General features: G+C 67.4%; 83 protein-coding genes and 2 pseudogenes. 29 read left to right on the top strand and 56 right to left on the bottom strand.

The features are described 5' to 3' along the window. On the bottom strand, window positions 1-287 hold a 287-nt coding region (locus tag A5712_RS18765), incomplete at its 3' end, for an MFS transporter (RefSeq protein WP_231982161.1). Between A5712_RS18765 and A5712_RS18770 the strand changes: the two are divergent. The 6 genes and pseudogenes from A5712_RS18770 to A5712_RS18795 form a co-directional block, all read left to right on the top strand. Beyond that, window positions 244-1,278, top strand: a pseudogene (locus tag A5712_RS18770) (MFS transporter); the annotation flags it as partial. The gene A5712_RS18765 and the pseudogene A5712_RS18770 overlap by 44 nt on opposite strands. Before the next feature lie 31 nt (window positions 1,279-1,309). Beyond that, window positions 1,310-2,134 (top strand): class I SAM-dependent methyltransferase, encoded by an 825-nt coding sequence (locus A5712_RS18775; RefSeq protein WP_068107990.1) that lies wholly within the window; start codon window positions 1,310-1,312, stop codon window positions 2,132-2,134. Then, window positions 2,131-2,934, top strand: coding sequence for a class I SAM-dependent methyltransferase (locus A5712_RS18780; RefSeq protein WP_068107992.1), 804 nt, complete (start codon window positions 2,131-2,133; stop codon window positions 2,932-2,934). Before A5712_RS18775 ends, A5712_RS18780 begins: the two co-directional genes overlap by 4 nt. Continuing rightward, entirely contained in the window at window positions 2,931-3,821 is an 891-nt protein-coding gene (locus A5712_RS18785; protein WP_068107994.1) for an alpha/beta fold hydrolase, read from the top strand. Before A5712_RS18780 ends, A5712_RS18785 begins: the two co-directional genes overlap by 4 nt. 281 nt (window positions 3,822-4,102) lie before the next feature. Further along, window positions 4,103-4,528: a hypothetical protein gene (locus tag A5712_RS18790; protein WP_068107996.1), complete on the top strand. Its 426-nt coding sequence runs from the start codon at window positions 4,103-4,105 to the stop codon at window positions 4,526-4,528. 79 nt (window positions 4,529-4,607) lie between these two features. Then, window positions 4,608-5,111 carry a DinB family protein gene (locus A5712_RS18795; RefSeq protein WP_082973516.1) on the top strand — a complete coding sequence of 168 codons (504 nt, stop codon included), beginning with the start codon at window positions 4,608-4,610 and terminating at the stop codon, window positions 5,109-5,111. Here A5712_RS18795 and A5712_RS18800 read toward each other — a convergent pair. After that, window positions 5,082-6,203, bottom strand: a complete 1,122-nt coding sequence (locus A5712_RS18800; protein WP_068107999.1) for an NmrA family NAD(P)-binding protein — start codon at window positions 6,201-6,203, stop codon at window positions 5,082-5,084. The genes A5712_RS18795 and A5712_RS18800 overlap by 30 nt on opposite strands. 109 nt (window positions 6,204-6,312) lie before the next feature. Here A5712_RS18800 and A5712_RS18805 point away from each other — a divergent pair, with 109 nt between their 5' ends. The 3 genes from A5712_RS18805 to A5712_RS18815 are packed head-to-tail and all read left to right on the top strand — an operon-like array spanning window position 6,313 to window position 10,141. Then, the gene (locus A5712_RS18805; RefSeq protein WP_068108001.1) at window positions 6,313-6,924 is read left to right on the top strand and encodes a TetR/AcrR family transcriptional regulator; all 612 of its coding nucleotides are present in this window, start codon (window positions 6,313-6,315) and stop codon (window positions 6,922-6,924) included. A 45-nt stretch (window positions 6,925-6,969) separates the two neighbouring features. Then, the gene (locus A5712_RS18810; RefSeq protein ID WP_068108003.1) at window positions 6,970-7,761 is read left to right on the top strand and encodes a beta-phosphoglucomutase family hydrolase; all 792 of its coding nucleotides are present in this window, start codon (window positions 6,970-6,972) and stop codon (window positions 7,759-7,761) included. Window positions 7,762-7,774: 13 nt separating this feature from the next. Then, on the top strand, window positions 7,775-10,141 hold the full coding sequence (locus tag A5712_RS18815) for a glycoside hydrolase family 65 protein (protein ID WP_068108005.1): 2,367 nt from the start codon (window positions 7,775-7,777) through the stop codon (window positions 10,139-10,141). Here the strand turns inward: A5712_RS18815 and A5712_RS18820 are convergent. Next, window positions 10,135-10,704 (bottom strand): TetR/AcrR family transcriptional regulator, encoded by a 570-nt coding sequence (locus A5712_RS18820; protein WP_082973518.1) that lies wholly within the window; start codon window positions 10,702-10,704, stop codon window positions 10,135-10,137. The genes A5712_RS18815 and A5712_RS18820 overlap by 7 nt on opposite strands. Window positions 10,705-10,766: 62 nt before the next feature. Between A5712_RS18820 and A5712_RS18825 the strand changes: the two genes are divergently transcribed. Further along, the gene (locus A5712_RS18825; protein WP_068108009.1) at window positions 10,767-11,684 is read left to right on the top strand and encodes a TauD/TfdA family dioxygenase; all 918 of its coding nucleotides are present in this window, start codon (window positions 10,767-10,769) and stop codon (window positions 11,682-11,684) included. Between the two features lie 9 nt (window positions 11,685-11,693). On the opposite strand, the gene A5712_RS18830 is transcribed toward A5712_RS18825, so the two are convergent. Continuing rightward, window positions 11,694-13,430 (bottom strand): GMC oxidoreductase, encoded by a 1,737-nt coding sequence (locus A5712_RS18830; protein WP_068108011.1) that lies wholly within the window; start codon window positions 13,428-13,430, stop codon window positions 11,694-11,696. 80 nt (window positions 13,431-13,510) lie between these two features. Between A5712_RS18830 and A5712_RS18835 the strand changes: the two genes are divergently transcribed. Next, entirely contained in the window at window positions 13,511-13,732 is a 222-nt protein-coding gene (locus A5712_RS18835) for an antitoxin (RefSeq protein WP_068108124.1), read from the top strand. Between the two features lie 4 nt (window positions 13,733-13,736). Continuing rightward, complete coding sequence (locus A5712_RS18840) at window positions 13,737-14,153, top strand: TA system VapC family ribonuclease toxin (RefSeq protein ID WP_068108013.1); 417 nt, start codon at window positions 13,737-13,739, stop codon at window positions 14,151-14,153. 29 nt (window positions 14,154-14,182) lie between these two features. Here the strand turns inward: A5712_RS18840 and A5712_RS18845 are convergent, their stop codons facing one another. Both A5712_RS18845 and guaB read right to left on the bottom strand, forming a co-directional pair. After that, window positions 14,183-15,322, bottom strand: a complete 1,140-nt coding sequence (locus A5712_RS18845; protein ID WP_068108129.1) for a GuaB3 family IMP dehydrogenase-related protein — start codon at window positions 15,320-15,322, stop codon at window positions 14,183-14,185. 14 nt (window positions 15,323-15,336) lie between these two features. Beyond that, window positions 15,337-16,950, bottom strand: a complete 1,614-nt coding sequence (gene guaB, locus A5712_RS18850) for an IMP dehydrogenase (protein ID WP_068108016.1) — start codon at window positions 16,948-16,950, stop codon at window positions 15,337-15,339. A 140-nt stretch (window positions 16,951-17,090) separates the two neighbouring features. Between guaB and A5712_RS18855 the strand changes: the two genes are divergently transcribed. Further along, window positions 17,091-17,501, top strand: coding sequence for a DUF5319 domain-containing protein (locus A5712_RS18855; protein WP_068108018.1), 411 nt, complete (start codon window positions 17,091-17,093; stop codon window positions 17,499-17,501). 1 nt (window position 17,502) lies between these two features. Here the strand turns inward: A5712_RS18855 and A5712_RS18860 are convergent, their stop codons facing one another. The 3 genes from A5712_RS18860 to A5712_RS18870 form a co-directional block, all read right to left on the bottom strand. Then, window positions 17,503-18,261 (bottom strand): anti-sigma-D factor RsdA, encoded by a 759-nt coding sequence (locus A5712_RS18860; RefSeq protein WP_082973519.1) that lies wholly within the window; start codon window positions 18,259-18,261, stop codon window positions 17,503-17,505. Then, complete coding sequence (locus A5712_RS18865) at window positions 18,254-18,829, bottom strand: sigma-70 family RNA polymerase sigma factor (protein ID WP_081665178.1); 576 nt, start codon at window positions 18,827-18,829, stop codon at window positions 18,254-18,256. Before A5712_RS18865 ends, A5712_RS18860 begins: the two co-directional genes overlap by 8 nt. Window positions 18,830-18,910: 81 nt before the next feature. After that, entirely contained in the window at window positions 18,911-19,711 is an 801-nt protein-coding gene (locus tag A5712_RS18870; protein ID WP_068108022.1) for a hypothetical protein, read from the bottom strand. A gap of 365 nt (window positions 19,712-20,076) precedes the next feature. Here A5712_RS18870 and A5712_RS18875 point away from each other — a divergent pair, with 365 nt between their 5' ends. After that, window positions 20,077-20,385, top strand: coding sequence for a WhiB family transcriptional regulator (locus A5712_RS18875; RefSeq protein WP_067009583.1), 309 nt, complete (start codon window positions 20,077-20,079; stop codon window positions 20,383-20,385). On the opposite strand, the gene A5712_RS18880 is transcribed toward A5712_RS18875, so the two are convergent. Continuing rightward, window positions 20,382-20,663, bottom strand: coding sequence for a DUF4190 domain-containing protein (locus A5712_RS18880; RefSeq protein ID WP_068108024.1), 282 nt, complete (start codon window positions 20,661-20,663; stop codon window positions 20,382-20,384). The two genes, A5712_RS18875 and A5712_RS18880, sit on opposite strands and share 4 nt — an antisense overlap. 325 nt (window positions 20,664-20,988) lie before the next feature. Between A5712_RS18880 and A5712_RS18885 the strand changes: the two genes are divergently transcribed. Together A5712_RS18885 and A5712_RS18890 are read left to right on the top strand one after the other, a co-directional pair. Further along, complete coding sequence (locus tag A5712_RS18885) at window positions 20,989-21,774, top strand: Rieske 2Fe-2S domain-containing protein (protein WP_082973525.1); 786 nt, start codon at window positions 20,989-20,991, stop codon at window positions 21,772-21,774. Next, entirely contained in the window at window positions 21,771-22,256 is a 486-nt protein-coding gene (locus A5712_RS18890) for a hemerythrin domain-containing protein (RefSeq protein ID WP_068108028.1), read from the top strand. Before A5712_RS18885 ends, A5712_RS18890 begins: the two co-directional genes overlap by 4 nt. 4 nt (window positions 22,257-22,260) lie before the next feature. On the opposite strand, the gene A5712_RS18895 is transcribed toward A5712_RS18890, so the two are convergent. Beyond that, window positions 22,261-22,530, bottom strand: coding sequence for a hypothetical protein (locus tag A5712_RS18895; RefSeq protein WP_156766635.1), 270 nt, complete (start codon window positions 22,528-22,530; stop codon window positions 22,261-22,263). A 115-nt stretch (window positions 22,531-22,645) separates the two neighbouring features. On the opposite strand from A5712_RS18895, the gene A5712_RS18900 reads away from it, so the two are divergent. Next, window positions 22,646-23,374, top strand: coding sequence for a superoxide dismutase family protein (locus A5712_RS18900; RefSeq protein WP_068108032.1), 729 nt, complete (start codon window positions 22,646-22,648; stop codon window positions 23,372-23,374). 7 nt (window positions 23,375-23,381) lie between these two features. On the opposite strand, the gene A5712_RS18905 is transcribed toward A5712_RS18900, so the two are convergent. From A5712_RS18905 to A5712_RS18915, 3 genes are all read right to left on the bottom strand, one after another. Then, window positions 23,382-24,047 (bottom strand): nitroreductase, encoded by a 666-nt coding sequence (locus A5712_RS18905; protein ID WP_068108034.1) that lies wholly within the window; start codon window positions 24,045-24,047, stop codon window positions 23,382-23,384. A 47-nt stretch (window positions 24,048-24,094) separates the two neighbouring features. Next, window positions 24,095-25,195 carry a ferritin-like domain-containing protein gene (locus tag A5712_RS18910; protein WP_068108036.1) on the bottom strand — a complete coding sequence of 367 codons (1,101 nt, stop codon included), beginning with the start codon at window positions 25,193-25,195 and terminating at the stop codon, window positions 24,095-24,097. A 76-nt stretch (window positions 25,196-25,271) separates the two neighbouring features. Next, on the bottom strand, window positions 25,272-26,786 hold the full coding sequence (locus A5712_RS18915) for an adenylate/guanylate cyclase domain-containing protein (RefSeq protein WP_068108038.1): 1,515 nt from the start codon (window positions 26,784-26,786) through the stop codon (window positions 25,272-25,274). A 133-nt stretch (window positions 26,787-26,919) separates the two neighbouring features. On the opposite strand from A5712_RS18915, the gene A5712_RS18920 reads away from it, so the two are divergent. Then, window positions 26,920-27,321, top strand: coding sequence for a hydrogenase (locus A5712_RS18920; RefSeq protein WP_068108039.1), 402 nt, complete (start codon window positions 26,920-26,922; stop codon window positions 27,319-27,321). Window positions 27,322-27,467: 146 nt separating this feature from the next. Here the strand turns inward: A5712_RS18920 and A5712_RS18925 are convergent, their stop codons facing one another. The 13 genes from A5712_RS18925 to A5712_RS18985 form a co-directional block, all read right to left on the bottom strand. Further along, window positions 27,468-28,070 (bottom strand): TetR/AcrR family transcriptional regulator, encoded by a 603-nt coding sequence (locus A5712_RS18925; RefSeq protein WP_156766636.1) that lies wholly within the window; start codon window positions 28,068-28,070, stop codon window positions 27,468-27,470. Next, complete coding sequence (locus tag A5712_RS18930) at window positions 28,067-28,501, bottom strand: ester cyclase (protein ID WP_068108041.1); 435 nt, start codon at window positions 28,499-28,501, stop codon at window positions 28,067-28,069. Before A5712_RS18930 ends, A5712_RS18925 begins: the two co-directional genes overlap by 4 nt. Before the next feature lie 115 nt (window positions 28,502-28,616). Further along, window positions 28,617-30,239 carry a chaperonin GroEL gene (gene groL, locus A5712_RS18935; RefSeq protein WP_068108043.1) on the bottom strand — a complete coding sequence of 541 codons (1,623 nt, stop codon included), beginning with the start codon at window positions 30,237-30,239 and terminating at the stop codon, window positions 28,617-28,619. Between the two features lie 77 nt (window positions 30,240-30,316). Then, window positions 30,317-30,619 (bottom strand): co-chaperone GroES, encoded by a 303-nt coding sequence (gene groES / locus A5712_RS18940; RefSeq protein WP_007167930.1) that lies wholly within the window; start codon window positions 30,617-30,619, stop codon window positions 30,317-30,319. Between the two features lie 251 nt (window positions 30,620-30,870). Continuing rightward, window positions 30,871-31,893: a tRNA (adenosine(37)-N6)-threonylcarbamoyltransferase complex transferase subunit TsaD gene (gene tsaD / locus A5712_RS18945; protein ID WP_068108046.1), complete on the bottom strand. Its 1,023-nt coding sequence runs from the start codon at window positions 31,891-31,893 to the stop codon at window positions 30,871-30,873. Continuing rightward, a complete protein-coding gene (gene rimI, locus A5712_RS18950; protein WP_068108047.1) occupies window positions 31,890-32,360 on the bottom strand; it encodes a ribosomal protein S18-alanine N-acetyltransferase in 471 nt (156 codons plus the stop codon). Before rimI ends, tsaD begins: the two co-directional genes overlap by 4 nt. Further along, window positions 32,357-32,995 carry a tRNA (adenosine(37)-N6)-threonylcarbamoyltransferase complex dimerization subunit type 1 TsaB gene (gene tsaB / locus A5712_RS18955; RefSeq protein ID WP_156766637.1) on the bottom strand — a complete coding sequence of 213 codons (639 nt, stop codon included), beginning with the start codon at window positions 32,993-32,995 and terminating at the stop codon, window positions 32,357-32,359. Before tsaB ends, rimI begins: the two co-directional genes overlap by 4 nt. Continuing rightward, the gene (tsaE, locus tag A5712_RS18960) at window positions 32,974-33,444 is read right to left on the bottom strand and encodes a tRNA (adenosine(37)-N6)-threonylcarbamoyltransferase complex ATPase subunit type 1 TsaE (RefSeq protein ID WP_068108051.1); all 471 of its coding nucleotides are present in this window, start codon (window positions 33,442-33,444) and stop codon (window positions 32,974-32,976) included. The genes tsaB and tsaE overlap by 22 nt, the downstream gene beginning before the upstream one ends. Continuing rightward, window positions 33,437-34,489 (bottom strand): alpha/beta fold hydrolase, encoded by a 1,053-nt coding sequence (locus A5712_RS32050; RefSeq protein ID WP_197519438.1) that lies wholly within the window; start codon window positions 34,487-34,489, stop codon window positions 33,437-33,439. The genes tsaE and A5712_RS32050 overlap by 8 nt, the downstream gene beginning before the upstream one ends. A 52-nt stretch (window positions 34,490-34,541) precedes the next feature. Continuing rightward, a complete protein-coding gene (alr, locus tag A5712_RS18970; RefSeq protein ID WP_068108055.1) occupies window positions 34,542-35,720 on the bottom strand; it encodes an alanine racemase in 1,179 nt (392 codons plus the stop codon). A gap of 205 nt (window positions 35,721-35,925) precedes the next feature. Next, entirely contained in the window at window positions 35,926-37,311 is a 1,386-nt protein-coding gene (locus A5712_RS18975) for a glutamate decarboxylase (protein ID WP_068108062.1), read from the bottom strand. 22 nt (window positions 37,312-37,333) lie between these two features. Continuing rightward, a complete protein-coding gene (locus tag A5712_RS18980) occupies window positions 37,334-38,749 on the bottom strand; it encodes an NAD(P)H-hydrate dehydratase (protein ID WP_068108133.1) in 1,416 nt (471 codons plus the stop codon). 123 nt (window positions 38,750-38,872) lie between these two features. Then, the gene (locus tag A5712_RS18985) at window positions 38,873-39,652 is read right to left on the bottom strand and encodes an SDR family NAD(P)-dependent oxidoreductase (protein WP_068108135.1); all 780 of its coding nucleotides are present in this window, start codon (window positions 39,650-39,652) and stop codon (window positions 38,873-38,875) included. 287 nt (window positions 39,653-39,939) lie between these two features. Here A5712_RS18985 and A5712_RS18990 point away from each other — a divergent pair, with 287 nt between their 5' ends. Then, window positions 39,940-40,620: a hypothetical protein gene (locus A5712_RS18990; protein ID WP_197519439.1), complete on the top strand. Its 681-nt coding sequence runs from the start codon at window positions 39,940-39,942 to the stop codon at window positions 40,618-40,620. A gap of 631 nt (window positions 40,621-41,251) precedes the next feature. Further along, window positions 41,252-41,830 (top strand): phosphotransferase, encoded by a 579-nt coding sequence (locus A5712_RS31425; protein ID WP_197519440.1) that lies wholly within the window; start codon window positions 41,252-41,254, stop codon window positions 41,828-41,830. Between the two features lie 41 nt (window positions 41,831-41,871). Here A5712_RS31425 and A5712_RS19000 read toward each other — a convergent pair whose 3' ends face one another. The 16 genes from A5712_RS19000 to A5712_RS19075 form a co-directional block, all read right to left on the bottom strand. Continuing rightward, entirely contained in the window at window positions 41,872-42,603 is a 732-nt protein-coding gene (locus tag A5712_RS19000; protein WP_156766639.1) for a hypothetical protein, read from the bottom strand. A 27-nt stretch (window positions 42,604-42,630) separates the two neighbouring features. Continuing rightward, window positions 42,631-43,878, bottom strand: a complete 1,248-nt coding sequence (locus A5712_RS19005) for an acyl-CoA dehydrogenase family protein (RefSeq protein WP_068108067.1) — start codon at window positions 43,876-43,878, stop codon at window positions 42,631-42,633. Window positions 43,879-43,950: 72 nt separating this feature from the next. Further along, complete coding sequence (locus A5712_RS19010) at window positions 43,951-45,105, bottom strand: acyl-CoA dehydrogenase family protein (RefSeq protein WP_068108070.1); 1,155 nt, start codon at window positions 45,103-45,105, stop codon at window positions 43,951-43,953. Between the two features lie 105 nt (window positions 45,106-45,210). Continuing rightward, window positions 45,211-45,822, bottom strand: a complete 612-nt coding sequence (locus tag A5712_RS19015; protein WP_156766640.1) for a MarR family winged helix-turn-helix transcriptional regulator — start codon at window positions 45,820-45,822, stop codon at window positions 45,211-45,213. Between the two features lie 64 nt (window positions 45,823-45,886). Further along, entirely contained in the window at window positions 45,887-46,795 is a 909-nt protein-coding gene (locus tag A5712_RS19020; protein ID WP_068108074.1) for an enoyl-CoA hydratase, read from the bottom strand. Window positions 46,796-46,845: 50 nt separating this feature from the next. Further along, window positions 46,846-48,378: an AMP-binding protein gene (locus tag A5712_RS19025; RefSeq protein ID WP_068108137.1), complete on the bottom strand. Its 1,533-nt coding sequence runs from the start codon at window positions 48,376-48,378 to the stop codon at window positions 46,846-46,848. 13 nt (window positions 48,379-48,391) lie between these two features. After that, complete coding sequence (locus tag A5712_RS19030; RefSeq protein WP_068108077.1) at window positions 48,392-49,159, bottom strand: enoyl-CoA hydratase/isomerase family protein; 768 nt, start codon at window positions 49,157-49,159, stop codon at window positions 48,392-48,394. Further along, window positions 49,156-49,932 carry an enoyl-CoA hydratase/isomerase family protein gene (locus tag A5712_RS19035; RefSeq protein WP_231982163.1) on the bottom strand — a complete coding sequence of 259 codons (777 nt, stop codon included), beginning with the start codon at window positions 49,930-49,932 and terminating at the stop codon, window positions 49,156-49,158. The genes A5712_RS19030 and A5712_RS19035 overlap by 4 nt, the downstream gene beginning before the upstream one ends. 45 nt (window positions 49,933-49,977) lie before the next feature. Then, window positions 49,978-50,841, bottom strand: a complete 864-nt coding sequence (locus tag A5712_RS19040; RefSeq protein ID WP_156766641.1) for a VOC family protein — start codon at window positions 50,839-50,841, stop codon at window positions 49,978-49,980. A 99-nt stretch (window positions 50,842-50,940) separates the two neighbouring features. Next, entirely contained in the window at window positions 50,941-52,545 is a 1,605-nt protein-coding gene (locus tag A5712_RS19045; protein ID WP_068108081.1) for an AMP-binding protein, read from the bottom strand. A gap of 10 nt (window positions 52,546-52,555) precedes the next feature. Beyond that, window positions 52,556-53,320 carry an SDR family NAD(P)-dependent oxidoreductase gene (locus tag A5712_RS19050; RefSeq protein WP_068108140.1) on the bottom strand — a complete coding sequence of 255 codons (765 nt, stop codon included), beginning with the start codon at window positions 53,318-53,320 and terminating at the stop codon, window positions 52,556-52,558. 120 nt (window positions 53,321-53,440) lie between these two features. Next, on the bottom strand, window positions 53,441-54,265 hold the full coding sequence (locus A5712_RS19055; protein WP_068108083.1) for an acyl-CoA thioesterase II: 825 nt from the start codon (window positions 54,263-54,265) through the stop codon (window positions 53,441-53,443). 16 nt (window positions 54,266-54,281) lie between these two features. Beyond that, complete coding sequence (locus A5712_RS19060) at window positions 54,282-55,436, bottom strand: CaiB/BaiF CoA-transferase family protein (RefSeq protein ID WP_068108084.1); 1,155 nt, start codon at window positions 55,434-55,436, stop codon at window positions 54,282-54,284. Next, the gene (locus tag A5712_RS19065; protein ID WP_068108085.1) at window positions 55,433-56,290 is read right to left on the bottom strand and encodes a MaoC/PaaZ C-terminal domain-containing protein; all 858 of its coding nucleotides are present in this window, start codon (window positions 56,288-56,290) and stop codon (window positions 55,433-55,435) included. Before A5712_RS19065 ends, A5712_RS19060 begins: the two co-directional genes overlap by 4 nt. 4 nt (window positions 56,291-56,294) lie before the next feature. Beyond that, the gene (locus A5712_RS19070) at window positions 56,295-57,119 is read right to left on the bottom strand and encodes an SDR family NAD(P)-dependent oxidoreductase (protein ID WP_068108086.1); all 825 of its coding nucleotides are present in this window, start codon (window positions 57,117-57,119) and stop codon (window positions 56,295-56,297) included. A gap of 85 nt (window positions 57,120-57,204) precedes the next feature. After that, window positions 57,205-58,560: an amidohydrolase family protein gene (locus A5712_RS19075; RefSeq protein WP_231982165.1), complete on the bottom strand. Its 1,356-nt coding sequence runs from the start codon at window positions 58,558-58,560 to the stop codon at window positions 57,205-57,207. On the opposite strand from A5712_RS19075, the gene A5712_RS19080 reads away from it, so the two are divergent. From A5712_RS19080 to A5712_RS19090, 3 genes are read left to right on the top strand one after another with little or no spacing between them, the layout of a single operon-like run. Then, complete coding sequence (locus A5712_RS19080) at window positions 58,550-59,686, top strand: acyl-CoA dehydrogenase family protein (protein WP_068108089.1); 1,137 nt, start codon at window positions 58,550-58,552, stop codon at window positions 59,684-59,686. The two genes, A5712_RS19075 and A5712_RS19080, sit on opposite strands and share 11 nt — an antisense overlap. After that, the gene (locus A5712_RS19085) at window positions 59,683-60,657 is read left to right on the top strand and encodes an acyl-CoA dehydrogenase family protein (RefSeq protein WP_068108090.1); all 975 of its coding nucleotides are present in this window, start codon (window positions 59,683-59,685) and stop codon (window positions 60,655-60,657) included. The genes A5712_RS19080 and A5712_RS19085 overlap by 4 nt, the downstream gene beginning before the upstream one ends. Before the next feature lie 12 nt (window positions 60,658-60,669). After that, on the top strand, window positions 60,670-61,482 hold the full coding sequence (locus A5712_RS19090) for a mycofactocin-coupled SDR family oxidoreductase (RefSeq protein ID WP_068108142.1): 813 nt from the start codon (window positions 60,670-60,672) through the stop codon (window positions 61,480-61,482). Between the two features lie 33 nt (window positions 61,483-61,515). Here the strand turns inward: A5712_RS19090 and A5712_RS19095 are convergent, their stop codons facing one another. The 3 genes from A5712_RS19095 to A5712_RS19105 form a co-directional block, all read right to left on the bottom strand. Then, window positions 61,516-62,718 carry a thiolase family protein gene (locus A5712_RS19095; RefSeq protein ID WP_068108091.1) on the bottom strand — a complete coding sequence of 401 codons (1,203 nt, stop codon included), beginning with the start codon at window positions 62,716-62,718 and terminating at the stop codon, window positions 61,516-61,518. 44 nt (window positions 62,719-62,762) lie between these two features. Further along, a complete protein-coding gene (locus A5712_RS19100) occupies window positions 62,763-63,152 on the bottom strand; it encodes a Zn-ribbon domain-containing OB-fold protein (RefSeq protein ID WP_068108100.1) in 390 nt (129 codons plus the stop codon). 79 nt (window positions 63,153-63,231) lie between these two features. Then, window positions 63,232-63,783: a hypothetical protein gene (locus A5712_RS19105; protein ID WP_231982166.1), complete on the bottom strand. Its 552-nt coding sequence runs from the start codon at window positions 63,781-63,783 to the stop codon at window positions 63,232-63,234. On the opposite strand from A5712_RS19105, the gene A5712_RS32055 reads away from it, so the two are divergent. Further along, window positions 63,767-63,955, top strand: coding sequence for a hypothetical protein (locus A5712_RS32055; RefSeq protein ID WP_231982167.1), 189 nt, complete (start codon window positions 63,767-63,769; stop codon window positions 63,953-63,955). The two genes, A5712_RS19105 and A5712_RS32055, sit on opposite strands and share 17 nt — an antisense overlap. 322 nt (window positions 63,956-64,277) lie before the next feature. On the opposite strand, the gene A5712_RS32060 is transcribed toward A5712_RS32055, so the two are convergent. The 4 genes and pseudogenes from A5712_RS32060 to glmS form a co-directional block, all read right to left on the bottom strand. After that, on the bottom strand, window positions 64,278-64,622 hold the full coding sequence (locus A5712_RS32060) for a S9 family peptidase (protein ID WP_231982168.1): 345 nt from the start codon (window positions 64,620-64,622) through the stop codon (window positions 64,278-64,280). After that, window positions 64,618-66,123: pseudogene (locus A5712_RS32720) on the bottom strand (alpha/beta fold hydrolase); the annotation flags it as partial. The pseudogene A5712_RS32720 and the gene A5712_RS32060, both read right to left, overlap by 5 nt. A 3-nt stretch (window positions 66,124-66,126) precedes the next feature. Then, window positions 66,127-66,834, bottom strand: a complete 708-nt coding sequence (locus A5712_RS19115) for a rhomboid-like protein (RefSeq protein WP_369830409.1) — start codon at window positions 66,832-66,834, stop codon at window positions 66,127-66,129. 16 nt (window positions 66,835-66,850) lie between these two features. Next, window positions 66,851-68,728: a glutamine--fructose-6-phosphate transaminase (isomerizing) gene (gene glmS / locus A5712_RS19120; RefSeq protein WP_068108103.1), complete on the bottom strand. Its 1,878-nt coding sequence runs from the start codon at window positions 68,726-68,728 to the stop codon at window positions 66,851-66,853. A 496-nt stretch (window positions 68,729-69,224) separates the two neighbouring features. On the opposite strand from glmS, the gene A5712_RS19125 reads away from it, so the two are divergent. Genes A5712_RS19125 through A5712_RS19135 form a run of 3 tightly spaced genes read left to right on the top strand, consistent with a single transcriptional unit; the run spans window position 69,225 to window position 71,376 of the window. After that, a complete protein-coding gene (locus A5712_RS19125; RefSeq protein ID WP_068108105.1) occupies window positions 69,225-69,431 on the top strand; it encodes an Rv1535 family protein in 207 nt (68 codons plus the stop codon). Between the two features lie 24 nt (window positions 69,432-69,455). Then, window positions 69,456-70,295: a dienelactone hydrolase family protein gene (locus A5712_RS19130; protein WP_068108107.1), complete on the top strand. Its 840-nt coding sequence runs from the start codon at window positions 69,456-69,458 to the stop codon at window positions 70,293-70,295. Between the two features lie 37 nt (window positions 70,296-70,332). Further along, complete coding sequence (locus A5712_RS19135) at window positions 70,333-71,376, top strand: LLM class F420-dependent oxidoreductase (protein ID WP_068108109.1); 1,044 nt, start codon at window positions 70,333-70,335, stop codon at window positions 71,374-71,376. A gap of 4 nt (window positions 71,377-71,380) precedes the next feature. On the opposite strand, the gene A5712_RS19140 is transcribed toward A5712_RS19135, so the two are convergent. The 5 genes from A5712_RS19140 to rplM all read right to left on the bottom strand — a co-directional run bounded on the left by A5712_RS19140 (window position 71,381) and on the right by rplM (window position 75,397). Then, the gene (locus A5712_RS19140) at window positions 71,381-72,676 is read right to left on the bottom strand and encodes a hypothetical protein (RefSeq protein ID WP_068108111.1); all 1,296 of its coding nucleotides are present in this window, start codon (window positions 72,674-72,676) and stop codon (window positions 71,381-71,383) included. A 2-nt stretch (window positions 72,677-72,678) separates the two neighbouring features. Next, window positions 72,679-72,966 (bottom strand): hypothetical protein, encoded by a 288-nt coding sequence (locus A5712_RS19145; RefSeq protein WP_068108113.1) that lies wholly within the window; start codon window positions 72,964-72,966, stop codon window positions 72,679-72,681. 44 nt (window positions 72,967-73,010) lie between these two features. Continuing rightward, window positions 73,011-74,348, bottom strand: a complete 1,338-nt coding sequence (gene glmM, locus A5712_RS19150; protein ID WP_068108114.1) for a phosphoglucosamine mutase — start codon at window positions 74,346-74,348, stop codon at window positions 73,011-73,013. A gap of 126 nt (window positions 74,349-74,474) precedes the next feature. Further along, on the bottom strand, window positions 74,475-74,957 hold the full coding sequence (gene rpsI, locus A5712_RS19155; RefSeq protein WP_082973524.1) for a 30S ribosomal protein S9: 483 nt from the start codon (window positions 74,955-74,957) through the stop codon (window positions 74,475-74,477). After that, the gene (rplM, locus tag A5712_RS19160) at window positions 74,954-75,397 is read right to left on the bottom strand and encodes a 50S ribosomal protein L13 (protein WP_066907613.1); all 444 of its coding nucleotides are present in this window, start codon (window positions 75,395-75,397) and stop codon (window positions 74,954-74,956) included. The genes rpsI and rplM overlap by 4 nt, the downstream gene beginning before the upstream one ends. 269 nt (window positions 75,398-75,666) lie before the next feature. On the opposite strand from rplM, the gene A5712_RS19165 reads away from it, so the two are divergent. Continuing rightward, window positions 75,667-78,843, top strand: a complete 3,177-nt coding sequence (locus A5712_RS19165) for an adenylate/guanylate cyclase domain-containing protein (RefSeq protein WP_068108115.1) — start codon at window positions 75,667-75,669, stop codon at window positions 78,841-78,843. Here A5712_RS19165 and A5712_RS19170 read toward each other — a convergent pair whose 3' ends face one another. Further along, the gene (locus tag A5712_RS19170; RefSeq protein ID WP_156766642.1) at window positions 78,844-79,791 is read right to left on the bottom strand and encodes a hypothetical protein; all 948 of its coding nucleotides are present in this window, start codon (window positions 79,789-79,791) and stop codon (window positions 78,844-78,846) included. A gap of 280 nt (window positions 79,792-80,071) precedes the next feature. Between A5712_RS19170 and A5712_RS19175 the strand changes: the two genes are divergently transcribed. Beyond that, on the top strand, window positions 80,072-80,987 hold a 916-nt coding region (locus A5712_RS19175; RefSeq protein WP_197519442.1), incomplete at its 3' end, for an oxygenase MpaB family protein.

Below are 80,987 nucleotides of genomic sequence, written 5' to 3' on the forward strand. Positions count from 1 at the left end.
TCGACGCGTGGCGCCGCGGGGTCGCGCGAGGTGGGGACGAACAGGATTCCCCCGACGATGGCCAGCGCCGCGATGGGGATGTTGACCATGAATATCGAGCCCCACCAGAAGTGTTCGAGCAGCCAGCCGCCGCTGATCGGCCCGACGGCCACCCCCACGCCGACCATGGCCGCCCACAGTCCGATCGCCTTGGCGCGTGGGACCGGGTCGGTGAAGATGTTGGTGATCAGGCCCAGCGTGGTCGGAAAGATCACCGCGGCGCCGATGCCCATCGCGGCGCTGGCCATCGTCGGGGGAATCCTGTTCGTCCCCACCTCGCGCGACCCCGCGGCGCCACGCGTCGACGTCCCCGGCCTGATCCTGTCCGCGGTAGGAATCACGACGCTGGTCTACACCGTCATCGAGGCGCCAACGTGGGGATGGACCAACGTCCGCACCGCAGCCGGATTCGCCCTCGCGACAGCCGTTCTCGCCGCGTTCGCGGTGTGGGAGCGGCGCAGCACCCACCCGATGCTCGACGTCTCGGTGTTCGCCAACCGGCGGTTCTCCGGCGGCAGCCTGGCGGTGACCGCCGGCTTCCTGACCCTGTTCGGGTTCATCTTCGTCATCACCCAATACTTCCAATTCATCAAGGACTACACCGCGTTTCAGGCCGGCGTTCGCCTGCTTCCGGTCGCCGCCTCCATCGCGGCGGCCAGCATCCTGGGACCGCGACTGGTGGAACGAATCGGCACCACGGCCGTCGTCGCCGGCGGTCTGACCGTGTTCGCCGCCGGCCTGGCGTGGGCGTCCACGGCCGATGCCGCCACGCCCTACATCCAGATCGCCCTGCAGATGCTGCTGCTCGGCGGCGGCCTGGGCCTGACCGTTTCGCCGGCCACCGAGGCCATCATGGGATCGCTGTCGGTCGACAAGGCCGGCGTCGGCTCGGCCGTCAACGACACCACGCGCGAACTCGGCGGCACCCTCGGCGTCGCCATCGCGGGCAGCGTCTTCGCGTCGGTGTACTCCGGACGTCTCGGCACGGCGGCGTTGACCGGACTGCCCGCCGACGCGATGCGCCGCTCGATGGCGGTGGCGCACACGGTGATCGGACGGCTGCCCATCCAACAGGCGGGCCACGTCCGCGCCGTCGTGGATCGCGCCTTTCTCGACGGCATGCAGGTGAGCTCCCTGGTGTGCGCGGGCATCGCGCTGGGCTCCGCGATCGTCGTGGCCTGGCTCCTGCCGGCCCGCGCGCGCCAAGCGACGCCGTCCCCCGAACTGGCCAGGGCCTGATAACTCCCAACCACAGAAAGGCACGAAACCAATGAGTACAACCGAAAGCAGCTACGTCCTCGGGCACGCCGACGAGGAGGTGCAGCGGCTGCTCCTGCAAGGACGGCTCTACGACGGCTACACCGAACACGCGCTGCGGCTGGCCGGGCTGCGACCAGGCATGCGGGTGCTCGATATCGGCAGCGGGCCCGGCGACGTATCGTTCGTCGCCGCCCGGCTGGTCGGCCCGACCGGAAGCGTCCTCGGCGTCGACGCCGCGCCCGCGATGGTCGAACTGGCCCACACCCGCGCCGCCGAAAAGGGCTTGGCCAATGTGCGTTTCACGCAGGCCGCTATCGACTCGATCGCCCTGGACGAACCGGTCGACGCGGTGGTCGGCCGGCTGATACTGATGCACCTGCCCGACCCGGCCGCCACGCTGCGGCGCCTGACCTCCCTGGTGCGCCCCGGCGGCGTGGTCGCGTTCGCCGAGATCGACATCACCCGGGCGCGCAGCGTCCCGGAGCTGCCGCTGTTCAGCCAGGTGATTGCGGGCATCGTCCGCGCCTTCGAGGCCATGGGCATCAGCCCGCGGTTCGGCACCACGCTGCACACGGTCTTCGCCGACGCCGGCCTGGGGGCGCCGCAATTGGCCATCGGCGCGCCGATCGGCACCGCCGCCGACGTCGACATCCTCGCCTACGGCGCGGAAGTCTGGCGGCTCGTCTCGCCCATCGCCGAACAAGGTGGCTTCGGCCTGGATGATCTCGGTGACATCGGCGAGTTCGTGCCACGTTTCCGCGAGGAGGCGCTGGCGGCCGACGCCCTGATCACCATGCCTTCCATCATCACCGCATGGGCCGAGGTGCGGAAATGAACTCCATAATCGCGGCCCAGTACTCGACAGGCTTGTCCCGCAACAACATCGAACGCGCGCTGCGCTCCGCCGGAATGGACCTCGACCACCTGGCGCCCGCCGACCTGGCGATGCTGGAGGACTTCCACACCATGGGCCGCATCGCCACCGCCCAACTGGTCGACCTGGCGGGCATCACCAAAGACAGCGACGTCCTCGACGCTGGCAGCGGCGTCGGCGGTACCGCGCGCTATGTCGCCGACCGCTTCGGCGCTCGGGTCGCCGCGGTGGACCTCACCGACGAATACTGCGACACCAACCGCTGGCTCAACGGGCTGGTCGGCCTCGGCGACCTGATCTCGGTTCGTCAGGCCGACGTCACCGAACTCCCCTTTGCCGACGGCACATTCGACGTCGCCATCAGCCAGCACGTCCAGATGAACGTGGCCGACAAGGCGCGCGTGTACTCCGAGGCGCATCGGGTGCTCAAGGACGGCGGGCGACTCGCCCTGTGGGACATCACGATTGGCGGCGGCGGCGAGCTCACCTATCCCCTGCCCTGGGCCGACGAACCCGCGCGCAGCCACCTGGCGACCCCCGACAAGCTGCGCGCCGCGGTCGAGTCCGCGGGTTTCACCGTCACGGCGTGGAACGACCTCACCGACCAGGCGGCCGCGCTCATGCAGGCCATCCTGGCCCAGCCCGACGGCCCGCTGGGCCTGCACGCCTTCGTCACCGACTTCCGCCGAAAGGCCGAAAACCTGACGCAGGCCCTGGCCGACGGACGCCTGCGCGCCATCCAGTCACGGTGCGAACGATGAACATCTTGGCGCCCTACGCAATTCCGGACCAACGCTATACGCTGGCGTGGAGCGGCGGCCGCGGCGAGGTCAGGTTCCTCCGGCGGCCGGACGGCTCCCGGTTGCGGTACTTCACGGCGGGAACCGGCCCACCGCTCGTCCTGCTGCACACCGTCCGCACGCAGCTGGATTACTTCCAGCGAGTGGTGCCGGCGCTGTGGGACGACTTCACCGTGTACGCGCTGGACCTGCCCGGCATGGGCTGGTCCGACGTCGTACCCGGCGCCCGGTATGGGGAGGCCGAATTGCGCGGCGCGGTGGTCGAGTTCGTCACGACTCTAGACCTGCGCGACGTCACGCTGGCCGGCGAATCGATGGGCGGCGCGCTCGCGCTGCTGGCCTCGATCGAGCTGACCGACCGGGTGAGCAACGTGATCGCCTTCAACCCCTACGACTACCCCGGCGGCCTCGAACGCGGCAACTGGTTCGCCCGCGTGATCGGGACCGGCGTCCGCCTGCCCGGTTCCGGACCGGTCTTCGCCGCGCTCGAGAATCGCCTCATCCTGCGCGGCGTGCTGGCCGGCGGCTTCGCCGACCCCGGCGCGCTGCCGAAGGACTTCCTCGTCGAGCTGCGCCGCAGCGGCCACCGTCCCGGCTACCCCCGGGTGAGTCGGGCGATCATGCGCGTCCTCCCCGGGCTCATCAACGCGAAAGACCGCTACCCGCAGGTGAAGACGCCGGTCACGCTGGTCTACAGCGAGCACGACTGGTCGCGCCCCGCGGAGCGGGACCAGGTCGCCCGCCTACTCGGTGTCCGGGCCGTCACGGTAAGCGGCGCGGGCCACTTCTCGGCCCTCGAACGCCCCACGGAGATGGTCCGCATCATCCGACACGCGCGGCGATGTTGAGCGGCCAGCGCACGAAACCGTCGATGCGCCAGCCCGTTTCAGCTTGTTTTAAGGGGGTGTACCGCCACCAGTCGGCCGCTTGGCCTCGCGGGGAATCTAGGTGTGCAGTATTCGGGCAGGCCGTCGAGCTTCCACAGGATGGCCCACAGGCGCAGATGAGCCCGTCGGGCCGGCCGCGCGTCTGGGCCGAGAGTCGGGATTTACCAGTCGTCGGTGTCCACCCGAGAATAGTGTGCGGTCTATGAAGCGACTATTCGTGGGGTCCTACAACGGGAGAGGTCATGCCATTGTTCGGCAATAAGGACCATGCCGCCAAGGATGAGGCCAACCGCGCCGCGCTGCTCGAGGCGGAGCGGTTGATGACGCTGTCACCGGCGGAGCTGGCCGCAGTGCTCATGCCGGCGTTCGGCCCACATGGAGCAGTGCCGAGTGCCAGGCCATTACCCGGTAACCCGGTAAGCCTCCGCTGCGTCGAGCTCGCCGGGTGGCTGTTTTCCGGTGCTCCCCCGCCCTCGGGGAGCCCGCTGGCGCCGCGCTTGGAGGGTGCCCTACGGGAGGCCGTGCAGGTGCTCGAGCATGCCGAATTGGTCTACCTGAGCGGCCAGGGGGAAAGCATCAGCAATCAGAAGTGGAGCGCCACCCGTTCGGGGTTGTCGGCCCTGGCCAAGGGTGAGGCCGTTGTCAGGCAGCGCATCAACGATCGGTAGGAGCCGCGTGGCACCCGCGGGAGCCGCGATCAAACGACACGGATTCGCAATCCGGCGCGCGCGGCGTCCATAAGCTGTGATGGTGCAACGCTGCGGTGAGTGCGGATTCGCATACGACCTGACCGCCGCAGCGCGGGCCGGCGACGAGATCCGTGGTGGCATCGCCGAATTGGCCCGCCTGCTCGCCACCGTCGAGCCGGTCACCCTCGCGCGGCGGACCGCGCCGCAGCTGTGGTCACCGCTCGAATACGCCTGTCACCTCCGCGACGTACTGATCACGCAGCGTGAGCGGGTGCTGCTGGCCCGACGCGTCGACGTGCCCGCCGCCGTGCCGATGGGCCGTGACGAACGCGTCGCCCACGAGGGGTACGCCGAAAGCCGTCCGGCCGAAGTCGCCGAGGAGCTGACGATCGCGGCGCGGCTGCTGGCGAACACCCTGCGCCGGCTCGACGACGCCGACTGGGAGCTCCGCATCGTCTACAACTGGCCGCGGCGCACCCAGCGGACGCTCCGCTGGGTGGCCGTCAACACGATGCACGAGGTGCGCCACCACCTACTGGACATCGACCGCCAAATTGCCTAGGCCGTACCGGTAGCGGGCCGGGTCAATCGACGGGGCGTGCTCGCGTTGCCACACGGCCGACTCGGCCGAATACCGGGGCCGGGCGGGCTGGGGATGTTGCTGTCGCCGGTCGAAGCGGTCGAGCCGGTGCGCGGGCACCAGGCCGGTCAGCATCAGATTCCCGATCTCGCGCAACACTTTTCCCGGGGTGCGCCGGGTGTCGGCCGCCTCGACGTAGCGGCGGGCGATCGTGGGGAAGTCTTCGGGTTCGACCCCGGCTACGTCGCGCACGTGGGTGGTCGGGCCGCCCACCTCCCAGACTCCCAGCGCGGTCTCGGGCAGGTAGTGGCGCAACCCGGACTCGAAGTACGTGTCGACTCCGAGTCGCTTGGCGTTCACGTGCACCGCTCGCATGAACATCCACGGCGGCATTTCCATGAGGCGGACCCGCCGCCCCATGGCGTCACCCACCATCTCCGCGATCTCTTTGCCGGACAACAGCTTTGGCCCGGTCGGGCGGTAGGCCCGACCGTCGTGGCGATGCGGGTCGAGCAGTGCGCCCACCGCGACCCGGGCGATGTCCTCGTTGGACGGGGGCGCGTTGAGTCGTCCCCCGGTGCTCGGTGCCGGCAGCACCCCGAGTTGGACGGTAACCGGCAGGGCCATGAAATAGTTGTCCGCGAAGAAGCCGGGATCGACCGCGACGTGGGCGGTGTCCGGCAGCAGCCGAAACAGCTTGTCGGACAGCCAGTGCTGGCGCGTCATCAGCGACGGATGCTCGGGGCTGGCCAGCCACTGGCCCAGCGCGACCACCGCGTCGACGCCGGCGTCGCGGGCGCCCACGGCGAAGCTGACCGCGCTGTCGAGCGCGTGCGGGTGGTACGGAGGGTTGAAGAACAACCGGTTCACGCCCTCGACTGCGGCCCGAACCTGTTGAATGTCAAGCATATCCGCCACGACCACCTCGGCGCCCATGGCCCGCAGCCGGGCACTGCGCGCGTCGTCGCGGCGCACCAGTGCCCGCGTCGGCACGCCCCTTTCCAACAATTGGGCCACCACGGCGCCGCCTATCCTTCCCGTCGCGCCGGTGACCAGCACACGTGTGTTCGTCATTGAACTTTCCTTCCCATTTGAACAGTAATGTGACCGATGGTTACATCCGCAGTATGCGCCGGTGATGTGACCGTTGTCAACATTCGAGCCGGCGTGAGATCGTGTTGGCATGAATTCCGTCGGCCCCCCTGCCAAAAAGGGCTACCACCACGGTGCGTTGCACTCGGCCCTGGTCGAGGCGAGCATCGCCCTGGCCCGCGAGGGCGGGCCCGACCGGGTGATCCTGCGCGAGGCGGCCCGCGCCGCCGGGGTGTCGCACTCGGCCGCCTACCGCCACTTCGCCGACCGCGAGGCGCTGCTGGCCGAGGTGTCGAGCTACGCGCGCGACGAGCTCGCCGCGCAGATGCGCCGGCGCGTCAGTCGCACCAACGACCCGCGCAAGAGGCTGCGCGCGGTCGGCACCGCCTACATCGACTTCGCGATGTCCGAGCCGGGATTGTTTCGCACCGCGTTCACCTCGCACCCCGCGACGTCCCCCGGGGCAACCGACACCACCGCCGACCCATTCGGGGTCCTCGGCCAGGTGCTCGACGAGGCCCAGGCCGCCGGCCTGCTGGACGCTCGGCGCAGGCCGGGGGCCGAAATCGCCGCCTGGTCGGCGGTGCACGGGCTGGCCTGCCTGCTGCTCGACGGACCGCTCCCTCAAAGCCCCGCAGCCGTCCGTCTCGCGCAGACCCAGGTGTTCGACCTGATCGAGCGCGGCCTGCTGAACGACGTGTAAACCGGCGCCCCAAAGGCCGCGATCCCTGGCGGCAGGCATCTCGGCATGGTGGAGTGGGTATCGCACCAAGTAGTCGCCCGATACCCGAAAGTGAGGTCACCCGTGCTGGGTCTGCCGGAGAAGGTGCGCGCCTGCCTGTTCGACCTCGACGGGGTCCTCACCGATACCGCGAGCGTGCACACCAAGGCCTGGAAGGCCATGTTCGACGCCTACCTGGCCGAGCGGGCCAAGCGAACGGGGGAAGAATTCGTCCCCTTCGACGCGGTCGCCGACTACCGAAAGTACGTGGACGGCAAGAAGCGCGAGGACGGCGTCCGGTCGTTCCTGCAGAGCAGGGGAATCGAGCTGCCGGACGGCGATCCGGACGACCCGGGCGACGCCGAGACGATATACGGCCTGGGCAACCGCAAGAACGACATGTTCCAGAAGGTCCTGCGCGACGACGGCGTGGAGGTGTTCGAGGGATCGCGCCGCTACCTGGAGGCGGTGTCGGCCGCCGGCCTCGGCATCGCCGTGGTGTCCTCGAGCGCCAACACCCGCGACGTCCTCGAGATCACCGGCCTCGACCGGTTCGTCCAGAAGCGGGTGGACGGCGTCACGCTGCGCGACGAGCACATCGCCGGCAAGCCGGCCCCCGACTCCTACCTGCGCGGGGCGGAGCTGCTCGATGTCTCCGCGGACGCCGCGGCCGTCTTCGAGGACGCGCTGTCCGGCGTGCAGGCCGGCCGGGCCGGTAACTTCGGCTACGTGGTGGGTGTCGACCGGGTGGGCCAGGCCGAGGACCTGCGCCGCAACGGCGCCGACGTGGTGGTCACCGATCTCGCGGACCTGCTGTGAGGCATGATCCCCGATGATCACTGAGGAGTGCTACCCCGTCGAACCGTGGCAGATCCGCGAGAACCGGCTCGACCTGAACCTGCTGGCGCAGTCCGAATCGCTGTTCGCCCTGTCCAATGGGCACATCGGCCTGCGCGGCAACCTCGACGAGGGCGAGCCACACGGCCTGCCGGGCACCTACCTCAACTCCTTCTACGAGATCCGGCCCCTGCCGTACGCCGAGGCCGGCTTCGGCTACCCGGAGGCGGGTCAGACGCTCGTCGACGTCACCAACGGCAAGATCATCCGGCTGTTGGTCGAGGACGAGCCGTTCGACGTGCGCTACGGCGAGCTGCTCTCGCACGAGCGGGTGCTCGACCTGCGGGCCGGGACGCTGACCCGCCGCGCGCACTGGCGCTCGCCCAACGGCAAGCAGGTCCGGGTCGTGTCCACCCGGCTGGTCTCGCTGGCCCAGCGCGGGGTCGCAGCCATCGAGTACGTCGTCGAAGCGGTCGAGGAATTCGTGCGGGTCACCGTGCAGTCCGAGCTGGTCACCAACGAGGACCAGCCCGAGACGTCCGAGGACCCGCGGGTGTCGGCGATCCTGGAGAACCCGCTCGAGGCCGTCGACCACGAAAACACCGAAACCGGAGCGCTTCTCATGCACCGGACCCGGGCCAGTGCGCTGATGATGGCCGCCGCGATGGACCACGAGATCGAGGTTCCCGGCCGCGTCGAGTTCAGCACCGACGCCCGTCCCGACCTGGCGCGCACCACGGTGATCTGCGGGCTGCGACCGGGCCAGAAGCTGCGCATCGTCAAGTACCTGGCGTATGGGTGGTCGAGCATGCGCTCCCGCCCGGCGCTGCGCGACCAGGCCGCCGCCGCGATCCACAGCGCCCGCTACAGCGGCTGGCAGGGACTGCTGGACGCGCAGCGGTCCTACCTCGACGACTTCTGGCAGAACGCCGACGTCGAAGTGGAGGGCGACCCCGAGTCCCAACAGGCCGTGCGGTTCGGGATGTTTCACCTGCTGCAGGCGAGCGCGCGCGCCGAGCGCCGCGCCATCGCCGCCAAGGGGCTCACCGGAACCGGCTACGACGGCCACGCCTTTTGGGACACAGAGGGTTACGTGCTGCCCGTGCTGAGCTACACCGCGCCGCACACCGTCGCCGACGCGCTGCGCTGGCGGGCGTCGACGCTCGACCTCGCCAAGGAGCGCGCGGCCGAGCTCGGCCTCGACGGCGCCAGCTTCCCGTGGCGAACCATCCGCGGGCAGGAGTGCTCGGCCTACTGGCCGGCAGGGACGGCCGCCTGGCACATCAACGCCGACATCGCCATGGCCTTTGAGCGGTACCGCATCGTCACCGGCGACCAGGAGCTGGAGCGGGAGTGCGGGTTGCGGGTGCTGGTCGAGACGGCCCGGCTGTGGATGTCGCTCGGGCACCACGACCGGCACGGCGTGTGGCACCTCGACGGCGTCACCGGTCCGGACGAGTACACGGCGGTCGTGCGCGACAACGTCTTCACCAACCTGATGGCGGCGCACAACCTCATCACGGCCGCCGACGCGTGCAACCGCCACCCCGAGGAGGCGGAGGCGCTGGAGGTCACCACCGAGGAGGCCGCCGCCTGGCGCGACGCCGCCGGCGCCGTCAGCATTCCCTATGACGCGGAACTCGGCGTCCATCAGCAGTGCGAGGGCTTCACCACCTTCGCCGAATGGGACTTCGAGAAGAACACCACCTATCCCCTGCTGCTGCACGAGGCCTACGTGCGGCTCTACCCCGCGCAGGTGATCAAGCAGGCCGACCTCGTGCTGGCGATGCAATGGCAGAGCCACGCGTTCACGCCCGAACAGAAGGCGCGCAACGTCGACTACTACGAGCGGCGCATGGTGCGCGACTCGTCGCTGTCGGCCTGCTCGCAGGCCGTGATGTGCGCCGAGGTCGGCCATCTGGAGCTGGCCCACGACTATGCGTACGAGGCCGCGCTGATCGACCTGCGCGATCTGCACCACAACACCCGCGACGGGTTGCACATGGCCTCGCTGGCCGGGGCCTGGATGACGCTGGTCGTCGGGTTCGGCGGCCTGCGCGACGACGAGGGCATCCTATCGCTGGATCCCCTACTGCCCGACGGGATTTCGCGGCTACGGTTCCGGCTGCGCTGGCGTGACTTCCGGCTGACCGTCGACGTGAACCACTCCGATGTGACCTACACCGTGCACGACGGGCCCGACCACGACCTGGACATCCGGCACGCCGGCGAGCAGCTCACCCTGCACACCGATGCGCCGACGACCGTGGCGGTGCACATCCGCAAGCCGCTCCTTCCGGCGCCGCAGCAGCCGGCGGGCCGCGAGCCGCTGCACCGGCGCGCGCTGGCCCGGAGTCAGTGAGGCTCGACGAGGCGGGCCACCTCGGCCTGCACCGCCTCGCGTATTTCGTCTTCGGTCAGCTCGTCCAGACCGGTGGCCGAGCGCAGGAAGGGCGCGAACAGCCGCCAACCCAATTGCAGCGCAAAGCCATTGGCGACGGCCAGGCGGGCGCTGCGGTCGTCCTGGTGGGTCGGGCGGAACCGGTCGAACAACAGGGCGGCGCCCGGAAACCGCGACTGCAACTTGCCCGCGGGATAGCCGTCGAGCAGTGTACGGGCCATCACCCGCATGTGGCGGTCCAGCGCCCGCTCGGCCTCCGGGGACGAGGGGTCGGCCTCCAGCAACGCGGTCGTCGTCGCGCCTAGGTGATCCAGCACGGCGCCCACCAACTGTTCCTTGGCGCCGAAGTACCGAAACACCAGGCCGTGGTTGACCTTCGATCGTGCGGCGATGTCGCGGATCGACGTGGCCGCGGGACCGCGCTCGGCGAACAGGTCGGTGGCCGCCTCGAGGATCGCCGCCACCACCTCTTCCCTACCGGTGGGACTCTCGCGGCGCTCAACCCTTGCGGAATTGTTAGTCACGTGACTACACTACACGTTAGTCAAGTGACTACCACCGAGTTGCGGCAAAAAGGACAATTGAAATGACACAGCCAGTGACCGTCACCAAGCTGGGCAGCCGGATCGGCGCCCGGATCGACGGGGTGAAACTGGGCGGCGACCTCGACCAGGCGACCGTCGACGAGATCCGCGGGGCCCTGCTGGCCCACAAGGTGATCTTCTTCCGCGGGCAGGACCACCTCGACGACGAGCAGCAGCTCGAGTTCGCGCGGCTGCTGGGCACCCCGATCGGCCACCCCGCGGCGGCCTTCCTCGCGGGCAAGCAGGCGCCGACCATCACGCCCATCAACTCCGAGTACGGCAAGGCGACGCGCTGGCACACCGACGTCACGTTCGCCGCGAACTACCCCGCGGCCTCGATCCTGCGCGCGGTCACGCTGCCCAGCTACGGCGGCTCGACGCTGTGGGCCTCGACCGCGGCGGCCTACGACGAACTGCCCGAGCCGCTCAAATCACTGGTCGAGAACTTGTGGGCGCTGCACACCAACCGCTACGACTACGTGACCCCGGAGTCGATCGAGACGATGACCGAGGCGCAGCGCGCGTTTCGGCAGGCGTTCGACAAGCCCGATTTCCGGACCGAGCACCCGGTGGTGCGCGTGCACCCCGAGACCGGTGAGCGCACGCTGGTGCTGGGCGATTTCGTTCGCGGGTTCGTCGGGCTGGACAGCTACGAATCGACGGTGCTGCACGAGCTGCTGCAGCGGCGAATCACCGCCCCCGAGAACACCATTCGCTGGACCTGGAGCTACGGCGACGTCGCCATCTGGGACAACCGGGCCACGCAACACCGTGCCATCGACGACTACGACAACCAGCATCGGCTGATGCACCGGGTCACGCTGATGGGCGACGTGCCCGTCAACGTTTACGGGGAGCGCAGCCGGGTCGTCAGCGGCGCCTTGCTCGATGCCACCACGCCCGCCGAGATCGCAAGCTGATTTGAGGGGTCAGCCTGCGGTGCTCACCGGGTTGCTCGGTAGCCAGCGCAACGCGCCCGGCGCATGCGCTGGCACTACCGGGTGCGCAGGCGGAATCGGGGACAGCCTGCGGTAGGTGTCGCCCTGCAGCGGGCGCAGGTCGTTCTCGCCCTTGTTCGGCCACAGCGACGCGGCCCGCTCGGCCTGCGCGGTGATGGACAGCGACGGGTTGACGCCCAGGTTCGCCGAGATCGCCGCGCCGTCCACCACGAACAGCGTCGGGTAGCCGTAGACCCGGTGATAGGGATCGATGACGCCGCTTTGGGGACCGTCGCCGATCACCGCGCCGCCGAGGAAGTGCGCCGTCAGCGGGATGTTGAACAGCTCGCCCCAGGTGCCGCCGGCCACGCCGTCGATCTTGGCGGCGATGCGGCGGGTGACCTCGTTGCCGACCGGGATCCACGAGGGGTTGGGCTCGCCGTGCCCCTGTTTGCTGGAATACCAACGGATTCCGAGCTTGCCGCGCTTGGTGAACGTGGTGATCGAGTTGTCCAGGTGCTGCATCACCAGCGCGATCACCGTGCGTTCGCTCCACTGCCGCACGTTGATCATCCGCAGGATCCCGCGCGGGTCCTCGCGGCCCTGGTCCAGCAGCTGCTTCCAGCGCGGCGTGTCGGTGCCGCCCGGTCCGTGCCCGTCGGTCATCAGCGTCTGCAGCAGCCCCATCGCATTGGAGCCCTTGCCGTAGCGGACCGGCTCGACGTGCGTGTCGGACGTCGGGTGGATCGACGACGTGATCGCCACCCCGTGCGTGAGGTCCAGATCGGGCTTCACCTCCAGCGTCGCGGCGCCGACGATCGACTCGGAGTTGGTGCGGGTCAGCACGCCCAGGCGTTCCGACAGGCGCGGCAGCTTCCCCCGATCGCGCATCTTGAACAGCAGGTGCTGCGTCCCCCAGGTGCCCGCGGCCAGGATCAGGTGCGAGGCGGTGTAGGTGCGCCGGTCGCGGCGCAGCCAACTTCCGGTGCGTACCGTTCGGACCTCCCACAGGCCGTCGGGACGCTGCTCGAAGCCCTTCACCGTGGTCATCGGAATGACTTGCGCGCCATTGGCTTCCGCGAGGCCGAGGTAGTTCTTTACCAGCGTGTTCTTGGCGCCGTAGCGGCAGCCGGTCATGCAGCAGCCGCATTCCAGGCAGCCGGTCCGGTCCGGCCCGGCGCCGCCGAAGTACGGGTCCGGCACGGTCTTGCCGGGCGCCTTGGTGCCGTTCGGGCCGAAGAACACCCCGACCGGGGTGGGCACGAAGGTGTCGCCACACCCCATCTCGTCGGCGACCTCCTTCATCAGGCGGTCGGCGTCGGTGAACGTCGGGTTCTCCACCACGCCCAGCATCCGTTGCGCCTGCTCGTAATGCGGCATCAACTCGTCGCGCCAGTCGGTGATGTGCGCCCACTGCCGGTCTTTGAAGAAGGGCTCCGGCGGCACGTACAGGGTGTTGGCGTAGTTGAGCGAACCGCCGCCCACCCCGGCGCCGGCCAGGATCATCACGTTGCGCAGCGGATGGATCCGCTGGATGCCGTAGCAACCCAGCCGCGGCGCCCACAAGAACTTGCGCAGGTCCCAGGAGGTCTCGGCGAACTCCTGGTCCGAGAAGCGGCGGCCGGCCTCCAGCACGCCCACCCGGTAGCCCTTTTCCGTCAGCCGCAACGCGCTGACGCTGCCCCCAAACCCCGACCCGATGATCAGGACGTCGTAATCCGGCTTCATTGCACCAGTATGGCCATACCAGCCGGTAACAAACCAGTAGTGTAATCCGCACTGATGCGTTGATGCGATAGCATCAATTGGTGCGAACAACCCTCGACCTCGACGATGACGTAATGGCTGCGGCCCGCGAACTCGCGGCAAGCGAGCGGCGGTCGCTGGGCGCCGTCATCTCCGAGCTGGCGCGCCGCGGGCTCACCCCCGCGCGTGTCGACGCCGAGGATGGATTGCCGATCATTCGCGTCCCACCCGGCACGCCGGCGATCACACCCGAGATGGTCCGGCGCGCACTCGACGAAGACTGACGCGGTGGCTCTGCTAGATGTCAATGCTCTCGTTGCGCTGGCATGGGATTCACACATCCACCACGTCCCGATGCGGGAGTGGTTCGTCGCCAACGCCTCGCATGGCTGGGCCACCTGTCCCGCCACCGAAAGCGGTTTCGTGCGCGTGTCGACGAACCCGAAGGTACTTGCCAGTCCGATTGGGATCGCCGATGCGCGACGTGTCCTGTCGGCACTGAGGGGCACCAATGGTCATCGCTTTCTGGTCGACGACGTGTCGCTTGCCGACGGGGACATCCCGCCGATTGCCGGTTATCGCCAGGTGACGGACGCACATCTGCTGACGCTTGCCCGCCGCAGGGGCGTCCGCCTCGTCACGTTCGACGTGGCTATCGTCACTCTCGCAAACGGTGAGGACGTCGAACTACTCACCGCCCTGTGACCGGGCCGGCGGCGAGCAGGCACAGAGGTTCAGCCCCCGACGGTCAGGCCGACCTTCTGGAACTCCTTGAGGTCGCAGTAACCGGCCTTGGCCATCGACCGCCGCAGGCCGCCGACCAGGTTCAGGCTGCCGAACGGGTCGTCCGACGGGCCGCCCAGCACCCGCTCCAGCGGCGGCCGCTCGCCCACCGCGATCTGCAGCAACGCCCCGCGCGGCAGCGACGGGTGCGCCGCGGCGGCCGGCCAGAACCAACCACCCCCGAGCGCCTCGGCCGCCTCGGCCAGCGGCGTGCCCAGCACCACCGCGTCGGCACCGCAGGCGATGGCCTTGGCCAGCTCGCCCGAGGTGTGGATGTCGCCGTCGGCCAGCACGTGCACGTACCGGCCGCCGGTCTCGTCGAGGTATTCGCGGCGCGCGGCCGCCGCGTCGGCGATCGCGGTGGCCATCGGCACGCTGATGCCCAGCACCTCGTCGCTGGTGGTCACGCCCCGGGTGGAGCCGTAGCCGACGATGACGCCGGCGGCGCCGGTGCGCATCAGGTGCAGCGCGGTGCGGTGGTCGAGCACCCCGCCGGCGACCACCGGCACGTCGAGCTCAGAGATGAAGGTCTTCAGGTTCAGCGGCTCCCCGGCCCCTTCCCTGTCCAAGGCCACTCTTTCGGCCGACACGATCGTGCCCTGGATGACCAGCAGGTCGATCCCGGCCTGCAGCAGCACCGGCGTCAGCGCCTGGGCATTTTGCGGGCTGACCCGCACCGCGGTGATCACCCCCGCCTCGCGGATGCGCGCCACGGCCGACCCCAGCAGGTCCGGGTCCAGCGGCGCCGCGTGCAGTTCCTGCAGCAGCCGGATCGCCGCCGACGGTTCGGGCTCCTTTTCGGCGGCCTCGAGCAGTTGCGCGATCTTGGCCTCGACGTCGGCGTGCCGGCCGATCAGCCCCTCGCCGTTGAGCACGCCCAGCCCGCCGAGCCGGCCGAGCTCGATCGCGAACTCCGGCGACACCAAAGCGTCGGTGGGATGGGCGATTACCGGGATCTCGAAGCGGTAGGCGTCCAGTTGCCACGCCGTCGACACGTCCTTCGACGAGCGGGTGCGCCGCGACGGCACGATGCTGATCTCGCTCAGTTCATACGTGCGACGGGCGACGCGGCCCATGCCGATCTCGACCATTGCCAGTTCGCTGTTCACCGGGCGAAATAGTTGGGCGCTTCGACCGTCATGGCGACATCGTGCGGGTGGCTCTCGCGCAGCCCGGCCGCCGTGATCCGGACGAACTGCGCCTGCTGCAGCACCTCGATGGTCGGCGAGCCGGTGTAGCCCATCGCGGCGCGCAGGCCGCCGGTGAGCTGGTGGATCACCGACGACAGCGGTCCGCGGAACGGCACCCGGCCCTCGATGCCCTCCGGCACCAGCTTGTCCTCGGAGAGCGCGTCGTCGGCGAAGTAGCGGTCCTTGGAGTAGGACTTGCCGCCGCCCGACCCGCCGGAGCCCCGGCCCGCCATGGCGCCCAGCGACCCCATGCCCCGGTAGCTCTTGAACTGCTTGCCGTTGACGAAGATCAGCTCGCCGGGCGCCTCGGCCGTGCCGGCCAGCAGCGAGCCGAGCATGGCCGTCGACGCGCCGGCGGCCAGCGCCTTGGCGATGTCGCCGGAGTACTGCAGCCCCCCGTCGGCGATGACCGGCACACCGGCCGGGCGGCACGCCGCGACGGCTTCCAGGATCGCGGTGATCTGCGGTGCGCCGACGCCGGCCACCACCCGCGTCGTGCAGATCGAACCGGGGCCCACCCCGACCTTGACCGCGTCGGCCCCGGCGTCGACGAGCGCGGCGGCCGCGGCCCGGGTGGCCACGTTGCCGCCGATGATCTCGACGCGCTCGCCGACCTCGGCCTTGAGTTTGCCGACCATGTCGAGCACCAGCCGGTTGTGCGCGTGCGCGGTGTCCACGATCAGCACGTCCACGCCGGCGTCGACCAGCATCATCGCGCGGACCCAGGCGTCGCCGCCGACGCCGACGGCGGCGCCGACCAGCAGCCGCCCGTCGCTGTCCTTGGTGGCCAGCGGGTGCTGCTCGGTCTTGACGAAGTCCTTGACGGTGATCAGCCCGGTCAGCCGGCCGTGCCCGTCGACGACCGGCAGCTTCTCGATCTTGTTGCGGCGCAACAACCCCAGCGCCGCGTCGGCGCTGACGCCCTCCTGGGCGGTGATCAGCGGGGCCTTGGTCATCACCTCGGCGACCTTCTTGGTCTGGTCCACCTCGAAGCGCATGTCGCGGTTGGTGATGATGCCGACCAGCGCGCCGTCGTCGTCGACGACGGGCAGCCCGGAGATCCGGAACCGGGCGCACAGCGCGTCGACCTGAGCCAGCGTGTTGTCGGGGCGGCAGGTGACCGGATCGGTGACCATGCCGGCCTCGGAGCGCTTCACCATCTCGACCTGGCCGGCCTGCTCGGCGACCGGCAGGTTGCGGTGCAGCACCCCCATGCCGCCCGCCCTGGCCATCGCGATCGCCATCCGCGACTCGGTGACGGTGTCCATCGCCGAGCTGACCAGCGGCACCTTCAGCCTGATCTTCTTGGTGAGCTGGCTGGAGGTGTCGGCGGTGGCCGGGACCACATCGGAGGCCGCGGGCAGCAGCAACACGTCGTCGAACGTCAATCCGAGCATCGCGATTTTGTACGGGTTGTCGCCCCCGGTCGGCAGCGGGTCGTCGGCCAGTCCGGGGAGGTGGGGGTCGCGCAGGTACGGGCTGGCAACCAGGTCGGAGCTGTCTTCTAAATGGGACATGCCACGGGACATCGGTGGGGCCCTCCATACGCGCGCGGAGTGAGAAGCCCATCCTATCGGCTGGCACGGACAGCGGACGCGCTTGCCCGGGCGCCACGCGGCGCGCGTCTCCCTGCTGGCGCGATGACGGCCCGCCTGCGTAGTCTAGAGGCGTGCGTGACCACCTCCCACCGGGTTTGCCACCCGACCCGTTCGCCGACGACCCCTGCGATCCGTCGGCTGCGCTCGAAGCCGTCGAGCCGGGGCAACCCCTGGATGCCCAAGAGCGGATGGCGGTCGAGGCGGACCTGGCCGATCTGGCCGTCTACGAGGCCCTGCTGGCGCACAAGGGAATTCGCGGACTCGTGGTGTGCTGCGACGAATGTCAGCAGGACCACTACCACGACTGGGACATGTTGCGGGCCAACCTGTTGCAACTGCTCATCGACGGCACCGTCCGCCCGCACGAGCCCGCCTACGACCCCGAACCCGACTCCTATGTCACGTGGGATTACTGCCGGGGATACGCCGACGCCTCGCTGAACGAAGCGACGTCAGACGCGGACGGGTTTCACCGCCGCTGAGCTAGGGCGTGTCGTCCGGCGCCGCTGATGGCGGCGTGGACGAGTGCCCGTGATGCCGATGCCGCCCGGACGACGGGCTTGTGGTGGGGCTCGTCGTCGAACCTGCTGATGGGCTCGGCGGGGTCGTGCTCGGCGCGGCCGGCGAGGTGGACGACGCGGCCGGCGCCTTGGGCTTCGGCGCGGCCGGCGGCAGCGTCGCGTTCGGGTTGCGCGATTCGACCCGGGTGTTGAGCAGGTTCACCTCGTCCAACAGGTCGTTGCGGCTGGCCCCGTCGTTCATGGATTGCACCGTGCTGCTGACCTCGGCCAGCTGATTTTGCGCTTGGGCCCACTGGCCCTGGTCGATCATTTGCTGAACCTTGGCCAGTTCGGCCTTGGCCGACAGCTCGATCTGGCTGTCCTTGACCCTCGGCTGGTCGAAGAACATCGCGTGCAGGCCGTACAGCGTGTCGCCGGGACGGGCCTCGACCACCATGGCCCCGAACCCACTCAGCACCAGCAGCGTGGCGGCCACCGATCCGATCGCGGCGAGGCCGCGGCGGGCGCGCCGCCGCTCGGCCAGCCCGGCGTGCAGCGCCCCGACGGCCTCTTCCGGCGAAACCAGCGCGCTGGCCGGCGGCCAGCGCAGGTCGTCTCGCCAGTCGGCCAGCAGGACGGCCAACGCGTCATCGTTGGGATCGTCCAGATCGACCGGCCGGCGCTCGGCCAACGCGTCGAGAAGCAGGTCGGTGCTGGCGAATTCATCCAGGGATTCAGGCATAGTCACCCGCCGCGACGATTTCGGACTTGAGCCGGGACAGCGCCCGGTGCTGGGCCACGCGGACCGCTCCCGTCGTGCTGCCGACGGCGGCGGCGGTCTCCTCGGCGGACAGGCCGACGACCACCCGCAGGATCAGGATCTCGCGCTGCTTGGACGGCAGGATCTCGAGCAGCTCGTTCATTCGGCTGACCGAATCGGCCTCGATGGCCCGTTGCTCCGGCCCCGCGTCGGTCGACCAGCGTTCGGGAATGGTCTCGGCGGGGTAGGCGAGGTCACGACCGGCGGCCCGGTGCGCGTCGGCGACCTTGTGGGCCGCGATGCCGTACAGGAAGGCCAGGAACGGGCGTCCCCGCTCGCGATAGCGCGGCAGCGCCGTGATGGTGGCCAAGCACACCTCCTGAGCCACGTCGTCGGCTGTCAGACCACCCCGGGCGACCGTGCCGACTCGCGCGCGGCAATATCGGACGACGATCGGACGGATGGTCTCCAGCACCTCCCGTAGGGCGTTTCGGTCCCCCGCCACGGCCTCCGCGACCACAGCGTCGAGACGTTCCCCTTGAATTGTCATCGACGGCGGTTGCTCCAACGTTACGAACGGGACACATCGCGGGCTAACTAACGCAATGACAATAACGGGCCGAAGGCCGTTTCAAGCGGAACGCCACGCGCCCCCGGCGCGCCGCACCTGGCCTGCGCAGATATCGCGAATTTCACGCAGCTTTTGTGTTGAAAACGTGACACTTTCGATGTCGATCAGCAAGCAAGCCAGCGCCCATCGAAGCGGGATCAGGTTGGACCGGCCGGTGGCGTCCAGCGCCGCCTCGGCGACCCCTCGGGCGCGCTCGACGCGGCCGGCGCTGCACAGCGCGGCGGCGAGCACCACGTCGCTCTTGATCCGGTGCCGCACCGACGAGACGACCATCGCCTCCGCCAGCCGGACGGCCTCCTCGGCGTGACGCACGGCCGACGCACCGTCCCCGGAGGCCATCGCCAACTCGGCGGCCACCCATCCCCGGCGCACCGGGAGCCGGTCCGGGACCGCCCCCAGGTCCACGCGACCCAACAACGTTGCCGCGGCGGCGAACCGGCCGACGCCGAGCGCGTCGGCCGCCAACCCGATCAGCGCATCGGCGCGCGCCTCCGCGTCCGCCCCGGCCAACGCGAGCGCGCGGCCGTCCCAGCCCCGCGCCAGTTCATGCCAGCCCAGCTGGCGCAGGAACGAGCCATGCGTGCTGTGCGCCAGCGACGCCAATCGGCCGCCGGCGCGTCGCAGCTCCGCCAGGTCGTGGTAGGCGCTGCCGTAGCGGCCCTGCCCGCCCGCCGCGACGGCCCGCCACCACAGTTGCTGCGGCGTGTTTGCCGCCGGCAGCGGCCAGGTCCCGGGTTGCTCCCCGAAGGCGGCGGCGGCCAGTGTGCTCTTTATCACCGAAGTGTGACCAGTTTCAATCACGGTGATAGTAGTAAACACTTCGTGCTGTTCTTGTTACCGAGCTGTTAATCGCCATGAGCTGCGTACTAATTGCTCCCCCCACTGTCTTGCGCGCTGAGCTGGGAAATCACGGTCCGGTCAAGCGCCTGGTAGCACGGTCTTTGGTCAAGAAAAGCGTGGCACATGAACGGCGAGTTAATTCTCTTACAACGCTTACATATTTTGGCGACCTAAGTGGCTATTGACGGAAATTCGCCGCCCACCCTAAGTTCTAGTTCGACGGGTAGTCAGCGGTGACCCCACTCGAAAATCGGTTGCACAATCGCTTGTCCGACGCTTCGCGAACCTGAACTTCTGGGCGTGCCGTGCAGAGAGGGAACGATCCAATGCCACAGCCGGAGCAGCTACCTGGCCCCAACGCCGACATCTGGAACTGGCAACTGCAAGGCCTGTGCCGCGGCGTTGACTCGTCGATGTTCTTCCACCCCGACGGCGAGCGTGGCCGCGCCCGCATGCAGCGCGAGCAGCGCGCCAAGGAGATGTGCCGGCGGTGCCCGGTGATCCAGGAGTGCCGGTCCCACGCGCTGGAAGTTGGTGAGCCGTACGGAGTTTGGGGCGGCCTGTCGGAATCCGAGCGCGACATGCTGCTGAAGGGCGACATCGGCCGCAACCGCGGGATCCGTCGCTCGGCCTAGTGCACGCCGGTGCCCAACAGGCCGCCGGAGGAGATCATCACCGCGAGCCACGAGGCTATTCCCGCGCATCCCAGCACGACGCCCGCGATGGCCAGCCCCCGAGGCCGGCTGTCGCGGTTGGCGCGGTCCAGCGCGACGAATCCCATTGCCGCGCCGACGAGCGAAAGAACGATGCCGAGGCCGCAGTTGGCGTGCAGGAGAAGCCCGGCGATGCCCATCATCACCGAGTAGCGCGCCTCCGACTTGGCCTGCGCGGACGGTAGTTCCGTAGTCGTCATTTCTTTCCTCCCACCTGGCTGTTGGTCCCGAGCGTGCCGTGCGGGGCTTGGCGAATTCTGCAAAGTTTCTTGGCCCGCCGAATTTGTCGGGTGAACAATTCGCGGTCGCGATCCGTGTCCTAGAGGTGGGCCGCGCGCCGCAGGCCGGCCGTGGTCCGATCGGCACGTCGTCGAGACCCGCTGCGCCGCGTCGGTTCACCCACTCCACAGGAGGAGTGCCGTGGCTGAACGGTCACACAATTCCTTTGATCAGATCCGGACCACACTTGCACGACAGCGGTGGCTGGATCGGCCGAGCTACCGCCTCGAGCACGCGCTGACCTTCCTGTTCGCGGCCATGGGCCGCCATCGGGATCGGGTCGGCAACGCGCTGCACGGCACCTGGCTCGGCCATCCGCTGCACCCGGCGCTGACGTCGGTGCCGACCGGGGCGCTGACGACGACGGTCGCGATGGATGCGGCCGACCTGCTTCCCGGTCGCACCTACCGCGACGCGTCGCGATTCGCGCTGGGCGTCGGGATCGTCGGCAGCCTCGGCGCGGCCGCCACCGGCGTGACGGACTGGCAGCACACCCACGAGCAGTCGCGCCGCATCGGCCTGGTGCACGGCGTGCTCAACGCGGTCGCGACGGGGCTGTACGCGGCGTCGTGGTGGGACCGGCGCCGGGGCCGTCAGCTGCGCGGAATGGCAAGCAGCGCTTTGGGTTACGGCCTTACCCTCGGCAGTGGCTACCTCGGTGGTGCGTTGGTGTACGGGGAGGCGACCGGCGTCGATCGCTCCGGCGACCGCCTGGCCGCGGATGACTGGACGCCGGTGCTGCCGGCGGCCGCCCTGGACGGCCAGCCGCAGCGGGTCGAGGTCAACGGCGTCGGCCTGGTGCTCTACCGCAACGACGGCCACGTGCTGGCCGTCGGCGAGCGCTGCCCGCACCTGGGCGCCCCGATGGGCGACGGCTGGATCGACCACGACCGCATCGTCTGCCCGTGGCACGGTTCGAGGTTCGCGTGCGAATCCGGGGAGGTGCTGCGCGGACCCGCGACGGCGGCGCTGCCGAGCTACCCCGTACGCATTCGCTACGGGCTCGTCGAGGTCCGAGGGACGGCGAAATGAATTGTTACGAAGTACTTTTCGAGCACCACAAGGTCCTGCGCGGGCTCTGCGAGAAGATCACCTCGATACCGGCGGACACCGACGAACGGCAACGCGCCCTCGACGAGTTGCTGGTCGAGCTCGACATCCACATGCGCATCGAGGACGACCTGTTCTATCCGGCGGTGTCGGCGGCAACCGAGCTCGTCGCGATCGCCCATGCCGAACACCGCCAGGTCTGGGATCAGCTCACGGTGCTGCTGCGCACAGCGCCGAGCGCACCGGAATACACCGACGAGTGGCGCTCGTTCGTCACCGTGCTGGACGCCCACGCCAGCGAGGAAGAGCGCGACTTGTGCCCGGCCCCAATCGATTTGAGTGCGGACGTGCTTGAGGCCCTGGGAAACCGGATGGTCGAGCGCATCGCCGAGCTGCGTCAATCGAGCGTCCACCGGCTCCGCGTCCGCGGGCGTAAGGCCCTGCTCAGTGCGCTGGGAGGATAACCGCTCAGAGGTTCGTCGGCGCGCCGAGCGCGCCCCGGGTGCGCGGCGCGCGGCCGGTGAGCAGATCGTGCATCCGGGTGGCGTCGCGCGCGGCGGCGGTGGCGGCCCGCAGGTGCCACTCTTCGCCGTCTTCGGTATAGGCGACCGTCTGCCGGGCGGCAAAGCTGTAAAGCGATTGGATCATGGGCAGATTCCTCTTGCCCGCCACGTCGGCTATCCACAGGTAGCTCGACGTCTGCCGGAGCGCTTCTGTCAACTGCGGTTCGGAGACCACCCAACCCACGCTCGCACAAGGCGCGGGTGCGCGGCACCGGCCACGGCCCGGCTCATATACCTCTCATATCTTTGTTCGGCGGTTTGATATTGGCTCATCGGGGTAGGCCCAGCCCATGAAACGGGAAATGGCCTTTGCGGTCGCGGCACTCACCGCGACCATCGCGCCATTGGGCGCATGCGCAAACCAGGGCGGTAACCAGTCCACCACGTCGCCGTCCTCGAGCGCGGCGGCGGGCGCCGAGCGGATGACCACGCAGTTGAAGAGCGCCGACGGCACCCAGGTCGCCACCGCCACCATCGATTTCACCAGCGGCTACGCCACGGTGACGGTGGAGGCGGGCCCGAATCAGGTTCTGACCCAGGGCTTCCATGGCCTGCAAATCCACGCCGTGGGCAAGTGCGAGGGCGGGGACTTCAGCTCCGCCGGCAGCGTCTATCAGGCGCCGGGCCACAGCGGTTACCCGGCCAGCGGCGACCTGACCGCGCTGCAGGTGCGCTCCGACGGTTCGGCGAAACTCGTCACCACCACGAACTCCTTCACCGCCGCGGACCTGAGAAACAGCTCGGGCACCGCGCTGGTCATCCACCAGGCCGCCGACAACCTCAGCGGCACGTCCAGCAGTGATTCCGGTAAGCGGCTGGCCTGCGGCGTGATCACCGCGGCAGCCGCGACGACGACGTCGTCGACCACGGAGACCACCACCGTCACCACCGTCACGACCGCCGTGCCTCCGCCGTCCACCAGCACCAGCACGAGCACGGTCACGGTCACCAGCACCCCGACCGTCACGACCACGCCGAGCTACACCTGGACGACCCCGCCCAGCCTTCCTCCGCGCTGACGCGAGGCTAGCCGTGGACGAACGTGACCGTCTCGTCGAGCGGCGCGCGGCCGGTGCGCACGTAGCCGACCGCCGGGTCCTCGTACCCGATTGACATGCCGCAGAACAGGATTAGCCCGTCCGGGGGCGACAGGATCTCCGCGACGGTCTTGCGATACACCGACCACGCCATCTGCGGGCAGCTGTGCAGCCCTTCGGCGCGCAGCAGCAGCATGACGGTCTGCAGGTACATGCCGACGTCGGCCCATTGGGGCCGGCCGAGGTCGCGGTCGATGTAGCAGAACAGGGCGGCGGGCGCGCCGAAGCACTCCCAGTTCGCGGAAGCGGCCCTCTGACGGGCCTCCCAGTCCTCGCGCTCAATGCCGAGCGCGCTGTAGCGCTCGTGGCCGAAGGCGGATCGGCGTTCGCGGTAGGGGGACTTCAGGTCGTCGGGGTACATCTCGTACTCCCGCTCGTCCCAGGGGTCGCGAGCGGCCACGCGTTCGCCGGCGCGTTTCTTGAGCTCGGCCAGCGGCGCGCCGGTCACCACGTAGGAGTTCCACGACTGGAGGTTGGATCCGGACGGCGACCACGCCGCCGCGGACAGCACCCGCTCCAGCACCTCCCTCGACACCTGCTCGTCGGTGAATCCGCGCACGGCTCGTCGGGTCGTGACTGCCTCGTATACGTCCACGGTCGCTCCCCTGATCGGCTTCGTTGCCAACCATAGGGGCCCTTGGGTCAGCCCGCGCCCGCCGCGATCACCTGGTCGACTTCGAGCGCCCGGTCGGCCATCTCGGCGTGTGCCTTGTCCAGCGCGTCGGCCTGATCCTCGTCGGCTTTCATCAGCGCCTCGATGTTGGAGCACGCAAGGTCCAGGACGCCCATCTCCGTGAAGGCCTTCTGCACCTTGTCGCCCCACAGCCCGATGTCCTTGACGATCGGCACGATCCGGCTGAACAGGTGGGCGCGGAACTGGATCATCAGCGGCGACGTGTCGACCCACTCGGCACACACCTTGACGTCGAGGCCGAGGGTTTCGAAAACCTCCTCGCCGCGGAACCGGTCGCGCATCAGGTAGCAGGCGTCGACGACGAACTCTTCACGCTCATCGCGCTCGGCTTCGGTCAGCCCGGAGTAGTAGTCCTTCAACGAGATTCGACCGAAGGCCACGTGCCGGGCCTCGTCCTGCATGACGTAGGCCAGCACCTGCTTGGCCAGCGAGTCCGGCGGCGCCAAGTCGCGCAGCGTCCCGAAGGCGGCGAGTGCGAGCCCTTCGATGAGGACCTGCATGCCGAGATACGGCATGTCCCAACGTGAGTCGCGCAGGGTGTCGTCCAGCAATTGGGTCAGGTTCTTGTTGATCGGGTAGACCAGACCGACCTTCTCCTGCAGGAACCGCGAGAACGTCTCCACGTGCCGGGCCTCGTCCATGGTCTGGGTGGCCGCGTAGAACTTCGCGTCCAAGTCAGGGACGACCTCGACGATCTTGGCCGCGCACACCATCGCCCCCTGCTCGCCGTGCAGGAACTGGGAGAACTGCCAGGCCTGGGAATGCCGGCGCATCTCGGCGCGACGCGACTCGTCGGCGGCTTCCCACACCGGGCTGCCGAACAGCGGATGGAACTCGTCCGGCAGGCCGACCGGGTTGTCGGGGTCGACGTCTTGCGCCCAGTCGATGCGCGACTGGGCATCCCACTGCTTGTCCTTTCCCTTTTGGTACAGAGAGAGGAGCCGGGCGCGACCCTCGTCGTACTCCCAGGTGAAGCGCGCATCGCCGGCACTGGGGACCGTCCACGAGTAGGGCTCGGGTACGTCCGTGTACTTGTCCCTGGTGGTCATGAGTTCTCACCTCTCCGCCCGGTATGACCAGTGGTCATATGACCAGTATCACATTGCACCTCGTACGGCAGCCGCGTCAACCATGACGCTCGGCTGACGGGCCGAGACCGAAAACCTCGGTGGGCGTCGACTTGCCCTTCAGGGCGTGCGCACCCCGGTGGGTAAGCCCCGACGGTCGAGAAACCAAGGCGTCGACCGTCTGCTGGGTAAGAAGCAGGGCGTCGCCGGTGGTTTTGGTGAGTTGCTCGACGCGGGCCGCGACGTTGACGGTGTCGCCGATCAGGGTGAACTCCAGCTTGCCTCCGCCGCCGATGGTCCCAGCGATCACCTTGCCGGTGTTGATCCCAATGCCGATCCGCAGCGCACCGTCGAAACGCTCGGCGACGAGGCGATGGATGAGGACCGCCGCGCTCACCGCGGCGTCGGCATGATCCGCGAGGTCATTGGGGGCACCGAAGACCGCAAGCGCGCCGTCACCGAGGAACTTGTTGACGTGCCCCCCGGCATCAACGACGGCAGGCACCACGATCTCGAACAGGGCGTTGAGCCGGGCGACGGTGTCCTCGGCGCTGTTGGCCTCGGCGAACGTGGTGAAGTCGCGGATGTCGATGAACATCACGGTGACCTCACGGCGCTCGCCGGTGAAGACGTCGTCGCCCTGCTCAAGCAATCGTGCGGCCAGGGCGGGGTCGACGTAGGTTCCGAACGCGGCCTGAAGTCGTTGCCGCTCAGTCAGTCCCACCTGCATGCGGTTGAACGACGCCGCGAGCGCGGCGAGGTCGTCATCTTGCACCACCGGCAGGCGCCGGCTGAAATCGCCAACCGCGACGCGATCGGTTCCCGCGGCGAGATCGCGAATGGGTTGCAGCAGAGGCGAGTACGCGGCCCAGAGCGACGGCCCGATCAGGAGCACCAGCACACCACCGATCAGCATGGGGAGGATGGGGCCGTGCCTGGCCACGTCCAACACGGCGCCCAGAAGCGCGCCCGCGACGGCAAACGCGAAGCCCACCGCGAGCATGGCCACATTGGTCCACGTGGCGAACGACGGGCGAGAGCGAGGCAGGGAATCACCGATCCCGGTGTCCGAGGCGATCGCGGCCCGGGCGGGCCGCAGGATTGATTCGGTGTAGCTGTGCACGGTGATCAGCTGGCCGGAAGATCCGGCAACGGCGCCCAGAATCGCGTACTGGACGAGCCGCGATCCGCTCGCTCCGGCAACCATCCCGACCGCGACGAACAGCGCCGCGAGCGAAACAACCGTGACAGCCATCCCCCGCGCAATCACTTTGCGGCCGTAGCTGTAGGTGGCGCGCAGCGCGCTTTCTCGATCGACGCCGTCGCCAGCTGCCCACCACTCAATGAGGCGGGCTTCTTTTCCACCGGGCATCACCAGCAGATACACATACGCGAGCACGGCGACCACGGTCACCGCGGCCGCCTCGGCGTATCGATTGGACCTTTCGAACGCGACAATGCCAAGCGACCAGGCGAGGTAGACCGGCAGTGCGAGGGGGAGCGTGAGCGCCCAGGCCGCCCACGGGTACCTCGATTTGTACCGATCCCACGCCATCTGCCAGATGCGATCCATGCGAATAGCGAAACACCACGCGCGACGAACCAGGAGTGTTTCGCGACTGCTTGACTCAGCGGTCGTGAATTACAGCCACACACATGGCGCTAAGTTCAGGACGCGCGCGGCCGGACACCCATAACCTTCTGACATGCAGACGGTGCTGTTCACGCTCGGATTGGCCCTGTTTCTCGTCGGCCTGGTCACTGGGTTCGCCGTGTCGGCGCTGAAGAACCCGCGCATGGCGCTGTCGAGCCATCTCGAGGCAGTCCTCAACGGCATGTTCCTCGTATTGATCGGCCTGCTCTGGCCGCACATCCACTTGCCCAACGCTTGGGCGGTTACGGCAGTCGTGCTAATCGTGTATGCCGCCTATGTGAACTGGCTGGCCACTCTGCTCGCGGCGGCATGGGGCGCCGGCCGCAGACTCGCGCCCATCGCGGCAGGCGACCACGTGGCCCCGGCGGCGAAGGAGCGGATCGTCAGCATCCTGTTGCTGTCGCTCGCGGTGGCGATCATCGTCGGCGTGGGGATCGTTATCTTCGGGCTGTGAAAAACGAAAACACCCCCGACCGTCGTGGCCTGGGGTGCTTGGTAATCGCTTGGCCCAATGGTGGTGGTGCCAGTGGCGTGGTCATCCTCGGCCGCGGCGGGCTTGTCGACCACCGCCGTTTGGGTGGTCTTAAAAGTAAGCCGCCGTCATCGTGACTCGGTCGCATCGTTCACCGCACAGACCCGTGCCAGCAGCCATGCGCCCCACGCCGCGTCAGTCCGTTTACTTGGCAGCGCAAGCGCGGTTGAGACGGTGACCACCAGTCCGGTGGCGAAGAATGTCTGCACTCCGCGCGCATCTGCGCCAGTCATGGCCGCGACTTCGCGTTGAAGCGCGAGATGGCGGCGGGCGACTGCTTCTCGCACGACGTCGTCGCCGGCCGCGGCATAGCTGTGCAGCATCATCAGCGCGATGGTTCGGTCACGCTGCAGCAACCGCCGGTAAGCGTCGCCGAGAATTCCTAGCGGTATCGCATGGTCGCTCGCCTCTGAACGTTTGGCTGCGGCAACGAACGCGGCGGCGATACGGTCGAAGGTCACGTCGACGACCGCAAGAAAAAGGGCGCGCTTCGAGCCGAACACCTGGACCACTCGCGGATGCGATAGTCCCGCGCGTGCGGCAATTGCCTCCAAACGTGTTCCGGCTAAACCGGTTTCGGCAAACTCGACCGCTGCCGCGTCGAGAATCTCGGCGCGTCGAACCGACCTCGGCTTCCGAGCACCAACCGACGTCACAGCGTCGGCCGTCATCGTGACGACGTTTCGCCCAACTGGCGCAGTACCGCGTGATTGTCGTAGAGGCAGCGATACGCACTGATCAGACCGTCCTCGCCGAATTCCAGCCGATCGTCACCGTGGAATTCGACCTTCCGACCTGTGGCGGCGTGCGTGCCAGTGAATCGCCAAGCGACCAGCACTGCGGGCCGGCCCACTTCGCCGTACAAACCCTCGAGCGAGAACTTGTGGTCGGGGAACTCGGTGTCCATCGCCGTGACGAAGTTACGGATTGCGCCACGACCGTGGACCGTGTCACCCAGCGCCGGCTCGTCGTAAATCAAGTCGTCAGCGCACAATTCGGCCACTGCGTCGCCGTCATGTTCGTTCCATGCCTTCGCCCAGCGCTCAAAGAAATCCTCGACGAATGCGGGCCGGGCGATCGCGGCACGGTTTGTGGTGAGCATGCTGCTAACTTACTAGTTTGTAAGGACGTTGCACAAGACCAGTAATCAGCTGGCTGTCTGGCATACGAAAACACCCCCGGCCACCAGGGGCCGGGGGTGTTTCTTGCCGCATTACCTAGTGGTGGTGATGGTGGCCATGCCCATGGCCGTCGTCGTCCGCGTCGGCTGGCTTGTCGACGACGGCCGTCTCGGTGGTGAGCACCATCCGGGCCACCGACGCCGCGTTGACGACGGCCGACCGGGTCACCTTGACGGGGTCGATCACGCCGGCGCCGAGCAGGTCGCCGTATTCCAGCGTCTCGGCGTTCAGGCCCTGCCCGACGGGCAGCTCGCTGACCTTGTTCACGGCGACCGAGCCGTCCAGGCCGGCGTTGGTGGCGATCCAGTACAGGGGCGCCGCCAGCGCCGTGGAGAACACGTCGACGCCGAGCGCCTCGTCGCCGCTGAGCGTTGCGCGCAGCTCCTGCAACGCCTTTCGGGCGTGGATGAGCGCCGTTCCGCCGCCCGCGACGATGCCCTCCTCGACGGCGGCCTTGGCGGCCGCGACGGCGTCCTCGACGCTTTCCTTGCGCTCCTTGAGCGCCGTCTCGGTGGCGGCACCGACCTTGATGACGGCGACGCCGCCGGCCAGCTTGGCCAGCCGCTCCTGCAGCTTCTCGCGATCCCAGTCGGAGTCGCTCTTCTCGATCTCGGCGCGCAACTGCTTGACGCGGTTGGCGACCGCCTCCTTGGAGCCGCCGCCCTCGACGATGATCGTGTCGTCCTTGCTGACCACCACGCGCCGCGCCGAGCCCAGCACCTCGGCGCCGACCTCGCGCAGCAGCAGGCCGGCGTCGGGGTTGATCACCTGCCCGCCCGTAACCACGGCGAGGTCCTCGAGGAACGCCTTGCGGCGGTCACCGAAGAACGGCGCCTTGACCGCAACGGCCTTCAGCGTCTTGCGGATCGAGTTGACGACCAGCGTCGCCAGGGCCTCGCCCTCGACGTCCTCGGCGACGATCAGCAGCGGCTTGCCCGATTCGGCGACCTTCTCCAGCATCGGCAGCAGGTCGGGCAGCGAGCTGATCTTCTCCTGGTGCAGCAGGATCAGCGGGTCGTCGAGCACGGCCTCCTGCGAGTCGAAGTCGGTGACGAAATACGCCGACAGGAAGCCCTTGTCGAAGCCGACGCCCTCGGTGAACTCCAGCTCGGTGTTCAGGGTGGAGGATTCCTCGACGCTGACGACGCCGTCGGCGCCGACCTTGGTCATCGCCTCGCCGACCAGCTCACCGATGTGCGGGTCGCGCGACGACACGGTCGCCACCTGCGCGATCCCCTCCTTGCCGGAGACCGGCGTGGCCTCGGCCAGCAGCGCCTCGGACACCGCGTCGCCGGCCTTGCCGATCCCGACGCCCAGCGCGATCGGGTTGGCACCGGCGGCGACCATGCGCAGCCCGTCCTTGACCAGCGCCTGCGCCAGCACGGTCGCGGTGGTGGTGCCGTCGCCCGCGACGTCGTTGGTCTTGGTGGCCACCGACTTCACCAGCTGGGCGCCCAGGTTCTCGAACGGGTCCTCGAGGTCGATCTCGCGCGCGACGGTGACGCCGTCGTTGGTGACGGCGGGCCCACCAAAGGCCTTGGCCAGCACCACGTGCCGGCCGCGCGGACCCAGCGTCACCCGGACGGCGTCGGCGAGCTTGTTCACGCCGGCCTCCATGGCGCGGCGCGCGGTTTCGTCGTACTCAATAACTTTGCTCATCAGGCTCCTTCACAACGCATGCCGCCCCGGAAATCACCCGCGGGGTGCGCGGGGATCACCGGGGCGGAACACGGTCCTTACTTGGATACGACAGCCAGCACGTCGCGCGCGGACAGGATCAGGTACTCCTCGCCGTTGTACTTGATCTCGGTGCCGCCGTACTTGCTGTAGATGACGGTGTCACCCTCCGAGACGTCCAGCGGGATCCGCTTCTCGCCGTCCTCATCCCAGCGGCCCGGGCCGACTGCGACGACGGTGCCTTCCTGCGGCTTCTCCTTGGCGGTGTCAGGAATGACCAGACCGGACGCGGTCGTGGTCTCGGCCTCGTTGGCCTGCACGAGAATCTTGTCCTCGAGTGGCTTGATGTTCACCTTCGCCACGATTGGAGCCCTCCACTAGTTAGATCGGGCCGGAGCCTTCGCCCCGGACATGTGTTAGGTCCGGGTCCGGGGCGTTCGCCCCGGCCGGATTATCAGTTGACCCAGCATCCATCCGTGCCCTCGCGCCGTCGTCGCGGGTGCCGACACAGGGGCTTGGCCGATTGCCACCTAGCACTCTATACATGCGAGTGCTAGCACTCAAGGGCGCCGTGGTGCTTCTCGCCTCCCGGCGTGTCCGCGCTGAGCGAACGTCAGCCCACCTGGGCTTTTACCACCGGCAGGCCGGGGTCGCTGGGGACGTCCAGCGGCGACGGCGCCGCGCCCGCCGCCACCAGGTGCGCGGCGAAGGCGGCGATCATCGCCCCGTTGTCGGTGCACAGCCGGGGCCGGGGGATGCGCAGCGTGAGGCCGGCCGCCGCGCAGCGCTCGGTGGCCAGCTCCCGCAAACGCGAGTTCGCGGCCACTCCCCCGGCGATCAGCAGCGTCGAGACGCCGAGCTCGCTCGCCGCGCGCACCGCCTTTCCGGTGAGCACGTCGGCGACGGCCTCCTGGAAGCCGGCGGCGACGTCGGCGGTGGCCGCGTCGGGGTGGCTTTCCACGTAGCGCGCGACGGCGGTCTTGAGCCCGGAGAAGCTGAACGCGTACGGGTCGTCGCGGGGACCGGTCATGCCGCGCGGGAACGGGATGGCGTCGGGATCGCCAGTGCGGGCCAGGTCGTCGAGCACCTTGCCGCCCGGGTAGCCCAGCCCCAGCAGCCGCGCCACCTTGTCATAGGCCTCGCCGGCGGCGTCGTCGACGGTGCTGCCCAGTTCGACGATCGGCTCGCCGAGGGAGCGCACGTGCAGCAGGTGGGTGTGCCCGCCCGACACCAGCAGAGCCACGCATTCGGTCAGCGGTCCGTGTTCGTAGACGTCGGCGGCCAGGTGCCCGCCCAGGTGGTTCACCGCGTAGAACGGCACGTCCCAGGCGGCCGAATACGCCTTGGCCGCAGCCACTCCCACCAGCAGGGCGCCGGCCAGCCCGGGCCCGATGGTGGCCGCGACGACGTCGGGCTTGTCGAGCCCCGCCGTCGCCAGCGCGCGGCGCATGGCCGGGCCGAGCGCCTCCAGGTGCGCGCGCGAGGCGATCTCGGGGACGACGCCGCCGAAGCGGACGTGTTCGTCGACGCTGGACGCCACCTCGTCGGCGAGCAGGGTCACGGTGCCGTCCTCGTCGAGGCGCGCGATCCCGACTCCCGTTTCGTCGCAGGAGGTTTCGATGGCCAGGATGATCATGCGAGCGCCTCCCGCCGCATGGTGTACGCGTCGGCGCCGCTGACTCGGTAGTAGCGCTTGCGCAGGCCGATCTGCGCGAATCCCGCGCTGCGGTAGAGCCCGATGGCCGCCTCGTTGTCGGTGCGGACCTCCAGGTAGACGACGCCGCCGCCGGCGAAACCGAGCAGGTCGTCGAGCAGCCGGCGGCCGATGCCCCGGCCTTGATAGGCCGGATCCACCCCGATGGTGTGCACCTCGTACTCGAATGGCGGGACGCGGCCCAACCGCGAGATGCCGGCGTAGCCGACCAGGATGTCGCCGACGCGGGCGGCCGCGTAGTGGTTGTGCTTGGCGGCGAGTTCGCGGTTGAACGCCACCGCGGGCCAGGGGTCGTCGCCGGGGAACAGCAAGGCCTCCAGCTCGGCGCAGCGCTCGGCGTCGGCGGGTGTCAACGCGCCGATGGTCACGGGCTCGCTGCAGGCCGTCATCGGGGGGCCGCCAGGGGTTTGGCGTCGGGGCGGCGCAGGTAAAGCGCGACGAGCGGCAGTGGGCGCTCGGACCAGTCGGGTACCGCCGCGACCAGGCCGGCGGGCGTCGGGTGGGCCGGCCCGCAGACCGGCAGGCCGAACAGGGCGGCGTGCTCGGGCGAGCCGGCGACCGCAACGGCGGTGCCGGCGTCGACGTCGGCTGGGGCATTGACGCCGGGACCCGCCATGCGGAACCCGTCGCGATACCGGGCCCAGTAGACCTCACGGCGGCGGGCGTCGGTGACCACCAGCACGTCGCCGGTGGTGCGCACCCCGATGGCGTCCAGGCTGCACACGCCGCGCACCGGGATGCCCAGCGCGTGCCCGTACGCGGCGGCGGTCGCCATGCCGGCCCGCAGGCCGGTGAAGGGGCCGGGGCCACAACCGACCACGACGGCGTCGAGGTCGGCCATGGTGAGCCCCGCGTCGGCGAGGGCGGCCAGCGCGTTGGGGGTCAGCCGCTCGGCGTGCGCGCGGGCGTCGTGGGTGGCCCGCTCGGCCAGGACCGTCAGGTCCTCGAGTCGTACGACGCCCGCCGTCACGGCGGGGGTGGCGGTGTCGAGCGCAAGCACGTTCACGAGCGCCCCCACTCCCACGTCGCGATCCGCACATCGGAGTGGCTGACCCGCTCGAGCCGGACTTCGAGGTGCCGCTCCGAAAGCCGTTCGGCCAGGCCCTCGCCCCACTCGACCACGACGACCGCGTCGTCGAGATCGGTGTCGAGGTCCAGCGAGTCCAGCTCGCCCAGCAGGTCGGCGCCCCCGTGATCCAGCAGCCGGTACATGTCGACGTGAATCATCGCGGGCGCGCCCGGCCGCCGCGGCGGGTGCACCCGCGCCAGCACGTACGAGGGCGACGTCACCGGGCCGTCGACGTCCATCGCCGCCGCAATTCCCTTGGCCAGCACCGTCTTTCCCGCACCGAGCGGACCGGAGAGCACCACCACGTCGCCCGCGCGCAGCTGCCGGCCCAGCCGCGAGCCCAGCGCGACGGTGTCCTCAACGCGCTCGCAGGTGGCCGTGCCCTGTCCGTCGACCTCAGCCACGGCGCCGCAACCTTTCCCGCAGTCGCCGGTACCGCAGCGCCATCTCGCCCGGGACGGCCCGGTGGACGAGCCGGACCAGCCCGTCGTTAATGGCCTCGGGCTTGTCCAGCAGCGCCAGGTGGCTGGCCCCGTCGACGATGACCAGCTCGGAGCGCGGCAGCGAGGCCGCCATCTTCCGCGAGTATTCGTCCGGGGTGAGCAGGTCATGGTCGCCGCACGCGATCAGGGTCGGCACCTTGAGCAACGTCCACAGCCCGGCGGTCTCGTCGTGTTTTTCCAGGGCGTCCAGAAAGCCGACCATGGTGTCGATCGGGGTGCCGTTCATCATCCGCTGGGAGAACGCGTCCAGGCTGCGGCTGACCTGCAGGTCGCTGTAGGAGGCGGCCCGCAGGATCGGGCCGATCAGCGACCGCGACACGTTGCGGCCGCGGTGCATCAGCTTGGGCGCGGACCGCGCCGTGAACCGAAATGCGTCCAGCGCAGGGTTTTTCAGGATCTCGCCCAAAGGCGATCGCGTCACGCCCTCGGCCGCGGAAGAGATGATCGCGGCGCCGACGATCCGCTTGCCGTACTGGCCGGGGAACTGGCGCGCGTGCGACAACACCGTCATGCCACCCATCGAGTGGCCGACCAGCACCACCACCCCGTGGGGGGCCACGGCCCTCAGCACGGTGTCGAGGTCCTCGCCCAGTTGGGTGAGGTTGTAGGTTTCGGGCGCGCCGGCGCCGGATCGTCCGTGGCCGCGCTGGTCGTAGAACACCATCCGGACGGGCGGGGCCAACCGATTCGGCAGCCGGGTGCGCTGGAAATGGAAGGCGCCCATGCGCAGGCAGAATCCGTGGACGAAGACCATCGTCACCGGCGCGTCGGGCGGCCCGGCCTCGCGGACCGCCAGCGGGACCCCGTCGGGCGTGGTCACCACGTAGGCGCGGTCGTTGTCGATCGTCTCGAAATCCTCGTCGGCGTAAGGGTCTTCGAGCAGGGTCGCGCGCTGGGTCATCGAGCGGCGGGCGGAGGCTCCGACGATGGTGGCGACGGCGGTCACCCCGGCCCCTCCCGCAAGCCAGGCTCTGCCCCTGGGGCGCCTGCGGGTTTTGTCAGGGCTCAATGGTTTCGGCCTCGCGATAGGTCCTGGTGATCCGCCCCCGCGGGCTGGTCACCACTTCGTAGTGGATGGTGCCGAGCAGGTCTGCCCACTCTTGTGCGGTGGGCTCGCCCCGGGTGCCCGGGCCGAACAGGATCGCCTCGTCGCCCTCGGCCACGTCGAGCGGCCCAGGGCCGAGGTCGACGACGAACTGGTCCATGCAGATGCGTCCCGCACCGGGGCGTCGCCTGCCGTTGATCAGCACCTCCAGGCGCCCACCCAGCGAGCGGAAGACCCCGTCGGCGTAGCCGATCGGCATCAGCGCCAGGTTGGTGTCGCGTTGCGCGGTCCAGGTGTGCCCGTAGGACACGCTGTCGCCGGCGCGAATCGATTTGACCAGCGCGACAGCGCATTTCACCGTCATCGCCGGGACCAACCCCATGTCACCGAGCTGGGGCACCGGGCTCAGCCCGTACACCGCGATGCCCGGACGCACCAGGTCGAAGGCCAGGTCGGGGCGCGACATCGTGGCCGACGAATTGGCCAGGTGCGCGACCTCGAACCGCAGGCCCTCCGCGCGCGCCTGCGCGAGCAGGTCGGAAAACCGTTGGGCCTGAACGTCGTTGATGGGGTTCTCCGGCTGGTCGGCGAACACCATGTGCGACATCAGCCCGCGCAGCCGGATGGCGTCCTCGGCGACGGCCCGGCGCAGCGCGGTCAGCATCGCCGGGTAGTTCGCCGGGGCGACGCCGTTGCGGTTCAGCCCGGTGTCGACCTTGACGGTCACCGTCGCCGTGCGCCCCGTGCGGCGCACCGCGTCGGTCACCTCGTCGAGCTGACGCACCGAGGACACGGCGATCTCCACGTCGGCCAGCAGCGCGGGGCCAAAGTCGATGCCGGGCGGGTGCAGCCACGCCAGCACCGGCGCGGTGATCCCGTCGGCGCGCAGCGCCAGCGCCTCGTCGACGGTGGCGACCCCCAGCTCGGCCGCCCCGGCCGCCAGGGCCGCCCGGGCGACCCGCGTCGCGCCGTGGCCGTAGCCGTCGGCCTTGACCACGGCCATCACGCCCGCGCCACCGGCGTGTTCGCGCAGCACCCGCACGTTGTGCGCGATGGCGCCCAGGTCCACCACGGCCTCGGCGAGGACCCCAGGCGTCAGCGAGATCGGCGTAACGGCGGCGGGCCCTTTCATGGCCCCCATTGTCCCAGACCCCTTCGCGGGGAAGCGCGCCTCGCCCTCAGCCGTCACGACAGTCACCCGTTCCGGGCGGCCCACGATGTGCCCGCATCACAGCGACTGATTCACCACCGCATCCCGGGTTGTCGCTCTGAGGCGGGCACAAGAGACATCCCTCTCCCGCCGGGGCCGATGTGACGGATGTGACAAGCAGAGAGGCTCAGTGCGCGAAGTGCTGGGCGTCGTAGTGCCCGGCGGGCTTGATCTTGTCCAGCGACGCCAGCGCGTTGCGGGCGTCGTCGTGCAGCGCGCGGGCCAGGTCGGCGGAGAGCCCTTCGCGCACCACGATGCGCAGCACCGAGATGTGGGTGGCGTTGTCCGGCATGGTGTAGGCGGGCACCTGCCAGCCGTAGCCGCGCAGCTCGTGGGAGACGTCGAACTCGGTGTAGCCGCGGTCCCTGGCCAGCCGGAAGCTGATCACCGGGATCGCCGAGCCGTCGGAGATCAGCTCGCAATGCTCGCCTTCGCGCAGCTGATCGCCCAGCCAGCGCGCGGTCGACGACAGGCTCTGCATGACCTTGGTGTATCCCTCGCGGCCCAGCCGCAGGAAGTTGTAGTACTGGCCGACCACCTGGTTCCCGGGTCGGGAGAAGTTCAGCGTGAAGGTGGGCATGTCGCCGCCCAGGTAGTTGACCCGGAACACGAGCTCGTCGGGGAGGTGCTCGGCGCTGCGCCACACGACGAAGCCGATGCCGGGGTAGGTCAGCCCGTACTTGTGGCCGCTGACGTTGATCGACACCACCCGGGGCAGCCGGAAATCCCATTCCAGGCCCGGGTGCAGGAACGGCACCACGAAGCCCCCACTGGCGGCGTCGACGTGCACCGGGACGTCCACGCCCCCGCCGGCGGCCAGCTTGTCCAGCGCCGCGCAGATCTGGGCGATGGGTTCGAGCTCGCCGGTGTAGGTGGTGCCCAGGATCGCCACCACGCCGATGGTGTCCTCGTCGACGGCGTCCACGACCTGCTCGGGGGTGATGACGTAGCGCCCCTCCTCCATCGGCAGGTAACGCGGCTCGACGTCGAAGTAGCGGCAGAACTTCTCCCACACCACCTGAACGTTGGAGCCCATCACCAGGTTGGGCGTGCGCTTCTCCCAACCCTTTCCGACCTTCGCCCGCCAGCGCCATTTCAGCGCCAGCCCACCCAGCATCACCGCCTCGCTGGAGCCGATCGTCGACACCCCGATCGCGCTGGACGGGTCGTCGTCCCTGAGGTCCTCGGCATGGAACAGGTCGGCCACCATGCACACGCAGCGCTGCTCGATGGCCGCGGTGGCCGGGTATTCGTCCTTGTCGATCATGTTCTTGTCGAACGTCTCGGCCATCAGCTTGCCGGCCTCGGGATCCATCCAGGTGGTGACGAACGTCGCCAGGTTCAGCCGGGAGCTGCCGTCGAGCATCAGCTCGTCGTGGATGAACCGGTAGGCGGCGTCGGGGTCCATCGACTCCTCGGGCAGCCGCAGCGCGGGCACCGGCGCGGTGAACATTCGGGTGGTGTAGGCGGGGGCGATCGAGTGGGCCGGCACGGACGGATGGCTGCGGGACACGGCGGATCCTTTCTGGTTGGTGCTACAGGTCGGCCAGTGCGGCCCGGATGTGCGGGACGATTCGCGACGCCGACGTCGGCGCCTCGCCCGGGCCCGGGTCGGCGGCCGAGAGCGCGGCCGCGCGCGCGTGCACGAACGCCGCGGCCGCCGCCGCCTCGGCCGCCGGCAAACCGGACGCCAGCAGCGCGCCGATCATCCCCGAGAGCACGTCTCCGGAACCGGCCGTGGCCGCCCAGGACTGCCCGGCCGGATTGAGATAGACCGGTCCGCCGGGGTCGGCGATGATCGTGACGTTGCCCTTGAGCAGCACGGTGGCGCCGAACGTGTCGGCCAGCTTCCGGCACGCGGCCACCCGGTCGTCGCCGGGCGGATTGCCCGCCAGCCGGGCGAATTCACCCGCGTGCGGGGTCAGCACCGTGGGCGCGGCGCGGCTCATGACGAGCTCGGGGTGGGCGGCGAGGATGGTCAGCGCGTCGGCGTCGACGATCACCGGAAGGTCGCTCTCCAGCGCGAACCACAGCGCCGCGGCCCCGGTTTCGTCGGTGCCCAAGCCCGGCCCGACCACCCACGCCTGCACCCGCCCGGCCGCGGCCGGGGTGGGCGACGCGATCACCTCGGGCCACTGCGCCAGCACCTGCGTGTGCGCGCTGCCCGCGTAGCGGACCATGCCGGAGGTGGCGGCCACGGCGGCGCCGGTGCACAAGACGGCGGCGCCGGGGTAGGTCGACGAGCCGGCCATCACGCCCGTCACCCCCTGGGTGTACTTGTCGTCGTGCGGTCCGGGCACCGGCCAGCGGGCCGCGACGTCGGCGGCCTCGAAACCCAGCACATCGGTCTCGGGCAGGTCGAGGCCGATGTCGATCAGCTTGACCCGCCCGCAGTCGGCCAGCGCGTGCACGGGTTTGAGCCCGCCGAAGGTGACGGTCAGCGCCGCCTGTACCGCGGGGCCGGTGATCGCGCCGGTGGCCACGTCGATGCCGCTGGGGATGTCGACGGCGACCACCGGGATTCCCGCGGCGGCCGCGAACACCTCGGCCGCCGCCGGTCGCAGCGGGCCGGAGCCGGAGATGCCGACGACGCCGTCGATGACGAGATCGGTTGCGGGCGAAACTCTTTCGACGACGCGACCGCCGGCCTTGCGGAACGCCGCGAGCCCCTTGCGGTGGGTGCGCTCCGGTTTGAGCAGCACCGCGTCGGCGGCCGCCCCGCGGCGGCGCACGAAGGTCGCCGCCCACAGCGCGTCACCGCCGTTGTCGCCCGAGCCGACGACCGCGCACACCCGCCGCCCGGCGACCCCGCCCGCGCGGGCGGTCAGCTCGGCGATGATCGCGGTGGCCAGCCCGAACGCCGCGCGGCGCATCAGTGCGCCGTCGGGCAGGCTGGCCAGCAGCGGCGCCTCGGCGTCGCGGATGGCGTCTACGGAGTAGTAGTGCCGCATCACCGCAAGCATTCCATGTCCGGACGTGTTGTCGCGCCCGGCTGATCCAAACGGCAGTCCGGGGGACGCAAATGGCGCGCACCGACAACGACACCTGGGACCTCAGCAAGGGGTCGGCACTATTCAGCGCGGATATTGCCCGTCGTCGACTTTGACAATGGTTCCGGTCACGAACTCCGACGCCGGTGCCGCCAAGAAGAGCAGCGTGCTGTCGAGTTGAGCTGGATCCCCGATTCGTCGGCGCGGCAGGCCGGCGGTAAAGTCGCCGACGCGCTCGATGTGCTCCTGCACCATCTCTGACATGAACGCGCCCGGTGCGATGGCGTTGACGTTGATTCCGTAGCGGACCCATTCGACAGCCAACGCTTCTGTCATCCGGTTAACTGCCGCCTTCGTGGTGGAGTACAGCGCCGCACCGTCGCCTGCATAGTGATACGCAGCCATTGATGACAGATTGATAATTCGACCTTGCCGGCCAGCAGCAATGAGGCGCCTAGCGACCTCGCATGTCAGCACGAACGGCCCACGTAGGTTCGTATCGATGACCTTGTCGATCAGGTCCAGCGATATCCGATGCGCCCGTTGCGCATCGGGAATCACGGCATTGTTCACGAGGATCGTCACGGTTCCGAACGCCGCCTCAGCACCGTCCAACGCGCTTGCCAGGCCAGCGGGTTGTGCCAGATCCATCGGCACCGGCGCACAACGCTGACCGCGGGAGCAGATTTCGTGAGCAACCTGCTGCAAGCGATCAAGCCGACGTCCGGCGAGCAAGACGGCCGCGCCCGCATCGGCTAATACGCCCGCGAAACGATACCCAAGCCCTCCCGTAGCGCCCGTCACCAAGGCCACCTGTCCGGTCAGGTCGGTCGACGTGTTCGGAAGTGGAAATTCATTGGGCATGATCACACCTGATGGCCTGTGTTCGTCTCAAGGGGTTAGGGATCGAAGCCGGTCGTCATGGAGGAACGCCCAAGTTCACGCATGCGGCCATGTGTTGTATACTAATAAACAATATCGTTATGAACTGAATGATTGCCGCTACCAGACGGGCGCCGCGGTGCCGTTATCTCGCGGCGGAGGGCACTGGCGAGTCGAGGTCGGAGGTGGCTTGTGATCACATGCAGCGTGGAAGATTCTTGGGCTTTTCACAGCTGGAACCGCCGTCCGCGCCGCCTCGCGGAGATCCGGTGGGCATGAATACCGCCGGCGGATCGACGCCATCGATGACGGACGCATCCTGCAGTGGGGCGCCGGACAATGGACCGGTCCGTGTCGCCATCGAGCTGGCAGCCGGTAGTTTGCCCGACGAGCTTGCGAGGCACCAGAATTCGGCGGAAATCGTCAAGTTCTGGACAGATCTCACCGAGCCGGGTTCATTCGGTTCCCCCGCGCGAATCGTACGGACCCGTGCGACCGATCTGCGTGATGCGCAGCGCAAGACCGCCCAGGTGCGTGCCGTGGTCGCCGCACGCGGCGACCACCAGAGCTCTGTGCAGGTCTTCGTCGATCTCGACGTAATGATCGCCTGCAACTCTTCGCTTGTCCGGACCGATTTGAGCCGCCTCTTTGATTCTGATCAGACTCGTCAATCACCCCGATCCCTGGCGTACATAGGAACCCCCAAGGGATTGGCCGGACTGATCCAAGACATCCATGCCGCGGAAGTGGCCGACGGAGTGACGCTGGTCCCGCGAACCGCCAACGTCTTTTACCGGATCATCGGTGAGACAATCCCGTGTCTCGAGGCCGCCGGCCTACACATATCGCAGTCACAGGTCGATGTCCTCTGGGAATACCAACTACGCCACCACGAAGCTGCTGCGGCGCTCGCCAAAACACTCGAAAGCGCGAATCCTCAACCTGATTGACCGAGGCGTATCGCCTTGAGAGGAGCCCGAATTTGGGCCTGCGGGACCAATTCATTTTGGCCAGTTCCATAGCGCGCGTCGGCACTGTAATCGCTAAAGAAAAGCTGCGACCGACCGAGCTCGACCTTAGCTCGGTCCCGGTAAGAGTTGAAAACCTGACAGAAGACTGGCTCACTGCGGCCCTGTGCCGGGACCATCCCGGGGCGCGCGTAACCGGGTTTGAGGTCTTTGGGGCATCGGAGGGAACCGCTTCACGCCGATCGCTTCGCGTCGAATACAACGGGGCGGGCGTCGCCGCAGGCCTTCCCACGGCGGTCTTCTCGAAATCCGCACCACGGTTCATCTCCCGGCTCCTGTAGGGATCACAAACATAGGCGCCGGCGAGTCGCTGTTCTACGAGAAGATCCGACGAGAGCTGAAGATCGGAGCTCCCGCCGGCTATTTCGGCCGCTGGGACGCGGCATCCTGGCGTTATCTTGTTTTGACTGAGGATGTCGCGGCAATACGCGGTGCGACTTTTCCTCGTGATGGCATTCGGGTGGACCGTAGGGGCGCCGAGTGCATGGTGCGTGAAATGGCGCGTTACCACGGAACGTTTTGGAACGATCCTAGATTGGACAGCGAGTGGTCCGTGATCGTTGACCCCTACGTGTGGCAGCAGGCACTTAACACCAGAGCCGGCTGCGATCTGGGCGGAATCACCGCGTTTCGGTGGCTGACCGCGGAGATCCCCGCCGAACTACGGTCACGCAAATCTGAGGTCCGCGCGGCCCTGATGCACTCGCTCGCCCTTAACGCACGGCAGCCGAAAACATTGCTGCACCAAGACACTCACCCCAGGAATTGGTTTCAGGTGCCAGACGGATCGGTGTGTCTGTACGACTGGCAGGCAATCGCAAAGGGGAACTGGGCGCTCGATGTCAGTTACGCACTCAGCTCCGTCCTCGACATCGAGGACCGCCGGAATTGGGAACGGGAACTGCTGGAGCTCTATCTCGACGAACTCGGCGCCAACGGTGGTAGCCCGCCAAGCCACGGCGAGGCGTGGCTCGCATATCGTCAGCAGCTGGTCCATGGCCTGATCTTCTGGGCGTACACTTCGGCCGTAAACCGGTTCAGGGAAGTGCATCCCGAGGATGTCACGCGGGCGATCGTTGCACGAACAGCCCAAGCGATGGTGGACCTCGAGACCCTAGATGCGCTCGGCTAGCGCTTCTGAACAGGACGCATGCACGCGTCGCGTGCGTCAATTCACGGGGAGCCGACGATTGCCTCGTCCGGGTGTGCAGCGCGTTCCTCGTTGGCTTGGTCATTGATCGCCCGCAGCAGCAGCCAACTGAACACGAGCAAGAACGTGCCGAAAAACGTTATGGGAAGCCAGAACACCACCAGACCGTTCCAGGCGAACGGGCCGTGCTTGATAAACACGGCGATGTTGGCCGGCAAAAAGATGACGGCTAACCAGATGCAGTAATAGCCGGCCCAGCGTGGAAACACGGGCCGCTCGCGCGTATCCGACAGAATCGCCCACCCGATGGTCAGCACCCAGGGCACGCCGGTATAGACATTCATGACGAACGGAAGCCAGCCCAGATCGTTGAGCAGCCATAGCTGTTCGGGATTGCGCTCGGGCCGATAAGCCCCCACTTCCCAGTAAAACATCGGAAAGATAAACACGAGGCACGAGATTGCAGCCAAGGCCAGCTGCGCGTAGGCCAGGACGGGGTTAGGGCCCTCGATTCTTCGCATCTGCGCCGCGATCGCCGCCGCCCAGATTACGAGGAATCCGATTGCGGTCATCCCGATGATCTGACCGATGCGGATCGCGGTTGTGTGCTGGCGGTAGATTTCGGCGATCCGCTCGGGGCCGGCGTTCGGGTCCGGTGGCGGCATCCACTTTGCGACCGCCCAGAATCCGAGGAAGAACACCACACACAACGCCGGACCAGTCCAGGCACAGATCCGCTGGTTACGAAGATTCATCTGGCACCTCGGGCGGGTGCGATCAAACTAGCTTTGCTGGTGGTCGGCCGCCGCCGCGTTGAGCAGCATCTGACCAATGAAGCTGTAAGTCTGATCAGCGTTGAGGGGTTGGAACATCGACGCGGCGGAGTCGCGGTATAGCCGTTCGAAAATGCTGCCTCTGCGGAACGATGAGCCGCCGACCATGCTCATGGCGTGGCGCGACATGTTCATGACGTTGTCGGCGACGAATGTTTTCGCGAGTCCCAGGTAGGGGAACCGCAGCTCAGGCGGCCAGTCCTGGTCTTTGCCGTCGATGAGGTCCTGACAGGTCTGGTAAACCACCCGGCGGGATATTTCTACCCGGGCGGCCATGTCACCGACGCCGTCGATGATGTGTCCGATGTTTTTGACTTCAGTATCTGCAGCCACGGTGGCGCCGAAGGTCGCGCCGAGGTGTTTCTTGGAGAGCGCCTTGACGACTTCTTCGAGGATCCGCTGCTGCATGCCCAGATACAGGCTCGCGAAGAGCAATGAAGCCCATTCCAGTGTGCCGAAGGCGCCGGTACGAAATACAGAAATGAATCCGGCCTCAGGCACGAAGAATCCGTCAAACACAATTGTTTGCGTGCCCGTGGCGTGCATACCGAGGGCATCCCAGGTCTTCTCGATACGGATTCCGTCACCGACCCCATTCGCGTCGACATCAAAGTCGGCGATGAAAAGTTTTTCGTTCATGATCCGGCCCTCGAAGGTGTCCGGCAGGTTGCCGTCCCTGTCTGTCTCCGTGGCGTTTGTCGTGATGATGTCGGCCGCCTCGCACAAGGTGCCCCAGGTCTTTCGGCCATACAGCTTCCATCCCCCGCCCTCCTGGGGTATGGCCTGCATATCGGCCAGACCGGAAAATCCGGCGCGCTGCTCGGAGAACGGTCCGAAGAGCAATTCCCCGGCCGCTACCCTTCCCAGCCAGTGTTTCTTTTGTTCGTCACTCATCAAGTTCCCGGCAACACCGACCATGATGTAGTGCATGTTGTAGGCCAGCGCGATCGCCGAGTCTCCTCGCGACAATTCGGTCACCACCTTCGATACCTGGAGGATGTCGCCCCCAGGGCCGCCGAACTCCTTCGGGATCTGCAAGCCGCCCAGCCCCGAGTTCTTGAATACGTCGATCGACGGGGTCGCAAACGCGTTTTCGGCGTCGTACTTCGGGCCGAGCTCGCGGAAGAATTGGGAGAGTTCTTGAGCTTTGGCGAAGTATGGTGCGAACTCTTCGTCTGTCATGCCCTTTTGATGCATTGCCATCCCCTATCTAGGTGCGTTGAGGCAGCTGACCGTTTAGCTTGTGGATACTTGCTCGCCGCTGGGTCGTCAGCATTTTCCAATGACGTCCCGGCCGATGATCGTCTTCATAATCTCGGAGGTCCCACCGTAGATGGTCTGGACTCGGGCATCTGCGTAGGCGCGCGCGATCGGGTATTCGAGCATGTAGCCGTACCCACCGAACAGCTGCAGGCACCTGTCGACGATCTCTTTCTGTAGCTCGCTACCCAAATACTTTCCTTTGGCGGCGTCGACCGGTGTCAGTTCCCCGGCGTTGAGGGCCGTGACCGATTTGTCCATGTATGTTTCGAACACGTCGAGCTTGGTGACCATGTCGGCGATCTCGAACTGTGTGTTCTGAAACGAGCTCAGGCTCTTGCCGAATGCTGTGCGTTCTTTGATGTATTCAAGCGTCCAGGCGATCGCGGCCCGGGAGGCGGCGAGCGCTTGATACGCGACCGAGATCCGCTCGACCGGGAGGTTCGTCATAAGGTAACCGAACCCTTTGCCCTCCTCGCCGAGCAGATTCGCGGCCGGCACGCGCACGTCGGTGAAGAACAACTCCGCCGTGTCCTGCGCGTTCAAGCCGAGCTTGCGTAGCTTTCGGCCTCGCTCAAATCCAGGCATGTCACGCTCTACGACGAGCAGGCTGAGTGCGGTACTGCTGCGCCCTTCGTTCGTGCGACAGAGCACGATCACGATGTCCGAGTTGATGCCGTTGGAGATGAAAGTCTTGCTGCCGTTGAGAACCCATTCGTCGCCATCGCGGACCGCCGTGGAGCGGATGCCCTGCAGATCACTGCCCGCGGCCGGCTCCGTCATGGCAATCGCGCCGATGATGTCGCCTGTGGCCATCCCGCGCAACCACCTTTGCTGCTGCTTCTCGTTTGCCAGACTGAGCAGGTAAGGCAACACGACGTCGTCTTGTAGCGTGAAGCTGTTGGCCAGCGCCGCCGCGTTGGCTCGGGCAAGCTCTTCCATGATCACGCAGCGGAAGCGATAGTCGGCGAGGCCTCCCCCGCCGTACTCCTCGGGTACCGCGATCCCGAAGAGCCCCAACTTGCCCGCGGCGTGCCAGGTCTCGCGCCCGATGAGGCGATCGCGGTCCCACATCTCGAGGTTCGGCAGGACTTCGCGTGAGACGAATTCGCGCACGGTTGCGCGAAAGTCCTCATGGTCGGCTTCAAAGAGTGTGCGACGCATCGACGTGTCCTTCAGCCGAGCCTGTCGCTATGCACCACAACAATAATGTATCATCGCATACATATCTGCGGTAGCCGATTCGCGGCAGATTGCGTGATGGCGCAGCTATTCGGAGAGACGCTCCTCGAGGTACGACAGATTCTCTTCGAGCCGGTGCAGCGTCTGAGCGAGCTGCGTGCGCTCGGCTCGAGTCATCCCGTCGCGCAGGTCGTCCCGGATCGAGGCGTCGATGTCATTGATCTTCTCGACCAATTCCGCCGCCAAGGGCGCGGCCTCCACCATCCATACCCGCCGATCGAATTCGTCCGGGACGCGCTTGATGAGTCCTCGGGCTTCCAGCCGATCGACCACCGCGCCGGCACGCGCACGGCCGATGCCGTACCGTTCGGCCAGCTGAGTCTGTGACAGCGGCCCGTTTTCGAACACCATTACCAGCAAGTTGACCTCGGTGAGGTTGAGGTCCAGTTCCCGCAGGCCCGCATCGTAGACTCTGCGGATCCTGCGCGACGCCCTCATGAGCGCCGTCTCGAAGCGGGCCGAGCGATAATGAGCCTGCGCATCCGACTCAGGAGGCCCGATCTCTTTGAAGCTGTCGCCCGGCACATTGTCCGCGTGGGTCTCAGACCGACCCGCTCGTCCGGCCTTGGTGCTCTTACGATTGGCAGCCAACCTCAACCCTTCTCGGTGCGTCAACCCGCCTTTGGGCGTGCCCGCCACGGGCACAAATCCCTATTGTTGCATACTTTCTACAAGCACATGATGAAGCGGCGGCCGAACCGCTCTAATGTGCGCGGGCGGCATCTTTGACCGCGGGCACGACGGGCGGAGCCTCGCGCCAGTCGGAAACGCCATCTTCCGGCTTGGCTCCGGGATAGCCATCCGGGTGGATCTCGGCCCAATGTGAGTGGTTCAGTTGATGCAGCCCGAAGCCGGCTTGAAGAGCGTTGTAGAACCCCATGTTGTCCACCGCCTGATTAACCGATTCTTTGATCAGCAGCGACGTCATCGACGGAAGTGCGGCGATGCGGCGCGCGAAGTCAAGCGTCTGGGAGGGCAGCTCATCCTCGGGGAAGATCTTGGACACCATCCCCAGCCGATAGGCCTCCTCGACGCCCAGGGAGTCGCCGGTCAGCAGCAGCTCTTTCGCCTTTCGCGGACCGAATTCCCATGGGTGGGCAAAGTATTCGAGCCCGCACATACCCAGCCTCGTCCCGACGACATCGGCGAAGCTGGTGTTTTCGGCCGCGACGATGAGATCGCACGACCACATGAGCATGAGCCCGGCGGCAAACACCGGCCCATGCACTTGAGCGACGGTGACCTTGCGCAGGTTGCGCCAACGCAGCGTGTTCTGGAAAAAGTAGTGCCACTCCTGAAGCATCCGTTTTTCGGCCCCTCCCCGGGTGCCGCCATTGCACGCGTAGCTCGGGTGAAAACCGGGGTCGCCGAAGGTCATCTCGGCCAAATGCTCCTTGGAGCCCAGGTCGTGGCCGGAGGAAAACATCGGTCCGGCCCCGGCGAGGATCACGACCCGAACGTCGTCGTCGGCCTCGGCCCGGCCGAACGCTTCGTCGAGTTCCACCAGAAGCCCGCGGTGTTGCGCGTTGCGAGCGCCGGGGCGATTGAGGGTGATGCGTGCGATCCGTCCGTTGTCGAACGTCTCGTAGTCGATGTATTTGGCTTGAGTCATGGCTTCCTTCGAGTACCTAGTCGAAATTTTCGGGAATCTGGACTGTCGCGCTAGCCCTGGATGGACCGTTCGCCGGCCCGCCAATAGGGGTCGCGCAGTTCACGGCGTAGCAGCTTGCCCGCCGGGTTACGCGGCACGGCGGCTACGAAGTCGAACTTTCGTGGGCACTTGAACCCGGCCAGCAGGTTCTTGCAGTGAGCTTCGAGATCGGCTGCGGCGACGGTCGACTCGTCACGCAGGACCACCGCCGCGGCCACCGTCTCGCCCCACCTATCGTCGGGAATGCCGAATACGGCGGCATCGGCGACCTGTGGGTGAGCGCATAACGCATCTTCGACTTCCAGCGGGTAGACGTTGAAGCCACCGGAGATGATCATGTCGTTCTTGCGGTCGACCAGGTGCAGAAAATAAGCGTCGTCGAGGTACCCGAGGTCACCCGTGCGCAGCCATCCGTCGACGTCGATGACGTTGGCGGTGGCAACGCTGTTGTTCCAGTAACCGGCCATGACATGCGGACCGCGAGTGGTGATCTCGCCGATCTGGCCCGGCGGAAGGGGCCGGCCGTCGTCTCCTCGAATCTGGACCTCGACGTGGGGTACCGGCCGCCCGGCGGAACCCAGGCGATCGGATCCGGGCCGGTGGTCTTCTTTGCGCAGAGTGGCGATCGGCAACTGCGCCTCGCTGAGGCCGTAGAACTGCAGCAAGCTGTTACCGAAGACGGCAAGGGCGCTCGAGAGGTTCTGGGCGGAGATTGGGGAGCCCGCGTAGATAACAGTCTTCAGCCGCGAGAACTCCGGCGGTCGCTGGCCGCCCGTCTCTTCGGTGATCATTTTGATGATGGTGGGCACCAGGAAACTCACTGTGACACCGCATGATTGGACCCAGTCGATGAAGGTGCCTGCACCGCGAAACTCCCGCGGGATCTGTCGCACACCGCGGAGCAGGCACGGGAGCAGGAACGCGCCGCTGGCGTGCGTCAGCGGCGTAACGTGCAGCATGACGTCGTCGCCGCCGAGGTCGGGCAGTTCGATCAGGGTGTTGCGGTCGATTTCGACCTTGGAGCTCTGGGTTATCACCGCACCCTTCGGGCGGCCGGTGGTCCCCGATGTGTATTGAATCAGCGCGATCGCTTCCGATTTCACCGCGGCGGGGTCTTCACCGGCCGGGGCGAGTTCACGTGCCTCCTCGACGACTTTGTCGCTCAAAAGCCATACCGGACAGGCGACTTCGTTCTTCATGCTGTCGATCCCATCCTGGAACTCCGGGTCGTGGATGCAGGCTTTCGCACCGCTGTCCCCGATGATGTAGGCGTACTCCTGGGGCCGAAGGCGCGCATTGACCGCGACGCGGGCGATTCCGGCCCGGTACAAGGCGATTTCGGTGAGGACGAAATTGATGCTGTTGCGTTGCAACATGACGACCCGATCGCCGCGTCGCAATCCCAGCTCACGGTAGAGACTCACCAGTCGGTCGGTGATATCCCCGAGTTGAGTGAACGTGTAGGTCGACTCGCCATCGTCAAGCGCGATCGCGTCGCCGTACCGCAGGATTGCGGACTGGATCGCCTGCGCAACGTTATGCAATTCCGGCTGCCCCTCAGCGCGCGGCGAAGCGGGGCGGGCGGTTCTCGCGAAACGCACGCCGGGCCTCGTCAGCGTCCGCCGATCCGACGTTGACGGTCTGGTAAATGGTTTCCGCCTCCAATCCTTCGGCCAGCGTGCTCCGAAAGGCCCTTTCGAGCAGCTTCTTGTCCGAACTCAGCGCCAGCGGAGCGCTCGCGGCCAGTCGGCGTGCCCACTGCTCGACGAACTCGTCGACCGCGTCTGCGGGAACGACGCGATTTATCAAGCCCATCTCCAACGCCTGCCCAGCCGAGATACTGTCGCCGAAATAGGCGATTTCGCGGGCTCGGGGCAGGCCCACCAGGCGCACGAGCTGCCAAGAGCAGCCCATGTCCAATGACAGGCCAAGCTTGGCGAACACGGCGCTGAACACCGCGTCCTCACCGGCCACGATCAAATCGCATGCGAGTGCGAGGCCCAGACCGCCGCCGATGGCCGGGCCACGAACCTTGGCGATTATCGGCTTGGGCAGGTCGTGCATTTGCAGGATGACGTCGTTCATGAGGCGCAGCCTTGCAATTCGCTGCTCGTTGGAGGTGGTCTCGGAAAGATCGCCTCCACTGCAGAACGCTCGGCCCGACCCGCAGATAACCACCGCGCGGTCGGCCTCGCACGCGGCGATCTCCGTGAGGGCCGTCGACAAGCTGCGGAGCAGGTCGGTGTTGAGCGCGTTGCGGACCTCGGGGCGGTGCATTGTCAGCTGAACGACACCGTCGAACCGCTCCGCGAGGAGGGTCGTCATCCCTCGCGCCGCATCTTTTCGAGACGTTCGCTGAAACTCGGCAGAGCAAACGTTTCGCTCTCCGCTGCGAAAGCGAAGTCGATCACGCTGGAGATCATCCGCTCCAGATGGACATTGAGCACCCGCTTGGTGTCTTTCAGCGCCTGCCGGGGTTGGGCGGCGAGTCTCGCGGCGAGAGCCTGTGCACGGTCCATCAACTCGTCGTGCGGCACGACTTCGTTCGCGAGACCGATCCGCTCGGCGGTGACCGCGTCGATGCGATCGCCGGTGTATAGGTACTGCTTGGCGCGGGCCAGGCTCATGTACGCCGGCCACGCGAGCACCCCGCCGTCGGCCGCGACCACCCCGAGCGACACGTGCGGGTCGGCGAAGTAGGCCTGGTCGCTGATCAGGATGATGTCGCAGAGCACCGCGATGCTGCAGCCCAGCCCGACGGCCGGTCCGTTGACGGCCGCCACGATCGGCACTGGGAACGCGACCATCTCGCGGACGATCTGGCGCGCCTCCGCGAGCAGGTCGTACCTGAATTCTGCTTCGCGAGCGATCCGCGCGATCAGGTCGAAGTCGCCACCCGCGGAGAAGGCGCGGCCGGCGCCGGTGAGGATCACCGCACGAATCTCATCGTCTTCGGATAGATCGCGCCAGACGGTGGCAAGCGAGCGATGCAACCCTGGGCTCACCGAGTTGAGCTGGTCCGGCCGGTTCAGCGTGACTTGCCGCACCGGACCTTCCCCGCTGATGATGATTTCGTCCTGAAAATCGGTGCTGCTCAATCCCACTCCTAAAGTCTTAATGCAATTTCGATTATCCGACGCGGCTCAAAGGCCGGCGCTGACAAATTCCAACCGGACGCCGTGATTCGACTCGGCAGGCACGACCGTGATCGCGTCATTGACCCGCCGAACCGGCACCGACGCAGCCGTCAAATGCTCGGCCACCCGGCCGGCATCCTCGACGGTGAAGGTGACGCTGTAGATCGATTCTCCGCGCCGCTCGACATACTCACCCACGTCGCTGTTGGCCGAGGCGCCGACCAGCCCGATCGCGGTGTTCGCGGCCTCAAAGAAACGCACGCCGGAATCGGCGCTGGGCCCGACATTGATCTCGGCCGCGCCGGTCAGATCCTGCCAACGCGTCGCCGCGGCGTCCACGTCCCTCACCGCCACGGTGAAGTTGCGTACCTCGTGGATGCCAAGCGGGTGCTCGTCGCGCCAGTACTCATGCGGTGCAACGGGCTTCATGCCCTCCGGAAGTTCTGAGGTGTACCAGGTGCCGATGTAGCATTCGAGGGCGAAGCCGAACAGATCGGCCGGTTCGCTCACAAACCACGTTCCCGGGTAGTAACGCTTCTTCGGTTCATATCGAATGCGCACGCCGTGGTCAATGAATGCTTGCTTCGCAGCCTGCAGATCCTCGATGCCCCATTCGATTCCGACGAATCCCGGCCCCTGTGCACGGAGGATCTTACCAAGGTCATGCCTGGCGACCGGTTCCGGCCCAAAAATCTCGAACAACGTGGGGCCGAGGGTTATCAGCGACGAGGGAACGTCATCGGGCCGGTTGGGAATCTCCAGTTCCCAATTATGCTGCGCGCCAAACTTCGTGAGGAAATGAGATTGGGCGGCCGGGTAATCGCTGACAACGAAGTTGATGTGCTGAAGGCGTTTGAGCTCGAGTTGCATCGCGTGCACTCCGATCGTGGGTTGTAGCCAAGAGGCGAAACGCAGCAAAGTCGGTAGATTTGTATTGTGCCATACTGTATTGAGACTTCCAAAGGCCGGTCACGCCGGCGATGTGGCGCGTCCTTGGGCCGCCCGCTCCCGCAGCACCGTCTTCTGGATCTTTCCGGTGGCATTGATCGGTAGTGCGTCGACGATCTCGATGGCCTGCGGCACTTTGTAATTCGCCATCTGCGTGCGCGCCCACGCGATAACGCTTTCGGCGTCGCAGTTGACGCCCGGCTTTGGTACGACGTACGCCATACCGACCTCCCCAAGACGTTCGTGGGGTACTCCGATCACGGCGACTTGCCCGATGTCGGGATGTTGCATGAGTGCGTTTTCGATTTCCACCGGATAGGCGTTGAAGCCGCCGACGATGAACATGTCTTTGATCCGGCCGACGATTCGTAAACGGCGCTGTTCGTCCAGAATTCCGAGGTCGCCGGTCTTGAGGTAACCATCCGCCGTCAATGCCGCCGCGGTGCCGGCGGGGTCGTCGAGGTAGCCCAACATGACTCGCGCGCTGCGGATCCAGATCTCGCCGGGGCTGCCGGTGGGTACATCCGCGCCGCTCTTGTCGACGATCCTGATTTCGACGCCGGGCCTGGGGCGGCCGCTTGTGTTCACAATGGTTTCGATATCGTCGCCGACGCTGGTGCCCGTCGCGGTGCCCGCTTCGGTGAGACCGTAGCCGTTGAGAATCGACAAAGACGGCATGGCGTCGAAGATCCGCTGCATCGTCTCGATCGGTATGTCGGTCGCACCGGTGACCGCCACACGCAGGCTGGACAGGTCGGTGCGCCGCCGATCGGGATGCTCAAGGATGCCTTGGAATAGGGTTGGCGGCCCGGGCATCACGCTGATGCGGTGCTGTTCTATGTGCCTCAGAACACTTCCCGCGTCGAAGACCGGCTCGGGAAACATCGTGGCTCCGACGCCCACCGCCGCGATGATTCCCGCTTTGAGCCCGAACATGTGGAAGTAGGGGTTGACCATCAGATAGCGGTCGCCGCGGCGAAGATCCGTCTGCTGGACATAGTCATATGCGACGTGCAGGCTTCGCCCGTGGGTCATGACGACACCCTTCGGGGTACCTGTGGTGCCCGAGGTGAACAGGATGTCGGCGACGTCGTCTCGGGTCGCTGCCGCACGGCGTCGATCGACCTCGACGCGGGCCTGGCTCGTCGAGCGCCCCAGGAAGTCTTGCCATGCAACGGCTCCCGTACTCACCGGACCACGAAGATTGACGATGTCGTGCAGATCGGGCAGCTCTGCGCGAACAGCGCGAAGCATCTCGACATAGTCGGTGTCGAGAAAATCAGTCACGGTGCACAACACGCGTGCTCGACTGCGCAGGAGGATATCCGCTGCTTCACGTCCCTTGAAGCGCGTGTTGATCGGCACCAGAGCGGCGCCGGCGAGGATCAGGCCAAGGTAGGCGATTACCCATTCGACACAGTTGAAGGCCCAGATCGCCACCCGGTCCCCGGGTCGGACACCGGATTCAACGAACGCGGCGCCGGATCGTGCCGCCTGTTCGAACAGCTCCGCATAGGTCAACTCCGTCGCGTCGTCCGCGATCGCAAGTTGGTCCGGGAACTTCTCCGCGGCGACGGCACACAGCCCAGAAATCGTCTGCCACTCGGGAAGCGCGTCGGCCGACATCACACTCCGGTCAACGGGTAACGGTCAAGCCGCCGTCGACACCGATCAGCTGGCCGGTACAGAATGCCGCCAGGTCGCTCGCGAGGAACGTGTACGCCCCCGCGCACTCCTCGACCGTCCCGAAGCGCTTCATCGCCACGTGCTGCATCATCCAATTTTCGACCTCTGCCATCTCGGCCTCGGTGTAGCCCTGCGAGAACTGCTCCATGATCGGCGTGAAGGCCAATGGGTTGACCATGTTGACGCGGATGTTGTGCTTGGCCCAGTCGCGCGCACAGGTCCGCGACCACCCGGCGACGGCTCCCTTGGCCGCACCGTAGGCCGCGCAACCCGGCCATCCCTCGACAGCGGCGTAAGAGGCCGTATTGGTGATGCTGCCCTGAGTCTTCTTCAGGTGCGGAAACACCGCCTGATTGGCTTGGATGGTTCCGAACGCGTGGATCGCGAACTCGTCGCGAATGTCCTCGTCGGTGAAGTCTTCTGGCTCTTTCGTGATCACAATGCCGGCACACATCGTGAAGTTGTCCAGCCCGCCCAGCTGGCCGACCGCCCAGTCCACGGCCGCGAACGTCTCTTCACGGTTGCGCAGGTCCACTCGCTTGAAGATCGCGCTCCCCGGGCCTTCTTTCGACGCCAGCTCGGCGACCTGCTCGCCGGCCTCGTCGATGTCAAACGACACCACGTCGGCGCCCTCCCGCACGAACCGTTCGAGTACGGCGGCGGCGATGCCGCTGGCCGAACCGGTGACGATGGCCCGCTTGCCTTCAAGAAGCATGGAATCTTCCCGTCCGATGACCGAGCAAAATTTGTATTGCACGATACTAGATACGGGTGAATCAAATGGTCAAGATCCGGGCGCAGATGCGGTGACCCAGCCCGCGAACGATCGTTCCACTTAGACGGTGCATTTGTGCGGCCGGGTCGCCGCGCGCAGGATCGCCTGTTGGGAAAACGAGGCAACCGGCCGGCCCGAGTCGTTGTACGCCGCGCCCCGTCCGTACAGCCAACCCGCGCCCGCGTATGTGTTGGTCTGCTCGAACAGTACCCACCGGTCGATCGCGGCGACGTCGTGGAAGACGACATCGCTTGCGGTGATCACCGTCAGGACTCCCCGATGCGCCTCGTGCATCCCGAATCCCCTGTGCGGCAGGACAGCTGCGCTGACGAGATATTCGTTCGCGTGGAAGGCGAGGTATGCCTCCAGCGGACCATCGCGCCGGACATGTTGGCAGTCGACCCATATCTGCCAGGTCGGCGGCCAGGTCCGTTCGGCGTCAAAGGGATCGACATCACCGACAACTGGGCTGAAGCCGGGGTGCAACGATCCCGCGTACGGCGGATCCGTATCGGGCATCGGCGGCAGCGCGACAGGACCGTCCGCGTGCTCGATGAGGGCATCTGTGGTGGGACCGACGACCAGGTGCCCCACTGCGACTTTCCGGTCGTGTTGAGTCACCGAAATACCGCGGACACCGAGGGTCCGGCCGCTGTGCACTTCCTCCACTTGCAGACTCACGCCAAGCGCGGGATCCGCACTGCGGAAGAACGTTGCGTGCAGCGACCGCAGGGGCTGCCCCCCGTCGGCACCGGCCGCCGACATCAGGGCCGACAGCGTGCCTGCGTCGACAACGCCGGCTCCGCGATCATAGGGCGACGCCTCGTAGCGGCCTTGGCCGGTGCGTGCGGGCTTGATGGATGCCAGCAGATCGTCGAGTTCCACAGCCCGTCCTTCCCGCTTACTCCGGTGGGGCGAACTCGCGAAGGATCGCGGCCGTGTGCTCGCCGAGTGCCGGCACGGCCCCGGGTGTCCATTCCCAGCCTTCGACGTCTGCCGCCGGACGCAGCCCCAGGAAGTCACCTCCGCCGGGGGCGGGCATCTTCACGAACCGGCCCCGTTCGACCAGTTGCGGATGGTCGAGCACCTCTGTCGACGTGTTGTAGCGCGCCCAGCCGAGCGAGGCCGCTTCGGCGGCCGCCATCGCCTGGGCGAATGTGTGCTCGGCGGCCCACCCGCCGATAATCGAATCGAGCTCGGCACGGTGCCGAACGCGGTCGGCGTTGTCGGCGTAGCGCGCGTCGTTCGCGAGGTCGGGACGTTCGGGCACTTGCGTTGCCAGCCTTCGCCATTCACCGTTGTTCGTGGTGCCGAAGACGATCGTCTGGTCGTCGCGCGTGGCGTACGCGCCGTAGGGCGCGACCATGGGGCTGCCCATGCCGACCCGGCCGACGGGCTCCCCGGTTTTTCGCGATTGCAAAAGAGCCCATCCCATCCAGTCCGTCATCACGTCGAGCATGCCCACCGCGATCACGGCCCCGGTTCCGCTGCGGTGCCGGGCCCGCAGCGCGGCCAGGATCGCGGTGGCGGCCGCGGAACCCGTACTGATGTCGGCAACCGGAATTCCGGGCTTCGCCGGGTCGGTCGGGCTGCCGGTGATGGAGCACGATCCGGCCTCCGCCTGGATCAGCAGGTCGTAGGCGCGCCCGTTCGCCCGCGGTCCCCCCACGCCGTACCCGCTGATGTCGACCGCGACCAGTCGCGGGTGGCGCGCATGGGCCGAGCGCGCATCGAAGCCGAGGCGCAGCGCCGCGCCCGGCGCCAGGTTTTGCACCAGGACGTCGGCGCGCCCAAGGATCCGGTCCAGGACCGCGGCGTCCTCGGTCCGCATCAGGTCGAGGACGAGCGACTCCTTGCCCCGATTCGCCCAGGCGAAATGCGCCGAGGTGCCCGGGACGCTGTCGTCGTAGTGACGGGCGAAGTCGCCGTGCTCGGACTCGACCTTGATGACGCGTGCCCCCAAGTCGGCCAGTTGTCGTGTGCAGAATGGCGCCGAAACGGCTTGTTCGATCGTCACCACCAACGCTCCCGCTAACGGAAGCCTGGGACTGCTCACGCGAGAGTGATCTTGCCGCGGGACAGAACCGCGTCGCCGGCGCGGTCCAGCGCCCGGAACGCCGCGCCCTCGTCGGTCGCCCAGGCCTCGACGGTGAGTTCCTCGCCCGGCATGACCGGTTTGGTGAAGCGCCCAATCATGCTGGTCAACCGTCGATTGTCGTCGCCGGCCAGCGCGCCGAGCAGGACGCGAGCGACGGTTCCGTACGTACACAGGCCGTGCAGGATGGGCCGGTCGAAGCCGCCTCGGGCCGCGAACACGGGGTCGGAGTGGAGCGGGTTGCGGTCACCGCTGCCCAGCCGATAGAGCAGGGCCTGATCGTGGCGGGTGGGTGCGGTCAGCCGGTGCGACGGTTCCCCGGACGGCTCGGTCCACACGACTGCGGGTTGCTTACGACCGAAGCCGCCCTGACCTTTGATGAACACGGCGGAGGTCGTCGTGACCATCGGCTTGTCCCGAGATCCGTCCGGCGGCCAGCCGCGCGTCTCCGTCACGGCAAGCGCGCCGGAGCCCTTGTCCCAGATCCCCACGACCTCGGTCTGCACCAGCAGCCGTCCCTCGACGGGAAGGGGGGCGAACAGGGTGACCGCTTGCTCGGCATGGACGAGCTGGCTGCGATCGAAATCCCCCAGCGAAACCGCGTTGCCGCCACGCGTTTGCAGCAGCACCACGGCAAATGTCGACAGCGCCTGTTGTTGGACGCCCTCGGAATTCTCCGTGGTGTACGCGAGCTCCTTGAGCGGATCATCCTGGCCGGCGCCCACGCCGAGCGCGTAGAGCATCGCGTCGGTCGCCGTCCAGGACTGCTCCATGATCGGGCCGGTGCGGCCGACCGCGTCGAGATCTAAAGGCATGCGATCAGCGCTGCCCGCCGTCGACTACCAACAGTTGGCCGGTCACGTAGTTCGCGTCCTGCGTGCACAGCATGTAGATGGCCCCGGCGCCCTCCTCGGGCGAGCCCGGCCGGCCGAGGGGGATCGCCTGAGAAATGCGCTCCAGCCGCTCGGGCTGAATGCCGACCTTGATCTGCCGTCCCTGGACATCGACGCTCGCGTTGGGGTCGTCGGTGGCCTGGGTCAGCCGGGTGAGCACCAGCCCGAACGCGACCGAGTTGACGTTGACCTTGTAGCGGCCCCACTCCTTTGCCAACGCCTTCGTGAAGCCGACGACGCCCATCTTTGCCGCGGCGTAGTTGACCTGCCCCGCGTTGCCGAAAACCCCGGACACCGACGATACGTTCACGACCTTGCGGAACACCTCGCGACCGGCCGCCTTTTCCTCTTTGGCGGCAGAGCGGAAGTACTCGCCCGCGGCACGCAAGATCCGGAAGGGCGCGGTCAGATGGACGTCGAGGATGGTCTGCCACTGGTTGTCGTCCATCTTCTGGATGACGTTGTCCCACGTGTAGCCGGCGTTGTTGACAACCACGTCGATGCCGGAGAACCGCTCGAGCGCGGTCGAGGTGAACCGATCAGCGAACCCGTCGTCGGTCACGCTGCCCGCGACGACAGCCGACTTGCCACCGAGCCGCTCGACCTCGGCCGCCGTTTCCTCGGCGACCTCGCGATCGAGGTCGTTGACCACCACGTTGGCTCCCTCGGTGGCGAAACGCAGCGCTACCGCGCGTCCGATGCCCCGGCCCGAGCCGGTCACCAAGACGGTCTTGTTTTCAAATGCGCCCACAGGGTGCGTCCTTTCGGAGTATGTGGATCAGAGTCGCTACCGCATCGACGTGCTGGCAGCGAACTTGCTTGCGGCAGAACGTCACTCAGTTGAGTTCTGCGGCCCCGCGAACCAAAACCTGGTTGGCGCCGTCAGGAAGCTCGAGCAGCGGCACCCGCAACTCGTCGACCGTGGGCCCGAACTGCTCGGCGACCGGGGCGAGCTTGGCGAGGTCGAACCCATACAGCCGCGCGGCATTGCCACCGAGCATCTGGCGCAGCTCGTCCTCGGGTGCATCGGCAAAGACCTGACGCAGGTGCTCCCGGGTGAACGGGTAGGTGCCTTCCTCATGCGGGTAATCGCTGCCCCACATGAACCGGTCGACGCCGATGATGTCTTTGGCCGCGACATCCTCGGGTGTGGGCTGGCTGACGCCGACCCAGCAGCTCTGCCGGAAGTATTCGGTAGCCGACTTGGGAAGAATCACTTCCGGCTTGAAGCGCAGTTCACCGTAACCGCCGCGGGCGCGGACGGTCGCGAAAACATGGTCGAGCCATTCCAGCTGCGGCGGAATCCAAGCGCAGCCCATCTCGGTCATGACAAATTTGAGTCCGGGGAAACGTTCGAAAACGCCGCCGACCATCAGTTGGGTGAACGGCCGCTGCGAATAGAACGGGTTTTCCACCAGCATCAACAAGGGAGAGGTCGCGGTCTGCGCGTACTCGGGCGCGCCGGGGCCCGCGTGAATTGTCACCGGGACGTCCAGTTCCTGGCACAGCGCCCAGAGCGGGTCATAGTCGGGGTGGTGAACCGGCTTGATCCACTTCACGTCCGGGGGAATGTTCGGCAGCAGGACGCCACCACGCAGGTTGTGCTCCTTGATCCAACGGACGTCTTCCAGGGCGTCGTCGATGTTGTTGAGGAAAATCTGGCCGATGCCGGCGCGACGGTCGGGGTGCTCGGCAACGAAATCGGCCATCCATCGGTTGTGCGCACGGATGCCCGCCAGGCGCCGGGGGTAGTCCTCGTCCGACGGCGGCTGCGCGTGCAAGACAAAGCTCGGGAAAAACGGGGGAATGGTATTGGGGAAGATCACTTCCGCGACGACGCCATCGCGTTCCTCTTCGCTCCAGCGGCGGTCGCTGTCCCAGTTCCTGACCCGCAAGTCGGTGTCCTTAAGGTCCTTATACGGGTTCTTGTACTTGCCCCGCCAAGCGTCGAACTCGTCGCGGAACGCCGGGTCGAGGTATTCGCGGTACTGCGCGTGGCTGCCGCCCGCGTGCGTGTCGGCGGAGATGATCGTGTAATGGTCGGCGGTTGCCACGTCAAACGCTCCTAGGCGGTTTGATATCCAGTAGAACTGTATGCCAGTATACAGTCCGTCACTGTAAGCACAGAGTGCTGCCTGTTGCAAGGCCGTTTCACCGCCACAAAGACGACTGGAGACGCGGGTGGAATTCACTGTCAGCCGTGATCTGGAGGACTTCCGCGAGGAGGCGCGGACTTGGCTCGCAGAGAACGTCCCCACCGAGCCCCGACCACCCTTCGCCGGCAAGGAAACTCGCGACTTCGACGAGGCCTGGCACGCCGCGCAGTACGCCGGTGGCTGGGCCGGCATCGACTGGCCCACCGAATACGGCGGCCGCGGCTTGCCGTTGATCAAGCAGATCATCTGGCACGAGGAGTTCGCCCGTGCGAAGGCTCCGGGTCACGGCATCTTCGGTGTCGCGTTCGGCCACGCCGGACCCACGATCATGCTGCGCGGGAACGAACAGCAGAAGAGTTACTACCTGCCGCGGATTCTGCGCGGCCAGACGCCGTGGTGTCAGGGCTTTTCCGAACCGGAGGCGGGCTCCGACCTTGCCTCACTGCGTACCCGGGGTGTCATCGACGGCGACGACATCGTCGTGACCGGATCGAAGATCTGGACAAGCCACGCCGAGCTGTGCGATTTCGGCGAGCTGCTCGTGCGGACCGATCCGGACGTCGAGAAGCACCGTGGCATCACCTGGGTGATCATGGACATGCATGCGCCAGGTATCGAGGTGCGCCCCATCCCGGCGATCGACCGCTACCCACACAACTGCCAAGTCTTCTTCGACGAAGTGCGCATTCCGCTGAGCAATGTCGTCGATACGGTCAACAACGGCTGGAGCGTGGCGCTTTCGACCCTGGCCGCCGAGCGTGGGCCCGGCTTTCTCGATGAGCGCCTCGAGCAGATCGTCCTGGTGGACGAATTGATCGACTACGCCCGCGAGACCGGCAAGATCAACGACGACTCGATCGCCGATCGCTTGGCAGAGGCCCGCGCGATGGCTTCGGCGTGCAGATCGATGGCGTATTACCAAATTTCACAACTGCGTCCCGGAGTCACGCCGGGGCCCGAGACGACCGCTATCCGCACCTTTTTCGTCCAGGTGGAAATACTGACCGCGCGCCTGGCGATCGACGTCCTTGGTGCCCGGGCGCTGGAATGGAACCCCTGGACCCACAGATGGTTGAGGGACTTCCGCGCTCCCATTGGTGGAGGCACCAAAGACGTCCACAAGAACATCATTGGCGAACGGGTCCTGGGACTGCCGCGATGAACCTCCAACCCTCCCAGGAGCAGGAGAGCATCGCCGCGTCGGCGGCCGAGTTCCTGTGCCGCGAAATCCCGACATCGCGAGTTCGCGAACTCGCCGACGACGATGCCGCCGACGCGATCGACGAGGACACGTGGCGCCGATGCGCCGAGATCGGCTGGGTTTCGCTGGGGCTGCCGACCGAAACCGGCGGTATCGGTCTCGGGTTACCGGAAGAGACGCTGCTGCTTCGTGAGCTCGGCCGCCACCTGACGCCCGGACCGTTCCGTTCCACGATCTTGGGCGGGCACGTCGCCGCCCTCGCCGGCGACCACGAATTGGCCGGCAGTATCGCTGCCGGTGCGCGACGAGTTGGCATGAGCGTCGGCGAAGTGGCCCTTGATCTTCGGCCCGGCGACCTCGTCCTGGTACTCAGCGGGACGCACGCCGGCCTCCACGAAGTCGGTGAGATTGAGCCGGTGGCCGGCGTGGACCCTGGAACTCGGTTCGCGCACATCGAAATTGGCCGCGAGGTCGTCCGCGTGGAGTCACCGGCGATCATGGATCGGGCCCGCGTCCTCGCCGCGGCCGAACAGCTCGGGATCATCGAGGCGGTTCGCGACATGTCGGCGCAGTACGCAAAGACCCGGGTCCAGTTCGGTCAGGCGATTGGCGCCTTCCAGGCGGTCAAGCATCGCTGCGCAGACATGGCGATCGCGGCCTACTCGACCGTCGGCGAGGTCTTCCAAGCGGCCGTCCTCGTCGGGGCCGGCCGGCCCGACGCCGGCTTCCACGCCGCGGCCGCTTACATTCTGGCCACCCGCGGAGCCAAGACGAGCACCGCCGACAACATCCTGAACCTCGGCGGCATCGGCTTCACCTGGGAGCAGGATGCACACTTGTTTCTCAAGCGCGCCTTGCTACTCGAACATGTGCTTGGACCCTTACGAGACACGTACCGCGTCATCCTCGGTCCGCGTACTCACGAATTTTAAGGAGGCATGCCGATGGGCAAACTCGACGGCAAAGTCGCGTTGATCACCGGCGCGGCGCGCGGCCAGGGACGTAGCCATGCGATCCGCTTGGCCGAAGAAGGCGCCGGGATCATCGCGGTCGATATCTGTCGACAGGTCGACGCTGCGCCGTACCCACTGGCCACCAAGGAAGATCTCGTTGCCACCGCGGAAGCCGTCGAGGCACTCGGGCAACCGATCACGGCCCACGAAGCCGACGTACGCGATCCCGAGGCACTCGCGGCGGCGTATCGCGCCGGCGTGCAGGCGGTGGGTCCGGTCGACATCATCGTCTCGAACGCCGGCATCGCTCCCTACAACGATGTCGAGGCGTTGACAGCGTGGCAAGACACGATCGACATCAACCTGACCGGCACCTTGAACACGGTGGAGACGGTGCTGCCCGACCTGATCGCACGCGGTAAGGGCGGATCGATCGTTCTGACCAGCTCCACGGCGGGCGTGCGAGGCGTCAGCGGCACGACCCGCGGCGGCCTCGCCTACGCCGCATCGAAGCACGGGGTCATCGGCCTGATGCGTTGCTACGCAAACAACCTCGCGCCGCACTCCATCCGCGTCAATGCCGTTCTGCCGACGGGCGTCCGGACGCCCATGGGGCTGGCGGCCTCCATCGGAAACTGGTTCGCAACCCAGCCGAATCTGGGCGACATGTCAAACGCTTTGCCCGTCGACCTGGTGGAACCGGAGGACGTCGCGAGCGCTGTCCTCTGGTTGGTCTCCGACGATGCGCGCTACGTGACAGGGATGCAGATGCGGGTCGACGCGGGATTCCTCAACAAGCGGTAGCGTTGCGGCCGTTGGCTTGCCGGGAGATCCGGATCAGGCGGCGGCCTTTTCGAGAATGTGCACACCGCAAGCCGAACCCAGCCCGATCACGTGCGCGAGTCCGACTCGCGCACCACTGATCTGACGATCACCAGCCTCACCTCGCAGGTGGTGGCAGATCTCCCAGATGTTGGCGATCCCGGTGGCTGCGATCGGATGTCCCTTGGATTCCAACCCGCCCGAGACATTCACGGGCAACGTGCCATCGCGCCACGTGGCGCCGCTGTTGAAGAAATCGGCGGCCCCACCCTCCTCGCAGAGACCGAGATTGTCGTAGTGCACGAGCTCGGCAGTCGCGAAGCAGTCGTGCAACTCGACCAAATCGAGGTCGGCGGGCCCCAAACCGGCTTGTTCGTAAGCAATGCGCGCTGCCTGCTTGGTCAACGTGTTCACATCCGGAAGGATCTGGCAGCCGTCCTGCCACGGGTCGGAGGTGAGGACCGACGCGGACACCTTGACCGCACGCCGACGCTGCTCCAGTGTGAGAGTCTTGAGCTTTGAGTCGGACACGACCACCGCGGCGGCGGCGCCATCGCAGTTGGCCGAGCACATCGACCGCGTGTTCGGGTAGGCGATCATGACGTCGTTCATGATCTGTTCCAGCGTGAAACGCTTCGTGTAGGCAGCCAACGGGTTCAGCGTTGAGTGCGCATGGTTCTTCTCGGCGATTTTGGCGAACAGCTCAAATGAGGTGCCGCCGTACTTGTGGCCGTACTCCATCCCGATCTGGGCGAAGACCCCGGGCATCGTCTCGGTGCCGATCACCCCGTCCAGCGATGTGACTTCGCCAAATCGGCCATCCGGCACCCACTCATCCGACGTCACCCGCGCGGTGTTGCCCGTCAGCAGCCCCACCCCGGCAAGCTTTTCGGCGCCAACCGCGAGCCCCATGTCGGCCTCGCCCGCCTTGATCGCCATGATCGCGACTCGCAGCGCGGTGGCCCCGGTGGCGCAGGCGTTGGTGACGTTGAAGGTCGGGATCCCAGTCTGACCAATTTGCTTTTGCAGTTGCTGGCCCATGGTGTTCACGTTTCCCCGCAGGTTGCCCGCGGCGAGCACCTGGACGTCCTTCATGGTCACGCCGCCATCGTTCAGTGCCGCCGTCGCCGCCTCCGCGGCCAAATCGATCAGGTCGTCGTTCGGACGTTTGCCGAACTTCGTCATCCTTATCCCGAGAATCCAGACGTCTTCCGCCATTGCTACTCCTGTCTTAGCGACTCGATCAGATGAAGGCGGGTGGGCTAGGCCGGCTCGAATCCGTAGCCGATGGCCTCGACTCCGCCCCGTTGCCCGAGCGAATAGGTCGCCAGGCGCACCTTCATCCCCAGCGAGACGTGCTCCGAATCGGGAGGCGTGTTAATGACGTTCGCCCGCACCGAGGTGCCGTCGCAGTCGACAACGCCGGCGACGAATGGGGTCGGTATCCCGGGCGCCGCGTGGTGAACGATGGTGAACGAGGTGAGTACGCCGTCGGTCGCGATCTCGACGTCGTCGAACGAAGACCCGAAGCAGGATGCGCATGCGTTGCGGCGGTCAAAGTACCGAGCACCGCACTGAGTGCACTGGTGGGCCCGCAAATGCGGGTTCGCTCCAAGGACCAGATAGTCGACCACCGGGATCTGATTTCCCATCGCGTTCTCCTTACGGGGCACCGAGCCTTCGGGCCAAGTTCGTATGTTGCCATACAGTTGGCGAACGACAGCGTGGGGGCTACGCCTCGTGCACGGCGGCATCGCTAGGCACCCCGGCCGTCTCGGCGTCCATCCGTTGCAGCTTGAGGTTCTTGAACAGGAGCGGGCACATCACCACGAGCCACACCCCGAAGAAAATCAGTGGCGACCAGTAGACAAGTAAGCCATTCCACGCCAGCGGCCCCTTGTAGAAGTTGAACGCCAAGGCACCCGGTTCCAAGATGAGGGCGGTCCAGATACTCAGGTAGCCCAGCCAACGCGGAAACGGCGAATGAGGTGCCGCCTGGGGGATGAAGCAGACAATTCCGACCGCGACCCAACAAAACGGTGAAAATTGGTCGGTGGTGACGAAGGACAGCACGCCGAGCTGGTGTATCGCAGCGGTGATCTCCGGCGCTCGATGGGGCGCAAATGCGGCAACGCCCCAGAATATCGGCGAGAAGGTGATAAACAGTGTCATCATCGTTCCCGCGGTGGCCGCCAAGATTGTCAAGATCGGTGCGCCCTTTTCCTGACGCCAGACCTGACAAGCGACGACCGCCCAGAACGGCAACATGAAGGCGCTGGTCAATCCCGATATCGTGGCACCGATCCTGATCGACGTCGCCTGGCTCTGGTACCAGTGCGCGACCTGTTCCGCGGAGTCGGTTGCCGGTGGCGGCGGCACCATGTGCATGAGAAAGAAAAACGCCAGCGACCAGATGACCATGAAGCTGATTGCCCACCAGAGAACGGCGGTCTGAATGCGAGCGGATATTGACATGGCTTCACACTCTTTCTACGCGTTCCCGGCGGTCAGCAGGCTCGGTCGGTCATCCCGACCATCGTTCAACATGCATGCCCGGAGCACTCGCATTATTGAATTGCACAATACTGTATGCGACAGTACACTATCCGCGGCCTCACTCGTCAAGGAGTCGGTGTTCCTTACCCACTGCACTACGGGAATTGCCGCGCTACGCTCGGGTCGCCACCCTCGTCGTGGCGATATGCGATGTGCGACAACAGTTGTCGGGTCCGGCGCGCAGTTGGCCCGTCCGGGAACTCGGCCAACTGGCCAATTTGCTACTGCTCGAACGCCTCGGTCAGCCATTCGGCCATCGCCTCGGCCAGCGCGTCGTGGTTCTCGCGCTTGAGGATCTCGTGGCCGTCGTCGGCGAACAATAGGTAGCGCACCTCGCGGCCCGCGCGCCGCAACGCGTCGACGATCTGTTCCGATTCGCTGGCCGGGACGTTGGTGTCGTGGGCGCCGTGCACCACCAACAGCGGCGCGGTCAGGGTGTCGACTTGGCGCAGCGGCGAGAGCCGCTCGAGCAGCGCGCGGTCGTTGACCGGGTGGCCATACTCCGGGTAGGCGGCTTCGGCGATCCACGGCTCGGTGCTGCGGTAGAACGTGGTCAGATCGCTCATGCCCGCAGATGGTGACGCCCGCGGCGAACAGGTCCGGGTGAAACGTCAGGGCCGCCATCGTCAGGTAGCCGCCGTAGGACCAGCCCGCGCAGGCGATGCGCCCCGGGTCGGCCACCTCGTTGTCCACCAGGAACCGCACGCAGTCGGCGACGTCGTCGATGGCCGCGAACCGCTTGCCCTTGTCGTCGGCGTGTACGAAGGTGCGGCCCAGCCCGCCGGAACCGCGCACGTTCGGCGCCAGCACGCTGATCCCGGCGTTGAGCAGCTCGGGGAAGATCTCGCTGTAGTCGGGCCGGGCCTGGCCCTCCGGGCCACCGTGCAGATACACCACGGCGCCCGAGGCGTTTTCGGTCGCCCTGTACAGCCAGGACGGAAGCTTCAGCCCGTCGCGCGCGGTGATCGTCTCCAGCGACGGCCGGGCGGAGAACCCCGCGGCGATGGGGCCGCGGCTGGGTTCGGCGTCGATGAGTTGCCATGCCCGCGTGCGGGTGTCGACCAGCTCGACGGTTCGCGGCATCGCCGGGCCCTGCACGGTCATCGCCACCATGGAGCCGCCGGCGCTGATGGTCAGCTCGCCGGCGACGTCGCCCGGCAGCAGGATCGGTTCGGCCAGCGAGTAGTCGGTGTAGTGCAGGATCTGTAACTCGCTGCGGCCGTGCAGGTTCCACAGCAGCGCGACGGTGGACATGTCGTCGCTGACGACGAACTCGTCCAGATCGCAGTCGGGCCGCTCGGCGACCACGAAGTAGCTCACCCCGTCCAGGGTGGCGATCACCTCCACCAGCCGGGCGTGCGCGCAGCCGTTGTCGCTGATGAGCAAGGCCCGGAAGTACCCGTCGCCGCCCGCTCCCGGACGGTACAGCCTGCTCAGCTCGCCGGTCGGGCCGTAGCGCAGGCGGCGCGGATGGTGGTCGTCGAGGATGACGCCCTTGGCCGTCACCGAGCCGGGATCCGAAGGCAGCAGCGCGATTTCGGTGTCCCCGTGCAGCATGACCATGTCCTGGTAGCCGCGTGGCCCGACCCGGATCAGCGCCGCCCCGGCCCACGCGTCGACGAGCCGGGCGCCGGAACGGCGGTCGAGCACAACACAATTGCCATCGGCCGGATCGATCAGGCAGGACTGCCCGACCCCGTCCTCGCCGGTCAGGATCGCCGCCACCCGGGTGCCGTCCCACCCGATCAGCTCGGCGGTGCCGGCCTCCTCGCGGTCGATGCGCCAGGCCATCCGGTCGTCGGGATCCGTGGTGACGACCCAGATCTGCCGGCGGGTGAAGCCCTCCGGGGCCACCTCGCAGGCCAGCCAGTGCCCGTCCGCGGAGTGGATCACCCGCGAGACCGGGCCCTCGACCGGAAGCTCGACGTTGCGCGACGAACTGGCCCGGCGGCCGCGCAGGAAGCGCTGCACCGCATGGGGATAGCCGCCGTCGTCGACGAGGTGGGCGAACGCGGTGGCGTCGGGGGACAGCGACGCGCCGTAGAGCGCGCGTACCTGCCGCCCCATCGCCTACCCCTCGCGGGTTCCGATTCGTCGGAACGCCGCCCTGATCTTCGCGGGATTCAGCGCCGGGCGCTTGCGCTCGCGCGCCATCGGATAGAAGCAGAGCCCGATCAGGATCGCGGCGAAATGACCGATCGCGGTGAAGTTCACCCCGTGGCGGGTCATCGTCAGCAACGGGAAACCGAAGATGACCAGCAGCACCCCGAGATAGCCCCAGCGCCAGGGCCGCGCGATGTGATAGGTCAGCACCGCCATCACGCCGACCAGGAAATAGCTGACCCCGATGTCGCGGGCGTGCACCAGCCGTTCCGGCGCCTCGTGCTCCTCGATCGCGAAGTACAGGATGCCCTCGCTGATATAGGTGGCCAGGATGTGGGAGGTCAATCCTATTGTGAGCCAACGTAACTGGCCCAGCCAGTGCTCGGCTGGCGCGAGGAACAGGGAGAACAGCAGCAGGTACGGTTCCAGGTTCTTGCCGTCGATCCACAGCAGGCTGGAGAACAGCACGTCGAGCGGGTCGGTGCCGAGCGCGTGAATGTTGGTGGAGCGGTGCAACAGCACCGAGTGCAGTTGCCGGCCGGGCAGCTCGTTCTGGATGATCGTCGTGATCGCCAGCACCAGCAGCCAGGTGTAGGTCAGCGGCGCGGTGACGACGAAACGCCACACCGCGAGCCAGATGCGCCGCAGCCGCGTGCCCACCGATGCGTTCGCCACGATCAGCTATGTCCGGTTATTCGACGGTGACGGACTTGGCCAAGTTTCGCGGCTTGTCGACGTCGTAGCCGCGGGCCTGCGCGACCGACGCGGCGAACACCTGCAGCGGGATGGTCGACAACAGCGGCTGCAGAAGGGTTGACACCGAAGGGATCTCGATCAGGTGATCGGCGTAGGGGCGCACGGTGTCGTCGCCCTCCTCGGAGATGACGATGGTCACCGCGCCGCGGGTCTGGATCTCGCGGATGTTGGACAGCAGCTTGGAATGCAGCGTGGCCTGACCCTTGGGCGAGGGCATCACGACGATGACCGGCAGCCCGTCCTCGATCAGCGCGATCGGGCCGTGCTTGAGCTCGCCGGCGGCGAACCCCTCGGCGTGCATGTAGGCCAGCTCCTTGAGCTTCAGCGCGCCCTCGAGCGCCACCGGGTAGCCGACGTGCCGGCCCAAGAACAGCACCGTCGACGATTGCGCGAACTGATGCGCCAGCGCGGCGACCGGCTCGATGGTCGCGAGCACCCGGGCCACCAGGTCGGGCATCGCCTCCAGCTCGCGGTACTCGCGCTCGACCTCGTCGGGGTACTTGGTGCCGCGGGCCTGCGCCAGCGCCAGGCCGACCAGGTAGTTGGCGGCGATCTGCGCCAGGAAGGTCTTCGTCGAGGCCACGCCGATCTCCGGGCCGGCGCGGGTGTAGAGCACCGCGTCGCACTCGCGCGGGATCTGCGACCCGTTGGTGTTGCAGATCGCCAGCACCTTGGCCTTCTGGTCCTTGGCGTGCCGGACCGCCTCCAGGGTGTCGGCGGTTTCCCCGGACTGCGAGATGGCGACGACCAGGGTGCTGCGGTCCAGCACCGGGTCGCGGTAGCGGAATTCGCTGGCCAGCTCGACCTCGACCGGCAACCGGGTCCAGTGCTCGATCGCGTACTTGGCCAGCAGCCCCGAGTGGTACGCGGTGCCGCAGGCGACCACGAAGACCTTGTCGATCTCGCGCAGCTCCTGATCGGAGAGCCGCTGCTCGTCGAGGACGATCCGGCCATCGACGAAGTGCCCGAGCAGCGTGTCGGCGACCGCGGTGGGCTGCTCGGCGATCTCCTTGAGCATGAAGTAGGGGTAGCCGCCCTTTTCGGCCGCCGCCAGGTCCCAGTCGATATGAAAGACGCGGGCACTCGCAGCGTCGTCGTTGCCGTGGAAGTCGGTGATGCGGTAGCCGTCCGCGGTGATCACGACCGCCTGGTCCTGTCCGAGTTCGACGGCGTTGCGGGTGTGTTCGATGAACGCCGCCACGTCGGAGCCGACGAACATCTCGCCGTCGCCGATCCCGAGCACCAGCGGGGTGGAGCGGCGCGCGGCCACGATGGTGCCCGGCTCGTCGGCGTTGGCGAACACGAGGGTGAAGTGGCCCTCGAGGCGGCGCAGCACCGCCAGCACCGAGGCCGGGAAATCACCAGCGGTCGGTCCATTTCGGTAGGCCTGCGCCACCAGGTGCACCGCGACCTCGGTGTCGGTGTCGCTGGCGAACTCGACCCCGGCCGCCTCCAGCTCGTGGCGCAGGGCCGGGAAGTTCTCGATGATGCCGTTGTGGACGACGGCGATCTTGCCCGCGGCGTCGCGGTGCGGGTGTGCGTTGCGGTCGGTCGGGCGGCCGTGGGTGGCCCAGCGGGTGTGGCCCAGGCCGGTGGTGCCGGCCAGCGATTCCGGCGCCGTCGCGGCCGTTTCCTCGATGGCTGACTCCAGGTTGGCCAGCCGGCCGGCACGTCGCCGCACGGTGAGTTTGCCGTGGCCGTCGACCAGGGCGACTCCCGACGAGTCGTAGCCGCGGTACTCCATCCGGCGCAGCGCGTCCATGACGACCTCGCAGGCCGGGCGCTGCCCGACGTAGCCGACGATCCCGCACATTCTGACTAGGGTACGGCAGGCATCCCGGCAAGCCCCCTTTACGCGGCTGACCTGGGGCTAACCCGGGCAGTCCGCCGTCAGGGCGGCGCCGCGCACCGGAATCCCACGCCAGACCCGACCACCCGGCGTCACCGCGGGTTCATTTGAATTCATGCCTTATTCATAAACCCGAAGCTCATTTCACCTGATGTATTACCGACGTTTTCGGGCGCGTCATTGCCGCAGCGAACTGTGCATTTATGCTTCGCGGCATCGGCTAGTACTGGCAACCACCGGGGAGTAATGCGAACTGCGAAATCTATGGCACCGGGCCAGCGGAAAGCGACGGCACTGACACTCGCCAGATGATGAATGACGACTGTACAGCTAACCCGTAGGCGCGTCATTTTCCGCAATCCGTGAACGTAAAAACGAATCGAATATCGGGCGTGTGCCGCATTCAGATAAAGACAACTCTTGAATCTTTCGCCCGCGTGACAGCTTCCAGGAGGGAATCATGACCGCTGTTCTGTACGACGACGTGGCTACCAGCCCGCCCGCGACCCGAGCGGCCGTCAAGCCGGCGCCGAAGCAGCCCCGCCGGACGCCGATCGGCGCCGGGGGCGACCCCTTGGCGGACGCCGCCGCGCATTTGCTGAGCATCCCGCTGCGCCAGCTGTACGCGGTGCTGTGGCGGGTGGGCCTGATCGAGGTCATCGCCTAAGACGCCATGCGCTAACGTCGATGCGTGGCCCGCACCCGCAAGCTCGTCGCAGCTCTCAGCCGCCGTGGCCCGCACCGTGTTTTGCGCGGCGACCTGGCCTTCGCCGGTTTGCCAGGAGTGGTGTACACGCCCGAAGCCGGCCTCAACCTGCCCGGCATCGCGTTCGGCCATGATTGGCTGGCCGGCGCGGACCGATATTCGGGCCTGCTGGAGCACCTTGCCTCCTGGGGCATCGTCGCCGGCGCCCCCGACACCCAGCGCGGGCTGGCGCCCTCCGTGCTGAACTTCGCCTTCGATCTCGGTACCGCCCTCGACATCGTGGCGGGCGTGCGCCTGGGGCCCGGCAACATCAGCGTGCATCCCGCCAAGCTCGGCGTGGTAGGCCACGGCTTCGGCGGCTCGGCCGCCGTGTTCGCCGCGGCCGGGATGCCCGACAAGCCCGCGGCCGTCGCGGCGCTCTTCCCGGCAGTTACCAGTCCCCCGGCCGAGCAGCCCGCCGCGACGCTGAAGGTCCCGGGCCAGATCCTGACCGCGCCGGGCGACCCGAAGTCGTTGAACTCCAACGCCCTGGCGCTGGACGCCGCGTGGGAGGCGGCCACGTTGCGCATCGTCGCCAAGGCCCAGCCCGGGGGGCTCGTCGAGGGCCGGCGACTGACGAAGGTGGTCGGGCTGCCGGGCCCGCACCGACGCACCCAGCGATCGGTCCGGGCGCTGCTGACCGGATACCTGCTCTACGCGCTGGGCGGCGACAAGAAGTATCGCGACTTCGCCGATCCGGACGTGAAGCTGCCGCGGACGGTTCCGGTGGACCCCGAGGCCGAGCCGGTCGCGCTCGAAGAGAAGGTCGTCGCGCTGCTGAAGTAGCGCGCCCGATTCGCCACGCCCGTGGTAAGAGTCGTTGATGCGAATCGGGATCGCTCTGGACTACTCGGGCGGCTTTCACGAGGCCGTCGACCGCGTCGTCGAACTCGAAAAGGCCGGCATCGAGGTGGCGGTGGTGGCCGAGGCGTATGCCTTCGACGCCGTCAGCCAGCTCGGGTATCTGGCCGCCAAGACCAACACCGTCGAGCTGGCGTCGGGGGTGTTGCCCATCTACATCCGCACGCCGTCGCTGCTGGCGATGACCGCGGCGGGCCTGGACTTCGTGTCCGACGGGCGATTTCGTCTCGGCATCGGCACCTCCGGGCCACAAGTGATGGAAGGATTCCACGGCGTCGAGTTCGACGCGCCGTTGGGCCGCACCCGCGAGATCGTGGAGATCTGTCGCCAGGTGTGGCGCCGCGAGCGGGTGCAATACGCCGGCAAGCACTACCAGATCCCGTTGCCCGCGGACCGCGGAACCGGGCTGGGCAAGGCCCTGCAGCTCATCAATCATCCTGTGCGCGAACGAATTCCAATCTCGATCGCGGCGCTGGGCCCGAAGAACGTCGAGCTCACCGCCGAGATCGCCGAGGGCTGGCAGCCCGTCTTCTACCTTCCCGACAAGGCGCATCTGGTGTGGGGCGAGGCGTTGGCCGCCGGCGCCGCCAAGCGCGACCCGGCGCTGGGCCCGCTCGACGTGATGGTGCACGCGTCGCTGGCCATCGGCGACGACGTCGAAGACCGGCTGGCCTGGAGCAAGCCGCAGCTCGCCCTGTACCTCGGCGGGATGGGCGCCAAGGGCCGCAACTTCTACCACAGCCTGGCCACGCGTTACGGTTTCGGCGAGGTGGCGGACCGGATCCAGGAGCTGTACCTGTCGGGGCGCAAGCGCGAGGCCACCGCGTTGGTGCCCGACGAGTTGGTGCGCGGGATGTCGCTCGTCGGCCCCCGCGGATACGTCGCCGAACGTCTGGCCGCCTTCGCCGAGTCCGGTGTGACGACGCTGCTGGTCAACCCCCTGGCGGCCGACCCCGGCGAAGCCATGCGCTTCGTCGAGGACGTACTCGAGATGCGGCCCGCCTGAGCCGTCACTGCCCGGCCTGCGGAAGCTGGTCCGCGGCAATCTCGCACGGCGTCGATGCCTCGGCTACCGGCGGCCCCGATGCGGGCTCCGGCGGCGCAGCTGCGGGCTCTGGCGGCGCCGCCACTGGCGCTGGCGCGTCGACCGGCGCCGGCGCGTCGACCGGCTGAGCCGCCGCGGCCGCCGGGGGCGCCTCGTCAACCGGCTGACCCTCCTGCACCGGCCCAGCCTCTTCCGAATCGCTTTCCTCAGCAACGTCTTTCGGGTCGTGGAACGGATCCCCTTCGTCGTCGAACGCGTCGTCGATGGCCGCCTGGTCGTCTGGCGGGCCCAGCAGCGAGCCCATCGCGTCGACGATCCGATTGGCCAGCGCGCCGAGCCCACCGAGGCCGCCGAGCCCGCCCGGGCCGCCGCCCGCCTCACCCGTGGGCAATGCCGACGCCGCGCCCAGGTCGGGCAACGCCGGTGGCGTGGTCGACAAGGCAGGCGCCGCAACGGGATTCGCCGGCGGAGCGGGAAGCGGGGTCGGCGCGACCGCCCCGCCCGACGGGCCCGCCGCGCCCGGCGGAGGCGCGGCCGGCGGTGTCGGCGGGTGGGGCTGCTGGGCGGGCCCGAGATCGCCGGGCACCTCGAAGCACGCCGCGGGCGCGGCGGCCATCCGGTCGATCACCATGGCGTAGGACGTGTCCACCCCCTCGGCCGTCGAACGCATCGTGGTCAGCCAGTCGTCGCGAATCTCGTTGTCCACGTATGGGGTTATCTCCTGACGGACCACCTCCTCGGCGCCGGCCCGGTCCCCCGCGCCGGTCGTGACCGCGGCGGCCGCCGCCAACCACGCCGGCCGCTGCGCCCGCGTGCCCTCGTCGATGGCGATGGCCGTCGCGACCTTGGAATCGACCAGGTACCAGAGGTTGTCGCGCAGCGACTCGCACCGCTGGGCCGCCGCGCGGACCTCGGCGGCCACCGCGCTCGCGGCGCCACAATGGCGCTCCAGGAACCGGACCGCGGCGTCGCCGCCCGACCCCAGCCACGCCCCGGCGAGCTCGGCAAGCTGCGCCCGCTGCAGCCCGAGCGCCTCCATGACCGCCGCGGCCGCGGCCCGCAATTCCGCGCAGTCGCTGTCGAGCGCGTGCAGGTCCAGGCCTTCTTCGCCGTCGTACCAATCGCGGACCTGGGCGGGATGCGCCGTCAGGCCGGGATGTTGGTAACCGAGCGCGTGGCAGGCCCGCACGTAAGCCTCGGTGTGCTCGACGGCGGAGCGGCCCTCGGCAAGCCGCTCCGCGACGTCCAACCGGTCGGCCACGATCAGGCGATCCGCGCCGCGGCGTACAACTCGGCGTCGGCGTAGTTCTCGGCGCCGGCCCGCAGGGCCGCGGCCGTCTCTGCCGCCGCGCGCGACCACCGCGTCACCTCGGCCGTCAGTCGCTCCAGCTGCACCCGCAGGGCGTCGCCGCGCGCGGTGTGCGCCCGGCCGGCGACCGCACCGCCGAAAGTCAACCGCGCCAAGTGATCTGCCACCGCGCGGTCGAGGAGATCGGTGGCCGCGTCCATCCGGTCGGCGACGTTGAGCACTGCCGAGCTATCGAATCTCATGCCTAATCCGACGCCCGATGGCGCGCCGGGGTTCCCCTAAGGGATCAGCGCGCGCCGCTCACCGCTTCGGCGACCCGGCTGGCGACCCGCTGCGCGACATCCTCTTCGGGCGCCTCCACCATGACCCGGATCATCGGCTCGGTTCCCGAGGGGCGCAACAGGATTCGGCCCGTGTCACCCAGTTCGGCCTCGGCCTGCTCCAGCGCGGTCTGCACCGAGGGCGCCGCGGCGGCGGTGGCCTTGTCGGCCACCTTGACGTTGATCAGCACCTGCGGGAGCGCCCGCATCGCCGAGGCCAGCTCGGCCAGCGAGGCGCCGGTCTGCACCATGCGGTTCATCAATCGCAGTCCCGTGACGATGCCGTCCCCGGTGGAGCCCACCGCGGGCATCACGATGTGCCCGGACTGTTCGCCGCCCAGGCTGTAGTCCCCGGACCGCAGCTCCTCCAGCACATAGCGGTCGCCGACGCCGGTCGTGCGCACGGCGATGCCCGCCGACCGCATGGCGAGGTGCAGCCCGAGGTTGCTCATCACGGTGGTCACCAGCGTCTCGGAGGCCAGCTCGCCCGCGTCCCGCATCGCCAACGCGAGCACGACCATGATGTGGTCGCCGTCGACCAGCTTTCCGTTGGCGTCGACGGCCAGGCACCGGTCGGCGTCCCCGTCGTGGGCCAGGCCCAGGTCGGCGCGGTGGTCGACGACCGCCGCCTTCACCGCGTCCAGGTGCGTCGAACCGCAGCCGTCGTTGATGTTGAGCCCGTTGGGGTCGGCGTTGATGGCGATCACCCGCGCCCCGGCCGCGCGGTAGGCGCGCGGCGCCACCGACGACGCCGCGCCGTGGGCGCAGTCGACCACCACGGTCAGGCCGTCCAGGCGCAGCGTGCTCGCCTTGGACAGGTGGCGCAGGTAGCGGTCGGCCGCATCCTCGGCGTCGACGACCCGGCCGATTCCGGCGCCGACGGGCCGCAGCCCCGGTCCCGCCGCAACCAGCTCCTCGATCTGGTCTTCGGTTGCGTCGTCCAGCTTGTGACCGCCGGGACCGAAGATCTTGATGCCGTTGTCGGGCATCGGGTTGTGCGACGCGGAGATCATCACCCCGAAGTCGGCGTCGTAGGCGCCGGTCAGGTAGGCCACCGCGGGGGTGGGAAGCACGCCGACCCGCAGCGCGTCGACGCCCTCGCTGGTCAACCCGGCGATCACCGCGGCCTCCAGCATCTCGCCGCTGGCCCGCGGATCGCGGCCGATCACGGCCACCCGCCGGCCCGGTCCGCCCGAACTCGCCAGGCGCCGGGCCGCCGCGGCGCCCAGGGCCAACGCCAGCTCGGCGGTCAACTCGCGATTGGCGACCCCGCGAACACCGTCGGTGCCGAATAGTCGACCCATGCGGTAAAACCTCTCACAGTTGACGCTCAGACACCTAACGTGCCCGTTCTTTTCTGACCGAAACCAGGCGCGAACGCGCGCAGACACGCCGCACGACGTTCTTTTGCGGCCAGAAAGTGATGCTGATCAGCGCTTGCTGTACTGCGGCGCCTTGCGCGCCTTCTTCAGCCCGTACTTCTTGCGCTCGGTGGCACGCGGGTCACGGGTGAGGAAGCCGGCCTTCTTCAGCGCGGGCCGGTCCTCGGGCGAGGCCAGGATCAGCGCCCGGGCGATGCCCAGGCGCAGCGCGCCGGCCTGACCCGACGGGCCGCCGCCATGCAGCAGGGCGAAGACGTCGAAGCTCTCCACCCGGTCGACGGTGACCAGCGGGGCCTTGATGAGCTGCTGGTGCACCTTGTTGGGGAAGTAGTCCTCCAGGCTGCGGCCGTTGAGGTCGAACTTGCCGGTGCCGGGCACGATGCGCACCCGCACCACGGCCTCCTTGCGGCGGCCGACGGTCTGGATGGGCCGCTCGAAGACGAACGCCTCGGCGGGGCGGGCGGCGGGAGCCTCGGCCTCGGGGGCCGCAGGGGTCTCCGGGGTTTCGAGCGCCTCGGTTGTCTCGGTCACTGGGCCACCTGCTTGATCTCGTACGGAACCGGCTGCTGAGCGGTGTGGGGATGCTCCGGACCTGCATAGACGCGAAGCTTGCGCTGGATCTGTCGGCTGAGCTTGTTCTTGGGGAGCATGCCGACGATCGCCTTCTCCACGACGCGAGTCGGGTGCTTTTCCAGCAACTCGCCGGTGGTGCGGCTGTGCAGCCCGCCGGGATAGCCCGAGTGGCGGTAGGCCAGCTTCTGCTGCAGCTTGTCGCCGGACAGGGCGACCTTTTCGGCGTTGATGACGATGACGAAGTCACCGCCGTCGACGTTGGGGGCGAACGTCGGCTTGTGCTTGCCGCGCAGCAGGTTGGCTGCCGCGACGGCAAGGCGGCCAAGCACCACGTCCGTGGCGTCGATGACGTACCACGACCGCGTGGTGTCACCCGCCTTTGGCGCGTAGGTGGGCACAGCGCTTACCTTCTCTTCTCAGGCCTCTTGTACGAGGGTGTGGATCCCGGGTCGAGCCGGGTGCCAGTCAGGCGTTCGCGGTGGGGTTAATTCTCGGCGACCGACATTGACCCGAGGCCCCGGCGTACCGCACGCCAACCGAGCAGCTTACCGATCCTCATCCCCGCAGGTCAAAATCGCCGACACGGGTATCAAACATGCCCTTGTGACCGCGGCAACCTATCCTGAGAGCACCCAGCAAACGGTGGGCCCGGATTGGCGGAGGTCGGATGACGGCCGGAGCAGTGTGTCGGACGTGTGGCACCGAGCCCTTCAAGGACGCGCGGTTTTGCCACAGCTGCGGCTCGGCAGTCCAAGACGGCGACGCCCACCCCGAGTACAAGCAGGTCACGGTCCTGTTCGCCGACGTGGTCGGCTCGATGGAAATCGCCTCGGCGGTCGGCGCGGAACGGCTGCTGCAAATCATGGCGGACCTGGCTGACCGCTGCGCCGCGGTGGTCGAGCGGTACGGCGGGACGGTCGACAAGTTCACCGGCGACGGCATCATGGCCGTGTTCGGCGCGCCGGTCGCGTTGGAGGACCACGCCATCCGGGCTTGCCTTGCGGCGCTGGGCATCCAGGAAGAGACCGCCCGGCTGGCAGCCGAGGTCGACAAGCGCGACGGCATCGAACTGCGGTTGCGCGTCGGTCTCAACTCCGGTCAGGTGATCGCGGGCGAAATCGGTTCCGGGCCTTTCGGTTACACCGCCATCGGCGAGCAGGTCGGCCTCGCCCAGCGGATGGAATCGGTGGCCCCGCCGGGTGCGGTGATGCTCAGCGCGTCGACCGCGCGGCTTGTCGAGGGCGCCGCGGCTATCGGTGAATCCGAGCTGGTTCAAATCAAGGGTGTCGACGCGCCGGTCCGCGCCCATCGGCTGTTGGGCGCGGGTGATGACCATCGCGCCGTCCGGCGTGCCGAGTCGAATCTGGTCGGTCGGCAGTGGGAGATGTCGGCCATCGAGGGCTTGCTTGAGCGCGCCATCGACGTGCACGGCGCCGTGGTCAGTGTCGTGGGGTTGCCGGGCATCGGCAAGAGCCGCCTGGCGCGCGAGGTCACGGCGATGGCCGAGGCCCGGGGTGTCGACGTGTTCACCGCCTTCTGCGAGTCGCACGCCAGCGACGTGCCCTTCTATTTGGTGGCGCGGATGCTGCGGGCGAGCTTCCGGGTGGCCGATCTCGACCCGCCGGAAGCGCGCGCGGAGCTGCGGTCCCGGGTGCCCGACGCCGAGCCGGATGACCTGTTGCTCCTCGATGACTTGTTGCGCATCGCCGATCCCGACGTTGCGCTGCCGACGATCGACCCGGATGCCCGGCGGCGGCGGTTGACCGCGCTGGTCAATGCCGCGTTGCTGGCCCGCCAATCCCCGGCCGTGTATGTCATCGAGGACGTGCACTGGATCGACGAGGTCAGCGGCTCGATGCTGGCCGACTTCGTCGCGGTGGCCCCGCAGACACCGTCGCTGGTGGTGCTCACCTACCGTCCCGAGTATCGGGGGCCGTTGAGCAAGGTGACCGGCGCGCAGACCATCGCCCTTGCGCCGCTGAGTGATTCGGAAGCCGCGGCACTGGCCGGGGACTTGCTCGGGCCGGACCCGTCGGTCAGCGACCTGGCCGGGGTGATCGCCGAGCGCGCTGCCGGTAATCCGTTTTTCGTCGAGGAGATGGTGCGCGACCTCGCCGAGCGCGGTGTGCTGCGCGGCAGCCGCGGCGCGTACGTGTCGGCGGCGGCGGTCACCGAGGTCCGGGTGCCGGTCACGCTGCAGGCGACCATCGCCGCGCGTATCGACCGCCTGGACTGGGCGGCCAAGCGCACCCTGAGCGCCGCGGCGGTGATCGGGTCGCGATTCAGCCCGGACCTGCTGGAAACGCTGGGCATCGAGCCCAGCCTGGACGACCTGCTGGCGGCCGAGCTCATCGACCAGATCCGGTTCACCGGGGAACCCAGGTATGTGTTCCGCCATCCGCTGATCCGCACCGTGGCCTACGAATCACAGCTGCGATCGGATCGCGCCGAGCTGCACCGGCGGGTCGCCGCCGCGATCGAATCACGCGACCAGGCGGCGGCCGACCAGAATGCGGCGCTGATCGCCGAGCACCTGGAGGCCGCCGGTGATCCGCACGCCGCATTCAGCTGGCACATGCGTGCGGCGACGTGGGCCACCAACCGCGACGCGAACGCCGCTCGACTGAGTTGGGAACGCGCCCAAACGATTGCCGACCGGCTGCCCGCGGAGGACCCCCATCGGGCAACCATGCGCATCGCCCCGCGCACCATGTTGTGCGGCATCGCCTGGCGAATCAACGCGCGCGCAGTCGCCGATCGATTCGACGAATTGCGGGAGTTGTGCGCCGCCGTCGGGGACAAGGTGTCACTGGCCATCGGGATGGCCGGGCTGGTGATGGAGCACGCGCATCAAGCCCGGGCGCCCGAAGCCGCGGAGCTGGCGTCCGAAGCCTGGACGCTCGCCGAGGCGCTCGGCGACGCGACCTTGACGGTGGGGCTGTCCGTTTCGCTGATCTTCGCCAAGATGGAGAACAATCAGTGGTCCGACGTGCTGCGGTGGTCACAGACGGTCATCGACCTGGCCGACGGTGACCCGTCCAAGGGCAACTTCTTCGTAGGGTCCCCCCTGGCGGTCGCCTTCACGACACGGGCGCTCGCCCGATACAGCCTGGGCCTACCCGGATGGCAGGACGACCAGCAGCAGGGCCTCGCCATGGCCCGCAAGGCCGACCCCATGTCGTACGCATTGGTCGTCGCCTACATCTACAACCCGGGCATCCCGCTCGGCGTCCTGGCGGCCGACGATCGGGCGGTGCGCGAGAGCGAAGATGCGCTGCGGATCATCGAACGATCCGGTGACGACGTCGCATTGGCCTTCACCCAGATGGCGCCGGGCGTCGCACGGGTGCACCGTCCAACGGCTGCCGATCGGGAGCGCGGCGAGAAGCTGCTGGCGGAACTCAGCGACGTGTTCCGGCGCCGCAGAGCGAACCTGGGCGAATTGCGTTTCGTCGACGCGTATTTGGCGCGGGAGCGGGCTCGGGGTGGAGATCGCGACGAAGCCGTATTGCTCGTGCGCGCGGCCGTCAACGATCTGTTCCGCGAGGGGCAACAGATGTGCGGAGCGTGGGGCTTTCCGGCGACGGGGGTCCTGGTGGAGACGCTGCTGGACCGCGGGACCGACGCCGACGTCGCCGAGGCCGAGGCCGCGATCGATCGGCTGGCGGCGGCGCCGACCGACGGCTCGGCCATGCGTGACATCTGGCTGTTGCGACTGAAAGCTCTTGTGGCGCACGCCCGCGGAGACGCCATCGCGTACGCGGACTTGAAGAATCGCTACGGCGAGATGGCGAGGTCGCTTCAGTTCGCCGGGCACATCGCCTGGGCAGAGGCGATGCCCTGATCAGGGCATGATCATCCGCGCCGCCGGCCCCATCCGCGGCAGCACCCGCAGCGAGCCCACCAGACCGGCGTGCCAGGCGTGCTCGGTGATGCCGAGACCGGTGAACGGTCGGCCGTCGACGACCGTTTCGAATCGCGTCGCCGACTCCTGGATCACCAAACCCCTTTTCCACAAACAGGATTGGGCGATGACTCGCCCGCGAATCTCGAGCCGCAAACCGCTGACGTCGGTGACCACCATCCGCGAGGCGCAGGGAACCTGATGGCCGGACCACTCGTGGTCCACAGTCAACTGCGCCACCGCGTGGCAGGCGCCGTCGTGGAAGATGTAGCCGGTCGGGTAGGCCCGGCCATTCTCGTACAGGTGTGTGCAGTTCATGGTGAAGTCGGGGCTTAGCAGCACGGTGTTCCAGTCCCAGCGCTCGATGCTGCTCCACAAGCGGACGCCCCAGGACTTGTCTCGCTGGCCGAGGCCGTCGATGGGGTAGGTCGCGCCGTTCATTCTGACCCGGCCGGTGACCCATCCGGACTGCTCCATGTGTGTGTCGGCGATGCCGGACGGCAGGTATGCCCCAGGAGGGGCTTCGGCGTGGTAATCGAACGGCGCGTGCAACGCGGTCCAGGTCAGGTCGACCTCGTGGCGGCCCCGCAGCAATAGCCGCCACTTCGACATCGGTTCGATCATTTGAAACTCCAAAGCCCCCACTTTGAGGTGGTCGGGCTCCGGGGTACCGGAGTAGCGGGCGTGCAGCTTCGCGTAGCCGCCCTCGACGCGGCCATCGCGCATCGTGTACAGGATCGCGTCGGCGGTGTGATTGCTGGGCCGATATCCGATCCGCGCCAATCCCACCGCGTCCGATTCGGCGTCGAACCAACTGAAAAAGAAGCTTTCCTGCCAATCCGGGTGCGGCCCGGCCTCGTGCATGAATTCGTCGTTGACGTCGACCATCGTGTCCATCCTCGCGAATCGGGGCCAAACAACACGGATACAAATGGGTGGCGACAAGAATCTAGAAAGAGTACGTGAAAACTATGCACCACACCGCGTTACGGTCTCGGCGCCGATCGATAACTTCTTGGTGCGGCGCAGCGCCTTTGGCCCGGGATCGCATCGCTTTTCTAACAATTCTCATGGCAGATTGGGCCTTCGCCAACGACGCCAAATCTGCAATGCTGTGCGGATGGCGGCAAATGGAAGCTCGAGATGGACAAACGGGCACCTCGAGCGCATGCGACGGGTGGGTGATAAGCCGGTCGACGACGTGGTCGGGAAAGTGTTTAAACGGGACGTCAACGACGTCAATCGCATCATGCGCACACTCGTGCGCAACGACCAGCCGGCGCCAACGGATTTGCCAAAGGAACTCGAGGTCTACCTGAAAACTTCGCTATCCCTGCCCGCGTGGGCCGACCCGGACAAGATCAAGCGGGGGCAACAGGTGTTCGAGGAGAACGGCCTACTCATCACGCTCTGCCTGTTCTGCGCGTCGCTGCCGTCGGCTTACGCGGACAGTTACGCCGTGAAGGTGCTGTATCTGACCGGCCAGCTCGACACGAATGCACGGCGTCGGGTGATGGAGACCGGCCAGTTCCTGATCGACGCATGCACCACCGGCGGCCTCGATCCAAAGGGCAAGGGCCTGCGCGCGATCCAACACGTCCGCCTGATGCATGCCGCGGTGCGTCACCTGATCAAGGACCGCGCCGGTAAGCACCCCGGCATGTGGAACTACCCCCGTTGGGGCGAACCGATCAACCAGGAGGACATGGCCGCGACCATCCTCTCTTTCTGGTATGTCGTCGGCGACCCGATGGGCCGTCTCGGCGTGAACCTGTCCGACGACGATAAGGACGCGTACCTACACCTCTGGAACGTCATCGGCCACCTGATGGGTGTGGTCGACGCGATGCGTCCGCACGACGCCACCGAGGCCAACGCGCTGCTCGACGCCATCAAGCGGCGGCGTTTCACGGCATCCCCCGAGGGGCAGCACATGACCCGTGCGCTCCTCGCGCTACTCGACGAACTCACGCCCACCAAGGAGTTCGATAAGACGATCCCGCCACTGATCCGCCACTTGATCGGCGACCAAACCGCCGACCTGCTGCTCGTACCGCCTTTGCATCACCGCCGCGAACTCGAAC

This window comes from Mycobacterium sp. E2327, from assembly GCF_001672675.1.
GTDB lineage: Bacteria > Actinomycetota > Actinomycetes > Mycobacteriales > Mycobacteriaceae > Mycobacterium.

Excerpts from the sequence above, each read along its gene's own strand:
- rimI (WP_068108047.1), bottom strand. The coding sequence starts at position 32,360 with ATGACGGCCTGCAGCGAGCCCGTGACCATCGGCGCGTTGACACCCGCC.
- A5712_RS19050 (WP_068108140.1), bottom strand. The coding sequence starts at position 53,320 with ATGCTTCTTGAAGGCAAGCGGGCCATCGTCACCGGTTCGGCCAGCGGC.
- A5712_RS19170 (WP_156766642.1), bottom strand. The coding sequence starts at position 79,791 with ATGGTCGACGTCAACGACGAATTCATGCACGAGGCCGGGCCGCACCCG.
- A5712_RS19135 (WP_068108109.1), top strand. The coding sequence starts at position 70,333 with ATGCGAATCGGGATCGCTCTGGACTACTCGGGCGGCTTTCACGAGGCC.
- tsaD (WP_068108046.1), bottom strand. The coding sequence starts at position 31,893 with ATGATCATCCTGGCCATCGAAACCTCCTGCGACGAAACGGGAGTCGGG.
- A5712_RS18790 (WP_068107996.1), top strand. The coding sequence starts at position 4,103 with ATGCCATTGTTCGGCAATAAGGACCATGCCGCCAAGGATGAGGCCAAC.
- A5712_RS18985 (WP_068108135.1), bottom strand. The coding sequence starts at position 39,652 with ATGCCCAATGAATTTCCACTTCCGAACACGTCGACCGACCTGACCGGA.
- A5712_RS18920 (WP_068108039.1), top strand. The coding sequence starts at position 26,920 with ATGCAGACGGTGCTGTTCACGCTCGGATTGGCCCTGTTTCTCGTCGGC.
- A5712_RS18890 (WP_068108028.1), top strand. The coding sequence starts at position 21,771 with ATGAATTGTTACGAAGTACTTTTCGAGCACCACAAGGTCCTGCGCGGG.
- alr (WP_068108055.1), bottom strand. The coding sequence starts at position 35,720 with ATGAAAGGGCCCGCCGCCGTTACGCCGATCTCGCTGACGCCTGGGGTC.
- A5712_RS18815 (WP_068108005.1), top strand. The coding sequence starts at position 7,775 with ATGATCACTGAGGAGTGCTACCCCGTCGAACCGTGGCAGATCCGCGAG.
- A5712_RS19045 (WP_068108081.1), bottom strand. The coding sequence starts at position 52,545 with ATGTCGGCCGACGCGCTTCCCGAGTGGCAGACGATTTCTGGGCTGTGT.
- A5712_RS18780 (WP_068107992.1), top strand. The coding sequence starts at position 2,131 with ATGAACTCCATAATCGCGGCCCAGTACTCGACAGGCTTGTCCCGCAAC.
- A5712_RS19020 (WP_068108074.1), bottom strand. The coding sequence starts at position 46,795 with ATGACTCAAGCCAAATACATCGACTACGAGACGTTCGACAACGGACGG.
- A5712_RS19145 (WP_068108113.1), bottom strand. The coding sequence starts at position 72,966 with ATGAGATTCGATAGCTCGGCAGTGCTCAACGTCGCCGACCGGATGGAC.
- A5712_RS18785 (WP_068107994.1), top strand. The coding sequence starts at position 2,931 with ATGAACATCTTGGCGCCCTACGCAATTCCGGACCAACGCTATACGCTG.
- A5712_RS18880 (WP_068108024.1), bottom strand. The coding sequence starts at position 20,663 with ATGACGACTACGGAACTACCGTCCGCGCAGGCCAAGTCGGAGGCGCGC.
- A5712_RS19010 (WP_068108070.1), bottom strand. The coding sequence starts at position 45,105 with ATGCGTCGCACACTCTTTGAAGCCGACCATGAGGACTTTCGCGCAACC.
- guaB (WP_068108016.1), bottom strand. The coding sequence starts at position 16,950 with ATGTCCCGTGGCATGTCCCATTTAGAAGACAGCTCCGACCTGGTTGCC.
- glmS (WP_068108103.1), bottom strand. The coding sequence starts at position 68,728 with ATGTGCGGGATCGTCGGCTACGTCGGGCAGCGCCCGGCCTGCGAGGTC.
- A5712_RS18860 (WP_082973519.1), bottom strand. The coding sequence starts at position 18,261 with ATGCCTGAATCCCTGGATGAATTCGCCAGCACCGACCTGCTTCTCGAC.
- A5712_RS19065 (WP_068108085.1), bottom strand. The coding sequence starts at position 56,290 with ATGCCTTTAGATCTCGACGCGGTCGGCCGCACCGGCCCGATCATGGAG.
- A5712_RS19100 (WP_068108100.1), bottom strand. The coding sequence starts at position 63,152 with ATGGGAAATCAGATCCCGGTGGTCGACTATCTGGTCCTTGGAGCGAAC.
- A5712_RS19165 (WP_068108115.1), top strand. The coding sequence starts at position 75,667 with ATGACGGCCGGAGCAGTGTGTCGGACGTGTGGCACCGAGCCCTTCAAG.
- A5712_RS18825 (WP_068108009.1), top strand. The coding sequence starts at position 10,767 with ATGACACAGCCAGTGACCGTCACCAAGCTGGGCAGCCGGATCGGCGCC.
- A5712_RS19090 (WP_068108142.1), top strand. The coding sequence starts at position 60,670 with ATGGGCAAACTCGACGGCAAAGTCGCGTTGATCACCGGCGCGGCGCGC.
- A5712_RS19005 (WP_068108067.1), bottom strand. The coding sequence starts at position 43,878 with ATGCATCAAAAGGGCATGACAGACGAAGAGTTCGCACCATACTTCGCC.
- A5712_RS32060 (WP_231982168.1), bottom strand. The coding sequence starts at position 64,622 with ATGAGCGATCTGACCACGTTCTACCGCAGCACCGAGCCGTGGATCGCC.
- A5712_RS19000 (WP_156766639.1), bottom strand. The coding sequence starts at position 42,603 with ATGAATCTTCGTAACCAGCGGATCTGTGCCTGGACTGGTCCGGCGTTG.
- A5712_RS18910 (WP_068108036.1), bottom strand. The coding sequence starts at position 25,195 with ATGACCACCAGGGACAAGTACACGGACGTACCCGAGCCCTACTCGTGG.
- A5712_RS19040 (WP_156766641.1), bottom strand. The coding sequence starts at position 50,841 with ATGCAACTCGAGCTCAAACGCCTTCAGCACATCAACTTCGTTGTCAGC.
- A5712_RS18800 (WP_068107999.1), bottom strand. The coding sequence starts at position 6,203 with ATGACGAACACACGTGTGCTGGTCACCGGCGCGACGGGAAGGATAGGC.
- A5712_RS18865 (WP_081665178.1), bottom strand. The coding sequence starts at position 18,829 with ATGACAATTCAAGGGGAACGTCTCGACGCTGTGGTCGCGGAGGCCGTG.
- A5712_RS18795 (WP_082973516.1), top strand. The coding sequence starts at position 4,608 with ATGGTGCAACGCTGCGGTGAGTGCGGATTCGCATACGACCTGACCGCC.
- A5712_RS18810 (WP_068108003.1), top strand. The coding sequence starts at position 6,970 with ATGGTGGAGTGGGTATCGCACCAAGTAGTCGCCCGATACCCGAAAGTG.
- A5712_RS19125 (WP_068108105.1), top strand. The coding sequence starts at position 69,225 with ATGACCGCTGTTCTGTACGACGACGTGGCTACCAGCCCGCCCGCGACC.
- A5712_RS18875 (WP_067009583.1), top strand. The coding sequence starts at position 20,077 with ATGCCACAGCCGGAGCAGCTACCTGGCCCCAACGCCGACATCTGGAAC.
- A5712_RS18805 (WP_068108001.1), top strand. The coding sequence starts at position 6,313 with ATGAATTCCGTCGGCCCCCCTGCCAAAAAGGGCTACCACCACGGTGCG.
- A5712_RS18845 (WP_068108129.1), bottom strand. The coding sequence starts at position 15,322 with ATGGTCGAGATCGGCATGGGCCGCGTCGCCCGTCGCACGTATGAACTG.
- glmM (WP_068108114.1), bottom strand. The coding sequence starts at position 74,348 with ATGGGTCGACTATTCGGCACCGACGGTGTTCGCGGGGTCGCCAATCGC.
- A5712_RS19030 (WP_068108077.1), bottom strand. The coding sequence starts at position 49,159 with ATGACGACCCTCCTCGCGGAGCGGTTCGACGGTGTCGTTCAGCTGACA.
- A5712_RS18925 (WP_156766636.1), bottom strand. The coding sequence starts at position 28,070 with ATGACGGCCGACGCTGTGACGTCGGTTGGTGCTCGGAAGCCGAGGTCG.
- A5712_RS18830 (WP_068108011.1), bottom strand. The coding sequence starts at position 13,430 with ATGAAGCCGGATTACGACGTCCTGATCATCGGGTCGGGGTTTGGGGGC.
- A5712_RS19095 (WP_068108091.1), bottom strand. The coding sequence starts at position 62,718 with ATGGCGGAAGACGTCTGGATTCTCGGGATAAGGATGACGAAGTTCGGC.
- A5712_RS32055 (WP_231982167.1), top strand. The coding sequence starts at position 63,767 with ATGAAGGCGCTGGTCAATCCCGATATCGTGGCACCGATCCTGATCGAC.
- A5712_RS18915 (WP_068108038.1), bottom strand. The coding sequence starts at position 26,786 with ATGGATCGCATCTGGCAGATGGCGTGGGATCGGTACAAATCGAGGTAC.
- A5712_RS19085 (WP_068108090.1), top strand. The coding sequence starts at position 59,683 with ATGAACCTCCAACCCTCCCAGGAGCAGGAGAGCATCGCCGCGTCGGCG.
- A5712_RS18980 (WP_068108133.1), bottom strand. The coding sequence starts at position 38,749 with ATGCGGCACTACTACTCCGTAGACGCCATCCGCGACGCCGAGGCGCCG.
- A5712_RS18930 (WP_068108041.1), bottom strand. The coding sequence starts at position 28,501 with ATGCTCACCACAAACCGTGCCGCGATCGCCCGGCCCGCATTCGTCGAG.
- groL (WP_068108043.1), bottom strand. The coding sequence starts at position 30,239 with ATGAGCAAAGTTATTGAGTACGACGAAACCGCGCGCCGCGCCATGGAG.
- A5712_RS18900 (WP_068108032.1), top strand. The coding sequence starts at position 22,646 with ATGAAACGGGAAATGGCCTTTGCGGTCGCGGCACTCACCGCGACCATC.
- A5712_RS18775 (WP_068107990.1), top strand. The coding sequence starts at position 1,310 with ATGAGTACAACCGAAAGCAGCTACGTCCTCGGGCACGCCGACGAGGAG.